The sequence below is a fragment of the Terasakiella pusilla DSM 6293 genome (genome assembly GCF_000688235.1).
Lineage (GTDB): Bacteria > Pseudomonadota > Alphaproteobacteria > Rhodospirillales > Terasakiellaceae > Terasakiella > Terasakiella pusilla.
In genome coordinates, this window is the sequence record NZ_JHYO01000001.1 from 1 (window position 1) to 112,937 (window position 112,937).

The 112,937-nt window shown below is 51.7% G+C and carries 119 protein-coding genes, 2 tRNA genes and 1 pseudogene (1 of these 122 running past the window's edge); 52 read left to right on the plus strand and 70 right to left on the minus strand.

Features of this window, described 5'->3' with window-relative positions; genetic code table 11:
- From Q397_RS20255 to Q397_RS0100055, 12 genes and pseudogenes are all read right to left on the minus strand, one after another.
- On the minus strand, positions 1-266 hold a 266-nt coding region (locus Q397_RS20255), incomplete at its 3' end, for a transposase (RefSeq protein ID WP_028879328.1).
- A 110-nt stretch (positions 267-376) separates the two neighbouring features.
- Entirely contained in the window at positions 377-1,132 is a 756-nt protein-coding gene (locus Q397_RS23670; protein WP_169737943.1) for a DUF4167 domain-containing protein, read from the minus strand.
- Between the two features lie 238 nt (positions 1,133-1,370).
- Positions 1,371-2,222: a peptide chain release factor N(5)-glutamine methyltransferase gene (prmC, locus tag Q397_RS0100015; protein ID WP_038012354.1), complete on the minus strand. Its 852-nt coding sequence runs from the start codon at positions 2,220-2,222 to the stop codon at positions 1,371-1,373.
- A gap of 4 nt (positions 2,223-2,226) precedes the next feature.
- Positions 2,227-3,300 (minus strand): peptide chain release factor 1, encoded by a 1,074-nt coding sequence (gene prfA / locus Q397_RS0100020; protein WP_028877672.1) that lies wholly within the window; start codon positions 3,298-3,300, stop codon positions 2,227-2,229.
- Positions 3,301-3,302: 2 nt separating this feature from the next.
- Positions 3,303-4,565, minus strand: a complete 1,263-nt coding sequence (hemA, locus tag Q397_RS20265) for a glutamyl-tRNA reductase (RefSeq protein ID WP_038012357.1) — start codon at positions 4,563-4,565, stop codon at positions 3,303-3,305.
- Between the two features lie 19 nt (positions 4,566-4,584).
- Positions 4,585-5,832 carry a histidine--tRNA ligase gene (gene hisS / locus Q397_RS0100030; protein ID WP_028877673.1) on the minus strand — a complete coding sequence of 416 codons (1,248 nt, stop codon included), beginning with the start codon at positions 5,830-5,832 and terminating at the stop codon, positions 4,585-4,587.
- On the minus strand, positions 5,829-6,944 hold the full coding sequence (gene ispG, locus Q397_RS0100035; protein WP_028877674.1) for a flavodoxin-dependent (E)-4-hydroxy-3-methylbut-2-enyl-diphosphate synthase: 1,116 nt from the start codon (positions 6,942-6,944) through the stop codon (positions 5,829-5,831). Before ispG ends, hisS begins: the two co-directional genes overlap by 4 nt.
- A 127-nt stretch (positions 6,945-7,071) precedes the next feature.
- Entirely contained in the window at positions 7,072-7,857 is a 786-nt protein-coding gene (locus tag Q397_RS25525; protein WP_420864612.1) for a DUF4115 domain-containing protein, read from the minus strand.
- A 225-nt stretch (positions 7,858-8,082) separates the two neighbouring features.
- Positions 8,083-8,322, minus strand: a pseudogene (locus Q397_RS25530) (helix-turn-helix domain-containing protein); the annotation flags it as partial.
- A gap of 75 nt (positions 8,323-8,397) precedes the next feature.
- Entirely contained in the window at positions 8,398-10,632 is a 2,235-nt protein-coding gene (gene ptsP / locus Q397_RS0100045) for a phosphoenolpyruvate--protein phosphotransferase (protein WP_038012361.1), read from the minus strand.
- A gap of 42 nt (positions 10,633-10,674) precedes the next feature.
- Positions 10,675-11,697, minus strand: a complete 1,023-nt coding sequence (locus Q397_RS0100050; RefSeq protein ID WP_417783470.1) for an NAD(P)H-dependent flavin oxidoreductase — start codon at positions 11,695-11,697, stop codon at positions 10,675-10,677.
- A gap of 10 nt (positions 11,698-11,707) precedes the next feature.
- Positions 11,708-12,934: an aspartate kinase gene (locus Q397_RS0100055; protein ID WP_028877678.1), complete on the minus strand. Its 1,227-nt coding sequence runs from the start codon at positions 12,932-12,934 to the stop codon at positions 11,708-11,710.
- A gap of 225 nt (positions 12,935-13,159) precedes the next feature.
- Between Q397_RS0100055 and Q397_RS0100065 the strand changes: the two genes are divergently transcribed.
- Both Q397_RS0100065 and ubiG read left to right on the plus strand, forming a co-directional pair.
- Positions 13,160-13,927 (plus strand): substrate-binding periplasmic protein, encoded by a 768-nt coding sequence (locus Q397_RS0100065; protein WP_028877679.1) that lies wholly within the window; start codon positions 13,160-13,162, stop codon positions 13,925-13,927.
- Positions 13,928-14,024: 97 nt separating this feature from the next.
- Complete coding sequence (gene ubiG / locus Q397_RS0100070) at positions 14,025-14,759, plus strand: bifunctional 2-polyprenyl-6-hydroxyphenol methylase/3-demethylubiquinol 3-O-methyltransferase UbiG (protein ID WP_028877680.1); 735 nt, start codon at positions 14,025-14,027, stop codon at positions 14,757-14,759.
- Here the strand turns inward: ubiG and Q397_RS0100075 are convergent, their stop codons facing one another.
- Complete coding sequence (locus tag Q397_RS0100075) at positions 14,760-15,935, minus strand: hypothetical protein (RefSeq protein ID WP_028877681.1); 1,176 nt, start codon at positions 15,933-15,935, stop codon at positions 14,760-14,762.
- Positions 15,936-16,067: 132 nt separating this feature from the next.
- Between Q397_RS0100075 and Q397_RS20270 the strand changes: the two genes are divergently transcribed.
- Together Q397_RS20270 and elbB are read left to right on the plus strand one after the other, a co-directional pair.
- A complete protein-coding gene (locus Q397_RS20270) occupies positions 16,068-17,975 on the plus strand; it encodes a transglycosylase domain-containing protein (protein WP_051609543.1) in 1,908 nt (635 codons plus the stop codon).
- A 43-nt stretch (positions 17,976-18,018) separates the two neighbouring features.
- The gene (gene elbB, locus Q397_RS0100085; protein ID WP_028877682.1) at positions 18,019-18,669 is read left to right on the plus strand and encodes an isoprenoid biosynthesis glyoxalase ElbB; all 651 of its coding nucleotides are present in this window, start codon (positions 18,019-18,021) and stop codon (positions 18,667-18,669) included.
- 77 nt (positions 18,670-18,746) lie between these two features.
- On the opposite strand, the gene argB is transcribed toward elbB, so the two are convergent.
- The 6 genes from argB to rpmH form a co-directional block, all read right to left on the minus strand.
- The gene (argB, locus tag Q397_RS0100090; RefSeq protein WP_051609544.1) at positions 18,747-19,682 is read right to left on the minus strand and encodes an acetylglutamate kinase; all 936 of its coding nucleotides are present in this window, start codon (positions 19,680-19,682) and stop codon (positions 18,747-18,749) included.
- Positions 19,679-20,341: a ribosome biogenesis GTP-binding protein YihA/YsxC gene (gene yihA / locus Q397_RS0100095; protein ID WP_417783269.1), complete on the minus strand. Its 663-nt coding sequence runs from the start codon at positions 20,339-20,341 to the stop codon at positions 19,679-19,681. Before yihA ends, argB begins: the two co-directional genes overlap by 4 nt.
- Positions 20,342-20,427: 86 nt before the next feature.
- Positions 20,428-22,146 carry a membrane protein insertase YidC gene (gene yidC / locus Q397_RS0100100; protein ID WP_028877685.1) on the minus strand — a complete coding sequence of 573 codons (1,719 nt, stop codon included), beginning with the start codon at positions 22,144-22,146 and terminating at the stop codon, positions 20,428-20,430.
- Between the two features lie 92 nt (positions 22,147-22,238).
- Entirely contained in the window at positions 22,239-22,502 is a 264-nt protein-coding gene (gene yidD / locus Q397_RS20275; RefSeq protein ID WP_051609545.1) for a membrane protein insertion efficiency factor YidD, read from the minus strand.
- Complete coding sequence (gene rnpA / locus Q397_RS0100110; protein ID WP_028877686.1) at positions 22,499-22,927, minus strand: ribonuclease P protein component; 429 nt, start codon at positions 22,925-22,927, stop codon at positions 22,499-22,501. The genes yidD and rnpA overlap by 4 nt, the downstream gene beginning before the upstream one ends.
- A 34-nt stretch (positions 22,928-22,961) precedes the next feature.
- Complete coding sequence (gene rpmH / locus Q397_RS24575) at positions 22,962-23,096, minus strand: 50S ribosomal protein L34 (RefSeq protein WP_084148863.1); 135 nt, start codon at positions 23,094-23,096, stop codon at positions 22,962-22,964.
- 387 nt (positions 23,097-23,483) lie between these two features.
- On the opposite strand from rpmH, the gene Q397_RS0100115 reads away from it, so the two are divergent.
- A complete protein-coding gene (locus Q397_RS0100115; RefSeq protein WP_028877687.1) occupies positions 23,484-24,722 on the plus strand; it encodes a polyhydroxyalkanoate depolymerase in 1,239 nt (412 codons plus the stop codon).
- A 78-nt stretch (positions 24,723-24,800) separates the two neighbouring features.
- Positions 24,801-25,238 carry a YcgN family cysteine cluster protein gene (locus Q397_RS0100125; RefSeq protein ID WP_028877688.1) on the plus strand — a complete coding sequence of 146 codons (438 nt, stop codon included), beginning with the start codon at positions 24,801-24,803 and terminating at the stop codon, positions 25,236-25,238.
- Between the two features lie 13 nt (positions 25,239-25,251).
- On the opposite strand, the gene Q397_RS0100130 is transcribed toward Q397_RS0100125, so the two are convergent.
- The 3 genes from Q397_RS0100130 to dapD all read right to left on the minus strand — a co-directional run bounded on the left by Q397_RS0100130 (position 25,252) and on the right by dapD (position 27,956).
- Positions 25,252-25,821 (minus strand): hypothetical protein, encoded by a 570-nt coding sequence (locus tag Q397_RS0100130; RefSeq protein WP_028877689.1) that lies wholly within the window; start codon positions 25,819-25,821, stop codon positions 25,252-25,254.
- Positions 25,818-26,969 carry a succinyl-diaminopimelate desuccinylase gene (dapE, locus tag Q397_RS0100135; protein WP_028877690.1) on the minus strand — a complete coding sequence of 384 codons (1,152 nt, stop codon included), beginning with the start codon at positions 26,967-26,969 and terminating at the stop codon, positions 25,818-25,820. The genes Q397_RS0100130 and dapE overlap by 4 nt, the downstream gene beginning before the upstream one ends.
- Positions 26,970-27,110: 141 nt before the next feature.
- On the minus strand, positions 27,111-27,956 hold the full coding sequence (dapD, locus tag Q397_RS0100140) for a 2,3,4,5-tetrahydropyridine-2,6-dicarboxylate N-succinyltransferase (RefSeq protein ID WP_028877691.1): 846 nt from the start codon (positions 27,954-27,956) through the stop codon (positions 27,111-27,113).
- A gap of 217 nt (positions 27,957-28,173) precedes the next feature.
- Between dapD and Q397_RS0100145 the strand changes: the two genes are divergently transcribed.
- Positions 28,174-28,602, plus strand: a complete 429-nt coding sequence (locus Q397_RS0100145) for an FKBP-type peptidyl-prolyl cis-trans isomerase (RefSeq protein WP_028877692.1) — start codon at positions 28,174-28,176, stop codon at positions 28,600-28,602.
- A gap of 128 nt (positions 28,603-28,730) precedes the next feature.
- On the opposite strand, the gene Q397_RS0100150 is transcribed toward Q397_RS0100145, so the two are convergent.
- Positions 28,731-28,805, minus strand: a tRNA-Gly gene (locus tag Q397_RS0100150).
- A 34-nt stretch (positions 28,806-28,839) separates the two neighbouring features.
- A tRNA-Gly gene (locus tag Q397_RS0100155) sits at positions 28,840-28,914 on the minus strand.
- Positions 28,915-29,135: 221 nt separating this feature from the next.
- Here Q397_RS0100155 and Q397_RS0100160 point away from each other — a divergent pair.
- The 8 genes from Q397_RS0100160 to Q397_RS0100195 all read left to right on the plus strand — a co-directional run bounded on the left by Q397_RS0100160 (position 29,136) and on the right by Q397_RS0100195 (position 34,049).
- Entirely contained in the window at positions 29,136-29,621 is a 486-nt protein-coding gene (locus tag Q397_RS0100160; protein ID WP_028877693.1) for a prolyl-tRNA synthetase associated domain-containing protein, read from the plus strand.
- Positions 29,622-29,668: 47 nt separating this feature from the next.
- Positions 29,669-30,559 carry a thioredoxin family protein gene (locus Q397_RS0100165; RefSeq protein ID WP_028877694.1) on the plus strand — a complete coding sequence of 297 codons (891 nt, stop codon included), beginning with the start codon at positions 29,669-29,671 and terminating at the stop codon, positions 30,557-30,559.
- Entirely contained in the window at positions 30,559-31,221 is a 663-nt protein-coding gene (locus Q397_RS0100170) for an LON peptidase substrate-binding domain-containing protein (RefSeq protein ID WP_028877695.1), read from the plus strand. The genes Q397_RS0100165 and Q397_RS0100170 overlap by 1 nt, the downstream gene beginning before the upstream one ends.
- A 14-nt stretch (positions 31,222-31,235) precedes the next feature.
- The gene (locus Q397_RS0100175) at positions 31,236-31,427 is read left to right on the plus strand and encodes a Trm112 family protein (protein ID WP_028877696.1); all 192 of its coding nucleotides are present in this window, start codon (positions 31,236-31,238) and stop codon (positions 31,425-31,427) included.
- Positions 31,427-31,801, plus strand: coding sequence for a gamma-butyrobetaine hydroxylase family protein (locus Q397_RS0100180; protein ID WP_028877697.1), 375 nt, complete (start codon positions 31,427-31,429; stop codon positions 31,799-31,801). The genes Q397_RS0100175 and Q397_RS0100180 overlap by 1 nt, the downstream gene beginning before the upstream one ends.
- Before the next feature lie 98 nt (positions 31,802-31,899).
- Positions 31,900-32,886, plus strand: a complete 987-nt coding sequence (locus Q397_RS0100185) for a DUF2333 family protein (RefSeq protein ID WP_028877698.1) — start codon at positions 31,900-31,902, stop codon at positions 32,884-32,886.
- A gap of 27 nt (positions 32,887-32,913) precedes the next feature.
- Positions 32,914-33,396: a universal stress protein gene (locus Q397_RS0100190; protein WP_028877699.1), complete on the plus strand. Its 483-nt coding sequence runs from the start codon at positions 32,914-32,916 to the stop codon at positions 33,394-33,396.
- A 104-nt stretch (positions 33,397-33,500) separates the two neighbouring features.
- Positions 33,501-34,049, plus strand: a complete 549-nt coding sequence (locus Q397_RS0100195) for a NifU family protein (RefSeq protein ID WP_028877700.1) — start codon at positions 33,501-33,503, stop codon at positions 34,047-34,049.
- A 58-nt stretch (positions 34,050-34,107) separates the two neighbouring features.
- On the opposite strand, the gene Q397_RS20280 is transcribed toward Q397_RS0100195, so the two are convergent.
- A complete protein-coding gene (locus tag Q397_RS20280) occupies positions 34,108-35,814 on the minus strand; it encodes a sensor domain-containing phosphodiesterase (RefSeq protein WP_051609546.1) in 1,707 nt (568 codons plus the stop codon).
- An 88-nt stretch (positions 35,815-35,902) separates the two neighbouring features.
- Between Q397_RS20280 and Q397_RS20285 the strand changes: the two genes are divergently transcribed.
- Complete coding sequence (locus Q397_RS20285) at positions 35,903-36,559, plus strand: pyrimidine 5'-nucleotidase (RefSeq protein ID WP_038012370.1); 657 nt, start codon at positions 35,903-35,905, stop codon at positions 36,557-36,559.
- Between the two features lie 5 nt (positions 36,560-36,564).
- On the opposite strand, the gene Q397_RS20290 is transcribed toward Q397_RS20285, so the two are convergent.
- The 5 genes from Q397_RS20290 to cobS form a co-directional block, all read right to left on the minus strand.
- On the minus strand, positions 36,565-37,317 hold the full coding sequence (locus Q397_RS20290; RefSeq protein WP_051609547.1) for a glycosyltransferase: 753 nt from the start codon (positions 37,315-37,317) through the stop codon (positions 36,565-36,567).
- 45 nt (positions 37,318-37,362) lie between these two features.
- Positions 37,363-38,274 (minus strand): glycosyltransferase family 2 protein, encoded by a 912-nt coding sequence (locus Q397_RS23675; RefSeq protein ID WP_169737944.1) that lies wholly within the window; start codon positions 38,272-38,274, stop codon positions 37,363-37,365.
- Positions 38,275-38,436: 162 nt separating this feature from the next.
- On the minus strand, positions 38,437-39,636 hold the full coding sequence (locus tag Q397_RS0100225; protein ID WP_028877703.1) for a phosphoglycerate kinase: 1,200 nt from the start codon (positions 39,634-39,636) through the stop codon (positions 38,437-38,439).
- A gap of 282 nt (positions 39,637-39,918) precedes the next feature.
- On the minus strand, positions 39,919-40,530 hold the full coding sequence (locus Q397_RS0100230) for a histidine phosphatase family protein (RefSeq protein ID WP_028877704.1): 612 nt from the start codon (positions 40,528-40,530) through the stop codon (positions 39,919-39,921).
- Positions 40,527-41,321, minus strand: coding sequence for an adenosylcobinamide-GDP ribazoletransferase (gene cobS, locus Q397_RS0100235; RefSeq protein ID WP_028877705.1), 795 nt, complete (start codon positions 41,319-41,321; stop codon positions 40,527-40,529). The genes Q397_RS0100230 and cobS overlap by 4 nt, the downstream gene beginning before the upstream one ends.
- Before the next feature lie 83 nt (positions 41,322-41,404).
- Between cobS and cobT the strand changes: the two genes are divergently transcribed.
- The 3 genes from cobT to Q397_RS0100250 are packed head-to-tail and all read left to right on the plus strand — an operon-like array spanning position 41,405 to position 44,082.
- Positions 41,405-42,430 carry a nicotinate-nucleotide--dimethylbenzimidazole phosphoribosyltransferase gene (gene cobT, locus Q397_RS0100240; RefSeq protein ID WP_028877706.1) on the plus strand — a complete coding sequence of 342 codons (1,026 nt, stop codon included), beginning with the start codon at positions 41,405-41,407 and terminating at the stop codon, positions 42,428-42,430.
- 28 nt (positions 42,431-42,458) lie between these two features.
- Positions 42,459-43,349: a DMT family transporter gene (locus Q397_RS20300; RefSeq protein ID WP_051609549.1), complete on the plus strand. Its 891-nt coding sequence runs from the start codon at positions 42,459-42,461 to the stop codon at positions 43,347-43,349.
- A 55-nt stretch (positions 43,350-43,404) separates the two neighbouring features.
- Positions 43,405-44,082: a nucleotidyltransferase family protein gene (locus tag Q397_RS0100250; RefSeq protein WP_051609550.1), complete on the plus strand. Its 678-nt coding sequence runs from the start codon at positions 43,405-43,407 to the stop codon at positions 44,080-44,082.
- Between the two features lie 20 nt (positions 44,083-44,102).
- Here the strand turns inward: Q397_RS0100250 and Q397_RS0100255 are convergent, their stop codons facing one another.
- Positions 44,103-44,918, minus strand: coding sequence for a universal stress protein (locus Q397_RS0100255; RefSeq protein WP_028877708.1), 816 nt, complete (start codon positions 44,916-44,918; stop codon positions 44,103-44,105).
- Positions 44,919-45,126: 208 nt separating this feature from the next.
- Between Q397_RS0100255 and Q397_RS20305 the strand changes: the two genes are divergently transcribed.
- Both Q397_RS20305 and Q397_RS20310 read left to right on the plus strand, forming a co-directional pair.
- A complete protein-coding gene (locus tag Q397_RS20305) occupies positions 45,127-45,561 on the plus strand; it encodes an NUDIX domain-containing protein (RefSeq protein ID WP_051609551.1) in 435 nt (144 codons plus the stop codon).
- Between the two features lie 25 nt (positions 45,562-45,586).
- On the plus strand, positions 45,587-46,096 hold the full coding sequence (locus Q397_RS20310; RefSeq protein ID WP_051609552.1) for a CYTH domain-containing protein: 510 nt from the start codon (positions 45,587-45,589) through the stop codon (positions 46,094-46,096).
- Between the two features lie 8 nt (positions 46,097-46,104).
- On the opposite strand, the gene Q397_RS23685 is transcribed toward Q397_RS20310, so the two are convergent.
- Both Q397_RS23685 and Q397_RS0100275 read right to left on the minus strand, forming a co-directional pair.
- Positions 46,105-47,778, minus strand: a complete 1,674-nt coding sequence (locus Q397_RS23685) for a CHAD domain-containing protein (protein WP_051609553.1) — start codon at positions 47,776-47,778, stop codon at positions 46,105-46,107.
- 89 nt (positions 47,779-47,867) lie between these two features.
- Complete coding sequence (locus tag Q397_RS0100275; protein ID WP_084148865.1) at positions 47,868-49,697, minus strand: extracellular solute-binding protein; 1,830 nt, start codon at positions 49,695-49,697, stop codon at positions 47,868-47,870.
- Between the two features lie 88 nt (positions 49,698-49,785).
- Here Q397_RS0100275 and Q397_RS23690 point away from each other — a divergent pair, with 88 nt between their 5' ends.
- The gene (locus Q397_RS23690; RefSeq protein WP_028877710.1) at positions 49,786-50,397 is read left to right on the plus strand and encodes a tetratricopeptide repeat protein; all 612 of its coding nucleotides are present in this window, start codon (positions 49,786-49,788) and stop codon (positions 50,395-50,397) included.
- A 7-nt stretch (positions 50,398-50,404) separates the two neighbouring features.
- Here the strand turns inward: Q397_RS23690 and Q397_RS0100285 are convergent, their stop codons facing one another.
- Together Q397_RS0100285 and Q397_RS20325 are read right to left on the minus strand one after the other, a co-directional pair.
- Positions 50,405-50,758 (minus strand): carboxymuconolactone decarboxylase family protein, encoded by a 354-nt coding sequence (locus Q397_RS0100285; RefSeq protein ID WP_028877711.1) that lies wholly within the window; start codon positions 50,756-50,758, stop codon positions 50,405-50,407.
- A 74-nt stretch (positions 50,759-50,832) separates the two neighbouring features.
- Positions 50,833-51,873 (minus strand): M23 family metallopeptidase, encoded by a 1,041-nt coding sequence (locus Q397_RS20325; RefSeq protein WP_169737945.1) that lies wholly within the window; start codon positions 51,871-51,873, stop codon positions 50,833-50,835.
- A 121-nt stretch (positions 51,874-51,994) separates the two neighbouring features.
- Here Q397_RS20325 and Q397_RS0100295 point away from each other — a divergent pair, with 121 nt between their 5' ends.
- Positions 51,995-52,423: a MaoC family dehydratase gene (locus tag Q397_RS0100295; protein WP_240475001.1), complete on the plus strand. Its 429-nt coding sequence runs from the start codon at positions 51,995-51,997 to the stop codon at positions 52,421-52,423.
- 61 nt (positions 52,424-52,484) lie between these two features.
- Here Q397_RS0100295 and cobN read toward each other — a convergent pair whose 3' ends face one another.
- Positions 52,485-56,231: a cobaltochelatase subunit CobN gene (cobN, locus tag Q397_RS0100300; protein ID WP_028877713.1), complete on the minus strand. Its 3,747-nt coding sequence runs from the start codon at positions 56,229-56,231 to the stop codon at positions 52,485-52,487.
- A gap of 120 nt (positions 56,232-56,351) precedes the next feature.
- On the opposite strand from cobN, the gene Q397_RS23695 reads away from it, so the two are divergent.
- Entirely contained in the window at positions 56,352-57,101 is a 750-nt protein-coding gene (locus Q397_RS23695; protein ID WP_028877714.1) for a substrate-binding periplasmic protein, read from the plus strand.
- On the plus strand, positions 57,082-57,600 hold the full coding sequence (locus tag Q397_RS0100310; RefSeq protein ID WP_028877715.1) for a GNAT family N-acetyltransferase: 519 nt from the start codon (positions 57,082-57,084) through the stop codon (positions 57,598-57,600). The genes Q397_RS23695 and Q397_RS0100310 overlap by 20 nt, the downstream gene beginning before the upstream one ends.
- Positions 57,601-57,620: 20 nt before the next feature.
- Here the strand turns inward: Q397_RS0100310 and Q397_RS0100315 are convergent, their stop codons facing one another.
- On the minus strand, positions 57,621-58,196 hold the full coding sequence (locus Q397_RS0100315; RefSeq protein ID WP_028877716.1) for a YqgE/AlgH family protein: 576 nt from the start codon (positions 58,194-58,196) through the stop codon (positions 57,621-57,623).
- A gap of 81 nt (positions 58,197-58,277) precedes the next feature.
- Here Q397_RS0100315 and Q397_RS0100320 point away from each other — a divergent pair, with 81 nt between their 5' ends.
- Complete coding sequence (locus Q397_RS0100320) at positions 58,278-60,380, plus strand: protein-disulfide reductase DsbD family protein (RefSeq protein ID WP_028877717.1); 2,103 nt, start codon at positions 58,278-58,280, stop codon at positions 60,378-60,380.
- 128 nt (positions 60,381-60,508) lie between these two features.
- Here Q397_RS0100320 and rnhA read toward each other — a convergent pair whose 3' ends face one another.
- Genes rnhA through ispH form a run of 3 tightly spaced genes read right to left on the minus strand, consistent with a single transcriptional unit; the run spans position 60,509 to position 62,898 of the window.
- Entirely contained in the window at positions 60,509-60,967 is a 459-nt protein-coding gene (gene rnhA / locus Q397_RS0100325) for a ribonuclease HI (RefSeq protein ID WP_028877718.1), read from the minus strand.
- Entirely contained in the window at positions 60,968-61,930 is a 963-nt protein-coding gene (locus Q397_RS0100330; RefSeq protein WP_028877719.1) for a homoserine kinase, read from the minus strand.
- 26 nt (positions 61,931-61,956) lie between these two features.
- Entirely contained in the window at positions 61,957-62,898 is a 942-nt protein-coding gene (gene ispH, locus Q397_RS0100335) for a 4-hydroxy-3-methylbut-2-enyl diphosphate reductase (protein WP_028877720.1), read from the minus strand.
- Positions 62,899-62,953: 55 nt separating this feature from the next.
- Between ispH and Q397_RS0100340 the strand changes: the two genes are divergently transcribed.
- Together Q397_RS0100340 and Q397_RS0100345 are read left to right on the plus strand one after the other, a co-directional pair.
- Positions 62,954-64,636, plus strand: a complete 1,683-nt coding sequence (locus Q397_RS0100340; protein WP_028877721.1) for a peptidoglycan-binding protein — start codon at positions 62,954-62,956, stop codon at positions 64,634-64,636.
- Positions 64,637-64,697: 61 nt separating this feature from the next.
- Positions 64,698-65,255: a hypothetical protein gene (locus tag Q397_RS0100345; RefSeq protein ID WP_156950596.1), complete on the plus strand. Its 558-nt coding sequence runs from the start codon at positions 64,698-64,700 to the stop codon at positions 65,253-65,255.
- Positions 65,256-65,331: 76 nt separating this feature from the next.
- Here Q397_RS0100345 and grpE read toward each other — a convergent pair whose 3' ends face one another.
- Both grpE and hrcA read right to left on the minus strand, forming a co-directional pair.
- Complete coding sequence (gene grpE, locus Q397_RS20335) at positions 65,332-66,027, minus strand: nucleotide exchange factor GrpE (protein WP_084148866.1); 696 nt, start codon at positions 66,025-66,027, stop codon at positions 65,332-65,334.
- Between the two features lie 21 nt (positions 66,028-66,048).
- Positions 66,049-67,086, minus strand: coding sequence for a heat-inducible transcriptional repressor HrcA (hrcA, locus tag Q397_RS0100355; protein ID WP_028877723.1), 1,038 nt, complete (start codon positions 67,084-67,086; stop codon positions 66,049-66,051).
- Positions 67,087-67,176: 90 nt separating this feature from the next.
- Here hrcA and Q397_RS0100360 point away from each other — a divergent pair, with 90 nt between their 5' ends.
- The 3 genes from Q397_RS0100360 to rdgB are packed head-to-tail and all read left to right on the plus strand — an operon-like array spanning position 67,177 to position 68,731.
- Positions 67,177-67,389, plus strand: coding sequence for a DUF3126 family protein (locus Q397_RS0100360; RefSeq protein WP_084148867.1), 213 nt, complete (start codon positions 67,177-67,179; stop codon positions 67,387-67,389).
- 1 nt (position 67,390) lies between these two features.
- Complete coding sequence (rph, locus tag Q397_RS0100365) at positions 67,391-68,113, plus strand: ribonuclease PH (RefSeq protein ID WP_028877725.1); 723 nt, start codon at positions 67,391-67,393, stop codon at positions 68,111-68,113.
- Positions 68,114-68,119: 6 nt separating this feature from the next.
- Positions 68,120-68,731, plus strand: a complete 612-nt coding sequence (rdgB, locus tag Q397_RS0100370) for an RdgB/HAM1 family non-canonical purine NTP pyrophosphatase (protein WP_028877726.1) — start codon at positions 68,120-68,122, stop codon at positions 68,729-68,731.
- On the opposite strand, the gene Q397_RS0100375 is transcribed toward rdgB, so the two are convergent.
- Positions 68,732-69,340 carry a DNA-3-methyladenine glycosylase I gene (locus tag Q397_RS0100375; RefSeq protein ID WP_028877727.1) on the minus strand — a complete coding sequence of 203 codons (609 nt, stop codon included), beginning with the start codon at positions 69,338-69,340 and terminating at the stop codon, positions 68,732-68,734. It lies immediately after the preceding gene.
- Between the two features lie 86 nt (positions 69,341-69,426).
- Between Q397_RS0100375 and Q397_RS0100380 the strand changes: the two genes are divergently transcribed.
- Together Q397_RS0100380 and Q397_RS20340 are read left to right on the plus strand one after the other, a co-directional pair.
- Complete coding sequence (locus Q397_RS0100380; RefSeq protein ID WP_028877728.1) at positions 69,427-69,993, plus strand: DUF924 family protein; 567 nt, start codon at positions 69,427-69,429, stop codon at positions 69,991-69,993.
- Positions 69,994-70,124: 131 nt separating this feature from the next.
- Positions 70,125-70,889, plus strand: a complete 765-nt coding sequence (locus tag Q397_RS20340) for a GGDEF domain-containing protein (RefSeq protein WP_051609555.1) — start codon at positions 70,125-70,127, stop codon at positions 70,887-70,889.
- Between the two features lie 3 nt (positions 70,890-70,892).
- Here the strand turns inward: Q397_RS20340 and Q397_RS0100390 are convergent, their stop codons facing one another.
- Together Q397_RS0100390 and Q397_RS0100395 are read right to left on the minus strand one after the other, a co-directional pair.
- Positions 70,893-71,387: an invasion associated locus B family protein gene (locus tag Q397_RS0100390; protein ID WP_028877729.1), complete on the minus strand. Its 495-nt coding sequence runs from the start codon at positions 71,385-71,387 to the stop codon at positions 70,893-70,895.
- Positions 71,388-71,432: 45 nt separating this feature from the next.
- Positions 71,433-72,008, minus strand: a complete 576-nt coding sequence (locus Q397_RS0100395) for an RNA methyltransferase (RefSeq protein WP_028877730.1) — start codon at positions 72,006-72,008, stop codon at positions 71,433-71,435.
- A gap of 68 nt (positions 72,009-72,076) precedes the next feature.
- Here Q397_RS0100395 and Q397_RS0100400 point away from each other — a divergent pair, with 68 nt between their 5' ends.
- Positions 72,077-73,054, plus strand: coding sequence for an NADPH:quinone oxidoreductase family protein (locus tag Q397_RS0100400; protein WP_028877731.1), 978 nt, complete (start codon positions 72,077-72,079; stop codon positions 73,052-73,054).
- On the opposite strand, the gene Q397_RS0100405 is transcribed toward Q397_RS0100400, so the two are convergent.
- Positions 73,051-73,545, minus strand: a complete 495-nt coding sequence (locus Q397_RS0100405; RefSeq protein ID WP_028877732.1) for a DinB family protein — start codon at positions 73,543-73,545, stop codon at positions 73,051-73,053. The genes Q397_RS0100400 and Q397_RS0100405 overlap by 4 nt on opposite strands.
- 132 nt (positions 73,546-73,677) lie before the next feature.
- Here Q397_RS0100405 and Q397_RS20345 point away from each other — a divergent pair, with 132 nt between their 5' ends.
- On the plus strand, positions 73,678-74,388 hold the full coding sequence (locus Q397_RS20345; protein ID WP_051609557.1) for a substrate-binding periplasmic protein: 711 nt from the start codon (positions 73,678-73,680) through the stop codon (positions 74,386-74,388).
- Here the strand turns inward: Q397_RS20345 and Q397_RS0100415 are convergent.
- Together Q397_RS0100415 and Q397_RS0100420 are read right to left on the minus strand one after the other, a co-directional pair.
- Complete coding sequence (locus Q397_RS0100415; protein ID WP_028877733.1) at positions 74,357-75,271, minus strand: DMT family transporter; 915 nt, start codon at positions 75,269-75,271, stop codon at positions 74,357-74,359. The two genes, Q397_RS20345 and Q397_RS0100415, sit on opposite strands and share 32 nt — an antisense overlap.
- 15 nt (positions 75,272-75,286) lie before the next feature.
- Complete coding sequence (locus Q397_RS0100420) at positions 75,287-75,520, minus strand: DUF1127 domain-containing protein (RefSeq protein WP_084148868.1); 234 nt, start codon at positions 75,518-75,520, stop codon at positions 75,287-75,289.
- A 147-nt stretch (positions 75,521-75,667) separates the two neighbouring features.
- Between Q397_RS0100420 and Q397_RS0100425 the strand changes: the two genes are divergently transcribed.
- Both Q397_RS0100425 and ipdC read left to right on the plus strand, forming a co-directional pair.
- On the plus strand, positions 75,668-76,576 hold the full coding sequence (locus tag Q397_RS0100425) for a transcriptional regulator GcvA (RefSeq protein ID WP_028877735.1): 909 nt from the start codon (positions 75,668-75,670) through the stop codon (positions 76,574-76,576).
- A gap of 65 nt (positions 76,577-76,641) precedes the next feature.
- On the plus strand, positions 76,642-78,264 hold the full coding sequence (gene ipdC / locus Q397_RS0100430; protein ID WP_028877736.1) for an indolepyruvate/phenylpyruvate decarboxylase: 1,623 nt from the start codon (positions 76,642-76,644) through the stop codon (positions 78,262-78,264).
- Between the two features lie 65 nt (positions 78,265-78,329).
- Here ipdC and rbr read toward each other — a convergent pair whose 3' ends face one another.
- A complete protein-coding gene (gene rbr / locus Q397_RS0100435) occupies positions 78,330-78,905 on the minus strand; it encodes a rubrerythrin (protein ID WP_028877737.1) in 576 nt (191 codons plus the stop codon).
- Positions 78,906-79,105: 200 nt separating this feature from the next.
- Here rbr and Q397_RS0100445 point away from each other — a divergent pair, with 200 nt between their 5' ends.
- Positions 79,106-79,297 carry a hypothetical protein gene (locus tag Q397_RS0100445; protein ID WP_028877738.1) on the plus strand — a complete coding sequence of 64 codons (192 nt, stop codon included), beginning with the start codon at positions 79,106-79,108 and terminating at the stop codon, positions 79,295-79,297.
- Positions 79,294-80,166 (plus strand): DMT family transporter, encoded by an 873-nt coding sequence (locus Q397_RS0100450; protein ID WP_028877739.1) that lies wholly within the window; start codon positions 79,294-79,296, stop codon positions 80,164-80,166. The genes Q397_RS0100445 and Q397_RS0100450 overlap by 4 nt, the downstream gene beginning before the upstream one ends.
- Here the strand turns inward: Q397_RS0100450 and Q397_RS0100455 are convergent.
- Both Q397_RS0100455 and thrC read right to left on the minus strand, forming a co-directional pair.
- Entirely contained in the window at positions 80,163-81,404 is a 1,242-nt protein-coding gene (locus tag Q397_RS0100455; RefSeq protein WP_028877740.1) for a M16 family metallopeptidase, read from the minus strand. The genes Q397_RS0100450 and Q397_RS0100455 overlap by 4 nt on opposite strands.
- Positions 81,405-82,793 (minus strand): threonine synthase, encoded by a 1,389-nt coding sequence (gene thrC / locus Q397_RS0100460; RefSeq protein ID WP_028877741.1) that lies wholly within the window; start codon positions 82,791-82,793, stop codon positions 81,405-81,407.
- A gap of 141 nt (positions 82,794-82,934) precedes the next feature.
- On the opposite strand from thrC, the gene Q397_RS0100465 reads away from it, so the two are divergent.
- Positions 82,935-83,720, plus strand: a complete 786-nt coding sequence (locus tag Q397_RS0100465) for a hypothetical protein (protein ID WP_028877742.1) — start codon at positions 82,935-82,937, stop codon at positions 83,718-83,720.
- 38 nt (positions 83,721-83,758) lie between these two features.
- Here Q397_RS0100465 and Q397_RS20350 read toward each other — a convergent pair whose 3' ends face one another.
- From Q397_RS20350 to phaR, 11 genes are all read right to left on the minus strand, one after another.
- Positions 83,759-84,145 (minus strand): bactofilin family protein, encoded by a 387-nt coding sequence (locus Q397_RS20350; protein WP_051609558.1) that lies wholly within the window; start codon positions 84,143-84,145, stop codon positions 83,759-83,761.
- Between the two features lie 81 nt (positions 84,146-84,226).
- A complete protein-coding gene (locus Q397_RS0100475; protein WP_051609559.1) occupies positions 84,227-85,630 on the minus strand; it encodes a methyl-accepting chemotaxis protein in 1,404 nt (467 codons plus the stop codon).
- 199 nt (positions 85,631-85,829) lie between these two features.
- Positions 85,830-86,609, minus strand: coding sequence for a succinate dehydrogenase iron-sulfur subunit (locus tag Q397_RS0100480; RefSeq protein ID WP_028877744.1), 780 nt, complete (start codon positions 86,607-86,609; stop codon positions 85,830-85,832).
- Between the two features lie 12 nt (positions 86,610-86,621).
- On the minus strand, positions 86,622-88,412 hold the full coding sequence (gene sdhA, locus Q397_RS0100485; protein WP_028877745.1) for a succinate dehydrogenase flavoprotein subunit: 1,791 nt from the start codon (positions 88,410-88,412) through the stop codon (positions 86,622-86,624).
- Positions 88,413-88,418: 6 nt separating this feature from the next.
- Complete coding sequence (gene sdhD / locus Q397_RS0100490; protein WP_028877746.1) at positions 88,419-88,799, minus strand: succinate dehydrogenase, hydrophobic membrane anchor protein; 381 nt, start codon at positions 88,797-88,799, stop codon at positions 88,419-88,421.
- A gap of 18 nt (positions 88,800-88,817) precedes the next feature.
- Positions 88,818-89,201 carry a succinate dehydrogenase, cytochrome b556 subunit gene (gene sdhC, locus Q397_RS0100495; protein WP_028877747.1) on the minus strand — a complete coding sequence of 128 codons (384 nt, stop codon included), beginning with the start codon at positions 89,199-89,201 and terminating at the stop codon, positions 88,818-88,820.
- Between the two features lie 289 nt (positions 89,202-89,490).
- Entirely contained in the window at positions 89,491-90,327 is an 837-nt protein-coding gene (locus Q397_RS0100505) for a 2-oxoacid:ferredoxin oxidoreductase subunit beta (protein ID WP_028877748.1), read from the minus strand.
- The gene (locus Q397_RS0100510; RefSeq protein ID WP_028877749.1) at positions 90,327-92,051 is read right to left on the minus strand and encodes a 2-oxoacid:acceptor oxidoreductase subunit alpha; all 1,725 of its coding nucleotides are present in this window, start codon (positions 92,049-92,051) and stop codon (positions 90,327-90,329) included. The genes Q397_RS0100505 and Q397_RS0100510 overlap by 1 nt, the downstream gene beginning before the upstream one ends.
- Positions 92,052-92,289: 238 nt before the next feature.
- Positions 92,290-92,676, minus strand: coding sequence for a helix-turn-helix domain-containing protein (locus tag Q397_RS0100515; protein WP_028877750.1), 387 nt, complete (start codon positions 92,674-92,676; stop codon positions 92,290-92,292).
- A gap of 241 nt (positions 92,677-92,917) precedes the next feature.
- On the minus strand, positions 92,918-93,484 hold the full coding sequence (locus Q397_RS0100520) for a hypothetical protein (RefSeq protein ID WP_156950597.1): 567 nt from the start codon (positions 93,482-93,484) through the stop codon (positions 92,918-92,920).
- Between the two features lie 132 nt (positions 93,485-93,616).
- Positions 93,617-94,225, minus strand: a complete 609-nt coding sequence (gene phaR / locus Q397_RS0100525; RefSeq protein WP_028877752.1) for a polyhydroxyalkanoate synthesis repressor PhaR — start codon at positions 94,223-94,225, stop codon at positions 93,617-93,619.
- A 189-nt stretch (positions 94,226-94,414) separates the two neighbouring features.
- Between phaR and Q397_RS23700 the strand changes: the two genes are divergently transcribed.
- From Q397_RS23700 to ccmI, 11 genes are all read left to right on the plus strand, one after another.
- A complete protein-coding gene (locus Q397_RS23700; RefSeq protein WP_051609560.1) occupies positions 94,415-94,816 on the plus strand; it encodes a hypothetical protein in 402 nt (133 codons plus the stop codon).
- Complete coding sequence (locus Q397_RS0100530; protein WP_240475002.1) at positions 94,746-95,888, plus strand: alpha/beta fold hydrolase; 1,143 nt, start codon at positions 94,746-94,748, stop codon at positions 95,886-95,888. Before Q397_RS23700 ends, Q397_RS0100530 begins: the two co-directional genes overlap by 71 nt.
- A gap of 139 nt (positions 95,889-96,027) precedes the next feature.
- Positions 96,028-97,203, plus strand: a complete 1,176-nt coding sequence (locus tag Q397_RS0100535) for an acetyl-CoA C-acetyltransferase (RefSeq protein WP_028877754.1) — start codon at positions 96,028-96,030, stop codon at positions 97,201-97,203.
- Between the two features lie 225 nt (positions 97,204-97,428).
- Positions 97,429-98,151, plus strand: coding sequence for an acetoacetyl-CoA reductase (gene phbB, locus Q397_RS0100540; protein WP_028877755.1), 723 nt, complete (start codon positions 97,429-97,431; stop codon positions 98,149-98,151).
- Positions 98,152-98,359: 208 nt separating this feature from the next.
- Positions 98,360-99,079 (plus strand): heme ABC transporter permease, encoded by a 720-nt coding sequence (locus Q397_RS0100545; protein ID WP_028877756.1) that lies wholly within the window; start codon positions 98,360-98,362, stop codon positions 99,077-99,079.
- A gap of 13 nt (positions 99,080-99,092) precedes the next feature.
- Positions 99,093-99,263, plus strand: coding sequence for a heme exporter protein CcmD (gene ccmD / locus Q397_RS24580; protein ID WP_084148871.1), 171 nt, complete (start codon positions 99,093-99,095; stop codon positions 99,261-99,263).
- On the plus strand, positions 99,263-99,766 hold the full coding sequence (ccmE, locus tag Q397_RS20355) for a cytochrome c maturation protein CcmE (protein WP_051609561.1): 504 nt from the start codon (positions 99,263-99,265) through the stop codon (positions 99,764-99,766). The genes ccmD and ccmE overlap by 1 nt, the downstream gene beginning before the upstream one ends.
- 1 nt (position 99,767) lies before the next feature.
- A complete protein-coding gene (locus Q397_RS0100560; RefSeq protein WP_028877757.1) occupies positions 99,768-101,765 on the plus strand; it encodes a heme lyase CcmF/NrfE family subunit in 1,998 nt (665 codons plus the stop codon).
- Positions 101,762-102,304, plus strand: a complete 543-nt coding sequence (locus tag Q397_RS0100565) for a DsbE family thiol:disulfide interchange protein (protein ID WP_028877758.1) — start codon at positions 101,762-101,764, stop codon at positions 102,302-102,304. Before Q397_RS0100560 ends, Q397_RS0100565 begins: the two co-directional genes overlap by 4 nt.
- Positions 102,301-102,783, plus strand: a complete 483-nt coding sequence (locus tag Q397_RS0100570) for a cytochrome c-type biogenesis protein (RefSeq protein ID WP_028877759.1) — start codon at positions 102,301-102,303, stop codon at positions 102,781-102,783. The genes Q397_RS0100565 and Q397_RS0100570 overlap by 4 nt, the downstream gene beginning before the upstream one ends.
- Positions 102,780-103,955, plus strand: a complete 1,176-nt coding sequence (ccmI, locus tag Q397_RS0100575; RefSeq protein WP_028877760.1) for a c-type cytochrome biogenesis protein CcmI — start codon at positions 102,780-102,782, stop codon at positions 103,953-103,955. Before Q397_RS0100570 ends, ccmI begins: the two co-directional genes overlap by 4 nt.
- A 62-nt stretch (positions 103,956-104,017) precedes the next feature.
- Here the strand turns inward: ccmI and cobW are convergent, their stop codons facing one another.
- Genes cobW through pdxY form a run of 3 tightly spaced genes read right to left on the minus strand, consistent with a single transcriptional unit; the run spans position 104,018 to position 106,449 of the window.
- On the minus strand, positions 104,018-105,094 hold the full coding sequence (cobW, locus tag Q397_RS0100580; protein ID WP_028877761.1) for a cobalamin biosynthesis protein CobW: 1,077 nt from the start codon (positions 105,092-105,094) through the stop codon (positions 104,018-104,020).
- A gap of 8 nt (positions 105,095-105,102) precedes the next feature.
- Positions 105,103-105,597, minus strand: a complete 495-nt coding sequence (gene cobU / locus Q397_RS0100585; RefSeq protein ID WP_205618776.1) for a bifunctional adenosylcobinamide kinase/adenosylcobinamide-phosphate guanylyltransferase — start codon at positions 105,595-105,597, stop codon at positions 105,103-105,105.
- The gene (gene pdxY / locus Q397_RS0100590) at positions 105,598-106,449 is read right to left on the minus strand and encodes a pyridoxal kinase PdxY (protein ID WP_038012380.1); all 852 of its coding nucleotides are present in this window, start codon (positions 106,447-106,449) and stop codon (positions 105,598-105,600) included.
- 109 nt (positions 106,450-106,558) lie between these two features.
- Between pdxY and Q397_RS0100595 the strand changes: the two genes are divergently transcribed.
- Entirely contained in the window at positions 106,559-107,440 is an 882-nt protein-coding gene (locus Q397_RS0100595; RefSeq protein ID WP_028877764.1) for an HpcH/HpaI aldolase/citrate lyase family protein, read from the plus strand.
- Between the two features lie 156 nt (positions 107,441-107,596).
- On the opposite strand, the gene Q397_RS0100600 is transcribed toward Q397_RS0100595, so the two are convergent.
- The 5 genes from Q397_RS0100600 to Q397_RS0100620 all read right to left on the minus strand — a co-directional run.
- Complete coding sequence (locus Q397_RS0100600) at positions 107,597-108,832, minus strand: phenylacetate--CoA ligase family protein (RefSeq protein ID WP_028877765.1); 1,236 nt, start codon at positions 108,830-108,832, stop codon at positions 107,597-107,599.
- A 58-nt stretch (positions 108,833-108,890) separates the two neighbouring features.
- Positions 108,891-109,718 carry an ABC transporter ATP-binding protein gene (locus Q397_RS0100605; protein WP_028877766.1) on the minus strand — a complete coding sequence of 276 codons (828 nt, stop codon included), beginning with the start codon at positions 109,716-109,718 and terminating at the stop codon, positions 108,891-108,893.
- 134 nt (positions 109,719-109,852) lie between these two features.
- Positions 109,853-111,127 carry an ABC transporter substrate-binding protein gene (locus Q397_RS0100610; RefSeq protein ID WP_038012383.1) on the minus strand — a complete coding sequence of 425 codons (1,275 nt, stop codon included), beginning with the start codon at positions 111,125-111,127 and terminating at the stop codon, positions 109,853-109,855.
- 98 nt (positions 111,128-111,225) lie between these two features.
- Positions 111,226-112,317 (minus strand): branched-chain amino acid ABC transporter permease, encoded by a 1,092-nt coding sequence (locus tag Q397_RS0100615; protein ID WP_028877768.1) that lies wholly within the window; start codon positions 112,315-112,317, stop codon positions 111,226-111,228.
- A 4-nt stretch (positions 112,318-112,321) separates the two neighbouring features.
- A protein-coding gene (locus Q397_RS0100620) for a branched-chain amino acid ABC transporter permease (RefSeq protein WP_028877769.1) crosses the window boundary here: on the minus strand, positions 112,322-112,937 show its 3' portion. It continues 278 nt past the right edge of the window; 616 of the gene's 894 nt are visible here — the last part of the coding sequence; its start codon lies beyond the right edge, outside the window; the stop codon is at positions 112,322-112,324.

Below are 112,937 nucleotides of genomic sequence, written 5' to 3' on the forward strand. Positions count from 1 at the left end.
TAGGCCACATTGACCTCAATCTCGCGCACCAACTGACGCTCGGAGCGAATGCCAAAGAGATAACCGACCAGTAAAGCCTTAAACAACATAGTCGGATCAAGCGGAGGTCGACCATTATCGGCGCAATATAAAGGCGCCACTTTGTCGTGAATGAAACTGAAATCAATATGCGCATCAATTTTGCGCAAAAGATGGTTGGACGGAACCAGACTATCCAGACTGACCATCTCAAGTTCCGTTTGTTGAGGACCGCGTTTTTTAAGCATTCCTCATTGAATCACAAAGGCCTCGCCAAGGCGAGACCTTTGTCAGCAATCTGACGCCCCTTCTAAAAAGATAGGGGCGTTTTTTTATGACTTGAGAGACGAAAGAAATCCTAGACGGCTTCTTTACTACCTTCTGTCGCTTCAACAGCATCCGTCTCCGCATCGGTTTTTTTGCGACGGGTACGGGGTGTTGTGGTTTTAGCTGTCTTTGGTGCCGCCGCTTTACGCGTGGTCGTTGTCGTTGTTTTACGAGTACGACGTTTCGGCTTTTCTTCTTCCTCACCTGCCGGTGCTTTAACTTCTTCCGTCTCTACATCGACGGGACGGGCAAGGAAATCAGGAACGGCATTGGTGCCACCACCCAACTTGGGCTTTTCATCCTCGGCAACCACTTTTTTACGTGGTGCACGACGTGTCGTGGTGCGGCGCTTGGGCTTTTCTTCAACAACGTCATCAGTTGCGTTGTCGTCAGACTGATCATCGCCGTCTTCGATCTGGACCGTTACCGCGTCCGCGTCGTCAGCGTTGTCATCCCCATCAAAGTTATCCGCATCATTTTGATCCGCCTCTACCCCATCTTCAGGTTTTGGCTTGGGCGCAAACTGTGCCGCAATACGTCCATAATGATCCGCATGCTGATAAAGACTTTCTGCCAACACGCGATCACCGGCAGAAATCGCATCTTTTGCCAACTGCAGGTATTTTTCATATACCTGTTTAGCGTTCCCGCGGATGCGTCCTTGAGGACCATTGCTGTCATAATTCTGGTTACGATTACCACCGTGATTGTTACGACGGCCATGATTGTGGTTGTGGCCCCGGCCACGCCCACGACGATTGCTTTGATTATTGGAACCTTGTCTCATGGATCCTGATTTTAAAATAAAGGTAAACCCGTTTTCCAAAACCGGCATTTCAGGTGCACACACAGACACCGTGTTAGGGAATCTGTCATAATTTTGGAATTTTGCTAATTTTGACGGAAAATCACCAGCCGCTTTCGCTTCAAAATGCCATGAGAGATATTTTCTTCTCAAGCGGCTTAATTCTTGTGTCCGTTATCCTTCCAACCTAAAGGGGTTTCAGACAGTTTCCAAGCGTTTTTTACGTTTTTTTACGAATAATATGACATCGCACAATCCCACCCAGGTCATATGCGCTGTCAAAAACACTTAATCCCGCAGTTTCCATCAGTTTTTTCACCGGCTCATCCTGATGAATGCCCAGCTCAATCACCGCAATTCCGTCCGCCTTTAAACGGCTTGGAAGCTGTTTGGCCAACAAACGATAGTCATCCAACCCGTCTTCACCTGCAAAAAGCGCTGTTTCCGGTTCATGATCCACCACTTCAGGGGCAAGATTTTCGCGATCACTTAAAGGAATATAAGGGGGATTTGACAGGATCAAATCAAAGCGATCCTCAATCCCGTCCATCCAATTCCCAAGGGAGAAGTCGCATCGATCAGCAAGACCCAACGCCTGTGCATTTTCCTTAGCAACCGACAACGCCTTCGGTGAAAGGTCTACCCCGAAACCGCGTGCCTTTTCATATTCAGATAAAACCGACAGCAGCAAACATCCGGTGCCCACCCCCAAATCCAACACTGTTAAAGGCGCGGTTGGGTCCGGCAGATGTTTCAGCACCGCTTCGATCAGGCTTTCGCTATCCGGTCGGGGGGTCAGCGTCTCTTTGGTGACTTTAAAGCGCAAAGACCAAAATTCGCGATAGCCCAGAATATGCGACATGGGTTCACGCGCCAAACGACGCGCCAGCAGAGCCGAAATTTCTTGTGCCTGCTCGTCTGCCACGTCGCGTTCCGGATAGCCGATCAAGACCTGGGTTTGTACCTTCAGCGCATGCTCCAGCAACAAGCGTGCTTCGAAGCGGGCATTCTCAATCCCCGCATCCTCAAGCGCCTGTGTTACAGACTGAAGCGTTGCACCAATCGTCGCCACGGCCTTAAGACAGTTCAGCCAGCTTTTGCGCCTGATCTTCAGAGATCAACGCATCGATCACTTCATCCATATCCCCTTGCAGGATTTCTTCCAAACGATAAAGCGTCAGGTTAATGCGGTGGTCACTGATCCGGCCTTGCGGGAAGTTATAGGTCCGAATGCGCTCTGATCGATCCCCGGAGCCCACCTGGTTTTTACGGTTTGCCGCACGTTCTGCATCCAGCTGCTGACGTTCGTGGTCATAGAGCTTGGCGCGCATCATCTTCATGGCTTGCTCTTTGTTTTTATGCTGGGACTTGTTGTCCTGACATTGTGTGACCAACCCGGTCGGAATGTGCGTAATGCGCACCGCTGAATCCGTGGTGTTGACGTGCTGACCACCTGCACCTTGGGAGCGATAGGTGTCGATACGCAAATCTTTGGCTTCGATTTTAATATCCACATCTTCTGCTTCCGGCAGAACCGCAACGGTTGCAGCAGATGTATGAATACGCCCGCCACTTTCCGTTGCCGGCACACGTTGCACGCGGTGCACACCTGACTCATACTTAAAGCGGGCAAATACGTTTTTACCGGAGATCGCAACCGAGACTTCTTTAAAGCCACCGATGCCGATTTCGTTTACATCCAGCAATTCAAACTTCCAGCCCATGCGTTCGGCGTAGCGCTGATACATGCGATAAAGATCGGCGGCAAACAAGGCCGCTTCATCCCCGCCTGTCCCAGCCCGGATTTCAAGGATGGCGTTTTTCTCGTCCGCCTCATCCTTCGGGATCAACATAACCTGAACGTTACGTTCCAGCTCCGGGACGCTTTTCTTGAGATCTTGCAGCTCGGCTTCCGCCAGCTCTCTCATCTCCGCATCACAGTCGGGATCGTTGATCATCTGAGTACATTCATCCTGCTGATCCTGTGCCGAGCGCAAACTTTTTACCGCGGCCACAACGGGGGTCAGGTCGGCATATTCTTTAGACATTTTGGCAAAGTCGCTGGCATCCATACTGGAGGCGTCCGCCATCAATGCCTCCAGCTCCTCGTGGCGGTTCACCACTTGGCTGAGGGTCTCGTTAAAACTCACGTCTAGTTCTCCTTCAGGAACAACTTGGTCATCAAGGCCGATACCTTGTCCCAATCTTTCTTTTTGTTGGTCGCCGCCAAGCTGCGCAATTCTTCGCTGGGGCTATGGAGCAGGCGATTGATCAGCAGGCGGGTCGCTTTCTCCGCATCCTGACCATGCATAGCAAGCACGGCCTGTCTTTCATTTTCAAAATGGTCACGCAAGGCACTCACCAACGGGACCGCCACACGTTCTTCCTTGCCTTTAAAAAAGGCGAGCAGCTCTTTTTCAAGGATACGTTCCGCCGCGCGTGCTTCTGCTTCACGCGAGGCCCGACCGGCCATGGCGACCTGTTCCAGATCATGCAGGTCATATAAAAAGGCGCCGTCCACATCGTTGACCGCGGAGTCCACATCCCCTGGAATGCCCGTATCGATCAAAAAGATCGGTTTGTTTTTGCGCACCTTCAGGGCTTGCGACACCATCTGTGTGCTGACAACGCGGGAGCGTTTGTTCATGGAGGTCACAATGATATCGGCTTCACAGGCCAGACGATCGCGTTTTTCAAAACTTTCCGCATGGCATGATAAATTGCGTGCCACCCGTTTCGCCCGTCCATCAAAGGAATGGATACAGGTAAAATCACGCAAGCCCGCTTCGATCAGGTTTTGCGCGGTCAATTCCCCCATATCGCCCGCCCCGATCAACAGACCTTTGCACCGGCCCAAATCCCCATGCAGTTCTTTCGCAATCTGCACCGCAACCGAGGCAATGGAGACCGGACGTTCCCCAATGGCCGTTTCGGTACGCACCCGTTTGGCTGTCCCGTAGGCCGCTTGGAAAATCCGTTCCAGTTCCGTGCCCACGGTGCCGGCTTCCACCGCAAAACGATGGGCGTCTTTGACTTGGCCCACCACCTGCGGTTCGCCAACCATGAGGCTATCCAGCGACGACGTCACACGGAAGATATGGCGCACGGCCTCTTGGTCTTGATAGGTGTAAAGCTGACTTTTCAGTGTCTCCACATCCAGATCGGCGCGTTTTGCCAATAAGCCAACGATCGCCGCAGTGGCCTTAACGACATCATGATCGACCGCATGGACTTCCACACGGTCACAAGTGGACACCACAAGGGATTGCTCCACCCCTGCGGCCTTGAGCTGATCCAGAAACGGGATAATCTCCGGCTCATCCAAGAACAAGCGATCGCGCAAGGCAAGGGAGCTGGAACGATGGTTCGCTCCAATCACCAATACCTTTGCATCGCTTGAAAACAGACTGCTCATTTTGTCCTTAACGCCTTGATTATTTGAACTTTGCCAGACTTGTGACCAGATCGTCCAGTGATACTTCGCTTTGTTCCCCGCTTTCCAGATCACGCACGGTCACGCAGCCACGGGCCAATTCATCTTCACCCATCAAAATCGCGGCACAAGCATTTGCTTTATTGGCACGGTTCAGACGTTTTTTCATGTTACCGGAATAGCCTTGGTCGATGATGTAGCCCTCACAGCGCAATTGGTGGGCAAGCTTCATCGCCTCCACCTGTTGATCACCGGAAACGGGGATAACAACGATCGGACGCGGCAAGTCAACGCTGCCTTCCCCCATCATCAGGGCAAGACGTTCCACACCAGAGGCCCAACCCACACCCGGCATCTGCGGGCCACCCATCATTTTGATCAGGTCATCATAGCGACCGCCCGCAAGGACGGTGCCCTGCGCACCAAGGGTGGTTGTGGTAAATTCAAAGGCCGTGTGGCAGTAATAATCAAGACCACGGACCAGACGCGGGTTTTCCACATAGGGCACACCCAACAAATCCAACCCTTCTTTAACCGCCGTGTAAAACGCTTGCGAAGCTTCATTGAGACATTCGCCCAAGACAGGTGCATCTTTGACCAATACCTTGTCGCCCTCATCCTTAGAATCAAGGATACGCAACGGGTTTGTCTTTAAACGGTTTTTGCTGTCTTCTGACAATTGATCTTCAAACTGGCTGAAGTAGGCCACCAGTTTTTCACGATAGGCCGCGCGGCTTTCTTTATCGCCAAGGCTGTTCAGTTCCAACGTCACGTCATCGGCAAAGCCCAGTTCTTTTAAAAACTGATACCCCGCCGCAATGACTTCCACATCGGCTTGGGGCGTTTCCACACCGATCAGCTCAATCCCCACTTGGTGGAACTGACGTTGGCGACCTTTTTGCGGACGCTCGTAGCGGAACATCGGCCCATAATAAAAATGCTTAACCGGGACTTCCTGCTGCAAACCGTTAGAAATGAAAGAGCGACAAATCCCCGCTGTGCCTTCTGGGCGCAGGGTGATCTTGTCCCCGCCCTTTGTTTCAAAAGAGAACATCTCTTTCGTAACCACATCGGATGTCTCCCCCAACGTGCGTGAAAAAACTTCGGACAACTCAAAGATCGGGGTCACCGCTTCATTAAAGCCAAACCGTTCCGCAACAGAGCGCGCAGTTTCAGACACATGACGGTGGACCGCTTTGTCCTTAGGGAGAAGGTCATAGGTTCCTTTAACTGATTTTAACGCGCTCATGGTGCTGATGTCTCTTTCTCTTGTTCAATTTGTTCGGCTTTTTCTTCGACCAATTTTACCAGATGGTCGATCATCTGTTCGGTTGACGTATTATGATCCGGCACGCCCGCCACATAGACTTTATGACTGCCACTGCCACCGCCTGTCAGACCCAGATCGGTTTCACGGGCTTCCCCCGGCCCATTAACCACACAGCCGATAATCGACAGGGTCATGGGGGTGCGAATATGTTGTAAACGATTTTCCACTTCCGCCACTGTCTTAACCACGTCAAAGCCCTGACGCGCACAAGAAGGGCATGAAATCACGCGTACTCCACGGGTGCGCAGTCCCAAGGATTTCAGGATATGGAAACCAACCTTGACCTCTTCCACCGGATCGGCCGACAACGAGACACGCAAGGTATCACCGATACCCGCCCACAACAGGTTGCCAATCCCGATAGAAGATAAGACCGTACCGGCTTGCAGCCCCCCCGCTTCGGTGATGCCGAGATGCAGCGGATAATCACAGGCATCTGCCAACCCTTGATAGGCCGCGACGCCTAAAAAGGCATCAGAGGCTTTAACGCTGATTTTAAATTCGAAGAAGTCATTATCTTCCAGAATACGGGCGTGGTTCAGCGCGCTTTCCACCATCGCTTCGGGGCAAGGCTCGCCGTATTTTTCCAGCAACTCTTTTTCTAGTGATCCGGCGTTGACGCCAATGCGCATGGAACAGCCATGATCTTTCGCCGCCTTCACCACTTCGCGCACACGATCGGCTGACCCGATGTTACCCGGATTGATGCGCAAACAGGCCGCGCCTGCTTCTGCCGCTTCAATGCCACGCTTGTAATGGAAATGGATATCCGCAACGATCGGCACGTTGACCTGCCTAATGATCTCTTTCAACGCTTTGGAAGAGTCTTCATCGGGTACGGAAATTCGCACGATATCGGCACCGGCTTCTTCCAGTGCCAAGACCTGAGCCACCGTTGCATCCACATCGGTTGTCAGGGTGTTTGTCATGGATTGGACGGAAATGGGGGCATCCCCACCGACCAGCACATCGCCCACGCGGATTTGGCGGGAGCGACGACGATCAATATCTCTATAAGGGCGCACAGACATGAGAGCTGCTTTATCTTTACCAGTTTGCAAATGGAAGTCGCGTTATAGCCTATATTCAAGGCAGAAAAAAGAACGGCTTTCCTCTTTTGAGAAAAGCCGTCCATTTTTTTAAAAAATATAAATGTAATCAGCTTTCTACGGCTGTACCCGCAATCAATTTTTCCGGGTTCAAATGGATCTTGCGGCGCACTTCACCCGCATCCCCAACAGACGGCACTTTTTCGCCATCCACAAAAATTTCCAGACCGCCCGCATTGCCTGTACGCAGGATCAAGCCTGTTTTGGCGGGGATCTGATATTCTTCCCCTTGGTTCAAGACCTGTGTATGAACCACAGACCCTTCCTGATCCGTCACCTGAATCCAGGCATAATCAACCGCTTTCAGGACGACTTTTTCGTTCATCACAACAGGTTCAGCCGGGGCTTGTGGCTCTGGCTCAGCTTCAGCTTCCGCTTCAGCCGCTTGCTCTGTTTCCGCTGCAGGGACAACATCGTTATTTTCTTCAACCACAACCGTCTCACCAGCGGCGGATTCACTCGCCTGTCCGGCTGCTGCCGCAGTCGCTTCCACTTGTTCAGCCGTTGCTTCTGTTGTATCCGCAACTGCTTGTGCTTGCGTCTCGGCTTGCGTTACTGCCTGTTCTGCAGCTTCTTCTGCCTGTTCGGTCACGGTGGCGGCGGTGTCGCCATTTTCTTCCACCTTCACCGTTTCAACAGCTGTGGTGGCTTGCGTTTCTTCACCTTCGGCTTTTTCCAACGCTTCGCGGGCTTTTTTCGCCATGTCATGGGAATCCGCTTCACTGACACCTTGCGGGGTATCAGACGCTGTTGTGCTTTGTGATGCCGCAGATGCCGTTTGTTCGGTCACAACGATCTGGTCAGCAACCGGATCGCCTTTGACACGCTCGACCATTTCAGCAAATTTAGCCGGCAGATCGGGAACAAGCTCTGCCACGGACCGATCTTGAGAAGACAGGAAATACCATCCCCCATACGCACCGCCCAACAGGATCAAACCGATTAGGATAATCGCCCCACCGGGGATACTCTGTTCCGTAACAGGTGAAGGAAACACCAGTTCGGCTTTCCCTTCAAGGCCGTCAATTTCCGCTTTAAACCGTTTAACAACTTCTTCGCAGTCCAGACCTAGATGGTCTGCATAGGCACGTACAAAACCAACCACATATGTTTTACCGGGCAGTTCACTAAAGCGGCCTTCTTCGATTGCATCAAGATAGACATATCGAATGCGCAACACATCCGAGACCGTTTTCAGGTCTTGTCCGGCACGTTGCCGTGTCGTGCGTAATAATTCACTGACGCCCGGGCCTTGATAGACCGGCTCCTGCTGTTCAGCGCGCCCTCTGTTTTTCATCATGGTTCGACTTCCTAGACCTATTGACGCTTCTACTATACGGGCGCTTTGTTAACAATCCGTATACACTACAAATACTTACAGTATGATCCCGCGATCCTTGGCATACTGCCGGAGAATCGGGCGCAGGCTATGATGTGATTTCTTCATCTGCCCATTAATAAAGCGCTCCACCCCTGACAGCTGCATAGACCGGATCATCATTTTCACCGGACCGATTGCAGAGGCCGACATGGACAGTTTACGAAAACCGATGGCAACCAAGGCCATTGCTTCTAACGGGCGTCCCCCCATTTCCCCACACAGGCTTAAGGTTACACCAGCTTCATTACAGCTTTCCACTATTCTTTTTAACGCTGCCAATGCGGGTGGGGACAGATTGTCATATCGACCCGACAAACGCGGGTTGCCGCGGTCTGCCGCAAACAAGAACTGGAAGAGGTCGTTTGACCCCACCGACAGGAAGTTCAGGTGGGGCAACAGACTTTCTAACTGGAAGAGCAAAGACGGCACCTCCAGCATCACCCCGACATTTACCCGTGACGGCAAACGATGGCCTTTTATACTCTCGCGCTCGATCTCCATATCCAGCAAACGGCGCGCGGCCAAAAACTCCGAGACTTCCGCCACCATGGGGAACATCACATTCAGCTCACATCCGCCACTGGCGCGGATCAAGCTGCGCAATTGTTGGCGCAGCAGATACGGACGATCCAGCGTCACACGGATGGCACGCCAGCCCATGGCCGGGTTTTCTTCGCCGTGATCATCCCAATAGGGCAAGACCTTGTCTCCACCCGCATCCAGCGTGCGAAACACAACAGGCTTGCCTTCCGCTTCCTCAATAATCTTGCGGTACAGCGACACTTGCGCCTCTACCCCCGGAATTTCTGAGCGTGACATAAACGGAATTTCGGTACGATACAGACCGATCCCATCGGCATTATTTTCTTTCAGATGTTCCAGATCGACCAATAGGCCCGCATTCACGTTCAGGGAAACCGTGATCCCGTCCTTGGTAATGGCAGGCTGATCACGTAACGCCGCATACAGTTCTTTCTGGCGCAAACGGGCTTTAACGTTGGACTTAAACGCCGACAGCACATCATCGCCGGGACGAATGAAGACCTGTTCGTTATTCCCATCCACGATCACCGGATCGCCATATTCAATCCGATCTACCGCCCCTTTGACCTGTCCAATGACCGGAATATCCAAAGCCCGCGCAATGATCGCCACATGCGAGGTCGCCGAGCCTTCTTCCAAAATCAGGGCGCGCAGGCGGGTGCGGTCATAATCCAGCAGCTCTGCCGGACCCATATTTTTCGCAACCAACACCGCATGTTCCGGGATATCATCCGGGGAGATCGTTTCCACCCCGACCAGATGTTGCAGCAGACGGTTTGCTAAATCCTGTAAATCATTGACCCGCTCACGCAAGTACGGGTCTTGCACCTGCGACATACGGGCTTCCGTATCGTCATGTACCTTTTGCACCGCGGCTTCTGCGGTCAGGCCGGTCTTGATGGCCTCGCGGATGCGGCCCAACCAGCCCGCATCTTCCGCAAACATGCGGTAGGTTTCCAGAATGTCGCGATGTTCATCATCCAGACTTTCCGACGATTGCAGCATATCATCCAATGCCCCATGCATTTCGCTCAGGGCTTTGCGCAATCTTTCCAGTTCTTCTTCCGGATCTTCGGCGACGAATTTTGTAATGACGACCCGCGGTTCATGGACCACGGCCTGCCCCATGCCTAACCCGCTATTGAGCGTGCTGCCTTCCAGACGAAGGGGCAACATGGCAATGCCATCGGTGGGCAAGGTTTCTTCTTTGTTAACAAGTTCGCCACTGCCAACCAGTTCGCCAATGATCATGGCGACGGTTTGCAGGGTCTCAACTTCTTCTTCCGTGTAATGACGCGGGGTTTTGTTTTGGATAACCAAAACACCCAACACGCGCCCGCCGCGCAGGATCGGTACCCCCATCATGGAATGATAGAGTTCCTCCCCCGTTTCTGGACGGTAGGCAAATTGGGGGTGCTGCTGAGCTTCAGCTAAATTAAGAGGACGACCGGATGCGGCAATGGCACCGACCACACCTTCGCCAACGCGCAGGCGGGTCAGATGGACCGCATCCAGTTTCAAGCCCTTGGTGGCGAAAAGCTCAAGCACTTCGCCTGCGCGCATGATGTAAATGGAACAGACTTCGGCAACCAGGTCGGTTGCGACAATGTCTGTCACCAATTTTAGACGCGTTTCAGCCGTCGCATCCGCAGCCATGACAGAGCGCAGGCGAGACAAAATCCCCATAGGGGCGACTGATGGACGTCCAGGAATCATACGCACATTTATTTAGGCAGACTGACGCGTTGTAAGCACTTCACACGCCTGTTCAACCAACTCCTCAAGAATTTCTGCAACGGGCTGTTCTTTTTTTACCATACCAACAGACTGTCCCGCCATAACAGATCCATATTCCACATCACCGTCAATCACGGCTTTGCGCAACGCCCCTGCCCAGAAGTGTTCAATCTCAAGCTGGGCGGCGTGTTTTTCAAGCTCGCCATTATTGAATTTCTCGATCACGCGACGTTGTGTCGCCATAAATTCCTGGGTGCCTTTGTTGTTAAGGGCACGGACCGGAATAACCGGGAAATTCGGATCAATTTGCAAGGTTGTCATGGCATCTTTTGCGCCTGCACGGATGAACGCTTTCTTGAAGTTTTCATGCGCGATACATTCGGTTGCACAGACAAAACGTGTCCCCAGCTGGACGCCTGCCGCCCCCATTTCAAGGTAAGACAACATGGCTTCACCGCGACCAATACCACCGGCAACAAAGATCGGCACATCCTTGATTTCCGGCAGGATTTCTTGGGCAAGAACAGAGGTCACGACCGGACCGATATGCCCGCCGGCTTCCGCACCTTCAATGACCAACGCGTCTGCGCCATTGCGGATCAGGCGTTTTGCCAAAACCAATGCCGGGGAGAAACAGATCACTTTCGCGCCGAAGTCTTTCACCTGCTTGATTGATGCGCCGGACGGCAAACCACCCGCCAGCACCACGTGGGAAACGTCATGGTCTTTACAGACATCAATCAGTTTTTCCAGATCAGGGTGCATGGTGATCAGGTTGACGCCGAACGGCTTGTCTGTCAGCGCTTTTGTCGCCGCGATTTCCTCGGACAACAAGTCCGGGCTCATAGAGCCGCAGGCAATGACGCCGAAGCCGCCTGCATTGGATAAAGCAGAGACAAGATTGCGTTCAGAGACCCAAGACATGGCCCCGCCAAGGATCGCATACTCACAACCTAAAAAGTCACGACCACGCGCCCAGAGTTTATCCAATTTTTGCTTGGCAGCTTCGTTCATCATTTTTTCCTTAGTCTTCTTCAGCATCCAGACCGTAGGCTGAATGCAGCGCACGGATCGCAAGTTCCAGATATTCTTCCGCAATCAATACAGAGACTTTGATCTCGGATGTTGTGATCACCTGAATGTTGATGCCTTTTTCAGCCAAGGCTTTAAACATGGTTGCCGCAACACCTGCATGTGTACGCATACCCACGCCCACAACCGAGATTTTAACCACGTCGCTGTCAGAAATCATCCGTTCGTAAGAGACGTCATCTTTCTTTTCTTCCAACAACAACAACGCACGTTTCAAATCACCGCGCGGGACCGTAAAGGTCATATCGGTTTTCTGACCGTCTTCAGAAACGTTCTGAACGATCATATCTACGTTGATGCTTGTATCCGCAAGCGGACCGAAGATACCGGCAGACACGCCGGGGCGATCAGCAACGCCGACCAAAGTGATTTTCGCTTCATCGCGTGAATAGGCGATGCCGCTGACGAGTTCTTGTTCCACGATTTCATCCTCCCCGCAAACCAAGGTTCCGGGCTTATCTTCAAAAGAGGTCAATACCTGAAGGCGCACATCGTGCTTCATCGCCATTTCTACAGAACGGGTCTGCAAAACCTTGGCGCCGAGCGAGGCGAGCTCCAGCATTTCTTCATAGGTGATCTTGTCGAGTTTGCGTGCTTTCGACACGATGCGCGGGTCTGTTGTATAGATCCCGTCCACGTCCGTGTAGATATCGCAACGATCCGCATTGGAGGCAGCCGCCAAGGCAACCGCCGACGTATCAGATCCGCCGCGACCCAAGGTGGTCACACGGTTGTCATCGCCCACACCCTGAAAACCCGGTACGACGACAACTTCGCCGGATTTCATGCGTTTATCGATTTCCGTCGTATCGATATCTTCGATACGTGCTTTTGCATGAATACTATCGGTGCGGATTGGAATCTGCCAGCCCTGCCATGAACGGGCGGCAATACCCATGGATTGAAGAACGATAGCCAACAGGCCAGAAGTGACTTGTTCACCGGAAGAAACCACAACGTCGTATTCGCGTGCATCGTACATGGGGGATGCATCTTCGCAATAACCGACGAGTTGGTTGGTGACGCCAGACATGGCTGAAACCACGACGGCCACCTCATTGCCAGCATCCACTTCGTTCTTCACCCGTTGAGCCACATTCCTGATCCGGTCGAGGTCGGCAACTGACGTGCCGCCAAATTTCATTACGATCCGAGCCATTTGAAGAAATGTTCCTTAAGGCGAAAGTCAAAAAAAGAGTGTCATAATCACGCGCTTTTCCTTGGTCACGAAGCAAAGATCGCCACCAAACATGAACGCGCGCATATTCATACTCTCAAAAAGGTTAAGATAGCAAGCCAAATACGTACAGAAGTCAGGTAGATCAGCGACATGGGTGCCACAATTTCGCTTGACCGCAGGGGGTAATTTAAGCTTTTCTAAAGCATGCGTAAGTTGAGGGTTTCGTTTACACTTTATCTTTTACTGGCCTGTTTTCTGCCCCTGCCCCTTTTGGCCGGGCAACACTATGTATTTGTTGGCACAACCTTTCCTTATATTCTGGAAGAAGGCGAAAACAAGCAACTAAAAGGCGTTGGCGTCACCCTCCTACAAGAAATCTCTAGACTGACCGGGGATGTGTTTGATATTCGCATCCTGCCTTGGACTCGCGCACTTTCCCTGATTAAACGCGGCGAAGTCAGCGGGCTGATCGGTCCCTATTTCAGCAAAGCGCGTCAACAGTATCTGGAGTATGCACCTTATCCTTTTTATGAAGACCGCATGGTTTTTGTCAGCCGCAGCCTGGAGAAAGTGGACTGGAACGGCGATTTCGACGCCCTCAAGCGCTACAATATCCTGAGTATCAAAAACTGGTACTACGGCCCCGATTTTGAAAAGGCGCGATCCAAGCTCACGATCTACGACACCATCTCGACGGAAGGGGCACTGGATATGCTGCTTCATCATCGCGCCGATGTGGTTGCCCTGAACGAACGCAACGCCCGACACTTAATTAAACGCAAAGGCATGAGCACTGTCGTACACATCAACAGCCCCCATATCGCCATCAATCATGGCTATTTAGCCTATGCTAAAAATCGCGGCGAAGACGCGTTGCACCAACGTATGAATGAAGCGTTGGAAACTCTTTACATAAATGGTGAAATCAGGCGGATCAACGCCCGTTTCGGTCTGAGTTTCGAACAGGACTAAGCCTGCGCCTGATTTAAAGCTGGTCAAACGTCGGACTGACGTATAAATAATGAACTCTCATAAGATTTAAGACCCATGTTATCTGGAGTTTCCCATCATGTCCTCTACCACTGTAAATCCTGATGAAGTTGCATGGTTTACCGCGATCGCAGATGAATGGTGGGACCCGAATGGCAAGTTCCGCCCGCTGCACAAGTTCAACCCCACGCGGCTGACCTTTATCCGCGACCAGCTCTGCGCCCATTTTGGGCGTGACGCGAGCGAGGACCAGCCCCTAAAAGGGCTTAAAATCCTCGACATCGGCTGCGGTGGTGGCTTGATTTCTGAACCGCTTTGTCGCATGGGCGCAGATATGACCAGCATTGATGCCGGTGATAAAAATATCAAAACTGCCATGGTCCATGCACAGGCCAACGGCCTTGAAATTGATTACCGCTGTGTCTATCCCGAACAATTGGCAGAAGACGGCTTGCAGTTTGACGCCATCATCAATCTGGAAGTCATCGAGCATGTGGCAGATATCAACGCCTTTCTCGCAGCCTCCTGCGCTTTGGTCAAACCGGGCGGTGTCATGATCGGCGCGACCCTAAACCGGACGGTCAAATGCTTTGCCATGGCAAAAGTCGGGGCGGAATATGTTCTTCGCTGGTTGCCACGCGGCACGCACGATTTCTCCAAATTCGTCAAACCGAGCGAATTTGCCGATGGTCTACGCAAAAATGGTATGGATGTGAAACTGTTAAAAGGGATGACCTTCAATCCGTTTCGCGATAGCTGGTCCCTGACCGATGACCTGAGCGTCAACTATCTGCTGTTTGCAACCAAGTCCTGATCAGGACTTGGCTTCTGCAGCATGACGAGCCGCGGCCCCTTCCATAAAGGTCATCACTTCCGTCTTTAAAGAGGAAACGGCTGTTTTTGCGGCCAGACGGAATTGTTCATTATCTTTGGCTTCCAGATGGATAAAGCTATCCACAGTCGGGCGTAGCACTTCAACCGATAATAAAGGCTCCCCCAAAATTTCCGGCAGTTTGTCGCCAAAAGTTTCCTTCATGGCAACGATGGTCGCATCCAGCCGATCCAGATTAAGACGGCTCATTTCCGTCAGGTTTTCTGAAGCAATATACGTGAGTACATCGCCATAAATTTCGATCCGTGCGTTATCCAGTTCGGTGCAGTGATCAAAAAAGGCTTTATCGCGTTTAAAGAAGTCCCATGCTTTCTCCCCCATCGCCTTGATGAAGGCACCGACCAAATCCTTGCGCCAGTACAAAATCCCCGGGATCGCCGCCGCACCGTTGGCCACCACATTGCGGAAGTAAACGCCAACAGCCTCTTTCACCTTTTTGAAGTCTTCATGGTGAATATTGGCAACTTCTTCGCCATGGGCGACATCATGGATCGCCAGCACATCATCGTTTAACACCAGCAGATGCGGAAACGGCAGGCGGTCGCGATAAAACTCCAGCATGTCCAACTGCCAGTCAAAACCGATCACGCGGCGCATGGCATCAAATTTCTTTGCGCCTTCTTTCAGACGGACTTTCTTCTTCACCGTGATCTCTTTGGTGAAGAAGACCATCGACTTGACCTTTTTCTTCTGCTTTTTGGTAACGATCTCGCCATCATTGCGCACAAAAAAACGGCGCGCGCAGGTAGACACCAACAGCTTTTGCACTTGCTGCAACGTCACACCGCATTTCGTTTCCGTCAGCTCATCCACAACCGGATCACCGGCTTTATCGACAATGGTTTCCGCAAACAGATCCAGATTATCGCGCACGACCTGAAAAAAGCTTTTCAGATTTTGAGGTTCATTCAGAATCGTATCAAAGTCCCACGAGGCATCCAGCAAGTCATGCTCATGCAACAGGGCAATCGCATCTTTCGTGCCCTGAATAATCGCGCCTTTGACCGCCTTATCAACCGACACGTTAGGTGGCAGCTGAATCGCAATAGCTTCGATCAACGGTTTCTTTGGTTTCTCTTCTGTTTCTACTTCCGACATGCCTTGTAGAACTCATTAGTTATAATTTCGTGATGTATTATGCACAGAAATCAACCCATGAGAAATACAAAATATGTCGTTTTTTCAATGGGAATTAACAATTTTCTAACAAGGCTCAGGCATAAAGCATCTATGAGCACAAAAAAGAAAACCAAAAAGAAACCGTCGAAGAAAACCTCGGCGCAAAAATCAACCAAACGCTTTAACATCAAACGTTTGTTGATGTGGGCGACAACCCTTGGCATCTGGGGCTGTCTTGTGCTGGGCGCAATCCTTGCGTACTACGCCTATGACCTGCCCAATATCGACAACGCGATGGAGGTTGAACGCCGTCCCGGACTGACCCTTTTATCGGCAGACGGCCAAATTCTTGCCACCAGCGGCGACCTTTATGGCGAAGCCGTGCAACTTCGCGACCTCCCCGACCACGTTCCCCAAGCCATCATGGCAACCGAAGACAGACGATTTTATGACCATTTTGGGATCGACGTGATCGGCCTTGCCCGTGCCATGGTCACTAACCTTGCAGCGGGACGCATTCGCCAAGGCGGCTCCACCCTGACCCAGCAGGTTGCCAAAAACCTGTTCCTGTCCCCGGAACGCTCCCTCAAGCGAAAGGTACAGGAACTCTTGCTCGCTTTTTGGCTGGAACATAAATTTACCAAAGACCAGATTTTCACCCTCTACCTCAACCGAGTTTACCTTGGAGCAGGGACCTATGGGGTTGAATCGGCTGCACGGAAATACTTCAACAAATCCGCGCGTAACCTGTCCCTTTACGAAAGTGCCATGATCGCCGGGTTGCTCAAAGCCCCTAGCCGCTACAACCCCCAAGCCAACCCCGACCAGGCAGCGGATCGCACCGAGGTTGTGTTGATGAACATGGTCAATGCCGGATATCTGACACAGGCACAGGCTGATCAAGCCAAAAAACACAAAAACCGCGTCATCAAATCCGCCCGCCCGCATAAAGTCGCGCGCTATTTTGCCGATTGGGTCATGGAACAAGTCCGTGATTATATCGGACCCGTAAAAAAAGACCTGACCGTCATCACCACGCTAGACATGAAATTGCAACGCAGTGCCGAGCTCCACATGCGCCGGATGCTCAACGCCCACAGCAAGCAGAAAAACGTCACCCAAGGGGCGGTGGTTGCCTTGTCCCCGGACGGGGCGGTGCGTGCCATGGTCGGGGGATATTCCTACGGACGCAGTCAATTTAACCGCGCCACCCAAGCCAAACGCCAACCCGGTTCTGCCTTTAAACCTTTTGTCTTTTTGGCAGGTGTTGAACAAGGCCTGCGGGCGGACAGCGTCTTTAAAGATGCGCCCCTCACCCTCAACAACTGGTCGCCGCGCAATTACAGTGGCACCTACAAAGGCGATATGACGCTGGAACAAGCCCTTGCAGACTCCGTCAACACCATTGCCGTCAAAGTTGGACAAAAAGCCGGCTTTAAAAATGTCGTCAACACCGCCCATCGCTTAGGGATTACGTCTGACCTAATCAGCCAACCCGCCATCACGCTAGGGGTCAGTGAAGTCAGCTTGCTGGAACTCACTGCCGCTTATGGCCCGTTTTCCAATGGCGGGTACGGTGTCTTCCCCTTCGGCATCGAAACCATTAAGCAAGCCAACGGCCCCATCCTTTATCAACGCAGTGGCGGTGGCACAGGACAGATCATTCAAACGGATCATTTGCGTGAAATGAACCAAATGATGAAAACCGTAATGACCACGGGCACAGGTAAAAAAGCCAACATCAATCGCACCGTTGCCGGTAAAAGCGGCACCTCGCAAGACTTCCGTGATGCGTGGTTTGTGGGCTATAGCGCCGACCTTGTCTTGGGGGTCTGGATGGGCAACGACAACGAAAAACCCATGAAGAAAGTCAGCGGCGGCACCCTACCTGCCGAACTTTGGGGGCAGATCATGCAAGACGCCCATACCAACCTGCCGCCAAAGCCCCTGCCCGGGGATGAACAGCCCAGGGCGGTGGAAAAAGTAAAAGGCTTTTTCGAAAGACTCTTTGGGAATTGATGTTTTTCGCGCATACTCAACCCACATTTACGGGAGATTTTTCATGACTAAAATTGCAGTAATTCTATCCGGTTGCGGCGTCTTTGACGGTGCGGAAATTCACGAGTCGGTTTTGACCATGCTGGCGATCCATCGCGCAGGTGCTGACTATCAGTGCTTTGCCCCCGATATGGACCAACACCATGTCCTCAATCACATGAATGGCGAAGAAATGCCGGAAACCCGCAATGTCATGATTGAAGCGTCGCGCATTTCACGCGGGGATATCAAACCGCTGTCAGCCTACACCGCAGCAGATTATGATGCGCTGATCATGCCAGGCGGCTTTGGCGCGGCAAAAAACCTGTCCAGCTTTGCGTTTGACGGGCCGGATTGTACGGTCAACGCAGATTTGGTCGCGGCCCTTACCTCAACACGCAACGCAGGTAAACCCATCGGGGCGCTGTGCATTTCGCCAGCCGTCCTTGCCAAAGTCTTTGACGGTGTTGATCTCACCATCGGACAAGATGAAGGCGTCGCAGGCGCTATCAATGCCATGGGCTGCACCCACAAACAAACCAATCACGGTGATGTTGTTGTCGATGAAGCAAGCAAGATCGTAACCACCCCTTGCTATATGCTGGATGCCAATATTTCACAAATTGCCGATGGTGCAGAAGCCTGCGTCAAACAAGTGATCGCCCTGACCAAATAGAGCCATCTCGCACATAAAAAAGGCGCTGTCTCTAATTTGGAAGACAGCGCCTTTTTATATTGGTTCGATCAAGCTGATTACAGCTTGGGCCCGCGGATCAATGTCCCCGCGCCATGTTCGGTGAAGATTTCCAGCAGGACCGCATGCGGGACACGCCCGTCCAGAATAACCGCGGCGTTTACACCCGGGTTCCCCTCGTGTGGTTCCACGGCAGCAAGGCAAGTCTCGATCTTCGGGATCATGCCGCCGTTAATGGTGCCGTCTTCAATCATATTGCGTGCTTCTGTCGCGTTCATTTCCTGGATCAGGCTTTTCTCCGCATCCAGAACGCCTGCAATATCCGTCAACATCAACAACCGTTTTGCATTCAAGGCAAACGCAATCGCGCCGGCTGCGGTATCAGCATTGATGTTAAACGTCTCCCCGTTCGGACCCACCCCGATGGGGGCGATCACAGGGATGATATCGGATTCGAGGAAGCTATCCAGAATATGCGGCGTTACGATAGACGGTTCGCCCACAAAGCCAAGGTCGATGACCTTTTCAATGTTCGATTCCGGATCTTTTTTAGTGCGATGAAGTTTGCGCGCCTGAATCAGGTTGCCGTCCTTACCGGACAGACCGACCGCAAAACCACCGGCTTGGTTAATATCTGCCACAATCGATTTGTTGATGGAACCACACAGGACCATCTCCACAATATCAATGGTGGCTTGATCGGTCACACGCAAGCCGTCGATAAAATCGCTTTTTACCGCCAGACGCTCCAGCATCTTGCCGATTTGCGGGCCGCCGCCATGGACGACAACCGGATTAACCCCGACCTGCTTTAACAGCACGATATCTTTTGCAAACAGCTTTGCCAGTTCCGGATCACCCATGGCGTGCCCGCCATATTTGATCACAACGGTTTCACCCGCATAGCGTTGCATATAGGGCAGAGCTTCAGACAATGTCACGGCTTGCGTGAAATAATCCTGCTCAGTCATTTTAGATGTATCAATGGTGCTCATTTCCCAAACTCTTTCACCAGACGGCCAACGGTGGCCCGAACTTCAGCAATACCCGTTCCTTTTTCAGAACTTGTCACCAAGATATCAGGATGTGCCGCTGGATGTTTAGCTAATTCTTTCGAAATGTTGGATAAATGTTTCTCAAGCTCGATTTTTTTGGCTTTATCCGCTTTGGTGACGATGATCTGATACGACATCGCCGCCTGATCCATCATTTCCATGACCGGGCGATCCGTATCTTTGATCCCGTGACGTCCATCAATCAACACGAAAGCACGACGCAACTGCGGACGCCCACGCAGGTATGAAAAGACAACGTCCTGCCATTTTCTAACTTCCTGCACCGGTGCCTTGGCATAGCCGTACCCAGGTTGGTCACAAAAGACCAGCTGATCGATAATTTTAAAGAAGTTAAGTTGCTGCGTACGCCCCGGTGTACTGGAGGTACGCGCCAAATCACGACGACCACACAAGGCGTTGATCAAGCTAGATTTGCCCACGTTGGAACGCCCGGCAAAACAAATCTCGACCGCGCTCGTCTGGGGCAGTTGCTCAAGCTGGGCAACCCCCAGCATAAAATCGGTCTGCTGCGTAAAAAGCCAGCGACCAAATTCGTATTCTTCTTCAGTGAATGTTTTTTCGTCCGTCATGTCTGACAACCTAATATAAAAATGATCCCATGCCTAGGCAGGGATCATACAGGAAAAAAAATGACGACCGGAACCCCAGCCGTCATTTCTATCTATTACTTCTGTTTTTCCATCCGCTTGATGATCACATACTGCTGTGCGATGGACAGCACGTTGTTCCATACCCAGTAGATCACCAGACCAGCCGGGAAAGACGCCAGCATGAAGGTAAAGACAACCGGCAAGAACATCATCATCTTCGCTTGCATCGGATCGGTCGGTTGCGGGTTCAGTCTTTGTTGCAAGAACATGGAAATACCCATCAACAGCGGCCAGACACCGATCATCAACATTTGCGGCGGATCCCACGGGATCAGACCAAACATGTTGAAGATAGAGGTCGGATCCGGCGCACTCAGGTCATGAATCCAGCCGTAGAACGGCGCATGACGCATCTCGATAGAGACAAACAATGACTTATAGAGTGCGAAGAAGACCGGGATCTGTAACAAGATCGGCAGACAGCCTGACGCCGGGTTTGCTTTTTCCCGCTTGTACAGCGCCATCATTTCCTGATTGAGGCGCTGTTTGTCGTCGCCAAATTTCTTTTGCAGTTCTTTGATCTTCGGCGACAAGGTCTTCATTTTCGCCATAGAACGATAAGACGTGTTCGCCAGCGGGAAGAACAACAGCTTCACACCAATGGTCAGTGCCAAAATCGCCAGACCGAAGTTACCCAGATGGCCATGCAGCCAAGACAGCGCCATAAAGAAAGGCTTCGTGATGAAGAAGAACCAGCCGAAGTCAATCGCCAGATCAAATTCGCTCACGCCGATTTCGTCTTCATATTTGGTCAGCAGGTTCAGTTCTTTCGCGCCAGCAAAAAGGTTGCTTTTGAAAGACACAGTCTGACCCGGCTCTGCCGTCAATTGTGGGCCAAGATAATCTGTTTGGTATTTGTCCAGACCATCATCAGTGCGATAATGGCTGAAACGGTGGTTTACCATTGCAGACTGATCCGGGATAAGGGCTGCCAGCCAGTATTTATCCGTGATCCCAATCCAGCCGCCTTGGACCGGATCGATTTTCTTTGTCGCCTTTTCTTGAAGATCATCGTAATCGACTTCTTCCAGAACGCCGTCAAACACACCCAACAGACCTTCATGCAGGATAAAGAACCCGCTTGTCTTCGGCGTGCCAGAACGCGACACCAAACCGTAAGGGTAAAGATTTACAGCTTCACCACTTGTGTTCGTGACACTTTCATTCACTGTGAAAACATAGTTGTCATCAAGGGAGATCGTGCGTTTGAACAACAGGCCGTTGCCGTTATCCCACGTCAGGTTCACCGCGCCACCCGCTTTCAGGGTTTGGCTGTCGGTTGCCCAAACGGTATCTGCAGTGGGGACATCAACGTTTGGTGCTGACCAACCGAATTCCGCATAATAAGCGTTTTTCAGGCCTTTTGGGTTCAGCAGGGTAATTTCCGGACTCTCATCGGAGACTTCTTCATGGTAGTCGATCAAGGTCAGGTCGTCGATTCGCCCCCCTTGAACAGACAGCGAACCATGAAGGCGCGGCGATTCGATCTTAATTCGCGCCGATGCGTCCAATTTTTCTGTACGGGTCTGTACCGCTTTTTGCGCGGCATCTTCAGCACCCGGAATTTGCGGAGCAAAAGAAGGGTTACCAGCTGGGGCGTTTGGTACGCCACCTTCCTGTGTGGTTTGCTGTTCTTGGACCGGCTGTTCTGCCGGTGGGAACAGGAATTGGAAGCCAAAAAGAATCGCGACTGATAAAACAATCGCTAGCATCATATTTTTCTGGTCGTTCATTTAGGCTGTCTCCACAAAGGTGGCCCCTCAATGTTACAAAACGCCATCTTGATACAGGGAGACTGTTACAAAATAAGGACGTTTTGCTCTGCTTATCCATTTTTCGAATCACACCCACAAGAGTGCGAGTCGCATTTGTCGGGAACCGGATCATAACCAGATCCGCCCCAAGGATGGCAACGCAAGAAACGTCCCAAAGCCAGACGACTGCCTTTCAGCGCGCCGTAGCGTTCAATGGCTTCCAGCGCATAGGCCGAACACGTCGGCGTGTACCTGCAGGTTCCCGGTAGAATCGGGGAAATACCATATTGATATATCTTGACCACAAGTTTTGCGCAAAAAGCCAAAGGGGTCATGACTTACCCTTTGCCTTTTGCCCCTCGGCGGGAGCGTCCACATGGACGCCCGTTCGCCATAGAGCTGTCTTGAGATCTTTTTGTAGATCGGCAAAAGAACGCGAAACCGTTTCCTTTCGACCGATCAACACCAGATCAAAACCGGACCGGGCCTTAGTAAACAAGACAAGGTCAGCAACTGAACGGAGCCTGCGTTTGGCGCGATTGCGCTGTGGTGCATTACCGACCTTTTTGCTGACCGTAAATCCGATCCGAATATCCGGTTGCCCGTCCGGCAGTAAAACGTTCGCGTTCTTATACAAACTGCATAAGGGCTTTGAACGTTTACGAACTTGCAAAATCAGGCCGGGTGTCACCCATTTTCGTCGAGTCGAAGCGACTTGAAGAAATTCACGCCGTTTTTTTAGACGTGTAAGACGGGACATACCCAACCATCCTTAGCTATGGGCAAGACTGCACTTAAGCAGACAGTTTTTTGCGGCCTTTGGCGCGACGAGCAGACAGGACGCGGCGACCTGCAACAGTAGCCATACGGCTACGGAATCCATGGCGGCGTTTGCGAACAAGCTTGCTGGGCTGATACGTGCGTTTCACGGTTCAACTCCGAAAATAATGTGAAAACTAAGTAAACGAGCCCGCTGTATAAGGGTTTGGAAAGCCCAAGTCAACGGACTCCTTACATGAAATCGTCATAAATCTATGTTTACATGGTTTCACAGGAGAAAAAACTGGATTGAACCCCGCCCTCATGCTATTGTGCAGTGCACATAAAAACTATTGTGCGGCGCAATATTTCTAAGGGAAAAGAAGTATCCTTTACAAGTTTGATGTAGTCATAAGTATTATTAGTGCGCAAACTGGTTGACGATTGAAATATTTTAATCATATCCTCCATCTTACGCAAAAAGATAATGAAGACCTTATATATTTAGTTATCCATATTTTAAGTTTAATCCCAATAACATAGGGAAAAAAGATCGCATGCTTTATCAATTCTATGAATTCCAGCACTCGGTATGGTCACCGTTTCGACATGCCGCGGAAAAGATGGAAGAAGTTTTCCGTTCTCCCTTCATGCCGGTATCCTATACCCCCATGGGGCGCGCCATTGCAGCCAGCTGCCACCTCTTTGAACGGGTAACTCGTCGCTATATCAAACCGGAATTCGGCCTGCATTTCACCGAGATTGACGGCAAAAAAGTCGCTGTTGAAGAAGAAGTTGTTCTGCTTAAACCGTTTTGCGAACTGTTACACTTCAAACGTAAAACCAAAAAGAAACACCCAAAACTGTTGGTCGTCGCCCCGCTGTCCGGTCACTACGCCACCCTGCTGCGCGGCACCGTCGAAGCGTTGCTGCCTGATCATGACGTTTATATCACCGACTGGATCAACGCACGTGATGTCTGTACCAGCCACGGGTCTTTCGATCTGGATGATTACATCGAATATATCATGTACTTCTTGCATCATCTGGGGCCGAACACCCACGTTCTTGCGGTCTGTCAGCCCTCCGTGCCGGTTTTAGCCGCTGTTTCCCTGATGGCAGAAGATGAAGATTACTGTGCCCCCACAACCATGACACTGATGGGCGGGCCGATCGATACCCGCGTCAGCCCAACCGAAGTCAACAAGCTTGCGGAAGAAAAGGATATCGACTGGTTCCGTAAAAGCGTGATTGCACAAGTACCGGTCAACTATCCCGGCTTTATGCGTAACGTCTATCCGGGCTTTATGCAGCTAACCGGCTTTATGACCATGAACCTGGAACGCCATGTCGGCGCTCACCTCAATCTGTTTAACCATATGATTGAAGGTGATGGCGATTCGGCTGAACAACACCACGATTTCTATGACGAATATCTGTCTGTCATGGACCTGCCCGCAGAATTTTATCTACAAACACTGCAAACCGTGTTTATGGATCACGCCCTACCAACGGATAGTATGAGCTGGCGTGATCGCAAAGTTCATCCGTCCGCGATCAAAAACACCGCGCTGTTTACCATCGAAGGTGAAAAGGATGACATCACCGGACGCGGGCAAACAGAAGCAGCGCACACGATCTGTAGCGGCATCCCTGCAGAGAAACAAAAACACACGCTGCACCCCAATGTTGGGCATTACGGTATCTTCAACGGACGTCGCTGGCGTACCGAGATCAAGCCGCAAGTTGCCGCCTTTATCCTTGAACATGACAAGGAATTGGGAGCGAAAAGCTAAATCGCGTTCGATTTTCCTAGCCTAATCAGGGTGTGGCCCATATATAAGGCCACACCCTTTCTATTTTTGAGACCGACCATGACTGACCCTTTCTGGAAAACCAAAAAACTGGCTGATATGTCCCTTGATGAGTGGGAATCGCTCTGTGATGGCTGTGGCAAGTGCTGTCTGCACAAGCTGGAAGATGAAGATACAGAAGAGGTTTGCTACACCAACGTGGCCTGTCGTCTGATGGATAAAAACACCTGTCATTGCAGCCAATACCAGATGCGCACCTTCCTTGTACCGGACTGTGTGGAACTGCTGCCGCAGAATCTGGATAACCTGCACTGGCTGCCGACCACCTGTGCCTATCGCCTGTTGCGCGATGGGGAAGAACTGCCTAACTGGCACCCGCTGGTCACGGGCGATCCGCAAAGTACGGTTAAATCAGGCAACAGCGTTGCAGGACGCATCATCAATGAAGATGAAGTCGATGGCGATCTGGAAGATTATATCGTCCACTGGCCGCAATAGGTCAGGCACCGACTTAATTACTGAGCAGACTGACACTCAGCAGGTTAATCATCACGCCCATAAACAGGTCCAGCACCACAATCCCCACAGCCGCGCTGTAGGGGATGTCTAGGGCGTGCTTGGCCAAATGACCGATCCAGACCAGCCCCGCCAGCATCAGCCCCGCTGAGATGGCGCTTGCGGCCTCCCACGAGATCATGTGACTGGCTTGGGCCAGCCCGACGAGCAAAAAGAACAGGTTGTAAAAGCAGCCCAGCCAATTATAGCCGATGATAAAGCGCAAGAAATACTGACGACGATCGATAAAAACCGTAACCCGTTCCATAATGACCGGAAAGATCAGCCAGGCCAAACTATAGACCACCCCATGGGAAAATAAAAAGCGCAGCCCGTCATGCACTTGCGGATCAAAGCGCAGCAACATCAACAAGACGTAAAGCGGCAGGACCAAGCCAGCCGACCAAAACAACGACGCCCAGAATCCGGATACGCCGCCTTTTACAAGATACATCCCCGATATATCCAGTCGAACCAGACGGGCACCGCCTGCTAACCCGAAATAGAGGGGACGTAAATCGATCATGCACCCTCGGCGAAATAGTCGTTGAGGATGGTTTCATAAATTTTTGTCAGCTTCTCCAGATCGTCCACCAGCACATTTTCATCGACTTTATGCATGGTTTGCCCCACCAGCCCAAACTCCGCCACTGTGCAGGAATGGGTGATGAAACGCGCATCGGACGTGCCCCCGGATGTGGATCGTTCCGGGGCCACGCCTGTGACTTTCTCAGTCGCGCGCTCGATCAGGTCCGTCAACTTATCCTGCGGGCTCATAAAGCTTTCACCAGAGATACGGGTGGTCAGCGTATAGTTGGTATCCACGCTGTCCAATGTGTCGCGAATCCATTTTTCAAGGCTCGCGCCCGTATGAATGTTGTTATAGCGAATGTTAAACTTGGCCACCACTTCACCGGGGATCACGTTCTCGACTTCATTGCCGCAATCAATTGTGGTCAGCGACAGGCTGGACGGATCAAAAAACTCGTTCCCCTCATCCAACGAATGCGAGATCAGGGCGTCCAGCATCTTGACCAGACGCGGCAGCGGATTATCAGCACGGTGCGGGTAAGCCACATGGCCTTGTGTGCCATGCACCACCAGACGGGAGTTAATGGAGCCACGGCGGCCCACCTTCATCATTTCGCCCATACATTGGGGGTTTGTCGGTTCCCCCACAAGGCAGTGATCCATGATCTCGCCCTGCTCTTCCATCCATTGCAGCACCTTTTTGGTGCCATTGATCGCCGGACCTTCTTCATCGCCGGTGATCAACAGGGATAGGGAGCCTTTAAAGCCATCGCCTTGGGCGTTCAGATAGTTTTGTGCTGCCACCACAAAGGCGGCAACCGCGCCCTTCATGTCCGCTGCGCCACGCCCATACAGGCGACCATCATGAATTTCCCCGCCAAAGGGATCATAAGTCCAGCCATTGGCATCCCCGACCGGTACCACATCCAAATGACCGGCGAAACAGAAGTTTGGTCCTTCTGTGCCGAGGCGGGCATAGAGGTTTTCAACCCGTTCCGTCCCTTCTTCCTGAAACGGCAGGCGATGGCAGGTAAAGCCCAAGTCTTCCAGCGCCCCTTGCAAGAGATCAAACACCCCTTCATCTTTCGGCGTCACACTGGGACAACGGATCAGGTCTTGGGTAAATGTGATGGTGTCGATCATGGGATACAGGCTCTTTGTAGATTGTAATTAATTAAAACTACATCGGCCCCACACTTAAAACAAGGTGGAGCCGACGTTTTCAGCTGCAAAAGCTGAACTCTCTCTGACTTATCCCCTACCACGATAGAGGATCAGTCGATCTTAATCGCGCAACAGTTCGTTTACGGATGTTTTGGACCGTGTTTTTTCGTCAACACGCTTCACAATAACCGCACAGGCCAGACCCGGACCAGGTTGGCCATTTGCCATTTCTTTACCCGGCAGGGTGCCCGGTACAACAACAGAATAAGCCGGCACGCGACCGTAGGTGATCTCGCCAGTTGCCCGATCAACGATCTTTGTAGACTGGCCAAGGAAGACACCCATAGAGATCACGGAGCCTTCTTCAACAACAACGCCTTCGGCAACTTCAGAACGCGCACCGATGAAGCAGTTGTCTTCAATGATAACCGGACCCGCTTGCAGTGGCTCAAGCACGCCACCGATGCCCGCACCACCAGAGATGTGAACGTTTTTACCGATTTGCGCACAAGAGCCAACCGTCGCCCATGTGTCAATCATCGCGCCTTCGTCAACATAGGCACCCAAGTTCAGGAAAGACGGCATCAGGACCGCATTTTTCGCAACGAATGCAGAGCGACGAACCACACAACCCGGTACTGCGCGGAAACCGGCTTCTTTAAATTCTTTATCGGTCCAGCCTTCAAACTTGGACGGCACCTTATCCCACCAGTTGGCGTTGACGCCCGGCGCACCCGCAATGGTTTCCATATCGTTCAGACGGAAAGACAGCAAAACAGCTTTCTTCGCCCATTGGTTTACAACCCAGTCAGACCCTTGCTTTTCTGCAACACGCAGTTCACCACGGTCCATCATGTTCAGGGCCGTTTCTACAGCGTCACGAATTTCGCCTTGTGTGTCGTAGTTAACGGAATCGCGGTTTTCAAACGCAGATTCGATCACGGATTCCAATTGAGCTTTAACCATCTTTATAAGTGCCTTTATCAAAGTAAGTCAGAAGTTTGCCTGACAATGCAAAAATTATGGGCAACGGTCAAGTTTTAGAAAGAATAAAAACCCTCGGCTCCACGGTTGTGCCGCCTTCACATTTCTGTATGCTGAATAGATCCAAAGTGCATTGCAGTTGTTGGGATTGAGTTCTGGGCTTCATGCATCACTGAACACATTCCAGAAGGACCATGCTATGTCAAACCTTGCAGCTGGCCAAAAAGTCAAAATCGAAGTTACCTTCACCACCGAAGACGGCACCGTCGTTCCCGCCTCCCCACCGGGGGAACCGCTGGAAATGATCATCGGGGAGCCTTGTGGCTTCAAACCCATCGATGACGCCCTTGAAAGCATCAGCCTTGGTGAAACGGTCAACAAAAAACTCAGCCCCGCTGACGCTTTCGGCATGCCCGACCCAAATCTGGTGATGGAAATCGAAAAAAACATGATCCAAACCGACGAAGAACTGCAAGTCGGCATGTCCATGCAAATGCAAACACCGGAAGGTCAGACCATGGTGGCGATCATCCATCAGGTGACAGACACGACGGTCACCGTTGATGCCAATCACCCACTGGCCGGCGAAGAGCTGGACTTTAAACTGACTGTTCTTGAAGCCGCTTAAGCGATCGATGGGGAGTGATGGGCAAAGTCTCATCACTTCCGATTCGCACTGCGGGAAAGACAGCACCTGCCCAGACGCAAAAAAACCGCCTGACATAACGTCGGCGGTTTTTTTGAAGACTTTTAAGATGGAGCGGGCGAAGAGATTCGAACTCTCGACCTAAACCTTGGCAAGGTTTCGCTCTACCCCTGAGCTACGCCCGCATATCATCTTAATGCGTCTATGTTGTTTTGAAGATGGAGCGGGCGAAGAGATTCGAACTCTCGACCTAAACCTTGGCAAGGTTTCGCTCTACCCCTGAGCTACGCCCGCATTCATCTTTAAAACCGCTTCCGTTTTGAGGGACTGGGTGTTCCCCGTGGAAGCGGGGCGCATAATAGTAAAAGCCAGAAACATTGCAAGCTAAAAAATTCAATAAATTGAAATATTTTTTATTCGCCCCTTTTCCACCCCCCTAAAACCCCTCTATAAATCAGAACAGAAAAGACTTAGAAAGCGATCTCAAGCCGCATACTTACTAGGATTAAGTAACCATGACGACACCCCAAAGCCTACTTGCCCACCTTGAAACTTTAGGCATTGAAAGCACGACACATCACCACCCTGCCATGCACACCGTAGAGGACAGTAAAGCTCTTCGAGGCGATTTGCCGGGCGTTCATTGCAAGAATCTTTTTCTAAAAGACAAAAAAGGCGTCCTCTGGTTGATCGTCGCCCAAGAGGACCGCGCCATCAACCTCAAGGAAATAAAAAACAAGATCGGCTCCGGCCATCTCTCCTTCGGTAAACCGGATCTCTTGCTGGAAGTTTTGGGGGTTACCCCCGGCTCTGTGACGCCGTTTGCGCTGATCAACGACAAAGCCCAACAGGTCAATGTCATTCTGGATGCGGAAATGATGGCGGGTGAATTGGTCAACTATCATCCCCTGACCAACGAAATGACAACCGCCCTGACACCGGATGCCCTAAGACAATTCATCACTGCCTGCGGTCATGAGTTGCGCGAAGTGGTGCTTTGATTTATCTAGATAAGCAACGCATAAACCAACTAAACGGATGAAGACACATGATCATCGATCCCAACGCCCCACAAGGCGCCGCCGATTTAATCAAGGACACGACGACCGAAACCTTTATGGAAGATGTGGTCGAAGCTTCTAACGAGGTGCCGGTGCTTGTGGACTTCTGGGGACCGGGGTGCAAACCCTGCGAAACACTGAAGCCGATTCTGGAAAATCTGGTGCGCACCATGGGCGGGGCTATCAAGCTCGTAAAAATCAACGCACAGGAAGCTTACCAGATTGCCCGTCAGTTGCAGGTACAGTCTGTCCCGACCGTTTTCTGTTTTAAAAATGGTCAACCCGTTGATGCCTTCCAAGGTGCTTTGCCGGAAAGTGAATTGCGCAAATTCATCAACAAGCAACTGGGCGACGCTGGCTCGCCGATCGATCAGGCACTGGCTCAAGCTAAAGAACTGTTGGACGCGGGCGACGCAGCTAACGCTCAAGGGCTTTACATCCAGATCTTAGAACATGATCGCTCTAATCCAGAGGCCTGCGCCGGTGTCATGCGCAGCCACGTGGCCCTTGGTAACATCGACGGCGCTAAAGAAATTGCCGACAACCTGCCGCAGGAACTGAAAAGCAACGAACATATTGCCTCGGCAATCGCTATGATTGAACTCGCCGGCCAAGGGGATCTGGATACCAGCGAACTGGAAGCGAAACTGGCCGCCGACCCTAACGACCATCAGGCCCGTTTTGATCTCGGCATGGCGCTTTACGGTGCGGGAAAAAGCGAAGAAGGTCTGATGCAGCTTCTTGAAATCGTCAAAAAAGATCGTACATGGAAAGATGATGCCGCGCGTCTGCAAATGCTGAAAATTTTTGAAGCCATCGGCCTGACCGATCCTGTAGTCATTCAGGTGCGTAAAAAACTAACGACAGTGTTGTTCTAATGGGTCCGATCCTGCCAGAAACCCTTCCTCTTTTCCCCCTCAACGGTGCATTACTGCTACCGCGTGGACAGTTGCCGCTCAATATCTTCGAGCCGCGCTATCTGACAATGGTGGAAGATGCCCTTGGGGTTGGTCGTGCCATCGGCATGATTCAACCGTGCTACGATGTCCCCGGCCCGGTGCCTGATAGCTGTGCGCTCTACGGGGTCGGCTGTCTTGGGAAAATCGTGGACTTCCGGGAAATGGAAGATGGACGGTTTATCATCACACTGGCAGGGATCACTCGTTTCAAGGTTGTGGAAGAACTGGAAATCGAACGCGGCTATCGCCGTGCTGCCGTAGATTACACGCCTTACCAGAAAGTCGATCTGGAAGAAGATAAATCCAACGTCAACCGCCAGGCCCTGCTGGAAGAGTTACGCAACTTTCTCGATATCAGCGGTCCGCACGCGCAAGACATGCTGGACGTCAATTGGGACGCGCTTGAGCAAGCCCCGGACGAAGATCTGGTCAATGCGCTTGCCATGCTCGGTCCCTTTGAGGCCCGCGAAAAACAGGCCCTGCTGGAAGCCATCACCTTGACACAACGCGCACAAACCCTCATTACCATGATGTCCATGGCCGCCCTTGGTCATGAAGAGGGATCCTCCGGTCACGCTTAAAGGAAAAATCGATCATGTCACACCCTTCTGTTGACCCCAAACTGTTGGAAGTACTCGTCTGCCCGATCACCAAAGGGCCACTGCGCTATGATGCAGACGCGCAGGAACTAATCAGCGAGCAAGCCCATCTGGCCTACCCGATCCGCGAAGGCATTCCGATCATGTTACCCGATGAAGCCCGCCAGATCGACGACGGGGACGCCTGATGACACCGGAAACCGAAAGCGGTTTTACCGTCACGGAACTGCGCGTCAAAAAAGCGGAAAAAGCCCTGCTTGTCAGCTTTGATAACGGCGACAGCTATCAAATCCCGGCAGAGCTGTTACGCGTAGAAAGCCCGTCTGCAGAAGTGCAAGGCCACAGCCCGTCTCAAAAGAAAATCCTTGCCGGTCGTCGCCACGTTGCGATCATCGGGGTGGAGCCTGTCGGCAATTACGCCATCAAGCTGACCTTCGATGATCTACATGACAGCGGCATCTTCACCTGGAACTACCTGCACTGGTTGGGGGAAAACATGAATGATGTCTGGGATGATTACCTGACCAACCTAGCCGCCGCCGGATTAAGCCGCGACCCTTAAATAGACAATCTTTTTAAGGGTTTTTCTGACAAACCCTTGCAAATCAGGATATAATCAGCCTATCTGAACATGGTGTTTAACGCTTGAAGGTTTGTATTATGCTTGATCGTCTTCCCCTGTGGCTTCGTGGGAAATTGAAATTTCTTGACGTCAACCTGCCGGAAGGCGGCGGCAAAAAGGCAAAACTCGCCCTTCGCGGTGTCGGTATTCTGTTTATCGTCGCGTTGCTCTATTACCCCATCGGCATGGCACTCGTCCATAGTGTGGATGACAACACCGCCATTGATGTCCAAGTGCAGGCAGGCCAAAGCCGCGCCGTTGCCATGGCCGCCCATCTGATTGAACGCGAAACAGACACCCACCCTTGGGTCGCTAATGACCCATGGTTCCTGCCCGGTGCTGCCCTTGATAATATGCCCAACTTCCAGCAAGGCATCATCTATGCGCTCTCGCGCTTCGCCATTGAAATGAGCGATCAGGTCGGACGTACCCGCGGATCAAGCGAGGTCGATAAAGATCTCGATAAAGCTGCAGGCCTGCTAAAATATGCCGGTGACGTCTGGGTCTTTGATTTTTCCGTCTCCCTCGCCCCAACGGCCCCCAGCGATTCCCAATACCGCGCAGCGCGCAAAAGTCTGATTTCCTATAACAACCGTTTAGGTCAAGGTCAGGCCGTCTTTGATACCCGCGCAGACAATTTGGAACGCACATTAGAACGGATCGCGACCGACCTTGGCTCCGGTTCTGCCGTGATCGACAAATACATCCGCGAAAGTTCAGGCTCTCTCATCGATTTTCACGCGGACGATATCTATTATCGCAACAAAGGGCGCCTCTACGCTTATTATCTCATCCTGCGCGAATTGCGCGAAGATTTCCGCGATATCATTGCAGACCGGGATGTCACCAAGCCCTGGGATCAAATGCTGGAGTCCCTGAAAACAGCCGCAGAGGCCCAGCCCCTTGTGGTGGTCAATGCAGACCCGGACAGCTTCTGGCGCCCCAGCCATCTAACGGCACAAGGCTTCTATCTGCTGCGCGCACGCACGCAAATGAAAGAAGTTGCCAATATCTTGTTGAAGTAAGGGCAAAAGCAGGGCAATCTATCTGCTATGGTAGAAAGTAAAGAAATTCATGAACGGGTCTTTCTTGTTGTCGTTGACGACAGCGAAGAAATGCATGTTGCCCTGAGGTTTGCCGCCAAACGCGCCAAACACTCCGGCGGACGTGTTGCCCTGCTTTACGTCATTCAACCCGCAGAATTCCAACACTGGATGTTTGTCGGCACCCTGATGGCAGAAGAAGCCCGCGAAGAAGCCGAAAAAGCCGTCCATAAATATTCTGAACAAGTGCAGGAAATCACCGGCGAGATCCCTATGATCTACATCCGCGAAGGCGAACGCCAAAACCAGCTGATGAAGCTGTTGAAGGAAGAACCTTTGATTTCCCTGCTCGTCCTTGGCGCAGCAGACTCTGCAGACGGCCCCGGCCCCCTTGTTTCTTCCCTCACCGGCGACATGCTGGGTGGCTTGCCCATCCCTATTACGGTCGTTCCCGGTACCTTAAGTGAAGAAGATATCGATCGGATTACCTAAGATTTCCTATATCCGACTAAATTAGTTGGTTTTAGACTTGACCTTTACCAAAAATCAGACCATTTATCTGACAAAGATAAATCGACCGCATTGAAAGGTGCCCCATGTTCATTCAGACAGAAGCAACACCAAACCCGTCCACCCTGAAGTTCATCCCTGAACAGACCATCATGGCACAAGGGACCGCCAACTTTAACGACAAGCAATCTGCTGCACGCTCACCACTTGCGACGCGCCTGTTTAGTGTTGAAGGTGTGGACAGTATCTTCCTTGGCTCCGACTTCATCACGGTCACAAAAGAAGACGCGCGCGACTGGCAAGTGCTGAAACCTATGATCCTTGAAGCGCTGATGAATCACTTTAATTCCGGTGACTCTGTCATCAAGGAAGAAGAAGCGGACGCCAATGCCGTCGGTGAAGAAGATGACGCCATCGTCAAACAAATCAAAGAACTGCTGGAAACACGTGTCCGCCCAGCCGTCGCCCAAGACGGCGGCGACATTATTTTCCACAAGTTTGAAGACGGGATCGTTTACCTGACCATGATGGGCGCTTGTTCCGGCTGCCCAAGCTCCGGCGCGACCCTGAAGCACGGCATTGAAAACATGCTGCGCTACTACATCCCTGAGATTTTGGAAGTGCGCGAAGCCTAACGCACACAAGCCAAACCACAAAAAAACCCGCTTCGTTTGAAAGCGGGTTTTTTGTAACTTAAATCCGGGTCATCACCGAAAGGGTTGCCGCATTGTCAGACAGCGCTTTTTTGGAAAACAGTTCGGCATGGGGCAAAGGATCAAAGTCGCGCACGTTGGGCGACGGCTTACCAAACAGATAGCCCTGAACATAGCCAATACCGCAATCACGCACAAACTTCAGCCCACGCGGATCGTCAATTTGTTCAGCGATGGTCGCGACCTTTAAATCACGACACAGGTTGCCAAGCGCAATCAAGAAAGAGCGACCTTTCGGCGCCTTCAAGGCATTGCGCACCGCAGACCCATCCAGCTTGACGATATCCACCTCCAGTGTCGACAGATACTGGAAGCTGGCTGCCCCTGCCCCAAAGTCGTCCAGACAGACTTTAAAGCCCATTTTGCGCAGGGTCTGAATAAAGACGTTGGCTTCATCCAGATTTTCAAGACGTGCACTTTCCGTGATCTCAAACATCAGCGACTCTGCTGCCCATTCATTCTCCCGCAACAACCCGATCAGGTTTGCCACATAAGTGGAATCGCCCACCGAATAGCCCGACACATTCACCGCCACATGAAAGTGTTTTCCTTTGGGCTGTTGTGCCAACCATTGCAAGGCCATTTGCGCCATCGCCATATCAAAGTCCGGGATCAGGCCGGTTTCTTCCGCAAACACAATATATTCGTAAGGTGATTTACCTGCATGTTCCCCCCGGAAGCGGGCGAGGCACTCATAATGATGGATTTTACCATCTCTTGTCCCCACGATCGGCTGAAAAGCGATAAAGAACTCCCGCTCTTTCACGACTGTTTTAAAAGTCGAGATTTTATTTTGCGCTTCCAACACAAGCGCGCTCATATTCTGAGTCAGGTTACCTGTTGTAAAATCAGCACCTTTTGCATTTTTAAACTGGTTGATGGTATAGGCCAGCCCGTTCGCCAAATCTTCATCTGAAATGTTATCGCTATCCATTTCCATGGTCGCACATTTAACATCCAGCGCGACTTTCCCGCCGCTGGCATCCGACGCCATCTTGGTAATCTGGCTCTGAATTTTACTGACATCCAGATCACGTTTATGCACGATCCCGAATTTATTGTCAGAAATACGACCAGCCGTATCCCCCCCAATGGAGGTGGAACGCAGGTACGCCCCGACCGAGCTCATTAAATGGCCCGCATCCTCATTCCCAAGGGAATTTGCCAATTCCTGCAACTGGTCCATATCCAGCATGGTCATTTCTAGGTTTTCACCAAGCGCCGATTGCTGCTTGATCCGGGACTGTGCGGCCTGAACAAAGGACTTATCATCCAGAAGGCCGCTTTCCTCATCCTTCTTGAAGGTACTGATTTTGCCAAAGTTATTGCCCAGACGCATCCCGATAAAGAGGTGATTTGACAGGTCTTTCACCCGATAGCCCATCACTTCAACAGGCGGAGTTGGCCCTTTACGGCCTTGCAATTTTAAAGAAACTGACTCGATACGGTTTTCATCGGTTACACTGGAAACAATCTGTAAAAATAAACCATGATCGGCCTCTGCAATCACATCCGTGACAGGGTGCCCGATGAGCTGTTCCTCCGTTTTTCCGGTAATTGCGGCAATGGCACCGCCGGCAAAAACAATATTGAAGTTATGGTCCAGCTCCAGAACGATATCGCTCCAGCAAAAACTAAAGGCGACAAAGCGATCACGTTCAGCTTTAAGATCAAGGTCTGATGGCATTCCAGTTTACCTTTATTATTTTAACCCTCATGGGTATGGTATAGAAAACCGAAATCAATTCCAGTAATAAAACGAGAAAAGCGCCACCATGACACTCAAAAATAGTATTCAATCATGGGTATTCGATCTAGACAACACCTTATACCCTTCAAGTAGCAATTTGTTTGCACAAGTTGATGTGCGCATGAGAAGCTTTATCTCAGATTTCTTAAAACTAGACGAAGACCAAGCCCGCAAAGTCCAAAAACAGTATTTTCATGATCATGGTACGACCTTGCGCGGGTTGATGACCAACCACAATATCGATCCTGCCCCCTATCTGGATTATGTCCACGACATTGACGTCACTCCGGTGCCACCGTCACCGGAACTTGCAGATGTGCTCGCGGCCCTGCCCGGACAGAAATATATCTTCACCAACGCCTCGACAAAACATGCAGAGCGCGTGATGGATCGTCTAGGGATTGCCGATCAATTTAGCGGTATTTTCGATATTCAGGATGCTGCCTATCGTCCCAAGCCTGAGCCGGAAATCTATGACACTTTTATCAGCAAATTCGACATCGACCCGACCACAGCCATCATGGTCGAAGATATGGCACGCAACCTTAAACCAGCCGCAGATCTGGGCATGTCCTGTCTTTGGGTAGATACCCCATCGGATTGGGCGCGACTGGGATCAGATGAAGAGTACGTGCATTATCGTACGGATAACCTGGTCAACTGGCTAAAGGCGACACTCTAGTCGCCTTACCACTTCCCGGTGGTGAACAGGTTTTTAAAGTGACCGAGCAAGCGTTTTAAGCCTTTCGGCTTGTTCGCTTTACGACGGTTAGACCAGACGCGGGTCGGATCATGCAAGCGGCGTTCTTCGCCCAGATGTTCCACGCCCGGTTCTTCGGAAATCACGCAATAGAACCCAGCTTCTTTATATTTGATATTCACATCCATCTCACTCAGGCAGCCATCAAACTTTCCCAAATCGTGATAATCCTTCATCCGCTTAATACCGGGATTGAAAGAGAATGACCCCCATTCATAACTTTCGGTCGGGATCACTTTACAGAATTTATAGCCCTCAACCTCTTCTACATCGCCATAGTTGAAGTAATTTTCATCTTTGTTGAGGTTTTCTTTGGTCCGTAGCCAGACTTGCGTGATCTTCGGATTGCTGTTCAGGATCGCAAATGCTTCCTCCACAAACCCTTCTTTGTAAAACAACCAGTCGTCCTCACAGTGGAAAACATAGTCTGTCTCAATAGATTCATAGGCATCTACAATCGACTTGATTTGGCCCTTCTTTTCTTCATTGGCCCAAATCTCGAAACGATCGCCATACAGGTCACGCACCTTTTGATAGACCTCAGGATCACAGGAATCTTCAGTAATGATCGTGCGTTTAATGGGGTAGGTATTAAACTTCTCAAAACTTTCGATGGTTTGTTGCAATAAATCAACGCGACCACAACTGGTCAGGACCATCGTTACTTCCGGCTTGCTCATTTCCCACTCCCCTTATCAAAAACTAGCTAGCGTCTTGTATCAGGTTCAGGGCCGTCTGACAGTAGCTTTTTTGCGAAAGACCGCACAAAGCCCGACCAACTGATCCGCCGAAACTGTCACCCCGCATCGCCCCAAAGCGTACACTAAAAACTCTGCACTAAACAACGAGGCCCCATGGGTTTTACGCGCCCATTTCCAGACACGGGCAAGGATTTTTTTCTGGGCGGCAAACCGTTGTGCCTGCGTCATCTGGTCTTGATGATCCGCCACATAGTGCGCCAGCGCGAGCGTTGCATCATGCACCACCTGGGCTTCATTATTCATGATCCGACCGGGCTCATCCTTAGGCGACACACATACTTCGTGAAAAACCTGTGCCAGATGGCCTTGACCTGCCAAACGGATAAACAGGGAATGATCTTGGGAAAAAATGCGCTCATCACACAGCCCTGCCTTTTCAAACAGGCTTTTACGGAACAAGCAATGGCTGACGCGCGCATAACCTTTGGTAATGACGCTCATCAGCGGATCCTCAAAAACCTTTACCTCTGCCCCCATGGGGTCCGTAAAGGCGATCTCGTCTTTCTTCTCATATTCCCCTGAAATGCCGAAGACGAAATCACATTTGTTCTCTTCCACCGTTTTCAACAACACCTCCGTACAGAACGGGGCCAGAATATCATCTGAATCCACAAGCTTGATAAACTCACCCTGCGCCGCCCGGATGCCATTGTTGGTCGCAATCGCCACGCCTTGATTAACCTGATCCACGATGACCACATTATCCAGCCCGTCGGTTTGCCGACGCACGATTGCAAGCGAGTCATCCGTTGACCCGTCATTCACAAACACAAATTCGCGCGCAAACGCCCCTGTCTGCGCCTTTAACGCCGCAATCACATCGGGCAAATAAGCGGCCTTGTTATAAACTGTTATGACAAATGAAACTTTGATCACGCCACCGGCACCACGAAAGGAGGAAAAAGGCAAATTATACCGGATTGTTCAAGGTTTCAAGGCGCTGATCCTCTCGTGTGTGGTCCTCACCGTTGAGTGTCCCCTAAAAATCAAAAAACCCCGCCCTTATAAAGGCGGGGTTTTCATGAGTGACTTTTTAGATTAACCGACGCGCAGCACTTCAACACCCGGAAGTTCTTTGCCTTCCAGCCATTCAAGGAAGGCACCGCCCGCTGTGGAGATATAAGTAAAATCTTCCTTCACCCCCGCATGATCAAGGGCAGCGACCGTATCCCCGCCACCAGCAACGGAAACCAGCTTACCTTCTTTGGTTAATTCAGCCGCAGCTTGGGCCGCACCGTTGGTGCCGGCATCAAACGGCGCAATCTCAAACGCCCCCATCGGGCCGTTCCAGACGATGGTTTTGCATTTGGACAGACGTTCTTTCAAATCCTGAACGGAGGCCGGCCCCACATCCAAAATCATCTCGTCAGAGGCCACGCCTTCAGACAGGATCACGGTGCGATTTTCAGCACCTGCCGCAAATTCTTTGGCAACAACACCATCGACCGGCAGGATGATCTCACAGCCGTTTTTCTCTGCACTCGCCAAAATTTCTTTTGCGGTATCGGCAAGATCGTGTTCACACAAAGAATTGCCAACATCGATACCTTGCGCGTTCAGGAAGGTGTTTGCCATGCCGCCGCCGATGATCAGCATATCAACTTTTGCAGACAGATTATTCAACACATCCAGCTTCGTAGAGACTTTCGCCCCACCGACGAGGGCCGCAACCGGACGTTCCGGTTTTTCAAGGGCACCGGACAGGGCTTCCAGTTCGGATTGCATCAGGCGACCTGCGGCAGAGGGCAACAGGCGTGCCAGCGCTTCTGTGGACGCATGGGCACGGTGCGCACAAGAAAAGGCATCATTGACGTAAATATCACCTAAAGCCGCCAGCTTTTTGGCAAATTCCAGATCGTTATCGGTTTCTTCTTTGTAATAGCGCAGGTTTTCCAGCACGCAGACCTCTGTATCCGCCAAGGAATTTACGACTTTTTCAGCCTCTTCCCCAATGCAATCAGATGCAAATTTAACAGGCTTGCCCAGCTGTACCGCCAACGCTTCCGCCACGGGTTCCACACTCATTTCCGGGACGCGTTCACCCTTCGGGCGGCCCCAGTGTGTAATCAAAACGACGCGTGCGCCTTTTTGTGTCAATTCAACAATCGTTGGCAAAGTACGGTCGATACGGGTGCTATCTGTAACCACGCCGTCTTTCATCGGCACATTCAAGTCAGCACGCAACAACACACGCTTACCAGCAACATCGTAATCACTGAGTGTTTTAAACTGGGACATGAGATTTCCTTTACTTCTCGCAAGTGCAAAATGTTGAGTGCAATATACATAATTTAGCTACAAAGGGAATTGAGGATTTTCATTTCCTGCGCTCCGAATGCGTTTTTTCTTCTTTTCTTTCACAAAAAAAGCCCTCCTCCACAGACGGGGAGAAGGGCTATAAGTCGCTGAAAGAAGGAGGGTATTTTCTTCAGCGAAAGGTGGTCATGATACTCGGTCATCCCGAATAACACCGAAAGTTAGTACATACATTTGTGTTCGTAATTGCGAATTCTCAATTTGTTAGAAATTTATGCCATCAATCGCCCAACTATCAGCACGTCCATCCTGCACAAAATGCTGAATACGACTGAGGGAGAGCGTATCGATTTTAAAGCGCAACGCCTGTTCCGGGCTAAGGTCAAGGGCTTGGGCAAGGGCCGCACGGATGGTGCCTGCATGGGCCACACAGATGATGTGCTGCCCCGCATATTTTTTATGAAGGTGGGTCACACATTTTTGCACGCGCTTGCACATCAGGGCAAAACTCTCCCCATCCGGTGGCGTAAGGTTGGCGGGGTCTACCCAAAACGCTTCCGCCTCGCCTTCTTCTTCCAGATCATCCCATGTCTTGCTTTGCCACAGGCCGAAATTTTGCTCCATCAGCTCTTTATAGGCCAAGGTCTTGATCGGCGTCTTTTGCTGTTCCGCAATCGCTTTGGCGGTTTTTTTGGTGCGCGACAAGGTAGAGGTCACCCAAACGGCCTCTGTCGGCAGTTGATCCGCAAGCGCCTTTAAGCGATCCACATCTTTCAGGTTACAGCCCAAATCACGCTGCCCATAAATCCGCCCCGGCATCATGGCTTTGACAGGCGCATGGCGCACCCACCAGAATGTTGTGACAGCAACACTCATAACTGAGCAGCCAAGGCAGCAAGGGCCACGATCTCGATAATCTGTTGCGAGGCTCCGCACACATCCCCCGTATGCCCGCCGATCTGGGACTGGGCCAGTTTACGGAACGCATAAAGCGCAGCTCCCGACACAATCAGGGTCATCAATAGCGCCGAAAAGGGCACACAGACCCAAAGAACCCCCACTGCCAGCGCCACCCCCTGCCAGACAATCGTTTGGTCCGGTCGCTCCATCTTTGCGGCCAGACCATCCGTGCGCGCAGGCTCCATCGTATAGAGCATCAAAACAGGTGCAATCCGCGAGAAGGCCGATACGCCGACCAGCGCGCCAGCGGCCAAGGTCCAGTCTTCAAACCCACCCAACAAAGAGACGCGCAATCCAACCGCAATAACCATTGCCAAAACACCGTAAGATCCGACGCGGCTGTCGCGCATAATCTCAAGCTTACGTGCTTTATCCCTGCCACCGCCAAAGCCGTCTGCCACATCGGCCAAGCCATCTTCATGCAAAGCCCCCGTCAATAACACACAGCTCAAAACGGCAAACAAGCCGCAAGCCAGCGCAGGTAAACCAACCCCCTGGGCAAGGCCAAACACGCATGCACCCAACGCCCCGACCAGCAGGCCCACAGCAGGGAACGCCCGCACCGCCCGATTAAGCGCATTCGCAGGTAATTCCCCCTTGATCGTCCAGGGAATGCGGGTCAAGAAAACCAGCGCGAGCTGCGCATCCTCCCACCAACTTTGAAGGGAGTGTGCATTTTTATTGAATGAAGAACTGGTATCGCTCATGGCCTGCATGCTATGTGTGTGACAAGATTTAACCTGACTTATACCCCATCATGATTTGTTTGGGAAAGGGAGATGCAACCGTTATGAGCTTGCCACACGTAAAAAACCTCGACGATATCCGCGCCATTCTCAAAGACTTGCGCCCCCTCGACGCCGCAGCCCGCGCGCAGGCGGAAGAACGCGAACCCCAACTGACCAAACCTGCCGAATCTCTCGGCCGATTGGAAGAGATCAGCCATTGGGTTGCCGCCTCTCAAGCACTGTACCCGCCACGCATGCGTTCCGTTCATTGTAACATCTATGCGGGCAACCACGGTGTTGTCGCCCAAGGTGTCTCCGCCTATCCGGCAGAAGTGACCAAACAGATGGTACAAAACTTCATCGATGGTGGCGCAGCGGTCAACCAGATTTGCGCCAACTTTGAAGTGGACCTGCAAGTCCACGAAATGGCTCTGGATATCCCGACAGGCGATATCGCCATTGAAGCCGCCATGTCTGACGAAGATGCCGCAGAAGCCTTTTTCTATGGCATGACGACGGTGAAAGATCATACCGACTTGATGTGTATCGGGGAGATGGGGATCGGCAACACCACCGTTGCCGCCGCTGTCGCCCACGGGCTTTACGGCGGGGACGCTGCCGATTGGGTCGGGCGTGGCACCGGCATTGATGATGACATGCTGGCGCATAAGACAGCGATTGTAAAACAAGCGGTTATCACCAACAAAGATGCCCTGACAGACGCACTTGACGTCATGCGTTGTCTGGGCGGGCGCGAGCTTGCCGCCATGGCGGGCGCTGTTCTCGCAGCGCGCCTTAAAAATGTGCCGGTTCTGTTGGATGGCTATGTCTCCACCGCTGCTGTTGCGGTCTTGGAAGCCATGCTGCCTGGCGCGCTTGATCATTGCCGTGTGGCCCATAATTCCGTTGAGCCGGGTCACCTGCTCATCTGTGAAAAGATCAACCAAAAGCCCCTGTTTGACCTTGGCATGCGCCTTGGGGAAGGTAGCGGTGCTGTCTTGGCAGTTGGCATGGTGCGCGCGGCTGTTGCGTGTCACAATGAAATGGCAACCTTTGGCGACGCTGGTGTCTCCACCAAAGGCGCGTAAAGCCTGCCGTGTTTGAAAGTATCCTCGTGTGACAACGTCTGCCATCACCTATAAAAGCTACGGCTCCCTCATTCTGCTTGCCATGATGTGGGGGTCCAGCTTTAGTGTCATCAAGGTCGCGCTTGAATCCATTGCCCCCTTAAGTATTGCGGCGGGGCGCATTGGATTGGCGGCCGTGATTATCCTAAGCATCGCCATTGCCCGTCGCGAAGTTTTTCCGCGGGAAAAATCGGTATGGGGATGTTTGATCGCCCTTGGTATTTTAGGCACAGCAACCCCATTTTTCCTAATCAGCTGGAGCGAAAATACCGTCGATAGCGGAATGGCAGCCGTGCTGATGTCAGTGGTGCCCCTGACCCTGCCCGTCATGGCACACTTTATCACTGATGATGAAAAACTGACGCCCTATATGGTTGCGGGTGTTCTCACTGGATTTTGCGGCCTGTTGGTCCTTGTCGGGCCAAGCGTCCTGCAAGGATTGGGAGATAACCTGTTGGCCCAAGGCGGCATTGTCGCAGCCGCCCTGTCTTATGGCTCCGCCTCTCTTGTCGCGCGCAAGCTAAAGCACCTGCCGTTTATGGTAGTGGCAGCGGGATCGCTTAGCATCGCGACCTTGATCATGGTGCCGGCGGCCCTGATCTTTGATCAACCTTGGACCTTTAGCCCCGATAGCCTGCACGTTTTGGGGATCATCTATCTGGGCATTGTCCCAACAGCGGCTGCCAATGTGTTGTTGTTGCGCATCATCAAAAGCAACGGGGTCAGCTTTCTTGCGCTCAACAATTATCTGGTGCCGGTCTTTGGTGTCCTGTTTGGCGCGATCTCACTGGGGGAAGCCATCCCGCCCACCATGCTGGCTGGCATGGGGATCATCTTTGTCGGTATTTTCATCAGTAACCTGAAGCGCAAAAGCGGCTGATTTTACCCTTTGAACCTGTTATTCTGGCCCCGGTCGTCATATCGGGGTCAATGCCATGCGCCGCAAAGGTCATATCGTCAATCGATACCGCCGCCGTCTTCCCAACGCTGGAGACGAAGACCTTCTATTTGCCGATAACCTGCCGCGCTATGATGTGTCACGCAATGCAGACACATTGATTAAACTGGTGGAGATGAACCCCTATAATAAGGAAATTCTGCGCCGCATGCCCTTGCTAGATGCCCCAGATTGCTGGCTGGTGTCCGGCTGTTTGTTCCAGACCGTCTGGAATGTGATCGATGGTAAAAACCCGGCAGACAATATACAGGATTACGATCTCATCTATTTTGACCCCGACCAAAGCCGGGAAGCGGAAGAAGCCATAACCCTACGCGCGCACAACATCTTTCAGGATTTAAAAATCAAGATCGAGATCAAAAATCAGGCCCGCGTGCATCTTTGGTACAAGGGCACATACGGCTTGGATTACCCGTCTCTCAGCAGCGCAACCGAGGCGCTACACTATTATCCATCCAAGGTCCAAGCCATCGCCCTTCAAGGGCGCGGCGGCTCGCGTATCTCCTATGATGCACCTTTTGGCTTTGAAAATCTCTTGCGCCAAATCGTGCGCCCAAATCCGGCGCTCCCTCTGTCAGATATTTATCACCACAAGACCGAAAGATGGAAGGGTGCATGGCCACAGCTGACCATACACCCTTGGGAAGAAAGATAGAATGGGATGAATAAACGATCTTAATGCGACATCATGACCGGAACGGTCATATGTTTCAAAATCTCGCGGGTGTTGCCGCCCTTAAGCATGTGCGACACACCATAATGTCCATGCGCACCCATCACGATCAGGTCCGCGCCTTCATCCGCAGCATGGGACAACAACAGGTCCGTCACGCTCACGTTATCACGGGTATCCGTTGCCGCTTTGCACGGAATATTGTGGCGTTCCAGATGGGCGACCAGTTCTTTTTCGCTGGGACGTTTGACGCCTTCTTTTTGGATGGCAAAAATCTCGACCATCTTCGCATCCTGCATGACCGGAATAGCATCGTTTAAGGCCCGTGCTGCTTCGCGTCCGCCGTTCCACGCCACCAGACAGCGTTGACCCACCGTTTTAAACTCACCCGCAAACGGCACCACCAAAACCGGACGCCCACTGTGCAGGATCACATTTTCTGCCAGATCAGACGGGATGCCGGAATAGTTCTTCGACCAGTCATATTGCCCCAAAATCGCAACATCGCTGGTGCGCGCTGCCCATGTCACCGCTTGGACGACCTGTGCGTGGGAGGTACAAAGTGTATTGCTGATCGTCGCCTTCACACCTGCTTCTTCAGCGGCCGCTTTAAACGTGGCCTCGGCCTCAATCGCCAATTTGCGCAAGGTGTCATCAACAGGGTGGTTCCCCACAATTGCGGACATATTCGGATTAGTCTGGCAAAAAACGGCGGAAATAATCGCGTCTGACTTTTTTGCCATATCCAACGCAATCTTGGTCCGCTTCTCGCAATGCTCGGTTGCATCCAGATGCAATAAAATATGCTTGAACGCCATAAGGCTTACCCCTTCCCTGTATGGTCTGATAATTTTTCACTCTTCCTCCCATAGCATAGGCGTTTGAAAGAATGCCGTTTTTTTCCTTTCTTTCTAAGGATTTACCGAACCTTCACAATAACTTAACATTTCTTTGCATTTGAAAGATGACAGACCCTTTATAACTGTGGCAAAACTGTACTTTATTCTAACGATAGGACGCATACCCGTGGCACCATTTGTCAATGACGCTGCTTTATTTACGGTTAGTCAGAAAGCTATTTTAAAAGATAAAAAAGGCCGCATCCTGATGATGGAAAAGTCTGGTAAAGGTCACTGGGATTTACCCGGTGGCAAACTGGACGACGGCGAAGACATGCGCGAGGGCATCGCGCGCGAAATCGTCGAGGAAACTGGTCTGGAGAAAGTCGAGATTGGTCCCATCATCTACGCGGGTCGCCGTGGCTTTGAAGAAGCCGGCAAACCCGAACGCGTGATGCTGTTTTACGCTTGTGACACCGAGCAGAAATTCGAAAAAATCAAACTGTCGGACGAACATAACAACTGGCGACTGTTCGACGCGGAAGATCTTAAAAATGAAAAAAAATACGAGATCAATCCCATCGTTCGCGCCGCTTTAAACGTCGCATTTAAACTTAAGTAACCTAACATCGCGGGGAATAGGTTTTATGAACAACCAAGTCGAGATCGAACGTAAATTTCTAGTCATTGCTGATGGTTGGAAAAATGAACAAACCGCCCAAAAAATTGCACAGGGCTACATCAGTAATGACAAAGAAAACAGTTCTGTCGTCCGCGTTCGCACAAAAGGGGAAAAAAGCTTCCTCACCATTAAGGCGGATCGTGGGCAGATCGAACGACTTGAGTTTGAATATGAAATCCCCAACGAAGATTGCACCCTGATGTTGGAGCAACTGTGCGGTGATGCGATCCAAAAGACCCGCTATAAAGTGGAGTTTGCGGGCAACACGTGGGAAATTGACGAATTTCACGGGGTCAATGACGGACTGATCATGGCAGAGATTGAGCTGGATAGCCCGGACCAACCCTTTGAAAAGCCCGATTGGGCCGGTCCTGAAGTCAGCCATGACAGCCGCTTTTTCAATTCCTACATCTCGGAGCACCCCTTCTCAGGCTGGGGTGTGACACAGGATGAACTGGTGAAAGAGTTTTCCTAAAAGAAAACTCAATCGCCGTTTTCCACTCCACCATCGGATTGCGCGTCGTCATCGACCTGTGGGCCAGCCTCATTCTCCACAAGACCTTCCTCACTGTCTAAAACAGCGTGCGCGACGACTTTCTTGCGTTCCTGCTTCACCAGATCACGGAACTCCTTTTCAATCTTTTTCGACGAAAAGGATTTAAAGCGCTCGGCAAATTCCGCGCGAACGACAACCTTGCGCGCCATAAACTTTTCCACCAACACGCCCATTGCCAAAAAGACTTTAGGGTCAGAAATACCAGAAGCCAGCATTTGTTCACTGTAACTATGAAGCGTTTCGGCCTGCACATCTAAATCCTGAAAATCACCAAGGTTTTCCTGCAAGCCCTTAAGCGCCTTCACCAGCGCCGCAACCTTGTCTTCGGGATAGAGGGAAGCAAAAAACTCCAGCAGATAGCGTAACTTTTTGCAGGTCTTGCGCAAGTCATGCAGGTCTTGCGCAGGCGTGTCATCACCGATCACACGGCCTTCGCCAATGACTTTACGATAGCTTTTCCAAATGCGTTTATCGGCAAGCTCCCCAACCGCTAAGGCCGCATTAGGCGCGGTGGGGCGGGCAGGCACCGGACGCTTTAAAAATGCGCGCCATTTCGCCATAAAGTCCTTAAATCGCTTACTCGTCAGATCTTCAACCAACTGAAGGCGCGCTTCTTTATGCTTCACCATTAAGAAGTCGTGCAGCGCTTCTAAGTCACCTTGCAAGTCAGAGCGCAACTGTTTGCAATATTTAGGATAATCCAGCAAATAAACATCAAGATCACGCACCGGTGTTGTCACAGTCCCGACCCATGCGAGCTCCTGCGCAAATTTATCTTCCACGGTTTGCGGCAACACCCCTTTCATGCGGCTTAAGGCACTGCGCGATCGACGCACGGCAACCCGCAGATCATGGAGGAACTCGCTATCGATATTTTCCAGCGTGCCGTCCAGATTGCGCTCAATCTGCCCGACCTGATCCAGCAAAATATCTTTGAGTGCCTGATCCGATCGCATGTCACGATCCAAGGACAGGTCCAATTTGCTGGTATAGTCTTTTGGCGTCTTATTGATATTCGTCATCAAGGTTTCAAAAAACGCATATTGCGTGGTCTTGGTCAGCCCCGCAAACACAGGCAAGGTCTTGGCGAAATCTTTTTCATATCCGGCCAGGCATTCCACACGCAGACGGCAACCCAATTCCGCCATCTTGCGGCGCGGGGCGGTGCGTTGAAAATTGACCTCAACGGTCATGCGCACACGCTCACGGCCTTTTTTATCTTCTACGCTGACCTGAATTTGTTCTGACTTTACCTGCGTCAATTCTAAAAAAGCGCGCAGACCCACCGTCTTTGCCAGCGCCTTTTTCATTTTACCGGCAGGCAAATCCGCAGGCCAAACCGGGATCGTGGCAACCGGCAAAGTCACGGGGAATTTGGGTGTTTTACCATCACAGAACAAACGAAGCGACAGATCATCGGCCTTTTCGGCCACCAGATACATATCTTTTTGGCACAAAGCCCAGTCAAATGTATCCAGATAGACCTGTTCTACAGTCTTCTCGCCCGCACGTTTGCCTTGTGCAAGCGTAGCAACAATACTCGCCCATTCCTGCGCAGTATGTTCTTCCCCAAGTAGAAAATATTTTGTTTCCACGACCATCTATTCACCCCAATTCTATTTTGTCATGTTTTTGTAATATTTTACGGGTTATTATAGATTTGTCATGTTACATTTTTAGGTAGATATCCCTATTTCTTGCGCTGAGACTCCAGCTTCTTGGCTTTTTCTTGATCATACCACCAGAACTGCCACGCCGTATATCCAGGGTTGTACTTTGCCCATGTATCCGGGCGCCCGAATTTATCCCAGGCAACGATACGCGCGACCTTCAAATGCCAGTTCGGAATCACATAGTGCCCCCACAATAGCACACGATCCAGCGCACGGGTGCGCATGATCAGTTCTTCACGATCCGGCGCGTTGACAACCATCTGCACCAGTTCATCAATCACCGGACTTTTAATGCCGATCGCATTGCGGCTACCTTGACGGTCTGCGGATTTACTCGTCCAGAAGTCATATTGCTCGTTCCCCGGCGACTGGCTTTGCCCAAAGACTTCGACGGTCAAGTCATAGTCATAGGTATCTGTACGTTCTTTATATTGCGCGGTATCGACCATACGGATGGTGACATCAATGCCGATGCGTTCCAGATTCTTTTTAAAGGGCAGGACAATGCGTTCCCATTGCGGGGAGGCTTGCAGCAAAATTTCAAAGGCCAGTGGCTCGCCTGTTTTCAGGTTCACCATCTTGCTGTCTTTAACGCCATAGCCGGCTTTTTTCAGCAAAGTCACAGCCTGTTTCAGATTGCCCCGGATATTCCCCGACCCATCTGTTTTGGGCGGCTGATATTCTGTGGTGAAGACTTCATCCGGGATTTGCCCGCGATATTTCTCCAATATTTCCAGCTCACGTCCTGTCGGCACCCCGCTTGAGGCCAATTCCGAGTTGGAAAAATAGCTGGTCGTGCGCGAATATTCGTTATGGAACAGGTTTTTATTTGCCCAATCAAAATCAAATCCATAGGCCAGCGCCTGACGCACCAAGGGATCTTTAAACTTGTCACGGCGAATGTTAAAAGCGAAGCCCTGCATACCCGTGCCGACTTCATGTTCAATGCGCAGCTTTTGTATCAGGCCTTTTTCGACTTCAGGGATATCATACGCCGTCGCCCAATTCTTGGCGATATTCTCATAGCGGTAATCAAATGCACCGCCTTTAAAAGCTTCTAAAGCAACCGTTGCATCGCGGTAATAATCAAAGCGGATTTCATCAAAATTATTTTGACCGGCATTGACCGCCAAATCTTTCCCCCAATAGTCCGTGACGCGCTCAAAGACAATATTCCGCCCCGGCTCAAAAGATTTAACCTTGTAAGGGCCACTGCCCAAGGGGGCTTCCAGCGTGGTTTTGGTAAAGTCTTTGTCTTCCCAATAATGTTTCGGCAGGATCGGCAATTGACCAAGGATCATCGCAAGCTCGCGGTTTTCCCCCTCTTTAAAGGTGAACTTGACCGACAGATCTCCCGTCTTTTCCACACCGGCTACATCCCCATAATAAAACCGATATTGCGGATGCCCCTCTTTCATCAACGTGTTAAAGCTAAAGACCACATCGTCTGCGGTCACGGGCTTACCATCATGCCAGCGTGCTTCTTTGCGCAAATGATACGCCACCCAGCTGCGATCTTCCGGCATCTCGATGGTTTCCGCCAACAAGCCGTAGGAGGTAAAAGGTTCATCCATAGATTGGACCGTCAATGTCTCAATCGGCAGGCTGCTGCCAATCGCCGGGATGCCTTTTAACGTATAGCCATTTAGGGTATCAAACGCAGACCCTATTTGTGATAAGCGAATGCTGCCGCCTTTGGGCGCATCCGGGTTCACATAATCAAAATGGGTAAAATCCGGTCCGTATTTGATATCCCCGTGCATGGAAACCGCATAGCGTTTCTCTGCTGCACTGGCACTAAACGTTAACGACAGTCCCAACAGACCTGCCAATACGACCGATTTCATTCCCATTATGAACCTACTTTCCTGAATGATTGTTCTTTGCAATGATATTGGCGGGGTTGTATGATTTGTGCAAGGGGTTGATCCACAAATGCCAATTATCTTTTTCTTTCTCATCACGTTTTTTACAGCACCTGCCCACGCAAATATGGAAGATGCCATCCGCGCGGTGCAGGAAGGCCGAAACGAAGACGCGCTTTATGAGTTCCACCAATATTCCCGCCACGGCAATCCGGTTGCGGATTATTGGATCGGGACCATGTATCTACAAGGACGCGGCGTTGAACAAAGTGTAGAAAACGCCATTCACTGGCTTCATCGCTCCGCAAAGCAAGACTATGCGCCCGCCATGATCGTTCTTGGCAACATCCACTTGGAAGGGCAAACCGGTAAAGTTAATCTGAACCTTGCGCGGGGCTGGTTCAACAAAGCCGTAGAGTTAGGTGACCCATACGCCATGTTGCGCATGGGGGAAATTTATATGAACGGTCTTGGCCTCAAAGCCAAGCCATCTGTCGGCATCAACTACGTGCGCCAAGCCGCCAAGCTCGGCAATCTGGAAGCCAAGCATATTTTGGGCATGGCCTACATGAAAGGGGTCGGCGTTCCCACCGACCCCCAACAAGGTAAGTTCTGGCTCAAAAGTGCAGCAAGTGAGGGATTTGCCCCCTCGCAGGAAGCCTTGCAGCAGCTTTCAAAATGACCCGTAATTACTTTGCGTATTTTTCAACAAACTGGTCGTAAGCCTCAAGGGTTTGCGCACCATAAATCATGGACGGACCACCGCCCATATAAACAGCCATGCCCACCGTTTCGGCAACTTCGTCGCGGGTCGCCCCAAATTTCAGCGCCGCTTTCACATGAAAAGCGATACAGCCGTCGCAACGCGTTGTGATCGCAATGGCAATTGCCAACAACTCTTTCGTTTTCGGGTCCAAAACGCTGTCTTCACTGGCTTTCGCAGCCAATTGGGTAAACGCATTCATGGTTTCCGGGATTGCGCCACGCAGGGTTTTAATGGCACCTGTCAGGTCTTTGGCAATATCGGGGTAGTTCTTGGTCACGTTATATCTCCACGCTGATCTGTAAATTTAGTATATTCTAATATTTTAAAAAGGATGAAAATTCAAGGCTGTTTTTATCGAAGCGACACATGCGCTTGCGTTTTAAAAATTCCTCCACTGGTCCCATCGGTCTGACGCAACAACTTAATCTCGCCCTTATAGACGCCGGGCTCCCACGTGTAACTCGGGCGGTGCATGCCTGCATGGAGACTACGATGGGCCTGATCTTTTTCGATGGTGGAGGTGTAAGTGAAAATCTCCTCCCCATCCGGGGCCGTGATGGAAAAGGTCACCTGATCGCCTTTGCGTACATGCAAAATGCGCGTCCAAAGCAACAATTGCGGCGTACGAATTGACAGCGTTTCGTCATCATATAGCCCCTCAACCATCCCTGCCGGTTTAGGGCGGGTGGAGGCAAAACCTGTATCCATAAAACTCACAGGTTCATAGCTCAGGCGATTGAGGCTGTCCTCCGACCAGAGAGACTGTTCACCAGCGTTGCACAAATCATTCCTTGCGACCCCGACAAAGGGGTCGACAATCGCCCCGCGCCGTGTGTCAGAAGCTGGGTCGATATATTCCACCTGAAAATGTAAATGCGGATAGATTGTCAAACCGGAATTCCCAACAAAGCCGATCATATCGCCTTGCTTGACCTCATCGCCTTTTTTGACTTTCAGGCTATTACGTTTCAAGTGGCAATATTGCGTCACCCAACCGTCTGCATGTTTGAGGCGCAGGCCATTACCACATTCTTTACGCTGGATTTCCTCACGCTCACGTTTACGGTAATCAATGTCTTTCATCCCGTCGCGCGCGCCCAATACAATCCCGTCAGCCGCAGCGCGCACAACCACACCAGATTGCATATCGCGCAAGGTACGGATCATAAAATCCGTGCCCTTATGGCCGTTATAGGTTTGCTTGCCGCAACTATAGTCTTTCGCTGTCTTGCCGGGGTCGTGATCGACATAATTGCCGATCCAACAATTCCAGCCCAGCTCACATTCCACTGGCAGGGTAAATTGGGGAACAGGAATAGCGTCGTTGGCGAGGGCTTTTCCAAACCAGCCAACACACAGAAGAAAACAAAGGATTTTAAAGCGTGTCATCATGATCGACGCATTATGAAACATTCTTGAAGAATAAGAAATGGTCGAATTTTCGCTTTGGCGGTTTTTTCTTTTTATGGTTATAGTGCGTTGCACAAGTTAAAATATAATGAGGAATCAGACCATGGAAGAGCTTTACGGCTACACCTACGAAGAAATCGACGAAGGCATGACAGATGTCTTCTCCAAGACGGTTACCGAAGCAGATATCGCAGCTTTTGCAGGTGTATCCGGTGACACCAACCCGGTCCACCTCAACGAAGAATTTGCCGCGGGCACCATGTTTAAGACCCGCATCGCCCACGGCATGCTGAGCGCCGGCTTTATCTCGACCGTTTTTGGCACAAAGCTGCCTGGCCCGGGCTGTATTTACATTTCTCAAAACCTGAAATTCAAGGCACCGGTCAAGATCGGTGACACCGTCGTTGCCCGCGTCACAGCTGTTGAAAAAGACGATGCCAAGAAATTCATCAAGTTTGAGACGATCTGCACCGTTGGCGACACCAAAGTCATCACCGGCGAAGCAACCATCATGGTTCCGTCCGGCGCATAAGACGCACACAAACGTTTATAAAAAAACGCCAGCTCTTCTTTTTGAAGGCTGGCGTTTTTTGTTACAGCTTCTCCAGCATCTCCGAAATGGTGAAGCGTGCGGAATTTGATCGCGGGGTCCATAGCTCACGATCCTGCGCTTCCTGAAAACGCTCCAGCATCTCCTTCAAGGCTGCCGGATTATTCTCTTTCAAAAACGCATAGGTGTCCGGGTCCTGAATATAAGCCTCAAACACCGCATCAAAGTGATGATCGCGCACACAGTTGGCGGTTGCGGCAAAGGCAAACATATAATCCAGCGTCGCCGCCATCTCAAATGCGCCCTTATAGCCGTGACGCTTTACCCCATCGATCCATTTTGGATTGACGACGCGGGCACGCACAACCCGCGCGATCTCTTCCTCCAGCGTGCGGATGCGGGGATTTTCTGGCCTTGAATGATCGTTATGATACACGGTCGGCGCTTCCCCGCCTTTTAAAGATTTAATCGCCGCCGTCATGCCGCCTTCAAACTGATAATAGTCATCGCTATCCAGCAAATCATGTTCGCGGTTATCTTGGTTTTGCACCACCGCTTCCACATTGGACAAACGTTCTTCAAACAGGCCATGGGCACTTTCCCCGCCCGCGCCCTGACCGTAGGCATAGCCACCCCACGCAACATAGGCTTTAGCGAGATCATCGGCGCTATCCCAGCCTTTTTCATCAATCAACGCCTGCAAACCAGCGCCGTACGCTCCGGGTTTAGAACCAAAGACACGGAAACCCGATCGTTTTTCGGCCTCAGCCTCCCCAACCCCTTGCGCCAACAAGGCGGCTTTTTCTGTGCGCACACGCGCGGCAAGCGGGTTAATGTCATCGCCTTCGTCCAGTTTGGCAACCGCACGGGCGGCACTGTCAAACAGGTCAATCAACCCGGGAAAGGCATCCCGAAAGAAGCCGGACACCCGTAAGGTCACATCCACGCGCGGGCGCCCCAAGACAGAATGCGGCATAATTTCAAAGCCCGTGACACGGCGCGACACCGTATCCCATTGCGGCTGCACGCCCATCAGCGCAAGACCTTGGGCGATATCGTCCCCGCCGGTGCGCATATTGGATGTGCCCCATGCGGTCAAGGCCATGGTGCGCGGCCAATCGCCGTGATCCTGCATATAGCGATCAATCATCAGGCTGGCAGATTTCCAGCCCAGCGTCCAAGCCGCAGGGGTTGGCACCGTGCGGGTATCAACGGAGTAAAAGTTTTTCCCCGTCGGCAGGATTTCCGGTCGTCCCCGGGTCGGTGCGCCACTGGGACCGGGGGCGACAAAGCCGCCGTCCAGCCCTTTTAAGAGGCCCGTAATTTCTGCCTCACCACATGCCATCACATTGGGACGAACCTGTTGATTAACATAGGTCATCACCTCATGCGTTGCCGTCCACTCCGGCTTAATGTCAATATCATTACTGACGATGCGATACACCAGTTCCTCCAGTCGTTCCACCGTATCGCCGTAGGTGCGCCATGGGGTTTCATTTTGCAAGACTTCCGGCTTCAACCCACCCCACGGGGTCGCCATGTCGCAATTTAGCGGATCAAAATTCAGGTCCAGATCATTGCCGAGCGCACGGATCAGGGATTGGTCCTGCCCTTCGCCTTTATTGCGCGGCACCCGAACGAGGGCCACGATCAGATCATTCAGCAAACGATCTTGCGGGCTTTCCCCAAAGATATGCAGACCATCACGGATTTGCATTTCTTTCAGCTCGCACAGATGATTGTCCAGCTTGGCAAGGGCTTCTTCATCCCCATCATCTTTACCAATCCCGCAATCTTCATCCAGACCCGTGGTGCGCGACAGGGCGAGGATTTCTTTTTTCAAAACCTTAAGACGGCGCGGGTCCACGCCTGCGGCTTCATAATATTCGTCGACCAACTGTTCCAGATCACGCAAAGGTCCATAGCTTTCCGCACGGGTCAGCGGCGGTGTTAAGTGATCAATGATCACCGCCTGACTGCGACGTTTCGCCTGTGTACCTTCCCCCGGATCATTAATGATAAAGGGATAGAGATGCACCATCGGGCCAAACACCACTTCGGGGAAGCAGTTTTCCGACAAGGCGATGGCCTTACCCGGCAACCATTCCATATTGCCGTGCTTACCCATATGAATGACCGCATGCGCGCCAAACTGGCTGCGCACCCACGCATAAAAAGCCAGATAGTTATGCGGCGGCACCAGATCTGGGCTGTGATAACTCTCCACCGGATCGATGTTATAACCGCGCGCAGGCTGTAAACAAACCGCCACATTGCCACAACGATAAGCTGGTAAGACAAAGCACTCATCGCGATAGAACGGATCTTTCGCCGGTGGTCCCCATCGATCCAACACAGCTTGCTGCACAGAAGTTGGCAAGCCTTCAAAAAACGCGGCATAATCCGCTGCGGACAAGCTTTCGATCACATCGCGTTCATCCAGCTTGGTAAAATCGTTGGTCACACCCGCTTGCAAGCGTTCCACTAACTCATTGCCATGTTCGGGAATATCCGCAACCGTATAGCCAGCCTGCGCCATCGCGTTTAACACATTGACCGACCCTGCGGGTGTATCAAGCCCCACCCCATTGCCCATGCGTCCATCTTTGTTGGGATAATTGGCAAGGATCAAGGCAACTTTACGATCCTGCACGGCCGCCGTTTTCAATTTCGCCCAATTCGCCGCCAGCTTTGCGGTAAAGTCCAGACGGTCTTTGACAGGCTGATAGGTGACGATATCACATTCACACAGATCATCACGTACCGCTAAGCCTTTAAAGGACACCGCGCGCGACAAAATGCGCCCATCCACTTCGGGTAAAGCCACGTTCATGGCGATATCACGCGCGCTTAAACCGTTTGTGCCTTCGTCCCACGCATCCTTATTTGATCCGGCAAACACCACCTGCAAGACCGGACAGTCCGCGATATCAAAGGGCGTTTTGGTTCGTTTTGCATTGGGTTTGGACAACGCAAAGCCTGTGCCGTTTAAGATAACCGCTGTTTCACTTGCCGAGAGCATTTCTTCAATCGCAGCGGCGGCAACACTGTCTTTCAAGCTGGCAGCATAAAGCGGCAGCGGGTTTAAGCCTTGGGCCTGCAAAGACGCAATAAGCTCATCAATCACCGCCGTATTACCCGCCTGCATCAAGGCACGATAAAAACTGATCGCGGCAACGGATTGGCCCTCGGTCCAATATTTTGCGCGCAGGTCCGTCAAGGACAAGGCCGTTTCACCGGGCCAATAAATACCCGCACGCATCAAGGGCGCAGGTTCCGCCCACGCACTGTCACGCCCCATGAGATGATGGGCAAAGTTTAAAAACTCGGTTGCGTTTTCAATGCCACCATGGACGCAGTATTGCCACAGGCGATGGACCGCCCCTTCATCAAGCGAAGACAAATGCGCCAATTCCGCATCCGGCTGGTCATCACCGGGCAGCAGCGCCAGTGGAATATTGTTTTGGCGACAGACCGCAACAATTTCGTCCACGCCATATTCCCAATAACTTTTGCCGCCCAACAGACGCAGCACCACCAACTTTGCCTTGGAAATAACATCATCCACATACAGGTCCACCGACATGTTGTGCCCCATATGCAACAAGGAGGCTAAACGCAGGCTGGGGATCGTGCTGTCGGCCTCATGCAGTTTTTTATGGGCCAGGGCGAGACAGGCAATTTCCGTATCCGCAGCGGACAGAACAACGATATCCCCCGGTGTTTGTCCCAAATCAATTGCTTCGGACCCATCGGTGATGGCGCCCGGTGTGGCGGCAAGAAGATGCATAACTATCCCTGTTTGTCATTTGTCTGTCTGAATACATAGAAAATATTGTTTAGAAACGAAACAAAAAAGACTGCGTTATTTTGCTTTTCAAATATTCAGACTTACTTCAGAATAACAGCTATGAGATGCGTTTTCCTATTCCTTTTGACTTTATGCGGTATCTTTACCCCGTCTGCCTATGCAGACAGTATATATCGCGGTAGTCAGATAAAAGTCGTTTATGCCAATCAATGGGATCCCGTCTCCTACGGGTCGTCTGAGGCCGCCTATGGCTTATTGCCGGACCTTGTAGATAAAACCCTTGGTCAACAAATGGGCATGAAGGTTGTCCACATCCCCGTACCGTGGGGCCGCGCACAAGAAATGGTAAAATATGGCGAAGCGGATGCGTTTGTGACCACGGTTACACCAGAACGGCTGGAATATGCCTACGCAACCAAGACAAAGTTTTTTTTATTGCCCTTCAATGCGGTCGTCCGCAGGGATGACGCCAAAGCGCAAACCCTAACCGACCCGGACGACTTGTCGGCCTACAAAAACGACCTGTTTTGTGATGTGTTGGGAAATGGCTGGGCAAGAAACTTCTACAAAGACCAGCCTGTTCGCCTTTATATCGCCCCCTCTATCAAAGAATGCCTTCGCCTGCTTGCGGCAAAGCGTGTGCAAGGGATTGTTCATGCCAAGCCTGTTGTTGAAAAATATATTGCAGCGCTCAACCTTGGCAGCCAGCTCACCGTTTTAACCCCACCCTCAAAGCTCAGCCCGAATTTTGCCTTTCTGCTGTCGAAGAAATCTTCGCTGGGCCCTGACTTTATCCATGACCTCGATATATTTTTGAGTACAATACCCCATGATCCGACAAGCAACTGACGCCGACCTTAAAGCGATCCTCACCATCCAGCGCAACGCCTTTGGAGAAGAGGACGAAGCCGAACTCGTGCGCAAAATTCTCGATGATGCCAGTGCACAGCCAACCCTGTCTCTCCTTGCGTTTGATGACGACGGGCTGCCGATCGGGCATATTCTGTTCAGCAAGGCCCATGTAGACGGGGCAAGCGCCTTCCTGCTGGCCCCGTTAGCTGTCATACCGGAATATCACTATAAAGGGACGGGTCAACGCCTGATGAAAGAAGGCCTAAAGCTGCTAAAACAAAACGGGACCGATCTGGTCTTCGTCCTTGGGCCACCGGATTATTATCCCCGCGCAGGCTTTAAGAACAATGCAAAAAAACTCGGCTTTGCACCGCCAAACCCGATTCCCCGCCAATATGATGACGCATGGATGGTAATCAATCTGACGGGGACCCAAGTCACCGGACAGGTCAGGGTCTGCGACGCCATTTCCGCACAGGAATATTGGAGCGCCTGATCACTGCGTAAATATAAAGTTCAGGCGTGCCCGGCTTCGTCCAGCAACAGGCGCGGATCAATCCCCAACTGGCCCATGGCGCGTTCCCATTTGGTTTCCATCTGGTTATCGTAAACAATGGCATCATCGGCAGGCACACTCAGCCAGCCATTTTCCAAAATTTCCTGATCCAGTTGCCCCGGTCCCCATCCGGCATAGCCAAGGGCCAACAGGCTTTGCGCCGGACCTTCCCCGCTGGCCATATCACGCAAAATATCGATGGTCGCGGTCAAAGCAAACTTGCTGCCTACAACCACTGTACTATCCTTGATGTAATCAGGGCTATGCAGCACAAAGCCACGTTCCTCATCCACCGGACCGCCTAGATGGACACGAATCTCATCTTCCATGCCATAGGTCTGGATATCAAGCTGATGCAACAGATCCGGAAAGGTCAAGGTCGGGATAACGCGGTTAATCATTAATCCCATCGCCCCTTCTTTGGTGTGGGAACACACATAAATAACGGACTTAGAGAATCGTTCATCCGGCATATTGGGCATCGCGACCAAGAGCTGACCGGTCAAATCAGTGGGTATGGTATTGTTTTCATTCATGACTATCACATAAGTCTCCTTGCCTTTATGTGCAAGCTTTGTCCGTAATTCTGACATATTTTAAGACTAATCAGCCAGACTATGAAACGTTTATTGATCATACTTTCCCTGTTCCTGCTTTGGAATGGATCAAGCCTTGCCCAGTCAAGTGATTGGCAAGGTATTGATAAGACGCAAGTTCGCCTTGTCACGGCCACCACCGCGCTTGGCAAAGGCGAAGACCTGTTGCTCGGCTTGCACTTCAAAATGCAGAAGAACTGGAAAGTCTATTGGCGCAGCCCCGGTGATGCAGGCTATCCGCCGGAGCTGGACTGGTCAAAATCCACCAACCTGCAATCGGTTGAAATGCTTTGGCCCCGCCCCGAACGTTTTGAAGTCCTGGGACTGGAAACGCTCGGCTATAAAGAAGAAGTGGTCTACCCCCTTCTCCTCAAGGTCGATGACCCGACAAAACCACTGGACCTGCACGCTCATTTGCGTTTTCTCACCTGTGCCGACATCTGTGTCCCTGTCGAAGCTGACCTTGCCCTCACCCTTGATCCCGGTGAGGCTGTCCCCAGCGACACGGCCCAGTTGATCAATAAATTTAAATCCGATGTCCCGCGCACAGACCATCAGGATAAAGTCAGCCTCGACAGCGCTGATCTGCACCTGAAAGCCGATCAGAAAAATGCGACCTTGCGCGTGAAACTGGCCACCGATTGGGCGTTGGAAAAACCCGACGTGCTGATGGAAGGGCCGATAGAGCTGGTTTTCTTTAAACCCAGCATTGCGCTGTCTGACGATCGCACAGCCGCCCTCATCGATATCCCGCTTGATGGGCTGCAATTTCTGGAAACTCCGGTCGCGGATCAGACCTTTACCCTTACCCTCATGGACGGGCTACATGCGTATGAGGTAAAGACCAAGGTCACGCCCCAGACAGGTCCGCTTGGGCCTGTTGATGGCTTTTCCCTACCCGACGACAGCCCCTCGGCTGCGCCCGTCAGCCTCTGGACCATCATGGCCCTTGCGGTTCTGGGCGGCCTGATCCTCAACCTCATGCCCTGCGTTCTGCCCGTCCTGTCCCTCAAGATTTTAGGGCTGGTCAGTCATGGCGGGGCCGCCACGGCCACCGTGCGCCTCAGCTTTCTCGCCTCGGCGGCGGGGATTCTCTTTTCTTTCCTTGTGCTGGCGGGTGGATTGATTGCACTTAAAGCCAGCGGGGCCGCCATTGGATGGGGGATTCAGTTTCAGCAACCGTTGTTCTTGATCGCGCTGCTGATGGTGCTGATTATGTTTGCCGCCAACATGTGGGGCTTCTTTGAAATTGGTTTGCCGGGCTGGATGTCCAGCTTGGGCGCACGATCCCACTCCAAAGGGATCGGTGGGCATTTTGCAACGGGGGCCTTTGCAACGTTACTCGCCACGCCGTGTTCCGCGCCCTTCCTTGGGACTGCTGTTGGCTTTGCCCTGTCCCAAGGCCCGACTGAAATTATTGCTGTCTTTAGTGCCCTTGGGGTCGGGTTAGCCCTGCCCTACCTGTTGATCGCCCTGTTCCCCGGTGTCGCCACACGCTTGCCCAGACCGGGACCGTGGATGGTCACCTTGCGCAAAGTCCTTGCCCTTGCGCTTATCGCCACCGCCGTCTGGTTACTCAGCGTCCTGCTGGCCCAGATCGATCCGGTGGGCGTTGGCGTCCTTGCCGGTCTTCTGGCGGCAATCTTGCTGGCTTTTGCGTTAAAAAAACACCTGCGCCCCCTTGCCACACCGCTTGTACTGGCGCTGATCGTCGCGGCCTTCTTCGTCCCCCAGACCTTTGAAAGACAAGCAACCAATGACACCATTAAGGCGGAAACCCTATGGGTCGCCTTTTCCACCCGCGAAATCGACGAACTGGTCAAAAACGGGCGTACCGTCTTTGTGGATGTAACTGCCGACTGGTGCATCACCTGTCAGGTCAATAAAAAGCTGGTGGTCTATCAAGGGGAGACCTTTGATCTGCTACAAGAAGATGATATCGTCGCCATGAGCGCCGATTGGACAAACCCGGATGCGGAAATTTCAGCCTTTCTTGCACGCTATAAAAAGTTCGCGATTCCGTTCAACATTGTTTACGGCCCCGGTGCCCCCGAAGGCATCATCCTACCGGAATTACTGGATCAAAAGGCGGTCGTGAACGCCATCACCAAAGCACGGGGTTGAAAGTGATTAAAGCACTTCCTATCTCTATAATATCTCCAGTGTGATAAACACAAAAGTGGGTGTGGCCCGTAAAGAAAGCCCACCCAAAGAAAAAGGCTTCAAGTTATCCTCGAAGCCTTTTTCACATTTTACATGATCAATGAATTCTTGATCTTCTCGACCCCTTCACGGGCCAGCGCATCGGCGCGCTCGTTTTCTTCATGTCCGGCATGGCCTTTAACCCAGTGCCATTCGACTTCATGGCGGGCCAAGGCTTTTTCCAGATCCTGCCACAAATCAGCATTCTTTACCGGTTTTTTTGCCGCTGTTTTCCAACCGTTTTTTTTCCAGTTGAAAATCCACTTGGTGATCCCGTCTTTGACATAGGTGCTGTCGGTATAGATCGCGACCTTGACCGGACGTTTCAGGCTCAACAGCCCATTAATCGCTGCGGCTAACTCCATCCGGTTGTTGGTGGTTTCTTCTTCGCCACCACAAAGCTCGCGTTCCACACCATTCCAGCGCAGCAACACACCCCAACCGCCGGGGCCGGGATTACCGCTGCAGGCGCCATCGGTATACATTTCAACTTGATTATCGTTGTTCATTTATTTCAGCCCATATGCGCCACTGGTCTCTACCGCCTGATGGAACTTCAGGATCTTGAGATATTCCAGAGGGTCTTTCGGTTTGACAAACGCATCTTTAGGCGTATTGACCCAATCATACAAGCGCGTCAGCAAAAAGCGCATCGCCGCCCCGCGTGCGATCAAGGGCAGGGCGTCCACTTCTTCGGTGCTAAAATCACGGACTTTGCGATAATTCGACAGCAAAAGCTTTGCCTTTGTGACGTTAAAGTCGCCATCGCGCTCAAAACACCACGCATTCATACAAATCGCAAGGTCATAGGCGCATAAATCATAGCAAGCGAAATAGAAGTCGATCAAACCGCTACATTCTTCCCCACGGAAAAACACATTATCGGGGAAGGCATCCGCATGAATAATGCCTTTGGGCAAATCATGGGGCCAGTTGGCTTCCAGATAATCCAATTCTTTTAACAGCAGCTCCCCAAGGCCGACCTGCAATTCATCGGCATGGTCGATACATTGGTTCAACAAAGGCCGCCAATCGTTGACGGACAGATCGTTTTTGCGTTGCTGGGGAAAGTCCCGTCCCGCCACATGCAATTCTGCCAGCGCCCGCCCCAACTCGGCACAATGGACTGGCTTGATTTTGCGCGGCCACATACCGGACAAAAAGGTAAATAGCGCGGCTGGACGACCCGCCAGACGACCCAGCGCGTGACCTTCCTCATCCTTCAACGGCACCGGACAGGTGATGCCGCGGGTGCTTAAATGTTCCATCAAATCGAGGAAGAACGGCAACTGTTCTTCGTTCACCCGTTTTTCATAGAGCGTCAGAATAAACGGGCCGTCTTCGGTCTGGATAATGTAGTTGGAATTTTCCACCCCTTCTGCGATCCCTTTATAGGATAACAGTTTCCCAATGGAAAAACGCTCCACAAACGTTGAAAGTTCGTCGTCGCTGACTTCAGTATAAACAGCCATCTGTTGTCTTCTTTTTCTCTTGTAATTTAGTCGCTTAAGCTTGCCGGTAGCTTGAAGATCACATCTTCTTTGGTGAAGGTTTCAAACTTGACCGTGACGTTATAGCGAAGACGACAGGCTTCGACCACTTCTTCCACCAACAGTTCAGGGGCAGATGCGCCTGCGGTGATCCCCAATGTCGCAACCCCGTCCAGATCATCAAAATTGATGTCGCTTGCGCGCTGCACCAGCATAGATCGCTCACAGCCGTTTAGGCGCGCGACCTCCACCAATCGTTTGGAATTTGATGAATTCGGCGCCCCGATAACCATGACCATATCCGATTTCGGCGCAATCAACTTCACCGCCGTTTGTCGGTTGGTCGTCGCATAACAGATATCTTCTTTTTTCGGCAGTTCCAGATTGTCATAGCGATCCTTCAAAATCGCAATCACATCCTTGGTATCATCCACCGACAAAGTGGTTTGCGTGACCAACCCTAACGGCACATCGCGCGGCAATTCAACCGTTTGCGCCTGTTCGGTATCTTCTACCAAAATAACCGCACCGTCCGGCAGTTGGCCCATGGTCCCGATCACTTCGGGGTGGCCTTCATGGCCGATCAGCACGACCGGATGTTCGCGGTCAAAATGACGTTCCGCGGCGCGGTGCACTTTGCTCACCAACGGGCAGGTCGCATCCACATAGGTCAGGCTGCGACGATCCGCTTCGGCTGGCACCGACTTTGGCACGCCGTGGGCAGAAAAGATCACCGGTACATTATCCGGCACCTGATCCAGTTCATCCACAAAGACCGCGCCTTTTTCGCGCAGGCTATCGACCACGAATTTGTTATGCACAATTTCATGGCGGACATAGACAGGCTTGCCGAACTTTTCCAGCGCGCGTTCTACGATATGAATGGCCCGATCCACCCCGGCACAAAACCCGCGCGGACCTGCCAACAAAATGGTTAAATCTTTTGTCATGATGCCAATATAGAAAGCAGAGACAAAGAGTAAAGCAACATGTTAGACTTTTTTCATGAGAACATTGTCCGCCCTTGTTATTTTAGCCTTGCTCAGCACGCCCGCAGGGGCCGCAAAACCCACCGGCCTTGACCGACCGAGTGCGGAACCGGAAGTCTTTACGCTTGATCACCCCATCAAACGGGCGCAAGAACTGTTGAAACAACTCGATTTTTACAAGGGCAAGATCGATGGGCTCCGCACCCCTGCCCTTGATAACGCCATCAGCGCTTACCAAAGACTCTATAACTTGCCACAAAGCAGTACCATTAGTGAAGAGTTCCTCGCGCATCTGGAAAACATCGGGCGGGTCCGCGTTTTAATCGGACGTTTGAATATGGTGCGCAAGCAGAAACAGGATTCGGCCCGCCAAGCCCTGCTTTCTGATCCACGCACCCGCCAATTGCTAGAACAGAAAAACCGCGAAGTTGCCGACCCGACCCGCGATGTCAGCGAATGTTTTTCCCAACCCTCCGCCCGCTGTCTGCTGAAAGAAGCGGTCGAAAGCTCCCGCGCGGTCTATGAAGATGACTTACGCGACTGGGCGTTAGGCGAAATTCTCGCGGCACAAGTGGCCTCCGGCCTAAGTACTGAGGCAATGGAAACCGCAGGGCGGATTAAAGATAGCCGCCTGATTATCGCCGCCCTCACCAACATTGCCAAAACCCACGCCAAAGAAGGCCAGATCCCGGAGGCTCTCTCCGGCCTCAACCTGATCCCCCTTGCCCATCGCCGTCTCTCGGTCCTGTTAGATGTGGCAGAAACCTACAAAGACGCGGGAAATCATGAGGCCCTCAGCGCCCTGATCAGCCGTATTCTTGCCGGTGCCCAATCTGTTGAAGACCTGGAAGAACGCCTGTCCCTCCAACTGAAAGCGGCAGAACTTGTCGCCTCGACGGATAATCAGCGTGCCTTGCAATTGTTACGAGATGCCACCGCCACCATAGAAAAAGACCTGAGCGATCAACCCAAACTTTCCCTCTTGAGGCAGACCGCAACGACACTGGCAAAAGCCGGTCATCCCAACCAAGCCTTGGAGGCAATGGGGAAACTGCCCAATGATGATACCCGCATCCCCATTCTGATGGCCGCGGCCCGCGCCTTCCTTGAACAACGTAAATTCAAAGACGCCCAAAGCGTCATCGAACGCATTCTGTCTGCGCGTTATCGCAGCATCATCCTATGTGACCTCGCCAATCAATACTGGCACACAGGCGAACGGACCCGCGCGCTTCAGACCCTTGAAGAAGCCCTGAACCTAAGCAACGATATAAAACTCCCCTTCGCCCAAAATTATGCCTATGCGCAAATCACAGCCACCCTCAGCTCCATCGTCGCTGAAAGCGGTGATCTCGTCGTTGCCAAGCAGGCCTATCAGACACTTGGGAAGATCAGCGATGACCGCCTAAAAGCCCGCGCCTTTTGGCGTTTAAACACCATTGCACGTCAACATGGCTTACAACTTTCAGAAAACGATCTGGATGGAGAAACCGATCAGGCCATGGCGGAAATTAAAAGCCAGTTTTCAAAAGCGTGGATCTTGGGTGACTTAGCTGAAAGCCATTTTAATAATGGAGAAACCGAACAGGCCCAAAAAGCCCTGAAACTGGGCCTTCAAACCGTGCGGGACCTGAAAAACCCGTGGGCACGATCACGGGCACTCGCAAAATTCGGTGTTGTCCTTCATCGCTTGGATTGATCCCGCCCGTCTGACAGGGTAAGGTGCACCCCACCGCGTTTTGGAAACCATGGAGCACGTAATGAATAAAACCAAAACAATCCTGAGCCTGCTTGTTGTCGGGTTCGGTCTTGCCGCCTGCGATTCCATACCTTTTATGCGTGAAGATAAACCAGAACCCTGCCCACGGATCACCGTGCTGCGCAACGCGGCTGAACTCACCAAATTTAAAGAAGGTCCGGGCCGTGATTTGATTGACGTGCTTTTTGAAGCCAAGATCACCAACGTTCTTAGCCTATGCACCTATGACGTGGACTACGACACCCGCGAAGGCGAAATTTATGCACAGGTCGCCCCTGTCATCTCTGCCCTGCGAGGTCCAGCAGATAACACACGCATTGCGGAACTGAGCTATTTTGTCGCTGTGGTGGATCAGAACAAACAAATCCTCCAGAAAAACCGTTTCCCGCTTCGCCTCGGTTTCCCCGGCAACCTGACCCAAAACGAGGTAAAAGACGAACCGATTAATCTAACCATCAAAACAGATGGCTCAACAGACGGGGCGGACTACGAAATTTATGTGGGCTTCCAGCTCACCCGCGAAGAATTGGACTACAACGAGCGTCTTAAACAACGTTGAACCCACCGTCCTTTCAGACATAAAAAAACCGCTGTCCGATTAACTCAGACAGCGGTTTTTCTTTTTCTCAGATCACTCAGGTTTCCTGATCGATCGTGCTGCCAGTACCGGCATCACCTGTCGGTTCTTCATAAGCAGGTTGCCCCGGACCTTCATCCACAACCGGTGCTTCTTCTCCAACCGGGGTCACGTCCATTTTCGGGCCGCCTTTGGTTACGCCAACCATGGCCGGGCGCAACAGACGGTCATGAATAACGTAGCCATCCTGCATAACTTGCGCCACCAGACCCGCAGGCTGGCTTGGGTCTTCAATCTCGAACATCGCTTGATGCAGGTTGTGATCGAACGGTTTACCTTGTGCTTCAACACGTTTGATACCGGCTTTGCTGAACGCGTTTTGCAGCTCACGCTCCGTCATTTCAACGCCTTTGACGACATCACTGTCTTTCAATTCGTCCGGCATACTTGCCAACGCGCGGCGCAGGTTGTCTGCAACGCTGACCATTTCGCGGGCAAAGTTGGTCACGCCATATTTCAGCGCATCCTGTTTTTCTTTTTCCGCGCGGCGACGCACGTTCTGTTCGTCAGCAACAGCGCGCAGCCATTTATTTTTCATTTCCGCCAAATCGGCTTCAAGCTTGGCAATCTGGTCATCGGCCGCAAACCCTTGGACGTCTGCTTCCAGTGTCGCATCCTGCCCCGCAGTCTCCGCAGCGCCCTGCTCTACTGCATCATTCTCTTCAGGTGTGGTCTGTGTATTCTCGCCTGACATCTTTAATACTCTTCACTCTTGTTAACCAATTAAACGACCGATTACTTTTGAGGTGTAATCGACCATCGGAATAATGCGCGCATAGTTGATGCGGGTTGGCCCGATCACGCCTATTGCGCCGACAATTTTCTGGTGGGGATCGCGAAAGGGTGCGACCACCATCGAACAACCCGACACATTAAACAGTGGATTATCCGACCCTATGAATATTTGTACGCCTTCGGCTCCATCCGCAAGGCGCAAAAGCTTTAACAGGGTTTCTTTTGTTTCTAAAGCCTCAAATAAAGATTTTATGCGCTCAAGGTCTGCCATCGCAGATATATCATCCAGCAAATGACTTTGCCCGCGCACAATGAGGGAACCGGAATCTTCATTCCCGCCCGCCCATTGCGCCAAACCGGCTTCGACCACATGGCTGGTCAATTCATCCAACTGGGCACGATGAGACTGCAATTCCTTGGTAATTTCATCCACACCACCACTGACGGTCTGGCCCACCAGCTTTGCCCCCAGATAGTTGCTGGCCTGCACCAAGGCACTGGGCGGGATATCCGGCGGGGTTTGGATGACGCGGTTTTCAACCACACCGTTTTCCATCACCATAATCACCAATGTGCGCCCCGGTGAAAGATTCACGAATTCGATATGTTTCAACGGAGAATCGGTCTTGGGTGCAAAAACAAGTGAAGCACAGCCAGACAGACCCGAAATCATGCCAGAGGCTTCTTTCATCACATCTTCAAATCTTCGTCCCTTGGCCGAACATTCCAGATCAATCCGCTGGCGTTCCTGCTCCCCCAGATCACCGATTTCCATCACCCCATCAATAAACAGACGTAAACCGGCTTCCGTTGGAATACGGCCTGCGGATGTATGGGGGGAATGAAGCAGCCCCATATCCTCAAGGTCCGCCATCACATTGCGAATGGAGGCAGGCGAAAGGGCATTTTCCAACAATTTGGAAACCGTGCGCGAGCCGACGGGATCACCTGTTTGCATATAGGTGTCCACAATGCGACCAAAGATATCGCGCGATCTTTCATTCAGGTTGCTTAACATAGGTCGAAATTTAGTACCAAGAGGGCGTTGCGTCAACGCAAGAGGCTATGTTACACCCGTCCTAACTTCATAACCTCTGGGATTATTACTATGATTACGATGGAAGAAATTCAGAAAGTCACCGCGCATCTGCGTAAAACCTTCGGCAACGACAAAATTCGCGTTCAACCGCCGAAAAAGCCGGAACACCCGATTGAAGTCTATATTCTGGACGAATTTGTCGGCGTTCTGCACCGTGACGAAGACGAAGGTGAAGTCTCTTTCGACCTGAACATTTCCATCATTGCAGAAGACCTTGAATAAGATGACACGTCCTTCAGGGCGCGCCGCCGATCAACTGCGCGATATCTCTTTCGAAATGGGCTTTTCCAAATATGCGGAAGGTTCTTGCCTGATTAAGTTCGGCAACACCCATGTTCTCTGTACCGCCACTGTGGAAGAAAAAGTCCCCGGTTGGATGCGCGGCACAGGTGAAGGCTGGGTCACGGCGGAATATGGCATGCTGCCGCGTTCCACCCACGAACGTATGCGCCGCGAAGCCTCCAGCGGGCGTCAGTCTGGCCGCACACAGGAAATTCAACGTCTGATCGGTCGCTCTTTGCGCGCAGTTTGTGACCTGAAAGCCATGGGCGAAATTCAGGTTCGCGTCGATTGTGACGTGTTGCAAGCCGACGGGGGTACCCGCACCGCTTCCATCACCGGTGCCTACGTCGCCATGTATGCCGCCTTCCAGAAAATGGTTGATGACGGCAAGTTGGACAGCATTCCGCTGACCTGCGAAGTGGCGGCTGTTTCTTGCGGGATCTTTGAAGGCACGCCCGTGCTGGATCTGGATTATGACGAAGACAGCAACGCTCAAGCGGACGCCAACTTTGTGTTGACCGGCAGCGGCGGCATTGTGGAAATTCAGGGCACTGCGGAAGAAGACCCGTTCAGCCGTGACGAATTTATGCAACTGCTGGACCTCGCCCAAAAAGGTATCAACGAACTGGCTGTCAAACAACGCGCAGCCCTAGGATTGGAGTAACCCCATATGACCCGTAAATTAAGTGCCGGCAAACTTGTCATCGCAAGCCATAACGAAGGTAAAGTCCGTGAAATCCGCGAACTGCTCGCCCCGTTGGGGATGGACGTGATCTCTGCTGCTGAACTTGATTTACCGGAACCTGTGGAAGACGGCGACAGCTTTATCGCCAACTCCCTTCTTAAATCCCTGGCAGCGGCCAAAGCCTCCGGCTTGCCCGCCATGGCAGACGACTCGGGCCTCGCCGTGACTATTTTAGGCGGGGCACCGGGCATCTATTCTGCCCGCTGGGCCGGTCCGCGCAAAGACTTCGGCCTTGCCATGCAGAAAGTCCAAAACGCGATTGAAGAATTTGACACCATTGAGCAAAAGGCCGATCGCAGCGCAGCCTTTATCTGTGCACTGTCCCTAGCTTGGCCAGATGGTCACACCGAAGTCTTTGAAGGACGCATTGAAGGCCAGATGGTCTGGCCTGCGCGCGGCGACGCTGGCTTTGGCTATGACCCCGCTTTCCAACCCGAGGGCTATACCCTCACCTTTGGGGAAATGAACCCGGCGGAAAAGCACGAGATCAGTCACCGTGCCGATGCGTTTAGACAAATGGTCAACGCCTGTTTCTAATTAAACAGGCCGCACAAACTGTTTGCGCAAATCATCCGATTTCTGGCGGGAAATACACCCCTCCACATGGTCGTTGATCAGCCCCATTGCCTGCATGAACGAATATACCGTGGTTGGACCGACAAACTTCCAGCCCCGTTTTTTCAATTCCTTTGAAATCGCAGCAGACACGTCATTGGTCGAGACCGATTGCGGGGCCGGTTGATCTTTCTCATCCGGCTCATAAGCCCAGAAAAAGGCGGCGAGTGATCCTTCACGCTCCACCATTTCAAGGGCACGTTTGGCATTGTTGATCACCGCTTCGATTTTGCCACGATGGCGCACAATGCCGGCATCCGTCACCAGCCGTTCCACATCCTGATCCGTATAGGTCGCCATCTTGTGAAAGTCGAACTGGTCAAAGGCTTTGCGGAAGTTTTCCCGCTTATCCAGGATGGTACGCCAACTTAAGCCGGACTGAAAGCTTTCCAGACAGAGCTTTTCAAACAAACGTTGGTCATCGGCAACCGGATAGCCCCATTCGTCGTCATGATAGGGGAAAAAATCATCAATCGACCCACACCATCCGCAGCGCGGTTGTCCATCCGGTCCCAAAACTGTTTTACTCATGGCCTCACCTTCCTGTTATAGTTTTTCAAAACTAATGCATTACGCTCTTAAAACCCACAGCTAATTCCTGATTGGAGATCCCCCCCATGCCCACGCCTCTTGACGAGCTTCTCACCTTCTGGTTTGACAGTGCCGACCCGCAACAGATGGCAAGCCACAAACAGGAATGGTGGATGAAAGACGACGCCTTTGACCAAAAGATCAGCAACGATTTCGCGCCGCTGTTTCATCTTGCCCAAAGCGGCGAACTGGAAGAGTGGAAGGCCACAGCGCTTGGCTGCGTCGGGTTGGTTCTCCTGCTCGATCAGTTTCCACGTAATATGTTTCGCGGACAAGCCGAAGCCTTTGCCTGCGATGCCCAAGCGCGCGCGTTGACCCGCCATGTTCTTTCGCGTGGCTTTGATCAGAGTCTCCCTTTGGGTCCGCGCCTGTTTCTGTATCTGCCGCTGGAACATAGCGAAGACCTTGACGACCAAAATCAATGTGTAGAACTGATAAAGTCTTTGAAAGATAAAGACTATCTGGACTACGCGGTGCAGCACCAGAAAATTATCGCAAAATTCGGACGCTTCCCCCACCGCAACGACGTTTTAGGCCGCAAAAGCACGCCGGAGGAAATCGAATTTCTAAAACAGCCCGGTTCTTCCTTTTAAACGAAAGACTTACTCGTCAAATGGGATGCAGCTTGCCTTTTAATTTATCTTTTTGTATAATATTTCGATTGACGGAAATTATCTGAAGATATAAATCCGCATAAAACGATCCGGCTTCCAAGGTAACGACTATGTCACAGGCAACCTCAGTTCGAGCTTTCGAAAAGCAGACGAAACCCCACTCGCATGAGTCTAAGGCCGACTGGATTTTCGTCCTTCTTTTTAACCTGTTTGTGGTCTTCGCTTGCCTGCAGATGGATATGGCAAACTGGCTGACAAATATCGTTGCCACACAGACCGTCATTTACCTGCCGATTGCCGCCTCCCTGTTCCTTTCTCTCATCTATATGCTGGAAAAAAAGCGCCGCATTGCGGTTGGAGAACGCAACAAGTTCATGCGGGAATCCAAACATGACACCTTAACCGGTCTTTATAACCGCCAATTCTTCCACGATTCCGCCCGTATTGAAATGGAACGGACCAAACGCGTTCCCTCTACGTTTTCTGTGGTGATGCTGGATATTGATGACTTTAAAAAAATCAATGATACCGAAGGTCATGCCATCGGGGACGCCGTGTTGACAGAATTTGCTCAAGTGCTGGAAAATACCGTGCGCCAGACCGATGTCGTTGCACGTTGGGGCGGGGAAGAGTTTTTGATCCTGTGCCGCGATACAAACGAGCAAGGTGCTCTGACCCTCGCTGGCAAAATCCGTAAGACCTTGCAACAGGCCGACTTCCCTTGCGCACAAGCCGTAACTGCCAGTATCGGTCTCTCTTCCGTTGCCGAAGCGCAAAATCTGGAAGACCTGATCAAGCTTGCCGATATGCGCATGTATGAAGCCAAGCGCAGCGGTAAAGACCGAATTGTCCATCAAACCAAACTGGCTAGCTGATCCTTACGAACAAGCTTTCGCCATCGCATTATAGGCCGCAGAAATTCCCTTGAGAGAATACGTATCCTCAGTCACCGTACCGCGTGTTGACGTGCCTTTGACCTGCAGGGTCGAACCAGCTTTCATCATCTTGACCAAACGCACATCATCCTTGGTCTCATAAGTCCAGGCTGTCTCGTTCGACCCAAAAAGCTTAAAGTTCGCGCTGCCGACGCTAACCGCGACATCAACGCCTTTTTTCAGCGGATACCCCTGATGGAAACTCACCACATCCTTGAAGCCTTCGGATTTACGGCGGGTCACCAGAACATAGATATCGCCGCGGTTATCCTTATGGCTGGCTTTGGTCGGGACAGACGCAATATAACAAACGCTGGCCTTTGCTTTTTTATCTGCAAAGACATCCCAATCGCCGTGTGGGCCTAAAAACTCGAATCCCGCTGCCTGTGCCTGCGCAGACAGAAGCAGCGCGCCAGAAAATATCAGTTTTTTCATCATATATTTGTGATAGCAAAAAGCCGTTAACAAACTGTTTAACGAAAATTACTCGCCCCAGTTATCCGGCACTTCCGGTGGGCTATCTTCAAACGGGGAGCCATGACGGAAGATCGGTCCCCCAAAAGTTGGCGCAGCCAAAGGGTCGGTTGGGCCACCGGCACGTACCGGACGGTCCGCAAAACGTCCCATACTTTGCACCCGGTCATACATGACCAATGCACCTGCCGTCCCCACATTGATGCAGAACTTCATGGGGATTTTAATGATATGGTCGCAACGTTCAATAATCGCAGGCGATAGGCTGGATCGTTCCGGCCCCAGAAGGTACGCCGCTTTGGTTGGATGGCGAAAGCTCGGCAGCTCAATCGCATCTTCGGTCAACTCTACGCCTACCAGCGCACAGCCTTGCGGCAGCATCATATCATCCATGGTCGGGAAGCTGTAAAACGGGGTGTGATCAATAGACTTAGACGTGTCCGTCTTATTCCATTTATAGCGGGAATAGTTGGCTTCGACGGTATAGACAAAGCTCGCGCCAAACGCATGGGCTGTGCGAAACAGGTTCCCCACGTTGTAGGCTTTGCTGACGCCTTGAATACCAATTCCAAAATATCCGCGCATGATGTCTTCCTCCTTTCCCGAAAGGTTGGTACATATAATGCAATGCACATCGGATCAAGGAGTTCTTCATGAAAGCGGCACTATGCACCACATTGGATGGCTACGAGTCTCTCACCCTTTGTGACGTGGCGACCCCGACACCCTCAGACACTCAAGTCCTGATCCGTATCAAAGCCAGTGCCCTCAATTTTGCCGACAGCCTGATCGTCAAAGGCAAATATCAGGTCAAACCGCCGCTGCCCTTTTCCCCTGGGCTAGAATGTGCCGGAATTGTAGAATCTGTGGGTAAAAACGTCACCACGTGTCAGGCGGGTGACCGGGTCATGGCGATCCTCAACTACGGGGGATTTGCGCAATATGCCCTTGCGGATGCGCATGATGTCTTCCCCATACCGGACAATCTGGACTTCAACACAGCCGCCTCTCTCCCTGTTGCCTATGGCACCTCCCATCATGGCTTAACCGCCAAAGCGCAGCTAAAAGCGGGCGAAACATTGGTCGTGCATGGGGCAGCCGGCGGCGTGGGGCTAACCGCCGTCGAAGTGGGCAAACGCTTGGGCGCAACCGTCATCGCCACAGCGGGCGGGCCGGAAAAACTGGCAATTTGTAAAGAACATGGCGCGGACCATTTGATCGATTACCGCGACGGCAATGTGCGCGACAAAATCAAAGCCCTAACGGACGGTTTAGGCAGCCATGTGGCCTATGATCCGGTTGGCGGTGATCTGTTTACCGAAACCTTGCGCAGCACCCGTCAAGACGGGCGCATTCTTGTGGTCGGGTTTGCCAGTGGCGATATCCCGCAAATCCCCGCCAATATTATGATGGTAAAAAACATCACCTGCATCGGCTATCACTGGGGCGCTTATCGCACGCTGGACCCCGATAGCTTGCGTGCCTCCTTTGCAGAACTCATGAGCTGGATCGAAGACGGCACTCTGAAGCCTCATGTATCCCTGACCTTTGGATTGGACGACGTCAAGCAAGGGTTTGAGGCCCTGCTTGCCCGCAAATCCACCGGCAAAATCGTCATCGAAATCCCTTAAAGGCCAAGGTGATAATAAATAATATCCATGTCCGGTGCCTCTTTACCCAATCGGGTCAGACAGGCATGGGCATGACCGCGATGATGGGTCTGGTGATTAAACACATGGGCAAGGATCGTGCGGACCGGTGCCTCATACGCCCCACCTGAAATGGACTGATAGTGCAACACACTGCTCACAAACGCGGGGGTTAGCCCTTGGCAGAACCGGATAATCTCTTCATCCTGCGCTTGGCGCGCCGCCCAGAGGTCTTCCACAGATTCATGCAGAATCATATTGAGTGTCAGGTCCGTGCGCGGTGTTTTTTGCAAACGCCCCAACCATGCCAAGTCTGCCACAAGAATATGGTTTAGCGTGCCCTGTAAGGATTTAAAATAAACATCACAATCTTGGCGGAATTCCTGATCGCTCAGACCTTCCAACGCCTTATACAGACGCTTGTTTGCCCATTGATTATAAAGTGCCAATTCCAAAAAATAAGATTGATCCATCAATCCAGACCTTCCATATGGTTAGTAAGCGCGCTTGAGCTTCCCGTTAGAAAACTTTTAGCGGTAATTTATGTATTTTTATTCAACTGAATTTGCTGTAGCGTGACAGAATAAAGAATATAGGTGAACGTCATGTACCTCAAATTCATTCTCGCAACAGTGGTCGCCTTGCATCTGGGCGGCACGTGGGTGGCAAAAGCCGACACGGATTTGTCGCGTGTACAGGTCATCACTTCTTTTTACGCCCCGTACAGCTATAGCGAAGATGGCAACACCCAAGGCATTGCCGTCAATCAAGTCCGCCGCTTGCTTGCGGAACTCAATTTTTTCCCCACCATCAAGATTTATCCGTGGGCGCGCGCCTATACCACCGCGCTAAATGCACCCAACACCGCCCTGTTTTCCATCGCCCGCACACCGGAACGCGAAGAGATGTTCCATTGGATTGGAGAAATTATCGGGTTTAACGTCCTGCTCTATCGCCACAAAAACCGCGACGACATTCAGGTCAACAGCCTGTCCGATTTAAAAAAATATAAAGTCGGTGCACTCAGTAAAGATGTCAAAGGTCAGTATCTCAACACACATGGGATTGCCACCATTGACATCAACAACGAAGAAACAGGCATCAAAATGTTGCAGTCCAACCGCATTGATTTGTTGCCTACAGATCGTCACTCCATGGAATACCGCTTAAAACAAAACGGCATCCCCGCAGATAGCCTTGTGCCGGTCTTCCCGCTGAAGGACATTTCAAAACCGCTCTATATTGCCCTGAGCAAAGACACGGACCCTGAAATTGTCGCGGCGTTTAGAGAGGCTTATAAGCGCGCCTTCCCATAAAGCGGCGCACCATCCCCGGCTTGGTCAGGACCAGCACATTACCAAACAACACCAGCGGCACACCGACAACGGCCTCCACAGGCCAGTGATAGCCTTCATACACAGTGGATAAACTCAGAGCCACCAACGGGAATAGGACAATGCTATAGACCGCTTTTTCCGGCCCGATATTGCCCAACAGGGTCAAATAGCATCCAAAGGCAATGACAGACCCAAAGAGCGCAAGATACAATAAAGACCCCACATAGAGTGGGCTTGGGTCAAAGTTAAATTCATGGCCCTGCACAAGGGCAAACAGGCCAATAAACACCGCGCCATAGGCCATACCCCATGCATTCGCCTGCATCACAGGAACCCCGTTTCGCTGATTACGGCTGGACACCATATTCCCGCACGAGGCCAACAAGGTGCCGACCAAGACCAGACACATGCTGTAAAAACCCACATCCGTCATATCAAAGGTCTGAATCTCCGGCCAGAAGACCATAAGTGTCCCGCCCATCCCGAAGGAGGCGCCAATGATCATACGCAAGCCGATCTCGGACTTAAAGAACAGGCGGCTGAGGATAATATTCATCACCACCATGGAACAGAACCCCACACTCACCAATCCGGTGGAGATATGCCCTGTCGCCATATACATCAGCAAATAGTTGCTGCTGAACAGACACAAACCCAACAACGCCATCCACAGATGGGTGCGTATATCAAATCGAAGTGATTTTCGCGTCACCAGACAAAAGACCAGCAACATGACGCTTGCCAAAGCAAAACGATAGGCGATGGAAACTTCTTCCGAAACGATGCCGAGCTGGAATTTAATCGCCAACCACGTTGATCCCCAGATCAGCACCGTCGAGATATACAAAAGGGTATTGGTCATTCTTTACCTATTATTTTATTTCACCCAAAACGGTTTTTCCGTTTCAGCATGAATGTCGGCAGCAGACAAACCGATGTCCTCCAGCAGATGGGGGCTAAGGGCTGCCAATTGACGGCGGCTTCTGTATCTTTGGCCCCATTTTGCCAACAAGTTAAGGACAGAAAGATAGCGGTTTTTGGCTTCTTTCTTAACGTCTGTCTCCACACAACAGTCATTGAGTTGATAATTTTTAAGAGTCCCTACTGACATGATATCCTCATCACATTTTATATTGAAACAGTAGAGGCGCGCCTCTTATGGTTATGTTTTACCCAAGTTTGACACTGTTCACAAACGAGCTTTTTTGCTATAACGGATTAGAAAAACTAATCTGAACGACAAGATTGTATCGACACAATGGCCCGTAAGCTCCCCCCACTGAACGCCCTTCGCGCCTTTGAAGCCGCCGCGCGACACCTCAGTTTCACCCGCGCTGCCGACGAATTGTTCGTCACACAGGCCGCCGTCAGCCATCAGGTCAAAACGCTGGAAGAACATCTCGGCATAAAATTATTCAGGCGTCTAAACCGGGCCTTGATGCTGACCGACGAAGGGCAAAAATACTTTCCCGATGTACGCGATGCACTCGACCAGTTAGCCCAAGCGACCAAATCCCTGCATAAATCTGATACCAGCGGCGTGATGACTTTGTCGGTCATGCCGTCTTTTGCCTCACTTTGGCTGGTGCCGCGCTTGCAAAACTTCACCACGGCCTACCCCGATATTGACTTGCGAATTTCTGCCGATGATAAAATTGTGGACTTCAATCAGGATGATGTGGATTGCGCTATTCGCTATGGTTTGGGCAAATGGCCCAATGTCTATACCCAAAAATTCCTGTCCGAAGCCGTTTTCCCCGTCTGCTCCCCCTTATATCTGGAAAAGCACCCCTCCTTAAGTGATCCTGAAAATCTAAAAGGTCATGTGTTGCTGCACGATTATGCCGTCATCAACGAGTCAGAGCGCCATTTATCGTGGAAATACTGGCTCGCCAAGGCAGGGATCAACGATGTGGATCATACCCGCGGCCCCAAATTCTCCCACACCCATATGGTTATGCAATCCTGCCTTGCCGGAGAAGGCGTTGCCTTAGGCCGTTCCGCCATGATCCAGAGCGAGCTGGACGCCGGCCGATTGGTCCGCCTGTACGACTATGCGATTAAATCAAAAGTAGCCTATTATTTCGTCTGCCCACCCAACGCGATAGAAAGGTTCAAAATTAAAGCATTTTGCGATTGGTTATTATCAGAAAGCCCCGAAACTTGATGCCAAATTTCAATAAACTTCTGATAATCTCGTTTCAAATGAAACGATTATAATGAGGCTTATTCATGTTGCTCGCAGAGGCGCTTTTCACCGCACTTAAAGACCGCGGTGCCACCGAAGTTATTGGGATTCCCGGCGATTTTGCCCTTCCCTACTTCAAAATCCTTGAAGACAGCAAAATCCTTCCCCTTTATACCCTCAGCCATGAACCCGGCGTTGGGTTTGCCGCAGATGCCGCCGGACGCTTCAACTCCAAACTTGGTGTTGCTGCTGTTACCTACGGCGCAGGCGCCCTCAACATGGTTAACCCGGTTGCTCAGGCTTATGTGGAAAAGTCACCGCTTGTCGTGATTTCCGGCGCGCCCGGTAAACTGGAAAGCCAGCGCGGCCTTGGCCTTCATCACCAAGTCAAACGCATCGATTCTCAGTTTAAAATCTTTGAAGAAATCACCTGCGCCCAAGTCGTGCTGGATGATGCCCAAACCGCGCCCAAACTCATCGCAGAAGCCTTGGACACCTGTCTGATCCAATCGCGCCCGGTCTATATCGAAGTCCCGCGCGATATGGTCGCAGAAGAAGTCGAACCTGTTGCCCCTTACGTTGCCCCGGAAAAAGACATGGACGCCGTGCGCGCCTGTGCGGAAGAAATTCTGGAACATTTGCGCGCAGCCAAACAACCGTGCCTCATGGCAGGTGTTGAAATTCGCCGCTTTGGTCTGGAAGATAAACTCGCGGAACTGACCTCCATCCTCGGCATTCCCGTCGTGACCTCCTTCATGGCGCGCGGCATTTTGGCAGATGCCGATGCACCGTTGCTCGGCACCTATCTAGGCCTTGCCGGCACCGAAGACGTGCGTAAAGCCGTAGAACAATCGGACGGCCTCTTGATGCTTGGCGTCATTTTATGTGATACCAACTTTGGGGTCTCCAAACGCGAGATTGACATGCGCGCCACCGTTCATGCCTTTGATCGCGCCGTCAATTTTGGTCACCACACCTATCCGAACGTTCCTCTCAGTGCTTTGATCGAAGCCTTGATCGAGATCGCTGAACCGTTAGGCGACGCTAAAAAAGTTCCTGCGCCCAATTATCCTAAAAACCTTGTCGCCGATGATAGCGCGATCACCCCGACAAACATCGCCTGTGCGGTCAACGATATGTTTGCTAAACACGGACGTATGCCGATTGCGTCCGACATGGGCGATTGCCTGTTTACGGCGATGGATATCGAAAACACCGCTCTGATCGCGCCGGGCTATTATGCCTCTATGGGACCGGGTGTGCCTGCAGGTCTGGGGATCCAGGCGACCTCTGGCCAACGTCCGCTGATCATGGTCGGCGATGGCGCCTTCCAGATGACGGGGTGGGAATTGGGCAACTGCCGCCAATATGGCTGGAACCCGATTGTCCTGTTGTTCAACAACCGAAGCTGGGAAATGCTGCGCACCTTCCAACCGGGGCCGGACTATCACGACCTTGATGATTGGGGCTTTGCTAAAATGGCGGAACCCATGGGCGGTCACGGCACCCGTGTCAGCACGAAAAAAGAATTGGTCAAAGCCCTTGAAGCCGCCGTGCAAGACACATCACGCTTCCATCTGATCGAAGTTATGCTGGAACGCGGCGAGATTTCCCAAACCCTCAACCGTTTCGTCAATGCGGTGAAACGACTAAGTGGCGTGAAGTAAAACACCCCCGCACTAAAAAAGGCCCTTGCAGATGCGAGGGCCTTTTGATTTGGGACGGGCTGGATTTACCAGTTTTCCGCCAACTCTTCAAAATGGGCTTGCGGGTGGGCACAAGCCGGACATTCGTCCACCGCTTCCGTGCCTTCATGGATATAGCCACAGTTGCGACAGCGCCATTTCACCGGCTCATCACGTTTAAAGACGCGATCGTTTTTGATGTTATCTGCCAATTCGGTAAAGCGCTTATCGTGCTGTTTTTCCGCAATGATGATGTGATCAAAGACAGAGGCGATTTGCTCAAAGCCTTCTTCACGCGCGACGCGGGCAAATTCGGGGTACATATCCGCATGTTCATGCTGTTCCCCACCCGCGGCATCACGGAGATTTTCTTCAGTTGTGCCATTGCCGCCCGCCGGAAGCGTAATCGCGATTTCCAGATGCGATCCACCTTCCAAGAATTTATAGAGACGACTGGCGTGCGCCTTTTCCTGATCCGCGGTTTCCTGAAAGATATCGGAGATTTGCACATAGCCTTCTTTGCGCGCTGTCTTTGCAAAAAATTCATAGCGCGTACGCCCAACAGTTTCGTTGGCAAAAGCGGTGATAAGGTTTTTTTCGGTCTGCGTTCCTTTAAGGGACATTCTTCTTCTCCTGAATTTATGTGCAATTTAAACCATCTTCGCCTTTACGTGCGAGGACGGATCGTCTACTGATAAAACGCTTATATAGAGGGTAAGTCACACTTGACGATTACGCAAGGCCACGAACTTCTACCTTTCTTTTTTTAATAAAAAATTTTAGATTGCCTTCGCACACATTAGCAGGAATACGGAATTCACGCATGTCTAACCCTTTCATTATCGGACTGAAAACCAATCCTCAGCTTTTCTTTAACGAGCTGGATACAATCGAAGTTCAAGCGATTGCGCAAGCCTGCCTGCGCGTTCTGGAAACCCGTCATAAAGAGGGCGACTCCGAAGCTGCCGGATGTCTGCAAAACGTCTATCGTGACGTCGCCAACATCGAACTGTGACCCGTTACATCCCCTTTTTGTTCGTCTTCCTGTGGAGCACCGGCTTCATTGGCGCAAAGATGGGGCTTCCCTATGCAGAACCATACACCTTCCTGCACATCCGTATGGTGCTGACCTGTCTGTTGTTATTTGTCGCCATCCTTGTCCTTAAAAAACGCTGGCCGACAAGCTGGAAGCTCACCGGTCATGTGGCCTTTTCCGGCGGGCTTATTCATATCGGCTATTTGGGCAGTGTCTTTACTTCCATCGCCATGGGGATGCCGTCAGGCATGACCGCGCTTGTCTGCGGGTTGCAACCCTTGCTGACCGCCGTTGCCGCTTATCCAATATTGGGGGAACGGGTTAAACCCATGCAATGGGCGGGGCTCTTCCTCGGGATCGTCGGCGTCATGCTGGTGCTCAGCGAAAAAATCGACCTTGCAAACCCCGATCAACTGTTTAACGGCTTTAGCATGGCTGCGGTTGGATTTGCGTTTCTGGCCGTCACCTCCATCACCGCAAGCTCGCTTTACCAAAAGAAATATTGCACAGAAATGCCCCTGATGACGGGCACCTTCATTCAATATCTGGTCGCAGCCATTGCCTACACTGTTCTCGCCTACAGCCTAGAAACGGTAGAGGTGCAATGGACGGGGGAATTTATCTTTGCTTTGTTCTGGCTGATCTTTGTGCCTTCATTCGGCGCCATCAGCCTGTTGATGTGGATGATCAAACAGGGGGCGGCCTCTAAAGTTGCCAGCCTGTTTTACCTTATCCCCCCTGTCACAGCGCTTGAAGCCTTCTTGCTGTTTGACGAGACATTGGGCCTCATCGCTGTGTTGGGCATGGTCGTGGTAAGCCTTGGAGTATGGCTCGCCATTAAAAATTAAAGGCTGAATTCCGGCAATTCCGAGATCGGCCCCAGGACGGCCAGTGTGGGTTGGGTGGCAAAGACTTTCTGCGCCACCTGCAACACCGCCTCCACATCAACCGCATCCAGTTTTTCCACCACTTCTTCGGCGGGGACCGGACGGTTAAAGACGATCATTTGACGCGCCAGTTGCTCACAACGTGTCGAGGTGCTTTCCATCGACATCAAGATGCTGGATTTTAACTGCGCGCGCGCGCGATCCACTTCCACAGCCGTCACTTCTTGCATGGATTTTTTGATCTCATCCACCAGCACTGGCATCATCTCAGCGACATCTTCCGGTCCAGTGCCCGCATAAAGGCCCAGCATTCCGCCATCATCATAGGCAGACACAAAGCTGTAGATCGAATAGACGAGGCCGCGCTTCTCGCGAATTTCCTGAAACAGGCGCGACGACATGCCCCCACCGAACAGGGTGGAGAAAATGCTCAGCGCATAAAAATCAGGATCATCATACTTCACCCCGTCAAAGCCGATCACCACATGGACCTGCTCGACACTGGGGCGGTTTTCAAGGAACGTGCCGCCTTTATACTGCGTGGGTTCCGGCTTGATATCGGTGCTGGGTTTCAGCTTGGTAAACTTCTCGCGGACCAAGGCAACCAACTCGTCATGATCCACGTTGCCCGCCGCACTAAAGACCATATTCGATCCGGCGTAGTTATCCTGCATATAACCGAGGATATTGTCACGACTGAGGGATTTAACGATATCCGCTTCCCCCAACACCGGACGCCCCATCGCTTGATCGGGATAGGCTGTCAGCTGAAAATGATCAAAGATGATGTCATCGGGCGTATCGTTGGCTTGCAAGATTTCCTGCAAGATCACGCTGCGCTCCCGTTCCAACTCTTCCGGGTCCATGACGGAATTTTGCAGAATATCGGCAATCACATCGACGGCAAGACCCACATCTTCCTTAAGGACTTTGGCATAATAAGCTGTGTTTTCGCGTGAGGTATAGGCATTGATATGTCCGCCGACATTCTCAATCTCTTCCGCCAGATCTTGGGCAGACCGCGTGGTCGTCCCTTTAAAGGCCATATGTTCCAAAAAGTGAGAAATGCCGTTAATTTCCGGCTTTTCATGGCGGGCACCGACCTCGATCCAGGCGCCAAGGGAAACGGATTGCACAGAGTCCATATAGTCTGTGACAACGCGCAGACCGTTTTCCAATGTCGTAACGCGAACGTTCATTTATGCTAATGTCTTCTCAATATAGGACTGAATAGTCGCCAAATCGTTTTCCAGAACGTCGAAACGTTCCTCACGATCAAATAAATCTGCCAGACGTTCCGGCAACGCCGGATGCACGCCACTGGCGTCTTCCACAGCCGCCGGGAATTTCGCCGGATGTGCCGTTGCAAGGGAGATGGTGACCACATCCGCTTTTGCAGCAACGCGCGCGGCTTCACAGCCGATGACGCTATGCGGATCAAGCAACTCGCCTGTGCGCTCGTAAAAATCACGAATCGCCTGCTTGGTTTCTTCATCATCCAATTTCTTGGCGCTGAAGTCTTTGCACATGGCTTCCCAACGCTCTTTACCAAAATCGACTTCGCCAGTGTCGCGGAACTGCGACAGAGCTTGGGTCAGGGCAGACCCGTCCTGATCGTAATGCTGCGCCAACAAGCGTTCAAAGTTTGACGAAATCTGAATATCCATAGAGGGCGACAAGCTCGGCTCTACAGTTTCCATTTTCATCACGCCGGTCTGGAAATAGCGCGTCAGAATATCATTGCGGTTGGACCCGATGATAAAACCCTCAATCGGCAAGCCCATCATCTTTGCACAATAGCCCGCAAACACGTTGCCAAAGTTCCCGGTCGGGACAGAGAAACGCATCTCGCGGTCCGGGCTGCCCGTTTGCACACCCGCCCAGAAGTAATAAGCGATCTGCGCCATAATGCGCGCCCAGTTGATGGAGTTGACCGCAGACAGGTTCAGCTTATCGCGGAAGTCCATGTCGTTGAACATCGCCTTGACCGCATCCTGACAATCATCAAACGTACCTTCCACCGCAATGTTATGCACATTGCTGGACAGGATCGTTGTCATCTGGCAACGCTGTACGTCAGACACACGGCCTTTCGGGTGCATGATAAAAATATCGATACATTCACGATCGCGACAGGCTTCGATCGCGGCTGATCCGGTATCACCGGATGTGGCGCCAACGATGGTGACCTTCTCGCCGCGTTTTTTCAGCACATAATCAAACAGACGACCGAGCAGTTGCAGCGCGTAATCTTTAAAAGCCAATGTTGGACCATGGAACAGTTCCATGACCCACTGGTCGCTATCCAACTGCTTGAGCGGCGCAACTGCCGGGTGGTCAAACCCCGCATAAGCATCGCGCACCAACTCGGCAAAATCATCTTCAGGGATCGAGCCTTCAACAAACGGGTACATCACACGGATCGCCATATCCGCATAGGACAGGCCGCGCATGTCACGAATTTCGTCTGGCGTAAACGTGGGCCAGCTTTCCGGCAAATACAGGCCGCCATCGCGTGCCAGCCCCGTCAGCAGAACATCATCAAACGAAAGTGCGGGCGCTTTGCCGCGTGTGGATACGTATTGCACCGTACAGACCTCTTGGAGATTCAAAACATTTGGGCCGTATTTAACACGGTTTACAAGGCGAGTCCAAGACCAAACGGACTTGCCTTCAAGTTTGTTTTATGTGCTTATCAAGCCTTGGACATTTAAACCGGACCGACACTCGTGACCCTTTTCCTCCTAAAGATCATCGTGACCGTTGCCATCGTACTGGCCTTATCGATTATTGCAGAACGGGTCAGCCCGAAATGGGCCGGACTCTTGGGTGGCTACCCGTTAAGTGTCGCCATTGTCCTGATCTTTATCGGCATACAGGAAGGCGAGGCATTTGCCGCAGAAAGTGCCATCCACACCCTTGCGGGGCTTGCCGCCAACCTGTCCATCTTTGCGACCTATGGGCTGATGCTAACCCTTCGACCAAACCTGCATTGGCTGGTCTGTATCATGCTTGGCCTGACGTCATTTTTTGCGGTGGGCAGCCTGTTGGGGCAAATTGATTTTACCCTGATCAGCGCCTTTGCCTTTATCGTCAGTGCTATCCTTGTCTGTATCTTTGGCTTTAAGCAATTTGCCGAGATTAAAATCACCAAAGCGGTCAAACTCAGTTTCCGGGTCGCCTTTGTGCGTGCGGCTTCCGCTTCCTTCGTGGTGCTGGCGATCACAGGATTAGCAAAACAACTCGGTCCCCAAATGGCGGGCGTTCTGGCAAGCTTTCCGGCCACCGTCTTTCCCATGATCGTCATTGTGCATGTCACCTATGGGGCAGCGCCCGTACTGGCAACGCTTAAACATTTCCCCATCGGCTTAGGGGCAACATCGATCTTCTGCCTTGTGTACGCGCTCGCCCTTGCCCCCTATGGCCTTTTCCTCGGCACCGTTATTTCCTTTGGCGTTGCAACCGTTTATCTACTCGGCTTTTCGGCTATCCAACAAAAAATGCGCCGATCCTGAGATCGACGCATATCGTCTTCACTTCGCTTATTGAAAAATCAAGCAACCGCTTTGAGGCTTGCCAATACCTTTTCAACAGGCTGACGATCGCTCAACACCTTCAACAAAGGACGCGGCGTCAACTTGGCACTCAGGTCGGCTTCTGCTGCAACGGACAATTGTTCATAAGACAATTCCCCTTCCACATGGGCGCCTCGTTCGACAATCACCTGACGCGCCTGAATGCTGCCCTGAACATATCCCATGATACGAACAGTGTCGGCAATCACGTCGCCTTTGACATACCCTTTACGCCCAATGGTCAGCACATCCACCTCGATGGTGCCGTTGACCTTGCCGCGCAAGTCCAGTTCGCCTTTCCCACGAATGTCGCCCTTGATCGTACGGTTGCGACGAACGATAGCTTTATTCGGTTTTGAAAACATGGTTTTTACTCATACAAATTTCGATACGTAAAATTTATAGCGCAAACAGGTAAACAGGCTGTTAACACCCAGGCAGTTAATTTAAGATTTTCCCTGACCGACAAAAGCGATCAGTTCATCCAGATATTTTTGCACCTGACGTGACGGTTCCTCGATCTGTTCAATCAAGGAAATCGCTTCGTCCAGTTTGTGCTCCTGATAGGCTCTGGCAGCAGCAATCCCCAAGCTATGCACTTGTTCATGAGGCGGATCGATAGCAGCAAAGGCCGGATGCGCCTTCACTTCAGCATCCTGATCGCCAAAATACCATTTACCCAAACGGCAATGCATATGGTCTGCAAGTTCGTTCGGGTCAAGGGAGGCACGGCCCACAACCATATCCGCCAGCTTTTTGCGCCAGATCATATGATCTGCCTTAGCGCGGATCAAATCGCGCGCCGCAAAATCATGCAGCATCAAACGATCCATCTGGGTGGTGATCAGCGTTTCCGTCTGGTCCATTTCGTTCAAGACCTCGGTATTGGCTTCCACATTCTGTTGCGCCATAGCTGAAATCTGGCTGGCATGAACGGCTGTTTGTTCAGTGACACCTTGCTGTTGTTCCAGCACGGCGGCGACTTCCTGCATATCGGATGTCACGCGATCTACACCACGATCAATTTCTTCCATGCTCTTCAGGGTCGAGGTGATGATTTGCTGACCATTCTCAACCGCTTCCGCCCCTTCGGACATAGAGGTCGTAATTGCATCCATTTCATGACGCAAGCGCTCAATCCGGTCATTAATATCCGTGGTCGCCCGTTCGGTCTGGTTCGCAAGGTTTTTCACCTCAGACGCCACCACCGCAAACCCTTTACCAGCTTCACCCGCGCGCGCTGCTTCGATGGTCGCGTTCAGGGCCAAGAGGTTCGTTTGGGACGCAATATTATTAATAAGTCCAACAACCTCGCCAATCTGTGTAGAGGCATCTGCCAGATCTTTCAGTTTTTCCACCCCGTGGGATACCGATTCGGAAATCGCATTAATCGCGCCGATGGCCTCTTGGGATGCAGACATGCTCTGTTGCACGATTTCCTGCAAATGCTGCGCTTCAGAAGAACTGTGATGCGTTGTATTGGAAATCTCGTGAATGGACGATGCCATCTCTTCCATCGCAGAGGCCAAGGCTTGCGAAATCTCATTCAGCTCATTCAAGCTACGCGCAGATTTGGCAACAGAAATAACCGTGGAGTTGTTTGCGATAGACAATCCGACCGAACGCAGGAGTTGCGTTTCAGAGCGGGCACAACTGGTATCAGAGAGCTGCTTTAACTTGCGCGTCAGTTCGTCCCGGCCTTCCGGCACATTACTATAGTCACGGTTGATAAGCGCATCGACCTGTTGCAAGGCTAATGTCATCTCGCAATGTTCCTCGGCCGGTGCACCCGCACCTTGCGACACCATCACTTGATCTTGTTTTTTCTTGGATTTTCCAAAGAGTGACATATACCCCCCGCACTTTTCGAAAATTGAAGTTGAATGAAGATACATAAAATTTTATCTAAAACAACTTAAAACTTTTAGGTTGAATGGATTGGAAGTTACATACAAGACTCACGGATCGTTTTCTCATACTTTATATGTATAAAAACAAAAAAGGCCGGCACCGAAGCGCCGACCTTTTTTAAAACAAGACCTGTCTGATCTATTGGCGTTGCAGTTGCAGCTTCTTAATTTCTGCAATTGCTTTACCTGGGTTCAGACCTTTCGGGCATGTGTTTGTGCAGTTCATGATCGTGTGACAACGATAGACTTTGAACGGATCGTCCAGATAATCCAAACGTTTGCCAGTTGCTTCATCACGAGAGTCAGCAATCCAACGATAGGCCTGCAACAAAACAGCCGGGCCGAGGTATTTGTCAGAGTTCCACCAATAGCTTGGGCAGGATGTCTGGCAAGAGAAGCACAAGATACATTCCCACAGACCGTCAAGCTGCTCACGCTCTTCGATGGACTGCAGACGTTCCTGGTTTGCAGGCGCCGGTGTATCGGCTTGCATCCAAGGCTCAACAGAACGAAGCTGTGCGTAAGGCAGGTTCAGGTCAGGCACCAGATCCTTGATTACCGGCATGTGCGGCAGCGGATAGATGTGAACTTCACCCTTAACATCAGCGATCGGCTTCAAACACGCCAGTGTGTTTGTCCCGTCGATGTTCATCGCACAGGACCCGCAGATCCCTTCACGGCAAGAACGACGGAATGTCAGCGTCGCATCAATTTCGTTTTTGATCTTGATCAGCGCATCCAGAATCATCGGACCACACTCATCCAAATCAATCTCGAAGGTATCGATCTGCGGGTTGTTGCCGCTATCCGGATCGTAACGATAGATTTTGAAGACTTTTACATTCTTCGCACCGCTTGGCGCTTTGAATGTTTTGCCGACAACCGGATCGGAGCCGGCGGGAAGATTAAATTCAACCATGAGCTCTTCTCCTTAGTAAACACGTTCTTTAGGAACGATGTACTCAACTTCGTCAGTCAAGGTCCATGTGTGAACCGGACGATAATCCAACTCAACAGAACCATCGTCTTTAACGTAAGCCAATGAATGCTTCATCCAAACTTCGTCGTCACGGTTCGGGAAATCTTCGTGAGCGTGCGCGCCACGAGACTCTTTACGTGCTTCAGCAGAAACGATAGTGGCTTTCGCGCAGGCCATCAGGTTTTCCAGCTCAAGTGTTTCAACGAGGTCGGAGTTCCAGATCAGGGAACGGTCAGAAACGTTGAGGCTATCCAGCTTCTTCGCCGTTTCAAAGACCTTGTCCATACCTTCTTTCAGGCTGGCTGCTTCCCGGAAGACCGCCGCATGCGTTTGCATGGTTTTTTGCAGTTCCAGACGAACGTCAGCCGTCTTATGCTCGCCATTTGCATTACGCAGACGATCAAAGCGATCCAGAATTTTATCAGTGTAATCTTGTGACAACGCTTTGTGCGGCTCACCCGCTTTCATGGTTTCAGCACAACGCAGCGCCGCTGCACGACCGAAGACCACGATATCCAGCAGAGAGTTTGTGCCCAGACGGTTCGCACCGTGTACGGACGCAGACGCACATTCGCCAATCGCCATCAGACCTTCACAAACCGCATCCGGGTCGTCTTTGGTCGGTCGGATCACTTCGCCATGATAGTTGGTCGGAATACCGCCCATGTTATAGTGAACTGTCGGCAGAACCGGGATCGGCTCTTTAGACGCATCAACGCCAGCAAAGATTTTCGCTGTTTCAGTGATACCCGGCAGACGCTTGAGCAATTCTTCCTTCGGCAGGTGTTCCAGGTGCAGATAGATATGGTCTGCATCTTTACCCACACCGCGACCTTCACGAATTTCCATCGCCATGGACCGTGACACAACGTCACGTGAGGCAAGGTCTTTCGCAGTCGGTGCGTAGTTCGGCATGAAACGCTCGCCTTCGGAGTTGGTGAGATACCCACCTTCACCGCGCGCACCTTCCGTGATCAGACAGCCAGAGCCGTAGATGCCGGTCGGGTGGAACTGAACGAATTCGTGATCCTGCAACGGAATACCGGCACGTGCCGCCATACCGTTGCCATCGCCTGTACACGTATGTGCAGATGTACAAGAGAACCAAGCACGACCATAGCCACCAGACGCCAACACAACTCTGTGGGCGCGGAAACGGTGGATTTTACCTGTGTCCAGATCCCAAGCAACCAGACCACGACAAACGCCGTCGTCGTCCATCAACAGGTCGATACCGATATATTCTACAAAGAATGTGGCATCATGTTTCAGACACTGGGAATAAAGTGTGTGCAAGATCGCATGCCCCGTACGGTCAGCCGCCGCACACGCACGTTGTACCGGTGCTTCACCATAGTTGGACATGTGACCACCAAACGGACGCTGGTAGATTTTACCTTCTTCCGTACGGGAGAACGGCACACCGAAATGTTCCAGTTCCTGAACCGCAGGGATCGCGTTACGACACATATATTCGATCGCGTCTTGGTCACCCAGCCAGTCAGACCCTTTTACGGTGTCGTACATGTGCCATTGCCATTTGTCTTCCGCCATGTTGCCCAAGGCAGCGCCAACGCCACCTTGTGCCGCAACAGTATGCGAACGAGTCGGGAATACTTTGGTCACACAGGCTGTTTTCAGACCTGTTGCTGCCATGCCAAGCGTCGCACGCAAACCTGCGCCACCGGCACCCAGAACGACCACATCATATTCGTGTTCGATAATTTCGTAGGCTTGAGCCATAATTGATTAGCCTCCAAACGCGACTTTTAAGATGGAGATCAAACAAGCGATCGCCAAAACTGTTGCCAGAAATTTCACAAGGATCATGCTTGTATAAAGCGTCGTCTTGTTGTGAACGTAATCGTGAATCACTTCACAAACGCCTTGTTGAGCGTGATGGAAAGTGATGACGATAAACAGACTCATCAACGTGGCATTGACCACATTGCCAGCCCATGCCTGATAAGCCGCATAGTCTGCGCCCAAAAGACCGATCACACTAAAGATGAACCACAGTGACAGCGGAACCAGTGCAATAGAAGTGAGGCGTTGAATCCACCAAGGACCCACACCGCTGCGGGAAGCACCAAGATTACGTGCGCGTCCCAAATGACTTTGCATTTTCATAAGGTGTACTCCTATGGATTAAACAGAATAACCGATGATCCAGGTCGCGACAGTCAGAACAGCAGTCACTGCCATCCCGATGCGGCCGGTCTTGATCAGGTCTTCTTTCTCAAGGCATTTGCCCATATCCCAGATCAAGTGACGAATGCCATTGACCAGGTGGTAATACAGACAGAACGTCCAGCCGATCAACATCAGTTGACCCAACCAGGAGCCGAAAAAGGCCTGTGCGGTTTCATAGCTTTCCGCGCCATAAGCGGCAGCGATCAGCCAATAAGCGAATAACAGTGTACCGATAGACAGCAAAATGCCTGTCACACGGTGTGAGCCAGACATAAGACCGTTCAACGGAAACTTATAAATCTTCATATGAGGCGAAAGGGGTCGATTTCCCGTCGTCATGGACTGGTTCCTTTACCATGAAAAAAGAGGGATAAAAAATGTATCAAGGGTTTACTCTCCTGAAGAAGCGAAGTCAATTCATCAGACCCAAAATGGTCAAAAAAAGCCTGTTTTCCAAGGTTTTTGCCCTGAGTGGTATGACCGATTCAGGTATTTCCCCGTAGATTAATGATGGGTATTCCAACAAACCGGTAGCGCGATACTTTTTTATACATCCGATTCGCCGGAATGGATCACCATTTCATCCTAAAGCTGAAAACGACGATTATATCTGTCGCAAAAACCGCTTCTAGAGTTCAAAACTTTCTTCAATCTCTTGCAATGTATGCTTTTCTTGCAAGGTCGGTTGAAACACCGGACGCTGCACCTCATAGAGAACACCCGTACTAAATCCGTCATCGCGCGCCAAGAAAGCAGCGGCCTGAGAAAGATTGCCGGTTTCCTCAATCTCCCCTTTGCGAACAATCTTTTTCCATTCGGTCTGTTCCGGGCGGAATGTCACACACGGACTGAGGATTTGTACAAACGAGAACCCTTTATGCTGCATGGCTTGTGTAATCAGCTTGGCCGCGCCATTGGGATCCCCCGCAAATCCGCGGGCAACAAAACTTGCCCCCGCAGAGAGCGCCACCGACAACGGATTAAACGGCGACACCCCTGTGCCGTGCGGGGTCAGTTTCGACCCTTCCCAATCCGGCGGCGTGGTGGGGGAGGCCTGACCCTTGGTCATGCCGTACACTTCGTTATCCATCACCACATAAGTGATATCCACATTGCGACGGCACGCATGCAAAAAATGGTTGCCGCCAATGGAAAAGCCATCGCCATCCCCGCCCGTTGCCACGACCGTCAGATCCGGCCGCGCCACCTTCAGGCCGGTGGCACTGGCCAGCGCACGCCCATGAATACCGTGAAAGCCATACACACTCGTGTAAGCCGGTATGCGACTGGAACAGCCAATACCGGAAATCACCGCAGCCTGTTCCCGCGGCACCTGCAATTCAGCCAACGCCTTTGTGATCGCTGCCAAAACCGAAAAGTCACCACAGCCCGGACACCAGACAGGTTTATAGTCGGACTTATAATCTTTAAAGGTCAGTCGTTTTTCCTGCACAACGCTTTCCATCAGATCATCTCCTTCAGTTTTGCGACAATTTCAGCGGGGCGATAGGGCAGCGGCCCCGGCTTCGCCAGCACATCGGTCTGTTTCGGCAAATCATACTCGCTGCGTAGATAACGGTAGAACTGTTTGGAATGGGTCTGCTCCACCACCAGCACTTTCTCTACACCGGCAAGTGCCGCCTCAAACGCATCGGGTAAGGCGGGCGCCAGCAACCGCAAGGCAACCAGCTTGACCGACTGTCCGTCTGCCGCCAATCGTTGAATGGCCTCGCGCACAGGCGCTGTCACTGATCCGAAAGTCACAACCGCGATGTCGCCTTCACCTTCGATCAGTGCCCAATGCTGTCCGTACTCAAACTTCAACAGCTTACGCTGACGCTTGTCCAATTGCGCATAGTGATCTTCCGCCGCCGAGCTGGGTCGCGCGTTTTCCGCCGTTTCCAAACCATCCGCCACATATTCCCCCCCGTGTGTGCCGGGGATCGCCATCGGGGACACGCCGCTGTCGGTCAGGGCATAGCGCTTGTATTCAACGACCCCATCACCCACCACGTCGCGTTCTGCAATAAAAGCGAGGTCCGCTGGCTTATCAATAATATTGCGCGATTGCCCCAAAGACTGATCGGACAGAACAATCGCAGGCGTTTGCAGCTTTTCTGCCAGATGAACAGACCATTGTACGGTAAAGAGACAGTCAGCAATCGAGGTCGGGGCCGTGACAAGGTGCGGCGCATCCCCATGCAAACCATGAAGCGCAATATTCAGATCACTTTGTTCGGATTTCGTCGGGATGCCCGTACTCGGCCCCCCGCGCATCACATCAATCACCACCAACGGAATTTCGGCAGAAACCGCCAAGCCCAGCGCTTCCGTCATCAAAGCCAAACCGGGACCAGATGTGGCCGTTAGGGAGGGCACACCGCCGAAAGAACCGCCGATCACCATATTAATAGAGGCCAGCTCGTCTTCTGCCTGCACCAGAGTCCCGCCGACCTTTTCGATATTCGGGGCGAGCCACTCCAGAATTTCCGTCGCTGGTGTAATGGGATAGGCCGCACAAAACCGCACGCCTGCACGCAGCGCGCCCATACCGGCCGCTTCATTCCCCGTCAGGGACCAGCGCGTTTTGTCTTGGGCAAGGCGTTCAAGGTGGAGGTTCAGGCCGATCTCGGCTTCCAAATCATCGGCCAATTGCATGCCTTGGCGCAGACCTTCAAGACTGGCATTCAGCGCGACCTCCCCTTTGCGATGCAGGACTTTTTCAAGGATCGCTTGCAAGGCCTCAAGCGGGATGCCTGCCAACTCCCCCAATATCCCGAGCCCGATCATGTTAGGGCGCCCGCCTTCAATATTTTTTGCAGTTTCCCCCAACGGCACGAGCACCTGTCGGGCAACGGATCGGGTAATCATCTCTGGTGGGTTAAGCGCATCCTGATCGCCAATAATGACACTATCAGGGCGCAAGGGCAGCTCTGCAGCAAAGCGATCCACATTCATCCAGTCAAAGCAGAACAGCACATCAAAAGTGTCGTTGGGGCAATCAATCGGCTGGCTGGACAAACGGATATAAGCCGCCGCTTCCCCGCCGCGAATCTGCGGCCCGCTGGAGCGTGTCATCAACCCATACAAGCCCGCCTTGGCAGCCGCATCCAGCAACATCTGGCCTGCAGTCATTACACCTGCGCCACCGGCACCGGTGATCGCGATAGAAACTGTCTGTGAGGTCATCTGTCTTCTCGCTTTTTTACCCAATCAAAAACTCATCCAGCACTCTTTCAGAAACCGCGACACAGGCCCATGACATTTATCAATTCACCTGCTCGTTCTTGAAAAATGCTTTATTTAAAACGAGATATTTATATCAGATAGATAGGATATAGACCATAAAAGAAACCGGACAGCCTACACTGTCCGGTTTCTCGATCTTGTTCACAGCCCAACGCCTCACGGCGTGGCGTATGAGAAATTAATTTGCTTCGGCAGCCAAAGCGCGCGCCAGTTGGCTCAGAGCATCCTGATGGCGGTCGTTGTCGATATGCGAGAAGTTACGCGCCAATTCAAGGCACATGCGCTGACGTTCGGTCAGCTCAATCTCGGTATCATCATCTTCATCAAGCCCTTCATAAAAGTAACCAACGGCAACTTTCAGGACTTGTGCGATTTCATACAGACGACCTGCAGAAATGCGGTTGATGCCGCGCTCGTATTTATGTGCTTGCTGATAAGTAACACCGATCATATCAGCCATCTGCTGCTGGCTTAAACCCAGCATAATACGACGTTCACGAATACGGGCTCCCACATGGCGATCTGTATCCGTAGCTCGATTTGCAACTTTTGGTTCAGTTGACATTTTACTTACCTTCCCCCAGGTCCAACCTGAGCTTTTTCTACACTAAAAACCTATCTATCAATGATTACTAGCTCGGAAATATTTAAGCAAGCTTATATTTCAAAATATTTCAAATATTTCAAATATTTCACCCTTAAAAAGATAGAAACCGTAAGAAAACCCTGTATTTATACCTATACGTTCAGATAGTCCGAAAGTATTAGCGCTACAATATTTCAAAATATTTCAAGAGGTAGCCGGATTAGGCTACAAAATTGACACTTGTCTGAACGGGTGGGATCACAAACGTCCTATTGGCCTGCTCTTCACGCAGCAAAGCCGCCTTCAGCGCCTCTGAACGTCCACCTGGTTGTGCACCTGCAGACAAATAAGCTTTATGAGAGGCTTCGTATATCGCATTCGACGGGGCGGCCTGCGACTCCGCTTCGCTTTCTTGCTGCAACAACTGTGCCTGCACCAGATTCGCAACTGGCGTAAAGCGCGCGAACCCCGTGCTGGAAGAAAACGCATTTTCCTGAGCTTCTGATGCAGAGGCGGGCCGGAACCCATCGCCCTCAACCGCCGCTGAGGAGGTGCGTTCTTCTTCTGTGCGCTGTGCATCGGTAAAACCGTTTTTCTTCGGCGCATCACGATTGATCTGTGCCTGACGCTCGCGCACATCGCCCGGCAACGTCTGCACAAAAGCCTGCGCTGCACGTTGCACCGCTTCCCCGTCCCCTTCCGGCAGAGGACGCGTCTGCGCGCGAACGGGAGGAGACTTTGGAACTACTAACGGTCCATAAGCTCTGGTTTCAATGGGAAGGGCCACGAGAATCACTCAATCACGACTAAAACGCGATGAGTATAAATCAAACCGTGTAGCCTGTCAGCTTATTAAAAAAACAGGGGCCGCCCCAAAAGGACCGCCCCTGCGTAAATTCTTTAAAAGTTCAGACTGTCTTTATTTGTCAGACATCTTGGAAAGCTGCTTTTGCATCGCTTCCAGTTGTGCTTTCATCGCTTCAAGGTCATCAACAGCCTTGGTCTGTTCTTTCACCGTCGCTTCTTTTTTAGCTTCTTGGGCGCTTTGGTCGTCACCATCACGATAAAAGGTTGGCGCAAACATACGCATGGCATTTTCAAACATCGCCATGTTCTGCTTGTTCATTTCTTCAAAGCTGCCAAACGGGTTTAAGCCGCCCATGGTTTCCTGCATGTAATCGCGCATCTTTTCCTGATTGGTCGCAAAAGACTGCATGGATTGTTCCAGATAGCTCGGCACCAGACCTTGCAGGCTGTCCCCGTAAAAGCTGATCAGGTGACGCAGGAAACTGACCGGTAAGAGATTTTGCCCCTTAGCTTCTTCTTCCACAATGATTTGCGTCAGGACAGAACGTGTAATCTCGTCACCGCTTTTTGCGTCAAACACGGCAAACTGCGTGCCCTCTTTCACCATCTGCGCCAAATGATCCAGCGTCACATAGCTACTGGTCGCCGTATTATACAGACGACGGTTCGCATATTTTTTGATCGTGATCGGAGCGTCTTTATCTTCATTTTGTGCAGCCATAGTAACTCTACTTTATCCTTGATTCAGTCTAAAGCCCTCTCCCTAAGGGCCTCCCCAACACCTACAATAACGCGAATTTGCTGCGCACAAAAGTGTTGCATTGCATCAAGTGTAAAATAATTTTCAAACGCTTGCTATTGTTTACCTGAAGAGATCGCGTATGGTATTCTTTTTATGACGAAATGCTGCATGACGGAAAACACGACCATGTCCAAAGACAAAACCGACCTGCATGATTTGGCGGCGCAATATATGCAATTATGGCAAAAGCAAATCATGTCTCAATCCAATGAACGCATGATGCAGGACGCGCTCAAAACCTCCCAGACCTTAAACGAACAGATGGGCGAAGCGCTGAAGGGCTTCGACAGTCCCGAAAAAATTCAAAACTGGATGACCACATGGGCAGACACTTGGAAAGCACAAATTGAAGATGCGCAAGGAAAGCAAAACGCCAACCCGTTTTGGCCCCCGTCCCCTGCCGATGCATCTGGCCACCATAACAAACACGTGGCTGAGCTTGAAAAGCGCATTGCCGCACTTGAAGAACGGGTCCTTTCCCTGGAATCCGAACTTAAAGCCAAAAGCTGACGCCCTTCAAGACGCTTTGGCTGCCTATTCCGACAGCCAAATCAACGCGGCCCTTGATGCGGAGGCCTATGTCCGTGGCCTCGACTTTATTAGAGGGGTGCAAGCCTATCATCAGCACCCCTACCAGCGCGCCCTCCCCCCTGCCCCGACTGTTTGGCAGGAAGGCGGAAGTCGCTTGCTTGACTATGGCGGCCCCAAAGATGGCCCTGTCGTCCTGGCTATCCCTTCCCTTGTAAATAAGTCCTATATTCTCGACTTAACCGAAAAACGCAGCTTGATGCGCACCCTGTCCCAAAAGGGTGTGCGCAGCTATTTGATGGATTGGGGCGATGTCGGCCCCTCTGAGCGCACCATGGGACTGGAAGACTATATTCATGGTCGCCTCAACCGATGTGTTGATCATCTCATAAAAGAGACAAGCCGACCCGTTTGCCTCATCGGGTATTGCATGGGCGGGGTCTTGGCAACCGGGCTTGCTGCGCTGGAACCAGACAAGATCAACGGCCTTGCCTTACTCGCAACCCCCTGGGACTTTCATGCAGGCGAAGCTGGCTATCATCGTTTCATTCAAGCCAGCCAAGCCCCGCTCCAACAAACCATCGATAGCTTTAATGAATTGCCCGTCGATGTCTTGCAAAGCCTGTTTGCCGCCATTGATCCGTACAGCATCCTGTCAAAATTCGAAGATTTTTCCCGCCTTGATCCGGCAAGTGCCGAGGCACAACAGTTCGTCGCCATGGAAGATTGGCTCAACGATGGCGTCCCCTTAAGCGCCCCTGTCGCCAAAGAATGTCTGTTTGATTGGTATATCCACAACAAGCCGCATCACTTAGGCTGGGACATGGACGGCCACGTGATTGATCCGCGTGACATCACCTGCCCCACTGTCCTTTTCATCCCGGAAAAGGATCGAATCGTCCCCCGTGACTCCGCCCGCGCCCTCGGTTGTGCGCTTGCGAATGCCGAGATAAAACACGTCAAGGCCGGACATATCGGGATGGTCACGGGCAAGAGTGCTAAAAAATGTTTATACGACCCGCTTTCCAAGTGGCTGATCTCTCAAAATTTTTAGATTATTTTAAAATCCTATTACGCACGCGCACAATCATTGCTTGACCACGGGGCGGTGTCCTATACCTTATTAGCCTATGAGCGAGGGCATCAACGCCCATCCCTCATGGGGAAACATTTATTTCTAGGAGACAATAATTATGACTGAAGTCGTCATCGTCGGTGCTGCCCGTACAGCTGTCGGTAACTTTAGCGGAAGCCTTGCTTCTGTCCCTGCACACGAACTGGGTGCCACTGTGATTAAAGCTGCATTGGAGCGCGCGGGTGTTGATGCTGCAGACGTACAGGAAGTTTTCATGGGCCAAGTTCTGACAGGTGGATCTGGTCAAAACCCGGCACGCCAAGCGGCCATCGCTGCGGGCTGCCCAGAAGACTCTACTGCAATGACCATCAACCAGGTTTGTGGTTCCGGCCTGCGCGCTGTTGCCATGGGCATGCAATCCATCCTGTTGGGTGATGCAGATGTTGTCGTTGCCGGTGGTCAAGAAAACATGTCCTTGTCTCCGCACGTCATGCACCTGCGCAACGGTACAAAAATGGGCCCGTCCACAATGGAAGATACCATGATTAAAGACGGCCTGTGGTGTGCATTCAACGATTACCACATGGGCACTACAGCCCAAAACATCGCGGACAAATACAACATCAGCCGCGAAGAACAAGACGCCTTTGCAGCCGCTTCTCAAAACAAAGCCGAAGCTGCACGCAACGACGGTAAGTTTAAAGAAGAGATCGCACCGGTCACCATTAAACACCGCAAAGGTGAAGTTGTTTTTGATACGGACGAATTCATCAAAGACGGCGTGACACCGGAAGTACTTGGCAAGCTGCGCCCAGCCTTTTCAAAAGATGGCAGCGTGACAGCAGGCAACGCGTCCGGCATTAACGACGGTGCGTCTGTTGTGGTTCTGATGTCTAAGGAAGAAGCGGACAAACGCGGCCTGACGCCGCTGGCAACCATCCGTGCCTGGGCAACACATGGTGTTGATCCGAAAATCATGGGGACAGGTCCGGTTCCGGCTGTGAAAAAGGCTTTGGACAAAGCCGGTTGGTCCATCGATGACATCGATCTGGTTGAAGCCAACGAAGCCTTTGCTGCACAAGCCATTTCCGTCAACAAGGAACTGGGCTGGGATACAGACAAAGTCAACGTGAACGGCGGCGCGATTGCCATCGGTCACCCGATCGGGGCCTCCGGCAACCGTGTTCTAGTCACGTTGCTGCACGAAATGAAACGACGCGATTCTAAAAAAGGCGTTGCGACATTATGTATCGGCGGCGGTCAGGGCGTTGCCCTGTGCGTAGAACGCGCCTAATTTTTTGACGGGGCCTTTTACACTTTCAAGATGTAAAAGGCCCTAAGTCTTTGAAAACCGGATTGTTTACGGTTTTCGCCAAAGATGCTGATTTCTAGGGGAAATCTAGTTCTTTTATTTCAAAATTAAAGGTAGATTCTTTACAAAGCTTTCGCCACAATACGGCATCTTACATCTGAAGAAAAACACAGCAAAAATTGCAAACACAAAAAAGGGAAGATTAAAATGGGTCGTGTAGCATTAGTGACTGGGGGAACGCGCGGCATTGGACGTGCAATTTCGGAACGTCTGAAAGAAGCGGGTTACACCGTTGCAGCCAACTATGGCGGCAATGACGAAGCTGCAAAAAAATTCACGGAAGAAACAGGTATTGCCGCATATAAATGTGACGTCAGTGACTATGATGCCTGTCAAGCCATGCTGGCAAAAATCAAAGAAGATCTGGGCGCAGTCGAAGTGCTGGTCAACAACGCCGGGATCACCCGCGATGGCACCTTGCACCGCATGAGCGCGGAAAACTGGGAAGCGGTTATCGCAACCAACCTCAGCTCCTGCTTCAATCTGTGCCGTGGTGTGATTGACGACATGCGCGCCAACAGCTTTGGCCGGATAGTCAACATCGGGTCCATCAACGGTCAGGCCGGCCAGTATGGTCAAGTCAACTATGCCGCCGCAAAATCCGGTATCCACGGCTTTACAAAAGCCTTGGCACAGGAAGGCGCGGGCAAAGGTATCACGGTCAACGCCATTGCACCGGGCTATGTGGACACGGACATGGTCCGCGCTGTCCCGCCAGCCGTTCTGGAAAAAATCATTGCCAAAATCCCGATGGGTCGACTGGGTCGCGCGGACGATATCGCCCGTGGTGTTCTGTTCCTTGTGGCAGACGATGGCGACTTCATCACAGGTGCAACCCTGTCCATCAACGGTGGTCAGCACATGTACTAAGTTTTGTGCCCAGCGCAAAACTGGCAAAAGCCCTCGCCAATTTCGGCGGGGGCTTTTTCGTTCTGAGAGTCCGATCTTTTGCGGGGAGTAAGCCTCAATTGTGACGACAATCTAACCAACTTTGCCTTAATGGTGCCTAACTTAGATCGCATAAAGCGTTCAATGCGAATTATGTGGGTATGGGGCTCAAGGAACTATGGCTTTTAACATCAATGCATTTGCAAACCCCAAACGGTTTATGTGGCTGAGTGCGCTGCTTCTGCCGTGGGTTGCGGTGATCACTGTCCTTGCCACAGCGGCAGGTCTTTATTTCGCGCTGTTTGACTCACCGGTTGACTATCAACAAGGTGAAACCGTGCGCATTATGTATATTCATGTCCCCGCCGCGACCATGTCGATTGCGATTTATGTCTCCATGGCGATTGCCTCGGCCATGGGACTGATCTGGAAACATCCGCTGTCCGACTTGGCCGCAAAATGCATGTCCCCCATCGGCGCGGCCTTTACGTTCCTTGCGCTTATCACAGGCTCCCTATGGGGCAAGCCCATGTGGGGTACATGGTGGGTCTGGGATGCGCGCCTGACCTCCGAGCTTTTGCTGCTGTTTTTATATATGGGGCATATGGCGCTGCTCAACGCCTTTGACGACCCCAGCCGCGGCACAAAATCTGCGGGCATTTTATGTATTGTCGGTGTTATCAACGTACCGATTATCAAGTTTTCCGTAGACTGGTGGAACACCCTGCACCAGCCCGCCAGCCTGATGAAATCGGGCGGTCCAGCCATTCACCCGGATATGCTCTTGCCGCTGGGGCTGATGTGGTTGTGTTTTATGGGCTACTTTGTACTGGTGCTGTTTATCCGCATGCGCAGCGAAATTATTGCCTCCAAAGTGCGCGCGTTGCGTCTGCGTCAGGTTCATGGGTAAGGGAGATTGATTGATGGCTGAATTTTTCGAAATGGGTGGGCATGGCGCCTACATCTGGCCCTGCTACGGCATTACCGCTCTGCTGCTGATTACACTGCTGGCAACCAGCGTGAAATCCCTATCCAAAAGCAAGAAAGACCTGTTGGTGATGGAACAGCTTTCCCAAAAAGAGAGTAAAATCTGATGAAAAGAAAAACACGTCGTCTCTATATGGTTCTGGTCGGTCTCTGCGCGCTAGGTGCAGTGGCGGCTATCGTCCTCGCGGCTTTGGAAGATGATATTGTCTTTTTCTTCAGCCCCACCGAGATTATGGAAAAAGATGTCATCCCCGCCGATCAACGCATCCGCATTGGCGGGCTGGTCGAATCAGGGTCCGTGACCAAAGCCGCAGATGGCGTCACCAACCTGTTTTCCGTAACCGACATGGCAAATACCATTGAGGTCCAATACAAAGGCATTCTGCCTGACCTGTTTCGTGAAGGTCAGGGCGTGGTGACTGAAGGCTATTTTCAGGGCAAGACCCTGCTCGCCGATGAAGTGCTGGCAAAACACGACGAAAACTACATGCCGCCGGAAGTTGCCGAAGCCCTGAAAAAATCCGGCAAATGGAAAGAAGGCGAACCGATCAGCGAAGCGTTGAAAAACGGTCACGTCCCCGACGACGCCAAACCAGCGAAAGAGTATTGATATGATTGTAGAAATAGGCCATTTCGCGCTTATTCTGTCCCTATTTGTGGCGATTGTACAAGGGGTCGTTCCACTCGGAGCCTCCGCCGTCAACAATCGCCGCTGGATGGGGATTGCCGGCCCTGCCTCCATCGCGCAATTCCTGTTATTATGTGTCGCGTTTGCCGCCCTGACCCACGCGTTTGTGACGTCTGACTTCTCCGTACTCAACGTGGCGAACAACTCCCACACAGACAAGCCGATGCTGTATAAAGTCTCCGGCGTTTGGGGCAACCATGAAGGCTCCATGCTGCTGTGGGCCTTGATTTTGGCGACCTTTGGCTGCGCTGTCGAAGTTTTTGGCAAAAACCTGCCGGATGGGTTGAAAAACCGCACATTGGCGGTGCAGGCCCTGATCTCTGTCGGCTTTTTGCTGTTTATCCTTTTGACCTCCAACCCGTTTGAGCGTCTGATTAACGTGCCGATGAACGGTCAAAGCCTGAACCCGCTGTTGCAGGATCCGGGCCTTGCCTTCCATCCACCGTTTTTGTACCTCGGCTATGTGGGTTTCTCCATTGCCTATAGTTTCGCCATCGCCGCCCTGATCGAAGGCCGTGTGGATGAAAGCTGGGCCCGTTGGGTGCGCCCATGGACATTGGCGGCTTGGGTCTTCCTGACCATCGGGATCGCGCTTGGGTCATGGTGGGCCTACTATGAGCTCGGCTGGGGCGGCTGGTGGTTCTGGGATCCGGTTGAAAACGCGTCCTTCATGCCATGGCTTGCCGGTACAGCTCTCCTGCACTCCGCCATTGTTGTGGAAAAACGCGGGGCTTTGAAAAACTGGACCATCTTCCTCGCCATCATCACCTTTGGTTTGTCCTTGATGGGGACTTTCTTGGTGCGCTCCGGTGTGCTGACCTCCGTGCACGCCTTTGCAACCGACCCGGAACGCGGGATTTTCATTCTGATCCTGCTCTGTATCGCGATCGGTGGTTCCTTCGCCCTCTATGCGGTGCGCGGGCCAAGCCTGTCTGGTGGCGGGTTGTTTAAGCCGATTTCACGGGAAGGCTCCCTGCTGTTCAACAACTGGATTCTAACGACTGCAACCGGTGTTGTTCTCCTCGGGACGCTCTATCCCTTATTCATCGATGCGATTGATGCGGGCAAAGTCTCTGTGGGGGCGCCGTTCTATAACCGTGTGTTCATTCCCATCATGACGCCGTTGGTCATTTTAATGGCCTTGGGTCCGTTAATGTCGTGGAAGCGCACCGACGCAAAAGCAGTCCTATCACGCCTGTATCTGGTTTACGGCGCGACCCTGGCGGCGGTTGTTCTAACCTACATCCTCAAAGGTGAGGACGGTTGGGGCGGCTACCTTGGCATGGGGCTTGCGACGTGGCTTGCAACCGGTGTGCTGTGGGATATCGCTGAACGCGTCAAGCTGGGCCGTACCTCCTTTGGGGAAAGCCTCAAGCGTCTAAAACGTCAACCGCGCGCCACATGGGGCATGACCATTGCCCATTTGGGGCTGGCGGTGACCATTGCGGGCATGACCGGTGCGGGCAACTGGAAGGTTGAACAAATTCAGGTCATGAATTTTGGCGACCAACTGGAAGTCGCGGGCTTTACCTACACCTTTGACCATGTACGTGATGTGCGCGGGCCAAACTATAACGCCCTTGAAGGCACCTTCACGGTCGAAAAGGACGGTAAGTTCATCACCACCCTTCATTCTGAAAACCGCACCTATGACACGGGCGGCATGCCGACAACCGAAGCCGGGATTTACACCATGTTCTTGGGCGATCTTTATGCGGTGATCGGGGATAAATCCGGCGATGGCTATGTCACCCGTCTGTATTGGAACCCGCTTGTCGCGTGGCTCTGGGGCGGTAGCCTGATGCTCGCCTTTGGGGGATTGGTCAGCCTGACCGACCGCCGTCACCGCGTGGGTGCCCCGAAACGGGCCAAGACCAATCGCGCTGCAAATAACACCGCTGCAGAAGGAGCAAAAGCATGAGTTCGCGTCTTTTCTTTTTCATCCCTCTGGTGTTATTCGGCGTGCTGGTCATTTACTTTGCCGTCGGCCTGACCAAAGACCCCTCAAAACTTGATACCAAGGTGTTGCTCAACCAGCCGATGGGGGAATTCAAACTCATCCCCGTTAAAGGCCGCACAGAGGGTTTAACGTCTGAAGATGTGAAGGGCGAAGTCTCGCTGGTCAACTTCTTCGGGTCATGGTGTGTCGCCTGTTTGCAGGAACACCCCTTCTTCATGAAGCTGGCGGAAAAAAATGTGATCCCGCTGTATGGCGTTGATTGGGACGAGAAAAACCCCAATGACGTTGTGCGTTGGCTCGCCCGTCATGGCGACCCTTACACCAAAATCGGGGTGGATGTGACCGGCGAAACCATTATCGACTGGGGCATCACCGGCGCACCGGAAACCTTTGTGGTCGATAAAGAAGGCCTCATTCGCTACAAGCATTTGGGCCCTATTACCCAACGCTCTTGGAACGAAACGCTCTGGCCGCTGATTCAGGAGCTGCGCAAACAATGAAAAAGTTCATGATTGTTTTAGCGGCTCTGGTCGCCCTAAGCGCCCCTGCCCTTGCGGTAGAACCTGATGAAGTGCTGGATGATCCCATCCTTGAACAACGCGCGCGGGAAGTCTCCAAAGATTTGCGCTGTGTCGTCTGTCAAAACCAGTCCATCGACGATTCGGACTCCGGCATTGCCAAAAAAATGCGCGTCCTTGTACGTGATCGCATCAGTCAGGGCGACAGTAATCAGGAAGTTAAAGACTATCTGGTGTCGCGTTACGGTGATTTTGTCCTCTTAAAACCGCCGGTCAAAGCCAAGACCCTGATCCTGTGGTTCGGGCCAGCGGTTATGGTGGTCATCGGCCTGATCGGGATCATTTTTTACTACCGCCGCCGTGCGAAAGAAAAACCGGAGAATGCCGGGGCGAAACCCTTAAGCCCACAAGAAAAAGCCCGCCTTGAAGCCTTGTTGAAAGAAGAAGGAAATCAATCATGACGTTTTGGATTGCCGCCGCCCTACTGAGCGCGCTGACCCTTTTTCTTTTAGCCGCCCCCTTATGGCGCAAAAGCCGGGAAGAAACGGATCGTGCGGATTATGACCTCAGCGTCTTTAAAGATCAGTTGAAAGAACTCGATCGCGATCTGGAACGCAACCTGATCAGCAAAGAAGAAGCAGAGACAGCCCGTCTGGAAATCCAGCGACGCTTGCTCGCTGCTGATGACAACCGCAAAAAGAAACAGTCTTTCACCGGCAAAATCGGGACGAAATCACTGATCTTTAGCTTTGTACTGGGGATCACGGTTATTGTCGGCAGTGTCTTGATATATGGCAAACTGGGGATGCCGGGCTACGGCGATGTGCCTTATGCCTCGCGTGACATTGAACGCGAACACCGCGAAGCCAGCGGCGCAACAGACGGCATGCAAAAAGAGATTGCCGCCCTTAAAAAACGTCTGGAACAAGACGAAAAAGACGTGGATGCGTGGCTCCTGCTGGGTCGCACACTGCGCGCGGTTGGTCGCAATACCGAAGCCGTGGACGCGTTTGCCGGTGCTGTTAAACATTCTGATCGTCATCCGGCTGTTCTGGCTGACTTTGCCGAAGCCAAAATCTACGCGGATGAAGGTAACGTTAAACAAGTGACGTTCGATGCCTTGGTCGAAGCCCTGAAAAGCGACCCCATGCAGATGAAAGCGCGTTTCTATCTGGGCTACGCCAAAGCCCGCGTCGAAGATTATGAAGGCGCAATGCAGGACTGGACAGATCTGATCGCCATGGCGCCACCGCGCGCACCTTGGCTCGCACAGGTCAAAGAACAGTTGGTCGCCGCCGGTAAGGCCAGTGGCATCGACCCGCAAACCATAGAACCAAGCCCGCTTGCTAAAAACATTCGCAAACAACTGGCATTGGAATGGGAAGGCGAAGAAGAACAGCAGGCCCAACCGGGCCCAACCCGCGAACAGATGCAACAAGCCCAGCAAATGACGAATGAAGAACGCACAGAAATGATCCGTGGCATGGTGCAGCGTCTGGCAGACCGCCTTGAGGAAGAACCCGATGACATTGAAGGCTGGAAACGCCTTGCCAATGCCTATCAGGTCCTTGGGGAAAAGGACAAGGCCATCGAGGCCCGAAACAAGGTCCAGGAACTGCAAAGCAAAAACTAAAAGAAAACCCTTTCATACCAACCGTATGAAAGGGTTTTTTCTTTCAGGGTGAGGGGCGATACTTACGCCGCAAGCGCCTTTTCAATGGCGGCACGATCAAGGCCGTGTTTACCAATGATGACCAGCTGGGAGTTGCGGGTTTCATCCGCCGTCCACGGGCGATCAAAATAACGTTGGAAACGCGGGCCAACCCCTTGCACCACATGACGCATCGGCTTGCCCGGAATATCCAAAAACCCTTTAACGCGCAGAATGTCATGGGCATTCACCACGTCCAGCAAGCGCGCTTCCAACCCATCCGGGTCAGCGATAGGGCCGAGGGTGACGCAGAAGCTCTCAAATTCATCGTGGCTGTGATCATGATGATGATCGTGGTCATCGTCGTGATCATGATCGTCATCGTGATGATGTTCATGATGGGAATGACGTGCGTCCAGATCATCTTCAGCCGCCGCGTCCAGCCCCAACAGAATCGCCGGATCAACACGCCCGAAGTCAGTTTTGATAAACTTCACATGGTCGCGTACCTTGGCGGCCAATTCAGCATTGATCTCTTCCAGACGTTCCGGGCTCACCAGATCGGATTTGTTCAGCAACACCATATCCGCGCACAGAAGCTGGTCTTCAAACACATCTTCCAGCGGGTTATCATGATCCAGGTTTTCATCCGATTCGCGCATTTTTTGCACCATGGCTTCGTCATCGGCAAAACGGCCCATATCGACCGCGTGGGTGTCAATAACAGCGACCACACCATCAACGGTAACGCGGGTTTTGATCTCCGGCCAATTAAAGGCTTTGACCAACGGTTTGGGCAAGGCCAGACCGGAGGTTTCAATCACGATATGGTCCGGCGGGGTTTCACGTTCCAGCAATGCTTCCATCGTTGGCAAAAATTCATCCGCCACAGTGCAGCAGATGCAGCCGTTTGCCAGTTCAATAACGTTATCATCGCCGTTTTCGTCTTCGCAGCCTTCAATGCCGCACCCTTTGACCATTTCGCGGTCAACACCAAGATCACCAAATTCGTTGATGATGAGAGCAATGCGTTTGCCACCTGCATTTTCAAGCATATGACGCACGAGGGTCGTTTTACCGGCACCAAGGAAACCGGTGATCACTGTCGCTGGAATTTTCATGTTATCTCTTACTCTTTAAGGGTGAGGGGAAGTCCTGCCGCTATAAATAGCACACGATCGGCGGCTTGCGCCACTGCCTGATTAAGCCGGCCGGCCTGATCGCGAAACTTTCGGGCCAAGGCATTTTCAGGCACGATCCCTAAGCCGACTTCGTTGGATACAAGCACGATATCCTGCTTTGCTGCAACCAATGCTGCGCACAATTTGTTTGTTTCCAAAGAGATATCACACTCTTCTTCCATCAGGTTAAACAGCCAGAGCGTCAAACAATCCACCAACATCGGCCCTTGGCTGGATTGAATGAGATCGCTGATGTGAACCGGTTCTTCTATCGTCGTCCAAAGATGATTGCGCCTGTCTTTGTGAATTTGGACACGTTCCGCCATTTCCGCATCCCACACCCGTGAAGTGGCAAGGTAGGTGCCACCCCCCAACCCCTCGATTATTTTTTCCGCATGGGCCGATTTCCCCGATCGCGCACCGCCAAGGACAAGTGTAATCATCTAGCCGATCCTTACCGCATCAAAATAATAACTCGGGCTGAGATACTCAGCTTGCGCATCGATCAAGCGCAACTCGTCACTGTCATGGCGCGCAGTATCATCAATGATACTGTAGAGGGTCGAGGTCGCCAGCATCAGCGCTTCTTCCGGCTTTTCCCCCCGCAATGTATGGGCCAAAAACAAGGCCGCCAAGGTATCGCCGGTCCCTTTGGCGCGAATCGGGATTTGCGGGACCGTGACACGCCACGCCCCCTCATCAGACACAACCACGTTAGACAAAGTCATACGGTTGCCTTTTCGCCCCTTCAGAGCCGTAATCAAAATCGTCTTTGGCCCACGCGACCGGAGCTGATCAGCCGCAAAAAGGGTATCTGTCAGCGACTCTTGCGCACGACCCGTCAGATATTCCAGTTCAAACATATTGGGGGCCAAAATATCGGCATGGGAAATCAACTTATCGCGCACGAATTCCGCAATTTTGCTCTTCACGTAAATTTGGCGCGTAATATCACCGAATACGGGCGTACACATATACAGTGTATCAGGATTGATCCCCTTGATCCGTTCCACCGATTCGATGACGAATTCGCCAGTCTCAACGGAGCCGAGATAGCCAGACAGAACCGCATCGCAATGGGCGAAATGATCCAGTTGGTCAATCCCATCGACCATGCCGCGCATCGTCTTGACAGGCACGGTCGCGCCATCGTGGGACGCGTAGCCCGGATGGTTGGAAAAAAGCACAGTAGGCACCGCCCAGACTTCGAATCCAAGGCGTTGCATCGGAAAAACAGCAGCTGAATTACCCACATGGCCAACAGCTACAGTAGATTGAATCGATAGAATACTCATAGGTTTTGTTATACCCCATGATCTGCCCTTGCCAATGAGAAACTTTTGTTTATATTTTTCCGCAATTGCGAAATAAATAGTAACGTAAAATATCAAAAGGAAATGTCCAATGGCTGCAACAGCTCGTCCACGTCGTAGTGTCCTTTACATGCCCGGTTCCAACGCCCGTGCGCTTGAGAAGGGCCGTACCCTTCCGGCAGACGGTTTGATCCTTGATCTTGAAGATGCGGTCGCGCCAGATGCCAAAGAAATCGCCCGCCAGCAGATCGTTGATGCGGTCAAAGAAGGCGGCTACGGCATGCGCGAAATCCTGATCCGCACCAACGGCCTGAACACGCCTTGGGGCTATGACGATATCGTTGCCGCAAGCACATCTGGTGCCGATGGTATCTTATTGCCCAAAGTGGAAAGCGCGGACACCGTGCGTCAGGTCGAAGGGATCATGGACGCTGCCGGCGCCCCTGCCGATATGAAAATCTGGTGTATGATGGAAACCCCGCGCGGCATGCTGCACGCCGAAGAAATCGCCGATAGCACAGATCGTATGGGTGGCTTCGTGATGGGAACGTCCGACCTCGCCAAAGAACTGCGCTGCGCCCACACTATGATGCGCTTGCCTTTCATGATGTCCCTAAACGTCTGTATCCTTGCTGCGCGTGCGGCTGGCATTGCGATTCTGGATGGGGTGTATCTGGACCTGTCCGATGACGAAGGCTTTGCCGAACATTGCCAACAAGGCTTTGAGCTGGGCTTTGACGGCAAGACCCTGATCCACCCGAAAACGGTTGCCAAAGCCAATGAAGTCTTCGGTCCTTCTGAAAAAGAAGTCGCCTGGTCCCAAAAGATCATTGAAGCCCACGCCGAAGCTGAAAAAGCAGGCAAAGGCGTTGTTCTCGTGGACGGGAAACTGATCGAGAACCTGCACGTCGTGACCGCCAAACAAATTGTCGCCCAAGCCGAGGCCATCGCCAAGATGGAAGCTGAAGGCTAAGCCCAAGCCGCGACTTTTTAAAAGGCCCCTTGCGACAGCGGGGGCCTTTTTTCATGGCCCACGTCCCTCCACACAAAAGCCAAAAAAAGACCCCCGCACAGGCAGGGGTCAAGTTGGTTTACAATTGAAGCAGAAGGAGAGAGACGAAAAATCTACTTATTCGTAAGTTCGAATGTCATCAATGACTTTGCCGTCATTGGCAAGACTACCCGGTGCGACAAATTCCACCGCACCGCGCAGCTTACAAATATTCTGCACTTCGGCAGAAATTGCTTGGGCCAGCGTATCGGTACCATGTTCCACTTCGACCTGAAGGGTCATGGCATCGCGGTTATCGTCACTGCTGACAACCAGACGCCCGCGTTTAATCTCGTCAAAGCTTTTTACGACCGCATCGACCTGTTTCGGGTCCACAAACATGCCTTTCACTTTGGTGCGTTGATCTGCACGGCCCATCCAGCCTTTGATGCGCATGTTGGTGCGCCCACAGGGGCTTTCGCCTTCCAAGACAGCCGACAGATCGCCTGTCCCGAAACGGATCAACGGATACGTGCGGGAACTCAGGTTTGTGACAACGACTTCCCCGACCTCACCCGGTGCAACCGGATCATTGGTACCGGGGCGTACGATCTCGACAATCGCTTTTTCATCCACAATCAGACCTTCACGCGCTGATGTTTCATAAGCGATCGCGCCCACATCTGCTGTCGCATAGACCTGCACAATTTCAATACCGCGTGCGATAAACCAATCGCGCAAAGACGGTGGCAAGGCCTCACCGGTAACCAAGGCCTTTTTGAAACAAGTTGTTTCAATCCCCTTGGCATCGGCCTTTTCCAGTAGAATGCGGAAGAAAGAAGGAGTTCCGCAATAGCCGTTCGGCTGAATATCGCGGATCACTTCCAACTGTTGTTCCGTATTGCCTGGGCCTGCGGGAATAACACCACAGCCCAACGCACGTGCCCCACTATCCAGAATGAAGCCCCCCGGCGTCAAATGATAGGACAGCGTGTTCAAAACAACGTCACCAGCACGGAACCCCGCAGCAAAGAACGCCCGCGCCGTTGACCAGTAATCTTCCTCGCGGCCTTCCGGATCATAGATCGGACCCGGCGACTGGAACAAACGGCCCATCGGTGCGGCACTCAGCCCCCCAAAAGGCGGGTTTTGGCGTTGCAAATCAATAAGGTCGGATTTGCGCGTAACAGGGATTTGTGCCAATGCTGCCCGATCTGTCACGCTGGACGGATCGATATTTTTCAACAAATCACCGAAATAAGGCGCGTTGGCTTTTGCATGAACGAGTTGCTCTGACAGTTTTTTAAACTGATCTTCTTCACGCGTAGATTGATCGCGTGTTTCCAAAGCATCGAAAAAGGTTTGGTTGCCCATGGCTAATACCTGTTTTTATTTTTTTGAGAAAGTAAGTCAGAAAAGGGTGCGTTCGCCTTTACAACCAACGCTTACGACGTTTGTAGGATTTCAGGTTCTTGAACGACTTGCGCTCTTCCCCACCGCCGCCGAGGTAGAATTCTTTTACGTCTTCGTTGTTCAGCAACTCTTCACGTGTGCCGTCCAATACGATTTTGCCGGATTCCATGATATACCCGTAGTCACAGTGTTTCAGGGCCATATTGGCATTCTGTTCAACCAGCAACATGGTAATGCCCAGCTCTTTGTTCAGGGTGCGGATGATCTCGAACACCTCTTTCACCAACAGCGGGGACAGACCCATGCTTGGCTCGTCCAGCAGGATCATATCCGGCTTGGACATAATCGCACGACCAATCGCCAACATCTGTTGCTCCCCACCGGAAAGATAACCGGCAAGGCCTGTCCGTTCTTTCAAACGCGGGAAGTAGTGGAACACTTTTTCAATGTCAGCCTTGATCTCGGAAGCGCTGTCTTTACGGGTATAGGCCCCAAGGCGCAGGTTTTCGATGACCGTCATATCTTCAATGATACGGCGGCCTTCCATCACCTGAAAGATACCATCACGCACGATCTTGTCCGGGCTGCCGTTTGCAATGTTTTGACCGTTATACGTGACATCACCGCGCGTGACTTCGCCATCTTCCGTCCCCAACAGGCCGGAGATTGCTTTCAGGGTGGTTGATTTACCGGCACCGTTCGGGCCGAGCAACGTTACCAGTGCGCCTTTGGGAACTTCCAGACTCACACCGCGCAATACCAGGATAACCTCGTCGTAAACCACTTCAATGTTGTTTACGCTCAGCATCATTTCTGCGTTTTCTTGTGCCAAAGCTGCCTCAGCCATTTTGTATTCCTTTTCCCTGTGCCCTTTAAATCGTGGGCGGATTTGTTTGTTAAATTTCTAAATAAATATCTTTTAAAGAAAGTGGGTGGGGCACCCATAATAGGCAGGCGCCCCTTCACCTCAGGAAGGATTCCTTAGAGGCCGAGCCACTCCGGTTTACGCTCCAGTTTCGCATCAAACAGCTTCGTCATGCCGATTGTGCCTGCTTTTAGCAGTTCTGGAACAGTTGCGTTTGCAGCCGCGTCTTCTTTTACGTTTGCTTGGTAAACATAAACGTCCATGTGACCGCGGTGGTCATCTTCTGTCCATGTACCGGCCGGGCAAACACCTTCAAGACCAGCAGGGACCCAGTCTTTCTTCTGGTACATGCCTTTCTTGATGTTTTCGCCAGTGATGCCGCCGTTTACAGCCGCCCATTCCATCGCTTCTTTCATGTAGTAGAAAGAACAAACGCCGCGCATGTAGTGAACCGCGTGGTGTTCTTGGTTAGAACCGGCAGCGTTGATTTTCTTAACCAGTTCCATGCCCGGTACGTCAGCGCCAAACGCCGCAGCACCCATCGGGAAGACAACGCCGTCAGCAGACTTACCAGCCGCTTTCATAACGTTTTCGTCCATACCCCAAACGTTTGTCAGGAACTGCACGTCTGCACCAACAGCGTCACAGGATTTCAGCAGGGAAATACCGGAACCCCCTGTGTTTGCAAGATAAGCGTACTGTGCGCCAGACTCTTTCAAAGACAAGCACTGCGCTTTAAAGTCGCCCGCTTTCATAGAATAAACAATGTCGGTACCAACTTCGAAACCAAGGTCTTCCGCATAGCCTTTAGCCGCTTTTTTCGCAGCGTTCGGGTACGGGTGGTTGTCGCCCATGTAAACGAACTTCGGCTTCGCAATGCCTTTTTCTTTTGCATCAGCAGCCGCCCACTGGATTACAGCGCGCGCGCCGTCAGAGTAGGACGGGCCAGCAAAGAAGTTGTACGGAGCCGCTTTTTTAGTGTGCTCAGACTTGGCTTTCGGGTCCTGCAAGTGTGCAGAGTAAGACGCAGAATAGTAAGGGATCTTGTCACGAGAAACAAAACCAACCAGTGCTTCCGTATCCGCTGTACCCCAGCCCTGAATAACAGCAACGCCTTCAGACTTCCATTTTTTGTACTGGGCAATCGCACGCGGCGCAGCGTACGCATAGTCAACTGTGTCCAGATCAACTTGCATACCAGCAATCCCGCCGTTTGCGTTGATGTAAGCAGCCGCATCTTCCTTACCTTTTGTGAAAGGCTTGGAAACAGAAGCTGTCGGACCTGTCAGGTCAGCGAGGTTAGCAATCAGAACTTTGTCCGCTGCCAGTGCAGAACCGGCAAATGCAACTGCTGTTGTTGTGGCCAAAAGGCCGGATAGTAATTTGCGCATAGAATGCGTCTCCCTTAGTAAAGTTAACCTTCCTGTGAGGTGATCCGGGGCGTTTTTATTGTGTTCTCGCCCCACTATTCTTAAAAAGAATTCCTTGGTTAGTAAGAGAATGGATACAGCTTCCAATAAGCTTTGATCATCCGCCAGCGGTGGGCAAGCCCATCGGGTTCAAAGATCAAGAACAGCACAATCGCCGCACCGATAACCATCTCTTTCATAAAGTTGATCCCTTCTGTAATCGCCGGGATGTTCCCCCACGATGTCGAAGTAATAATGCTCGCCGCTTCCTGCATGATCTCCGGCAGGAGCACCATAAAGACGGTCCCCATCAAAGACCCCATGACACTGCCCAGACCACCGATAATAATCATGCCGATAAACTGAATGGACAGTAACAGGTTGAAGCTTTCAACGGATACATATTGCAGATAGTGCGCAAACAAAGCCCCGGCGATGCCCGCATAGAAGGACGAAATCCCGAAGGACAGAACACGGTACCATGTCAGGTTGATGCCCATAACTTCTGCAGACAGATAGTGGTCACGCACCGCAATAAAGGCACGGCCATCGCGTGAACGCATCAGGTTCGCTGCAAGAATGTACATGGCGATCATATAGACCAGCACCACATAGTAGTAGCTGCGATCACCGGAGATGGCAAAACCGAAGATCTCAAACGGGTTGGCAAGCGCCCCCGCGGCCCCACCTGTAAACCAGTCTGCACGGGCAAAGAAGTCTTCCAGAATGAACTGGGACGCCAATGTCGCAATCGCAAGATACAGACCTTTAATACGTGCAGCCGGCATCCCGAAGATCATCCCGACAGCCATGGTCAGAACACCCGCTAGCGGAATGGAAAAGAAGACCGGAATAGAGAAGTCGTTGTTCATCCACGCAGAGGCAAAGGCACCGAAGCCGAAGAACGCAGCATGGCCGAGGGAAATCTGACCCGTAAAACCGACCAGAATATTCAAACCTAAAGCCCCGATCGACAGATAGCCGATCTGAATCATCAAGGTCAGTAATGTATCGCTGACAAAGCTGAATTCACCAATCTGCAAGGGCGCAATAACACATAGCAGTACACCGAGGATTGCAAATTTCTTGGACATAGGGGTCGGAAAGATGGTTGTGTCTTTCTCGTAGGTGGTGCGGAATTCACCGCACCGCATCATGTTATAACCAGCCATCTAATTATACTCGCTCAATATCTTTGGTGCCAAACAAGCCGTACGGTTTAATCATCAAAATGATGACCAGCACGTAGAACGGCGCAATGGTGTACATGTTGCCGACTTGGAACCACTGTCCGTCAGCATATTCCGCAAAGTTCTCCAATAGGCCAATGATCACACCACCGACGATCGCGCCGATAATGGAGTCAAGACCACCCAGGATCACCGCCGGGAAAACCTTAATCCCGATGAAGGCCAAGGTGTCGGAAACGCCGTTTACGATCCCGATAACCACACCGGCAACCGCGGACACAACCGCACTGATCGCCCAAGCCATCGCAAATACGTTTTTAACGGAAATCCCCAGAGACTGTGCAACCTGCTGATCAAAAGCCGTCGCACGCATCGCCAAACCATGTTTGGAGGATTTAAAGAACCATGCAAAGCCGATCATGATAAAGAGGGAGATCCCCAAGCTCATGATATAGGCTGTCTGGATCATCATCCCGAAAATTTCCACCGTTTCGGTTTCAAACACTTTCGGGAACGGCTGTACGTTCACACCGAATATCCATTTCATACCGGCCTGGAAGAACAGGCTCAAACCGATCGTCACCATGATCACCGAAATAATC

What these genes read in the sequence shown, in the direction of transcription:
- Q397_RS23670 (WP_169737943.1), bottom strand. Translation starts at nt 1,132, where the DNA reads ATGAGACAAGGTTCCAATAATCAAAGCAATCGTCGTGGGCGTGGCCGG.
- hemA (WP_038012357.1), bottom strand. Translation starts at nt 4,565, where the DNA reads ATGAGCAGTCTGTTTTCAAGCGATGCAAAGGTATTGGTGATTGGAGCG.
- hisS (WP_028877673.1), bottom strand. Translation starts at nt 5,832, where the DNA reads ATGAGCGCGTTAAAATCAGTTAAAGGAACCTATGACCTTCTCCCTAAG.
- ispG (WP_028877674.1), bottom strand. Translation starts at nt 6,944, where the DNA reads ATGTCTGTGCGCCCTTATAGAGATATTGATCGTCGTCGCTCCCGCCAA.
- Q397_RS25525 (WP_420864612.1), bottom strand. Translation starts at nt 7,857, where the DNA reads ATGGTCGAGCGTGTCAAAGGCGATCCGGTTGCTGACCAGATCGTTGTG.
- ptsP (WP_038012361.1), bottom strand. Translation starts at nt 10,632, where the DNA reads ATGGGGATTTTGTCTCGCCTGCGCTCTGTCATGGCTGCGGATGCGACG.
- Q397_RS0100050 (WP_417783470.1), bottom strand. Translation starts at nt 11,697, where the DNA reads ATGAACGAAGCTGCCAAGCAAAAATTGGATAAACTCTGGGCGCGTGGT.
- Q397_RS0100055 (WP_028877678.1), bottom strand. Translation starts at nt 12,934, where the DNA reads ATGGCTCGGATCGTAATGAAATTTGGCGGCACGTCAGTTGCCGACCTC.
- Q397_RS0100065 (WP_028877679.1), top strand. Translation starts at nt 13,160, where the DNA reads ATGCGTAAGTTGAGGGTTTCGTTTACACTTTATCTTTTACTGGCCTGT.
- ubiG (WP_028877680.1), top strand. Translation starts at nt 14,025, where the DNA reads ATGTCCTCTACCACTGTAAATCCTGATGAAGTTGCATGGTTTACCGCG.
- Q397_RS0100075 (WP_028877681.1), bottom strand. Translation starts at nt 15,935, where the DNA reads ATGTCGGAAGTAGAAACAGAAGAGAAACCAAAGAAACCGTTGATCGAA.
- Q397_RS20270 (WP_051609543.1), top strand. Translation starts at nt 16,068, where the DNA reads ATGAGCACAAAAAAGAAAACCAAAAAGAAACCGTCGAAGAAAACCTCG.
- elbB (WP_028877682.1), top strand. Translation starts at nt 18,019, where the DNA reads ATGACTAAAATTGCAGTAATTCTATCCGGTTGCGGCGTCTTTGACGGT.
- argB (WP_051609544.1), bottom strand. Translation starts at nt 19,682, where the DNA reads ATGAGCACCATTGATACATCTAAAATGACTGAGCAGGATTATTTCACG.
- yidC (WP_028877685.1), bottom strand. Translation starts at nt 22,146, where the DNA reads ATGAACGACCAGAAAAATATGATGCTAGCGATTGTTTTATCAGTCGCG.
- yidD (WP_051609545.1), bottom strand. Translation starts at nt 22,502, where the DNA reads ATGACCCCTTTGGCTTTTTGCGCAAAACTTGTGGTCAAGATATATCAA.
- rnpA (WP_028877686.1), bottom strand. Translation starts at nt 22,927, where the DNA reads ATGTCCCGTCTTACACGTCTAAAAAAACGGCGTGAATTTCTTCAAGTC.
- Q397_RS0100115 (WP_028877687.1), top strand. Translation starts at nt 23,484, where the DNA reads ATGCTTTATCAATTCTATGAATTCCAGCACTCGGTATGGTCACCGTTT.
- Q397_RS0100125 (WP_028877688.1), top strand. Translation starts at nt 24,801, where the DNA reads ATGACTGACCCTTTCTGGAAAACCAAAAAACTGGCTGATATGTCCCTT.
- Q397_RS0100130 (WP_028877689.1), bottom strand. Translation starts at nt 25,821, where the DNA reads ATGATCGATTTACGTCCCCTCTATTTCGGGTTAGCAGGCGGTGCCCGT.
- dapE (WP_028877690.1), bottom strand. Translation starts at nt 26,969, where the DNA reads ATGATCGACACCATCACATTTACCCAAGACCTGATCCGTTGTCCCAGT.
- dapD (WP_028877691.1), bottom strand. Translation starts at nt 27,956, where the DNA reads ATGGTTAAAGCTCAATTGGAATCCGTGATCGAATCTGCGTTTGAAAAC.
- Q397_RS0100145 (WP_028877692.1), top strand. Translation starts at nt 28,174, where the DNA reads ATGTCAAACCTTGCAGCTGGCCAAAAAGTCAAAATCGAAGTTACCTTC.
- Q397_RS0100160 (WP_028877693.1), top strand. Translation starts at nt 29,136, where the DNA reads ATGACGACACCCCAAAGCCTACTTGCCCACCTTGAAACTTTAGGCATT.
- Q397_RS0100165 (WP_028877694.1), top strand. Translation starts at nt 29,669, where the DNA reads ATGATCATCGATCCCAACGCCCCACAAGGCGCCGCCGATTTAATCAAG.
- Q397_RS0100170 (WP_028877695.1), top strand. Translation starts at nt 30,559, where the DNA reads ATGGGTCCGATCCTGCCAGAAACCCTTCCTCTTTTCCCCCTCAACGGT.
- Q397_RS0100175 (WP_028877696.1), top strand. Translation starts at nt 31,236, where the DNA reads ATGTCACACCCTTCTGTTGACCCCAAACTGTTGGAAGTACTCGTCTGC.
- Q397_RS0100180 (WP_028877697.1), top strand. Translation starts at nt 31,427, where the DNA reads ATGACACCGGAAACCGAAAGCGGTTTTACCGTCACGGAACTGCGCGTC.
- Q397_RS0100185 (WP_028877698.1), top strand. Translation starts at nt 31,900, where the DNA reads ATGCTTGATCGTCTTCCCCTGTGGCTTCGTGGGAAATTGAAATTTCTT.
- Q397_RS0100190 (WP_028877699.1), top strand. Translation starts at nt 32,914, where the DNA reads ATGGTAGAAAGTAAAGAAATTCATGAACGGGTCTTTCTTGTTGTCGTT.
- Q397_RS0100195 (WP_028877700.1), top strand. Translation starts at nt 33,501, where the DNA reads ATGTTCATTCAGACAGAAGCAACACCAAACCCGTCCACCCTGAAGTTC.
- Q397_RS20280 (WP_051609546.1), bottom strand. Translation starts at nt 35,814, where the DNA reads ATGCCATCAGACCTTGATCTTAAAGCTGAACGTGATCGCTTTGTCGCC.
- Q397_RS20285 (WP_038012370.1), top strand. Translation starts at nt 35,903, where the DNA reads ATGACACTCAAAAATAGTATTCAATCATGGGTATTCGATCTAGACAAC.
- Q397_RS20290 (WP_051609547.1), bottom strand. Translation starts at nt 37,317, where the DNA reads ATGAGCAAGCCGGAAGTAACGATGGTCCTGACCAGTTGTGGTCGCGTT.
- Q397_RS0100225 (WP_028877703.1), bottom strand. Translation starts at nt 39,636, where the DNA reads ATGTCCCAGTTTAAAACACTCAGTGATTACGATGTTGCTGGTAAGCGT.
- Q397_RS0100230 (WP_028877704.1), bottom strand. Translation starts at nt 40,530, where the DNA reads ATGAGTGTTGCTGTCACAACATTCTGGTGGGTGCGCCATGCGCCTGTC.
- cobS (WP_028877705.1), bottom strand. Translation starts at nt 41,321, where the DNA reads ATGAGCGATACCAGTTCTTCATTCAATAAAAATGCACACTCCCTTCAA.
- cobT (WP_028877706.1), top strand. Translation starts at nt 41,405, where the DNA reads ATGAGCTTGCCACACGTAAAAAACCTCGACGATATCCGCGCCATTCTC.
- Q397_RS0100250 (WP_051609550.1), top strand. Translation starts at nt 43,405, where the DNA reads ATGCGCCGCAAAGGTCATATCGTCAATCGATACCGCCGCCGTCTTCCC.
- Q397_RS0100255 (WP_028877708.1), bottom strand. Translation starts at nt 44,918, where the DNA reads ATGGCGTTCAAGCATATTTTATTGCATCTGGATGCAACCGAGCATTGC.
- Q397_RS20310 (WP_051609552.1), top strand. Translation starts at nt 45,587, where the DNA reads ATGAACAACCAAGTCGAGATCGAACGTAAATTTCTAGTCATTGCTGAT.
- Q397_RS23685 (WP_051609553.1), bottom strand. Translation starts at nt 47,778, where the DNA reads ATGGTCGTGGAAACAAAATATTTTCTACTTGGGGAAGAACATACTGCG.
- Q397_RS0100275 (WP_084148865.1), bottom strand. Translation starts at nt 49,697, where the DNA reads ATGAAATCGGTCGTATTGGCAGGTCTGTTGGGACTGTCGTTAACGTTT.
- Q397_RS23690 (WP_028877710.1), top strand. Translation starts at nt 49,786, where the DNA reads ATGCCAATTATCTTTTTCTTTCTCATCACGTTTTTTACAGCACCTGCC.
- Q397_RS20325 (WP_169737945.1), bottom strand. Translation starts at nt 51,873, where the DNA reads ATGATGACACGCTTTAAAATCCTTTGTTTTCTTCTGTGTGTTGGCTGG.
- Q397_RS0100295 (WP_240475001.1), top strand. Translation starts at nt 51,995, where the DNA reads ATGGAAGAGCTTTACGGCTACACCTACGAAGAAATCGACGAAGGCATG.
- cobN (WP_028877713.1), bottom strand. Translation starts at nt 56,231, where the DNA reads ATGCATCTTCTTGCCGCCACACCGGGCGCCATCACCGATGGGTCCGAA.
- Q397_RS23695 (WP_028877714.1), top strand. Translation starts at nt 56,352, where the DNA reads ATGAGATGCGTTTTCCTATTCCTTTTGACTTTATGCGGTATCTTTACC.
- Q397_RS0100310 (WP_028877715.1), top strand. Translation starts at nt 57,082, where the DNA reads ATGATCCGACAAGCAACTGACGCCGACCTTAAAGCGATCCTCACCATC.
- Q397_RS0100315 (WP_028877716.1), bottom strand. Translation starts at nt 58,196, where the DNA reads ATGAATGAAAACAATACCATACCCACTGATTTGACCGGTCAGCTCTTG.
- Q397_RS0100320 (WP_028877717.1), top strand. Translation starts at nt 58,278, where the DNA reads ATGAAACGTTTATTGATCATACTTTCCCTGTTCCTGCTTTGGAATGGA.
- rnhA (WP_028877718.1), bottom strand. Translation starts at nt 60,967, where the DNA reads ATGAACAACGATAATCAAGTTGAAATGTATACCGATGGCGCCTGCAGC.
- Q397_RS0100330 (WP_028877719.1), bottom strand. Translation starts at nt 61,930, where the DNA reads ATGGCTGTTTATACTGAAGTCAGCGACGACGAACTTTCAACGTTTGTG.
- ispH (WP_028877720.1), bottom strand. Translation starts at nt 62,898, where the DNA reads ATGACAAAAGATTTAACCATTTTGTTGGCAGGTCCGCGCGGGTTTTGT.
- Q397_RS0100340 (WP_028877721.1), top strand. Translation starts at nt 62,954, where the DNA reads ATGAGAACATTGTCCGCCCTTGTTATTTTAGCCTTGCTCAGCACGCCC.
- Q397_RS0100345 (WP_156950596.1), top strand. Translation starts at nt 64,698, where the DNA reads ATGAATAAAACCAAAACAATCCTGAGCCTGCTTGTTGTCGGGTTCGGT.
- grpE (WP_084148866.1), bottom strand. Translation starts at nt 66,027, where the DNA reads ATGTCAGGCGAGAATACACAGACCACACCTGAAGAGAATGATGCAGTA.
- hrcA (WP_028877723.1), bottom strand. Translation starts at nt 67,086, where the DNA reads ATGTTAAGCAACCTGAATGAAAGATCGCGCGATATCTTTGGTCGCATT.
- Q397_RS0100360 (WP_084148867.1), top strand. Translation starts at nt 67,177, where the DNA reads ATGATTACGATGGAAGAAATTCAGAAAGTCACCGCGCATCTGCGTAAA.
- rph (WP_028877725.1), top strand. Translation starts at nt 67,391, where the DNA reads ATGACACGTCCTTCAGGGCGCGCCGCCGATCAACTGCGCGATATCTCT.
- rdgB (WP_028877726.1), top strand. Translation starts at nt 68,120, where the DNA reads ATGACCCGTAAATTAAGTGCCGGCAAACTTGTCATCGCAAGCCATAAC.
- Q397_RS0100375 (WP_028877727.1), bottom strand. Translation starts at nt 69,340, where the DNA reads ATGAGTAAAACAGTTTTGGGACCGGATGGACAACCGCGCTGCGGATGG.
- Q397_RS0100380 (WP_028877728.1), top strand. Translation starts at nt 69,427, where the DNA reads ATGCCCACGCCTCTTGACGAGCTTCTCACCTTCTGGTTTGACAGTGCC.
- Q397_RS20340 (WP_051609555.1), top strand. Translation starts at nt 70,125, where the DNA reads ATGTCACAGGCAACCTCAGTTCGAGCTTTCGAAAAGCAGACGAAACCC.
- Q397_RS0100390 (WP_028877729.1), bottom strand. Translation starts at nt 71,387, where the DNA reads ATGATGAAAAAACTGATATTTTCTGGCGCGCTGCTTCTGTCTGCGCAG.
- Q397_RS0100395 (WP_028877730.1), bottom strand. Translation starts at nt 72,008, where the DNA reads ATGCGCGGATATTTTGGAATTGGTATTCAAGGCGTCAGCAAAGCCTAC.
- Q397_RS0100400 (WP_028877731.1), top strand. Translation starts at nt 72,077, where the DNA reads ATGAAAGCGGCACTATGCACCACATTGGATGGCTACGAGTCTCTCACC.
- Q397_RS0100405 (WP_028877732.1), bottom strand. Translation starts at nt 73,545, where the DNA reads ATGGATCAATCTTATTTTTTGGAATTGGCACTTTATAATCAATGGGCA.
- Q397_RS20345 (WP_051609557.1), top strand. Translation starts at nt 73,678, where the DNA reads ATGTACCTCAAATTCATTCTCGCAACAGTGGTCGCCTTGCATCTGGGC.
- Q397_RS0100415 (WP_028877733.1), bottom strand. Translation starts at nt 75,271, where the DNA reads ATGACCAATACCCTTTTGTATATCTCGACGGTGCTGATCTGGGGATCA.
- Q397_RS0100420 (WP_084148868.1), bottom strand. Translation starts at nt 75,520, where the DNA reads ATGTCAGTAGGGACTCTTAAAAATTATCAACTCAATGACTGTTGTGTG.
- Q397_RS0100425 (WP_028877735.1), top strand. Translation starts at nt 75,668, where the DNA reads ATGGCCCGTAAGCTCCCCCCACTGAACGCCCTTCGCGCCTTTGAAGCC.
- ipdC (WP_028877736.1), top strand. Translation starts at nt 76,642, where the DNA reads ATGTTGCTCGCAGAGGCGCTTTTCACCGCACTTAAAGACCGCGGTGCC.
- rbr (WP_028877737.1), bottom strand. Translation starts at nt 78,905, where the DNA reads ATGTCCCTTAAAGGAACGCAGACCGAAAAAAACCTTATCACCGCTTTT.
- Q397_RS0100445 (WP_028877738.1), top strand. Translation starts at nt 79,106, where the DNA reads ATGTCTAACCCTTTCATTATCGGACTGAAAACCAATCCTCAGCTTTTC.
- Q397_RS0100455 (WP_028877740.1), bottom strand. Translation starts at nt 81,404, where the DNA reads ATGAACGTTCGCGTTACGACATTGGAAAACGGTCTGCGCGTTGTCACA.
- Q397_RS20350 (WP_051609558.1), bottom strand. Translation starts at nt 84,145, where the DNA reads ATGTTTTCAAAACCGAATAAAGCTATCGTTCGTCGCAACCGTACGATC.
- Q397_RS0100475 (WP_051609559.1), bottom strand. Translation starts at nt 85,630, where the DNA reads ATGTCACTCTTTGGAAAATCCAAGAAAAAACAAGATCAAGTGATGGTG.
- Q397_RS0100480 (WP_028877744.1), bottom strand. Translation starts at nt 86,609, where the DNA reads ATGGTTGAATTTAATCTTCCCGCCGGCTCCGATCCGGTTGTCGGCAAA.
- sdhA (WP_028877745.1), bottom strand. Translation starts at nt 88,412, where the DNA reads ATGGCTCAAGCCTACGAAATTATCGAACACGAATATGATGTGGTCGTT.
- sdhD (WP_028877746.1), bottom strand. Translation starts at nt 88,799, where the DNA reads ATGAAAATGCAAAGTCATTTGGGACGCGCACGTAATCTTGGTGCTTCC.
- sdhC (WP_028877747.1), bottom strand. Translation starts at nt 89,201, where the DNA reads ATGACGACGGGAAATCGACCCCTTTCGCCTCATATGAAGATTTATAAG.
- Q397_RS0100505 (WP_028877748.1), bottom strand. Translation starts at nt 90,327, where the DNA reads ATGGAAAGCGTTGTGCAGGAAAAACGACTGACCTTTAAAGATTATAAG.
- Q397_RS0100510 (WP_028877749.1), bottom strand. Translation starts at nt 92,051, where the DNA reads ATGACCTCACAGACAGTTTCTATCGCGATCACCGGTGCCGGTGGCGCA.
- Q397_RS0100515 (WP_028877750.1), bottom strand. Translation starts at nt 92,676, where the DNA reads ATGTCAACTGAACCAAAAGTTGCAAATCGAGCTACGGATACAGATCGC.
- phaR (WP_028877752.1), bottom strand. Translation starts at nt 94,225, where the DNA reads ATGGCTGCACAAAATGAAGATAAAGACGCTCCGATCACGATCAAAAAA.
- Q397_RS23700 (WP_051609560.1), top strand. Translation starts at nt 94,415, where the DNA reads ATGACGGAAAACACGACCATGTCCAAAGACAAAACCGACCTGCATGAT.
- Q397_RS0100535 (WP_028877754.1), top strand. Translation starts at nt 96,028, where the DNA reads ATGACTGAAGTCGTCATCGTCGGTGCTGCCCGTACAGCTGTCGGTAAC.
- phbB (WP_028877755.1), top strand. Translation starts at nt 97,429, where the DNA reads ATGGGTCGTGTAGCATTAGTGACTGGGGGAACGCGCGGCATTGGACGT.
- ccmD (WP_084148871.1), top strand. Translation starts at nt 99,093, where the DNA reads ATGGCTGAATTTTTCGAAATGGGTGGGCATGGCGCCTACATCTGGCCC.
- ccmE (WP_051609561.1), top strand. Translation starts at nt 99,263, where the DNA reads ATGAAAAGAAAAACACGTCGTCTCTATATGGTTCTGGTCGGTCTCTGC.
- Q397_RS0100560 (WP_028877757.1), top strand. Translation starts at nt 99,768, where the DNA reads ATGATTGTAGAAATAGGCCATTTCGCGCTTATTCTGTCCCTATTTGTG.
- Q397_RS0100565 (WP_028877758.1), top strand. Translation starts at nt 101,762, where the DNA reads ATGAGTTCGCGTCTTTTCTTTTTCATCCCTCTGGTGTTATTCGGCGTG.
- Q397_RS0100570 (WP_028877759.1), top strand. Translation starts at nt 102,301, where the DNA reads ATGAAAAAGTTCATGATTGTTTTAGCGGCTCTGGTCGCCCTAAGCGCC.
- ccmI (WP_028877760.1), top strand. Translation starts at nt 102,780, where the DNA reads ATGACGTTTTGGATTGCCGCCGCCCTACTGAGCGCGCTGACCCTTTTT.
- cobW (WP_028877761.1), bottom strand. Translation starts at nt 105,094, where the DNA reads ATGAAAATTCCAGCGACAGTGATCACCGGTTTCCTTGGTGCCGGTAAA.
- cobU (WP_205618776.1), bottom strand. Translation starts at nt 105,597, where the DNA reads ATGATTACACTTGTCCTTGGCGGTGCGCGATCGGGGAAATCGGCCCAT.
- pdxY (WP_038012380.1), bottom strand. Translation starts at nt 106,449, where the DNA reads ATGAGTATTCTATCGATTCAATCTACTGTAGCTGTTGGCCATGTGGGT.
- Q397_RS0100595 (WP_028877764.1), top strand. Translation starts at nt 106,559, where the DNA reads ATGGCTGCAACAGCTCGTCCACGTCGTAGTGTCCTTTACATGCCCGGT.
- Q397_RS0100600 (WP_028877765.1), bottom strand. Translation starts at nt 108,832, where the DNA reads ATGGGCAACCAAACCTTTTTCGATGCTTTGGAAACACGCGATCAATCT.
- Q397_RS0100605 (WP_028877766.1), bottom strand. Translation starts at nt 109,718, where the DNA reads ATGGCTGAGGCAGCTTTGGCACAAGAAAACGCAGAAATGATGCTGAGC.
- Q397_RS0100610 (WP_038012383.1), bottom strand. Translation starts at nt 111,127, where the DNA reads ATGCGCAAATTACTATCCGGCCTTTTGGCCACAACAACAGCAGTTGCA.
- Q397_RS0100615 (WP_028877768.1), bottom strand. Translation starts at nt 112,317, where the DNA reads ATGGCTGGTTATAACATGATGCGGTGCGGTGAATTCCGCACCACCTAC.